We start from the raw sequence: 115,343 nt of genomic DNA, 5'->3' as shown, positions 1-115,343 counted from the left end.
CTTATACGTTCATCAAAGCTAGAGGGGGCGAAATTGGTAAGTCATTGGTTGAAATCGATAAACTTGATTTAGCGAATGAGTTGGTGAAAAAAGCGAAGGAAAAAGGTGTAAACCTGGTTATTCCTACGGATGCTCAGATTGCAGATGCATTTTCAAACGATGCTAATGTATATGATGGGCCAAATGATCAAATTCCGGCAGATTTGCAAGGTCTTGATATCGGTCAGGAGTCTGCAGCAAATTTCGCTGCGATCATCAAAAATTCTAAAACGGTTCTTTGGAATGGTCCGATGGGTGTTTTTGAATTTGATACTTTTGCGAAGGGTACCAAAGCTGTAGCTGATGCTGTTGTTGAAGCAACGAAGAATGGCGCATTCTCTTTAATAGGGGGTGGTGATTCTGCTGCTGCGGTAAGTAAATTTGGTATGACTGAAGATGTAAGTTACGTCAGTACAGGTGGTGGTGCACTTTTGGAATACATGGAAGGAAGAGTTCTTCCAGGTGTGAAGGCACTTGAAGATTAATATAAATCAAATTTTTAGAAAGGGACAACAATAGGTTGTCCCTTTTTTATTAAAAAAGATCTGTATTGTGTACTAAACTATTGATGTAATGTCAGATTAAATCAATTATCTGTTAAATGTTTGTGTAGTACTGGTGAGTTTTTATTGTATTTGCTAAATTTATCATGACATGGGTTATATATGCAGATATTGATGGATGCTAATAAGAGTAAAGAAAAAGGTAATTCTGGTTTTTTTTCGGTACTGACGTATAATGTAGCGGGGTTGCCCGGGATTATTTCTTCTGCGATTACAGGCAGAAGTAGAAGTATTGCTGAAATTGGAAAGAAGATCAATCCTTTTGATATTGTTAATGTACAGGAGGATTTCAATTATAATAGAAGTTTATATTGGGGCGGGAATTTACATCCATATCGCACAAGAACAAAAGGGCGCGTTCCCTTTGGTGATGGTCTCAATACCTTGTCTCATTTTCCAATGACCGATGTTGTTCGCGTGCCTTGGAAGAAACGTACGGGAGCAGATTTTCTAACACCGAAAGGCTTTACCCTAGTTCAGATAGAAATCGTTCCTGAAGTCTGGTTGGATGTTTATAACGTTCATGCGAATGCGCAAAATAGCAGGAAAGCTTCAAGTGCACGTCGGGATAATCTCAATCAGCTACGTGATTATATCGGAGAGCATTCGAGTGATAGGCCTCTTATTGTAATGGGCGATTTTAATGCACATTATAGTTTTTGTGATGATAACCTGCATGATTTTATGGATTCCACAACATTGGTTGATAGCTGGGTTGAGCTCGAAAATGGAGGCTTAGTGCCAGAGGTGCGACATGAGTTTAAGCCTCCACATATGTTGTCTATCGGCAATCAGAGCGAATCTATCGATAAGATTCTTTATCGGAGCAGCAGTCACGTAAGTCTTACTGCCCGGGATTATAATATAGAAAATAACCTATTCACCAATATTAAAGGGCTGCCCTTATCGGATCATTATGCTTTGGCACTGAATTTTAACTGGGCGATTCATCTTTAATAGGTGTAGTTTAAACTGAATGTTGGAACTATGCGTTGCGTTGTTGTGTTGTCATTGATATAGGTGCCTTTAACGACGAATTCGAAATCTGGAAGTGGGTATCTGAAAGCATTGAAATCAAGCGAGAGATAGGCTCCAAAACTTTTTGGTGAAATCTCCCTGTGTTTGTGAATGTTTTGATAATCGGCAAATATTCCTCCTTTTACACGTTTAATATAAGCTAAGGATCCTAATCCAAGGTCGGGATAAGCTATGGGGAAACGATAGTTGACCAATACCGTGTTTTTTATTTTTTCATATTTGTAGTAGCTAAATCCACTCACTAAAGGGATATCGTTGATATATTGATAAATTCCTGATCCTGTTTGAGCGCTCAGTCTGATTTGAAAGCCGTGATTGCTCATGAATCCAGGTAGATAAAATACTGTTCTTGCCGATAGAATTTCACCTTTTGCATTGTTTTCGAATGGAGTATGCCGATAGGTGATGCTAAAATTTTGCCCCCATCTTGGGTAGAGATCCATGTTGGCCATACGCGCATTGCGATTAAGGTAAAGCTGGTATGTTAATGGAAATGCAGTCTCGTAATTAAAGTTTTTGACATCTGTTCGGCTAAGATCATAGCGTCTTAGATAGGCTGTTGCCAGGTTGAATCCAGTGGAATAGACGTAGTCTCTTCTGTAAAAGGAGAGTGGGATAGAGATCTGTGAGGATATATAATGCTCGCGCCAGTCGAAACGGATGCTACTGTCTGGTTTATTAGGGATGCTTGCTGCTGCGATTTGCCCTCTGTTTTCATAACGTAGTGAGAATTTTGGGAGGTACTTGTTATAGGTCAGTTCTGCCGAGTATACTCCTTTTCGAATGTCGGTGTCATATTCATATCCCAGTGCAATTTGTGTGGTGTTTAAGATGTTGTTTGATAACCAGAAAACTCCGGGCTTAAAATTGTCGAAGCTTTCAAAATTGCTGCTACTTAGCGAAAGACTATGAAAATTGAAGGTTCTACCTAGTCCACGATAGGGAACAATTTGGTAGTGCTGACTAGTATCTACTGAGACTGAAGCGATATTTTTTACACTGTCTCTGGTCAATGCCGTGGCGTAATAATGGGAAAAATAATCCGTTTCTGGAGCGATATCAAATGCTGTATCTATAGGTGTTTGGGCAATCTTGTAGCCATTGTACTGGTAGTCGTTGAAGAATAATTGTCTTGTATCCTTGTCGTAAAAAGGGTTGAACGCGCCAAACTGTGCCTTTGTCAAAAGCTGTTTTTTGCCAGATAAGAGGTCGATGCTGTAAATGTTATCGATACCATTGAAGTTAGCTTTTGTGATAATTTTCATACCTGAAAGGTATTGCGGTCTTTCATATTGTTGGTTACCCCATGGTGTTAAGTTGGTGATTTTGTTATTATTCAGGTCAATTTCACACAATGCGGTTCCATATTGGGACAATCGTATACCTATTATTTTATCTCCTTGGGAGTTGAAAGCTGGGTGTTGGAGCTGTTCGGCATTGCCTATTTTAATCCGTTTGATGATACTGTTGTTTTTAAGGCTTATAAGCGTCAGATAGCTGTCGTTGGATAAATCTACCTCAACACAGGCGATGGTTTCGTCTAGTGGGCTAAAAATAGGTGAATAATATCTCGTCTGTTTACTGAGCTGGTTAATTTTCCCTGTTTTGAGATTCATGATATTGATGACGCTGTATGTTCTCTTGTTGAAACGCGGATCTTTATGAAGCTCATCCCATAAGATGTAATTGCTGTTTACGTCAAAGTGTGGCGTCAACTGTATGCCGGTTTTGACGAGCCTATTTTCTGTGTTTGTTACCGCATCATAGGTGTAAATTGCATTGGTCTTTTGTGGATTCTGTCTAATAAAATAGATCAGACCATTCTTGTGTTTCGGCAATAAATTACTGTTGTAATAATTGTTGTTTTTTTTGTTTATTTCTGTGTACTTCTGGTATTGATAATCGCTTGTTTTTTTATTCCATATGGCATCTAAATTTGCTATTGTTTTGTTGTATAAATAGGCACTATTTCCACCTATTTTTTTCTTTAAAACGCGATTGATATTATAGGGGTATAGCGGTTTTTTGTTAAGCTCTGAAAAGAGGTCGGCTTCATAATTCGAGGGTAATTCTGATTTTAAAGTGGAGGTCATCAGATAGCCGATTGTATAGTAACTTGGGACAATATCTTTATAGGATCCCAGTAAATATTTATTAAAACTATAGTTGTGATTCGATTGAAAGTTTGCTTTGATTGGCATTTCAAAAGCGGGTAATCTTCCTCTTCCTCCCTCCGAATATATCGTTTCAGTTAGCGTCGCATCCCCTTCGAAGTACCAAGAAGGGACGGTCAGTCCATAGTAGGCTAGGGCTAATTGTTCAAAAAATGGGGCGCGTAATTTTCCTGTCAATTTGTCAAATTGACTTACGTGCCTTGACTCGTGTAGGATCAAATTGGGTAGCCAGGTCTGATTGTCTGGCTCTGCTCCGGCGGTGCTGTACAGTTCAGATTTACGTGGAGACAGCTGTACAAAACCATTCGTTTGTAGATTCGTGTTATGGATAATGAATGGAATTTTCCGCGGTGTTATTTTGTAATTTCTGGAAGTTGTACGCAGCGATCGGTTAACCTGGTCAGCTAGGGTAGGGGCCTTGCTCTTCATTTCCTCGGGGAAAATAAGTTGAAAATTCTTCGTTTCAATCTTATACCATTTTTGGCTTAAAGGGGCCTGGCTGTCTTCAAAAAATTGAGCGGAACTTTTTTGTGAATATATTATTAATGACAATAATGATAATGTATTGATAATTATGTTTTTATGTCTCATTAATTTCTGTATATCGTGTGTTTGCTATTTTTTTTAGTTTTATTATTGTTACTTATATGAACTTTAAGTTCTTTTTGAAATTGCTTTATCTTTGAATAATAGGTTTTTATGTTTTTTGTGTATTACTTTTTTTTTGCTATTTTTTCTTTTAAATAACCTGGTAATATTGGGCTGTTCTGAAAAAATGCGCTAAATTGAACAGGTTAAAGCATACGACGAATATACTTAAATAATTGGCGATTCTAAGACTGTGCCGGGAAAATTTGTTTGCTTTTTTTGTGGAAAAATCTGATGACTATGGGTTGTTGCTTTCGGGTGTCTCTTGGTGAGATGGGTGTCGTCTGATTTATTTTATTCAATAAAAAAATAGATCGGTAATTAGACGATAAATTTCATCGTCTAACTTTTGCCTAGAGCTGTTGAAGTTGTTGGTGAGAACGGTTTTCTCTTTAATTTTGATTGGTGACAAAATGTCTTGTTTTTAATTTAAGCATTGAACGATGCGTGGGGAATTTATCCCAATAACTGCGACACACAGCAGGTTTTTATTATTTATTTTTTTATGCAGAATTTACTTTAAAAAAGCGATTTTTGTAACATATAAATTTTGTGTAGATGTAGGATTTTTAAATTGATAGGAGATATGGAAGAACTGGAAATGCAGGTGAATCAAATAGAGCAATTGATAGCAAGTGGAGATCTTGTTGGGCTGGAAGAATTTTTGAATGAATTAAATATTTCAGAAGTAGAGGAGCTGATTGATGAGTTGCCCGAGCATGGTTCATTATTTATTGAATCATTAAATTTGAATCGCGCAGTTAACGTTTTTCGTATTCTGGATTTCCCTACTCAAAATAGGATTTTTAAGAAGCTTTCTAAAGCGAAAATTAGCGCACTAATTAACGAGTTACCCCCCGATGATCGGACTTCTTTTTTTTCAGAAATGAAGGACGATATTAAGCATTTAATTTTACTATTACCACCCAAAGATCGTGTTGAAGCATTGGCGTTGTTGGGCTATCCAGAAGACAGCGTTGGGCGTCTAATGACGCCTGATTATATTACCGTAAAAGAGCATTGGAGTATTGAACGAATATTGGGACATATTAGACGTTATGGAAGAGATTCGGAGACGATAGATGTACTCTATGTGATTGATGGAAATGGGAAGTTGGTTGATGATATTAGGATTAAAGATGTGCTGATGGCGGAGCCAGATAGAGTTGTTGGCGAACTGATTGATCATCGTCTGATTTCGCTAAATGCTTACGATCCCCAGGAGGAAGCGATCAACATCTTCCGGATGAATAATCGAGTGGCCTTGCCTGTTGTCGACGAACAGGGGGTTATGTTGGGGATTGTGACTGTCGATGATATTCTTTGGGTAGCAAACGAGGAGTACACGGAAGATATGCAGCGTATCGGGGGAACGGAGGCTTTGGATGAGCCTTACCTGGATGTGTCGATTAAGAACTTGGTCAAGAAGAGAGCAGGTTGGCTTATTGTGCTTTTTCTGGGACAACTTTTGACCGCTACAGTTATTGAGCACTTCGAGGAGCAAATGGCAAGTGCGATTATGTTGTTTGCGCTGATGCCTGTTATTATATCCAGTGGTGGGAACAGCGGTTCGCAAGCGTCAACATTAATTATTCAGGCGATGGCCTTGGGGGAAGTTACCTTGGGTGACTGGTGGCGTGTGATGCGAAGAGAAATTCTGTCGGGTTTACTGCTGGGACTTATTTTAGGAGCGCTGGGTTTTATAAGGATTATGGCATGGCAGTCTTTTGCGCATAGCTATGGTGAGTATTGGGTGTTGGTTGCTTTGGTTATCTCTTTATCCTTGGTCGGTGTCGTTCTCTGGGGATCGTTGACGGGGTCTATGTTGCCTTTTGTGATGAAACGGCTTGGGGCCGACCCTGCGAGTTCTTCAGCGCCCTTTGTATCGACATTAGTCGATGTTACAGGTTTGCTGATTTATTTTAGTGTGGCTACGCTTATTTTGAAAGGTGTACTGCTTTAATCGTGCTGAATTTACAATATTGCCCACTGATCAGCTAATTGCTAGTGAAGGTAAAAGAAGGATAATGTTGGTTTAAGTGCTGAAAAGGGGATTTTGTATAGCTGTTTGAGAAATAAAAATAAATTATTCTAATTGGAATTTAGGAAGTTGTAAAAAATGTGCTCAAAAAATTTGTAGTATTCTAATAATCTTCCGATACTTGCATCACGGAAACGCGATAGGGTCTCCGGAAAAATTGAAAAACACTCCTGAATAGCTCAGCAGGTTAGAGCATCTGACTGTTAATCAGAGGGTCGCTGGTTCGAGCCCAGCTTCAGGAGCAATTTAATAACTTACATAACCGGGGTTTTTAAAATATTCAATTTTTCATTCCTGAATAGCTCAGCCGGTTAGAGCATCTGACTGTTAATCAGAGGGTCGCTGGTTCGAGCCCAGCTTCAGGAGCAACAATGCAAATATTTTATTTGCAAATGATATTAAAATGTACTACTTTTGTACACTCTATGAGAAAGGAATTTCTCGAAAAATAAATTCCTGAATAGCTCAGCAGGTTAGAGCATCTGACTGTTAATCAGAGGGTCGCTGGTTCGAGCCCAGCTTCAGGAGCAATATTGAAACCGGCTTTACGCCGGTTTTTTTGTTTACCATGCTTATTAAAAAACTATGAGTTTAGTAATTATTGGTACGGTGGCTTTCGATACAATAGAAACACCGTTCGGTAAAACTGACAAAATTCTAGGTGGTGCCGGTACATTTGCTAGTCTGGCGGCATCATATCTATGTGATCAAATCAAATTGGTCAGTGTTGTTGGGGAGGATTTTGGAAATGACAATCTCGATCTTATCAGGAACCGTGGTATAGATGTTACGGGTGTTCAGGTGATTACTGGTGGGCAAACTTTTTCCTGGTCAGGCAGGTATCATAACGATATGAATAGCCGTGATACCCTGGCGACAGACTTAAATGTATTAGCTGATTTTGATCCAATTATTCCTGAAAGTTACCAGGATTGTGAGTATCTTCTCTTGGGTAATCTTACACCTCAAATACAATTGACAACGTTGGAGCGCTTGGTACACAAACCTAAGCTGGTTGTTCTGGACACCATGAACTACTGGATGAATGTTGCGATGGATGACTTAAGAAAGGTGCTTCTAAAGGTTGATGTGTTAGCCATAAATGATTCAGAGGCAAGACAACTGTCAGGAGAGTATTCTCTGGTTAAAGCTGCAAAAGTCATTTTAGCAATGGGACCTAAATATTTAATTATCAAAAAAGGTGAACATGGTGCGCTTCTTTTTGGAGAGAATCAAATTTTTTCTGCTCCAGCTCTACCATTAGCAGATGTGTTTGATCCAACTGGTGCGGGGGATTCCTTTGCTGGAGGTTTTATTGGCTATCTTGCCAAAGTAAAAAGTATAAACTTTACAAACATGAAGAACGCGTTGATTTTTGGTTCTGCGCTAGCTTCATTCTGTGTAGAGAAATTTGGAACAGATCGTTTGGTTGATCTTACCGAAGAGGACATACAAAAGCGTTTGAACGCTTTTGTTGCCCTATCTCAGTTTAATTTATAATCATTGATCTTTCAGTTTTCCAACGATCTGAAATTTTGAAAATACAGATTCTGAATGAGGGGCTTCTTGGAGCTCCTCAGTTAGATCTTGTCCGGCCCAATGTTCGTAATGCATTCCGTTTTTCCACAGTCTACTTTCTCCGACATCATAGATAAATCCGCGATATGCAACCCAGATCTGTGGTTTGTCCTGACCATTACGTAAAGCCAATTGGCTTTTGCTGTATTCCGATAATTCTTCTGCCATTCGTAATTGTAAAAAGGCGAAGATAGAAAAACTAGGCTATTTTATATGCCGATAGCGATCTTTTCATTAATTTTCTAGCGACATGTATTCTTGTTTTTACCGTTCCGATGGGGATATTTAAATGTTCAGATATCTCGTGGTATTTAAACCCTTCAAAGTACAGTGAAAATGGGATGTAATATTCTTCGGAAAGACTAGATAAAGCTTCATGGATGTCTTCCATGACAAATTTGCTTTCGCCCTGATTTGAGGAGGCGGATAATAGCAGGTTAGAGTTAGAAATATCCTCGTCTTTCGTGATGAAAGAGTTGGTTTTCACAATACGTCTATAGTTATTAATAAACGTGTTTTTCATGATGGTGTAAAGCCATCCTTTCAAATTGGTTCCTTCTTTGAAATTTTTAAAATAGGTCACAGCTTTCAGGATAGTGTCCTGAACGAGATCGTTGGCATCTTCGTAATCACTGGTAAAATTTCTGGCGTAGAGTTTTAATGAGTCCGATTGCTCAATAACCATTGTGTCAAATTCATTCTTTGTCATAGCTTAATGAATTATAACTGTTCTTTTTACAAAACAGTACGTTTATAAAATGCGGTTCATTAAGTATGAGGCAAATAATGCGCCAAAAATGGCAAAATTAGATTTGTTAATATAATTTTAAGATTATTTTAAGCAGGGCAAACGTTTGCGTAGACTAACTTTAAGTAAATAAAATTAGCTCAAAGTGATGTTTTACTAAAGTGAAGCCTGTTTTTCTTTTACTTTCAGATTTAAAAAAAATATTTTTACTTTTTTTAAATCTTTACAGTAAATTAACTTCACGCTCCAGCTTAATGCCAAATTTGTTGGCTACATCACTTATAATTTGTTCCGATAGATTGTAAATTTCCTGCCCTGTAGCGTTTTGTCTATTTATTAGTACAAGTGCCTGATTTTTCCATACACCTGCTTGTCCATATTCTTTTCCTTTCCAACCGCATTGTTCTATTAACCATCCAGCAGCCAATTTTGTTTCATTATTGGGCATTGGATAATGCGGTATTGTGGGATATTCTTTCTGAAGAGGCTCAAAAGTCGATGCTGTAACTACGGGGTTCTTAAAGAAACTTCCGGCATTTCCCACTGTACTTGGGTCAGGGAGCTTTTCTACCCGGATTTTGGAGACAATGGCTGCGATATCGGCAATACTTGGGTTCGTTATATTTTCTTTAGCGAGTTCGGCTTCTATTGCACCATAAGTTGTGTTGATATGAGCTGTTCGGCTAAGCTTATAGGTTACCTCGGTAATGATAAACCGTCCTTTGTATGCTGTTTTGAAGATGCTGTCGCGGTAGGAGAAATTGCAATCTTCTTTTTTGAATGTGGCAAAGTTGCCGGTATGCGTATCGAAAGCCTGACATTCGTGAAAGACATACATTAACTCGGTACCATAGGCACCGATGTTTTGCACAGGTGAAGCCCCGACAGTACCGGGAATTAGGGCCATGTTTTCAATGCCAGCGTAATTATGTTCGATACAATACCAAACGAAGTCATTCCAGATTTCTCCAGCTTGCGCTGTGACATAAACATCATCGCCATCAATTTTCGACTGTATGCCCTTACTGGTCATGCGAATAATGTAGCCGTCGAATGCTTTGGTGAAAAGGACATTGCTACCGGCACCAAGAACAAAAAAGTTCTCCTTAAAAATATCATTTTTAAAAATTTCGGTCAATGTTTCATTGTCATTCACTTCGATTAGAAAATTTGTCTTTTCTTCAATTCCAAACGTATTGAAAGCTTTTAAAGATATATTCGATTGAATGTTTAACTTCATATTGACTTTAGTTTTCAGAAATTCAAAAAAATCAGCTATCTTTAGCATGATAATCGGTAAAGATAGTATAAACCGTTTATTTAACGATAAAAAATATAAGTTTAATGGGTAATGCAGATGTAAAAAGAATCAAAATTCTAGAAGCTGCGACGAGGCGCTTTGCACATTTTGGAATGGCTAAGACAACGATGTCGGAAATAGCCAAAGATCTCAATTTCTCAAAAGCATTGCTGTATTATTATTTTCCGGATAAGAATAGCTTATATTCTGCAGTTTTCGAATACGTTATTGATAAAATGATCGAGGATCTCGAGGATGTCATTGCTAAGGGTGGTGACTTTGAGGAGATCATGATGTATTCTATTGACATGCGGGTCAAGATTATCAATCAATATTATAATTTATTTGAATACACCATGAAGATGGTGAAAGAGCTTCCTGATGAGTTGGAGCAGGTGTTCAAAGAATCTTATCTACGTGAAGTAGAAATTATTGAAAAGATTCTCAATATTGGTATCGATGCCGGCGAGATACAGGTTGAAGATATCAATGAAACTGCGCGAATTCTTCTGTATTCACTATTCGGTATGCGTATGGGCATTTTAAAGGACATGAAAAACATGTTGTTCCCAACAAAAGAAGAATTCGATCATATTCTCAGTTTACAGAAGAAAATGATGAAAATCTTCTTAAATGGTTTACGTTTTCAAGTCGTTAAGTAAGTGTTGAGCGAATATGTCCGATAATCTGTTTGGCATGAATTCGTGAATTTTCAATAAACCAAAGGTGGGTATTTAAGCCACCGCAAACGACACCTGCCAAATAAATCCCGGCTATGTTGGTTTCCATTGTTTCTTCATTATGGCTAGGAATGCAAGGTGCCTCTTGGGGAATATCAATTCCAATCTTTTTTAAAAAATCAAAATTTGGGCGATAGCCGGTTAAAGCCAGTACAAAATCATTATCGAGTTCGACGATACCGTCTGGTGTTTGGATATGTGCAGTAGTCGGAGTAACTTCTGTTAAGTGGCTATTATAATACACATCGATTTCACCAGCAGCAATTCGATTTTCAATATCAGGTTTTACCCAATATTTTACGCGACGGCTGATTTCGCTACCACGGATTACCAAAGAAACTTGCGCTCCTTTTCGGTAGGTTTCAAGCGCTGCATCAATGGATGAATTACTGGCGCCGACAACGATTACCTTCTGGCTGCTATAATAATGTGGGTCATCGTAGTAATGCCTAACTTTGGGAAGTTCTTCGCCCGGGATATTGAGCAACATCGGTATGTCATAAAAACCTGTGGCAATGATGACTTTCTTGGTCAGGTACACGCTTTTGTTGCTACTGACCAGGAACTCCGTATCCTCTTTCTTAATTTCCAGTACTTCTTCAAAAAGATGGGTATCCAGAGCGAACTTTTGCTGTATACGTCGGTAATATTCCAAAGCCTCCATGCGTTTTGGCTTGGGGTTGGTTGTGACAAAGGGAATATCACCTATTTCTAATCTTTCGGAGGAAGAGAAGAAGGTCATATTTTGGGGGTAATTATACAGTGAGTTGACTAAACAGCCTTTTTCAAGAATAAGATAGCTTAAATTTGCTTCTTTGGCTTCTAAGGCGCAAGCTAAGCCAATTGGCCCGCCGCCAACTATAATCAGGTCGTACCGTGTTATCGTATCGCTCATGGTATAAATGTCGAGAATTTTAAAGAATAAATCAGCTTAAAGCTTTAGACAGTTCATTTTCTGACACTGCTGTGCTTTTAGCATGAAGGTCCTGAACTATTTTATGTAGGTCCTGTGAAATTTTATTTAGGAAGTCCAGCTGTTCGGTCAATAGCTGCCCATCAACCGAACTGACATCTGTATTATCAAATTGGTCGTTGGGAATTTCGATCGCCAAAGGAATAAATGCATTGACGCTATCGTCAGAATGTAGCAGCTGAATGGACTGCTCCAAGGAGCTTAATATTTTTCGGATTGTCCGGACATGGTCCTTATTGATATAATTATTGTCCATTTCATCGAGATGGTTCATTAATGTCACCGAAAAAGAAGCTAAAATATGGTTGAATATGACGAATTTATTGACTTCCTTACTATATTTTTGACGTTTCTTGGGTTCGGTAAGCATGCGCTGGAACGTCGAACCCATATTGGCTGTTTCAACGTAGACTGCCTTGCGGGTTAGTTTGTAATCCGTGATGGAAGGCGCTTGGCCTGCAATTTCTTTCAATGCCTGAAAGATGTAATTGTAGTTGGCAATGAGTAGCTTTCGCATGGATTCCTTGACTTGCATGCTTTCCCAATTTGGAAAAATAATATAACTGGATAAGAATGCAATCATGCCCCCGATAAAGGTGTCCAATATTCGTTCTTTCGTGACGTCCAGGGTATTGGCGCTGACGAAGCTCAGCATTATTAATACATAAGGTGTCATAAAAAGTACGGCAATAACATAGTTGACGCGGAATAAACTATATGCCGTCAGAAAAAAGAATACCAAGAGAACAAATAGTATAGTTGGGTCATGTATGGTTAACAGGATGAGGGCTCCGATGAGTCCACCTATTGTTGTACCGATGAGACGCTGGATATTTCTCTCCTTTGTGAGTCCGAAGCCAGGTTTTAGGATAACCATGATGGTTAGGAGGATCCAGTATACATTATTGGTGATATTGGTGACCTCAAACACGTAATAGGTGACCGACATGACAATTGCCATACGGCAGGCATGTCGAAAGATGGTGGATTTTAGGGTAAGATTTTCGCGAAACTTTTTAAAATCAATTGCAGAGCTTTGAACAAAGCGTTTTGCGTCGTCAATTTCTTTTCGTTTGACATCGTCAGGTTGTAGATGCGAGTAACCATAGATATTTTTGATCCGGCGAACCAGATCACGTAAATTGATCAACACCTTGCGTAAAGCAAATGTGCTATATTGTTGATTTTTATCTAGTTGATCAATTTTAGTATGAAGACGACTGAGATCCGAGTCGAAATCGTACAATGGTTTTGGCTGTGTATTTGTATTAAGCTGGTAGGCTAAATTGTCAAGCTCATTGGTATATTTTAAAATCACATTTTTGAAGTCTTCCAAAATGCCAGTAGGTCCAAAGCGTTCGCTAATGGTATTGTAATCATAGTGCGCCGCCATACTTTGTTCAAAGAGATCGACAATATCGTTGAAAACGAGGGTTAAATAACGTCCTACCTTTGTGGTGTCTTTAATCGATCGTTTACTTTGAAATAATACATCCCGTAGGTTTTCCTGATGCTGATTGACTTCAACTTGTTTGTCGATTAGTTTGAGGTAGTTTTTATCATTATCAATTTTAGCATCGTAAAAATTAGCTTTTAGCCGGATGTAATCAGCAACATAGCGAATTGTTTCTGATAGTTCCTGTTCGGCCAGCCTGTAAGGGCGTGCTTGGGTGATGGAAAGACTAATAGCGATATACCATAAACCACCTAAAGTATAGAAACCTAAATAGTTGATGGCCTCTGCAAGAGGGTAGTGAATCTGCACATGGATCAACATCATCAGGATGCACATGAGACCGACGTTGGCGGCTCTTCCATTGAAAACCGCAAACATGGCAAATATAAAGCAGGCTACGCCGATAAAAATTGCCAATAGATATACATTTTGATTAACTATATTGGTTAAAATAAAAGTTAAAGTAGTCAATATCGCACCGGCAATCATACCTTTCCTTCTATGGCTAGGCGCACCGGGGGTATCCGATAAGCCTACTAAGAGCGCTCCCAGAGAGACTATGGTTCCATTGGTAAATTGCCCGATGGTTGCAAAGATCAGGACAGGCACGATACATCCGATGGTAATTCGGAGTCCATCTGCAAAATATTGGCTATAGAAAAAACTTTTTATTTCTTGTGTCTGTTTCATAATGTGTATAGTACAAACTTAGATAAATTGCTTTTCATATTAAAAACAATTGTTCTGCTATGTTTGCTCTTTTTTGTACTGATGATAGCGATATAGCTGGTTGATTCCTGTCTGATCAAGAAAGGTTCATTTTGTAGCCGGGCTTTATGAGGTAGGGGATCGACACTGGTCGTTTCCATATTGTACTATGTTAATGTGTTAAAAATGAAAAATTACTAAAATTTGTTAGTATGTTTATAAAATTTCAATTGTTTTTTTGATTAATTTATACTTTTTTATTTGTTTAGATATAATATTGTTATATTTGGGGCCATAGGGTAATTTCAGAGACATTACAAAATTTCAAGAGTCACCTAAACTCTCTTGACCACTTTCAAAGATTTAAATATGAAGCAAAGTAAAAATGAAGCCGTCTTTCAGGACGAGGTATTGACACGCTTTGAGCTTTTCAAAAGTTTGTTTTTAACATTGCCATTTCAACGTGTTAAAGATACCGGTACTTTATTACCATTTTTTGCAAAGCAATGTGAAAAGGGTGTGGATCAGCATTTAACTCCTGATGAGATCATAAAGAGTTTCTTCGATCAGCATGAGGAATTTTCTTCGGAAGAGCAACGTATTGATTTGTTATTTCGATTTGTTCAATATATAGAGCGTCAGGTTGTTTTATTTGATGCGATCGAAGATTCGTCATTTCAGATGGTGGGTCGTGGCGATGATGAAAATGTCTTAGGGGCATTAATTAAAAACGCCGAAGGTAACGAAGATATGCGCCGTAAGATTGTGTCAAAATTGAAGGATTTTTCTGTACGTCTTGTATTGACTGCACATCCTACTCAATTTTATCCGGGACCGGTATTGGGTATTATCAACGACCTGATCGATGCAATCAAGACCAACGATATTCATAGTATCCACCTGCTGTTACAGCAATTGGGTAAAACACCTTTCATCAATAAAAATAAACCTACTCCAGTTGATGAGGCTGCGAGCTTAGCTTGGTTTTTGGAAAACGTGTTTTATAAAGTGGCATCGGAGATTCAATCCTTCATTGATGATGAATTGGATGTTGATACCGAAGAGGTAAAACAATTGATTGAGCTTGGCTTTTGGCCGGGAGGTGACCGAGACGGGAATCCTAACGTAAGTGTTGATAGCACCAAGAAAGTTGCCGCTTTGCTACGTACTATCTTGTTTAGATGTTACTATAGAGATTTCCGTATCGTTAGACGACGCATCACATTTAGAGGTGTGGAGGAGTATATGGAAAATCTGCAGACATTGTTCTACGAAAATAGTTTTAATCCGGTCGAACATCCTGCAGACGAAACCGATAATATTATCACGAATCTAAAAGCAATCAAAAATGTTTTGGAGGAATATCACAATGGACTTTTTGTAGAGATCGTTGATGATCTACTCCGTAAAGTGATGACTTTTGGTTGTTTCTTTACCACATTGGATATCAGACAAGACAGCCGCATATTACGTGAGGCTACCAATTATCTGATTCAGCACAACCAGGAAAAGACTGGAATGCCATTGGATTATCTGGAGCTTAGTGAAAATGATAAGCAAAAAGCATTAAAATTCAAAGAACTTGATTTAACGGTGGGAGAGGATGCGGATCCGTTAACGAAAGATACTTCGGGCGTGATAAAATTATTAAAGGAGATTCAACGTTCCGGTTCTGAGCGAGCTGCACAACGCTTTATTATCAGTAATTGCCAGCAAGCAAGTGATATTTTGGGACTGCGTCAATTATTTTTATGGTCCGGATGGAAGAAGGATGCTTTAACGATCGATTTTGTGCCCTTGTTTGAGACCGTTGATGACTTGACGAGAGCAGCGGACGTGATGAAAACCTTGTATAGTAATAAGGAGTACAAGGCACATTTGAAACGAAGAGGAAACAAACAGACGATTATGTTGGGTTATTCAGATAGTACCAAAGACGGTGGATATCTGATGGCGAACTGGTCGATCTATCGTGCGAAAATCGAACTTACGGCGATATCACGCGAATACGATGTCGATTTGGTATTCTTTGATGGCCGCGGTGGGCCTCCAGCACGTGGTGGTGGTAAAACGCAACGTTTTTACGCATCTATGGGTAAGGAGATTGCCAACGATCATATTCAATTGACGATTCAGGGACAGACAATCAGTAGCCAGTACGGATCTTTAGATACAGCGCGGTTTAATATTGAGCAACTTTTGCATGCCGGTATTATTTCAGATTTAAAGCAACGTGTGGGCGATACTTTAACCAAGCATCAACAGGAGATCATTGATAAGCTAGCTGAGTTGAGTCATCATAAGTTTATGGATCTACGCACGAATGAATTGTTTTTACCATATTTGGAGACGATGTCGCCATTGAAAGCGTTATCCTCGATCAATATTTCAAGTAGACCTGTAAAACGTAACTCAGGCCGTGAATTGCGACTGGAAGACCTGCGGGCGATTAGCTTTGTAACTTCATGGAGCCAGCTGAAACAAAATATTCCTGGATTTTATGGTGTCGGAACAGCATTGCAATGGGCTGAAAAAAATAACCTCTGGAAAGACGTGCAGCAATTATATGTTTCATCGGGATTTTTCCAGACATTGATCGACAACTGTATGATGTCGATGACAAAGTCAAACTTTGATATTACAGCATACATGAAAGATGATCCTATCTATGGTGATTTTTGGAAAACTTTGTATGCCGAGTATCAGATAACAAAAGAATATTTGTTAAAACTGAGCGGAACCTCAAAATTGATGGAGAACTATCCTGTGGATCGTGAGTCTATTTTAGCGCGCGAGGGGATTGTATTACCGTTATTAGTTATACAGCATTTTGCGATTCGTGCATTGAATTCGGATCAGCTGACTGATGCGCAACGTGAAGATTATTCGAAGTTAATAGCGCGTACAATCTTTGGCGTGGTGAATGCCGGAAGAAATGTTGCGTAATTTTTCTTTCTTTTCACGGATAGGGTTTCGGAGAACATATATTTTATCTACTTTTGTATAGTTAACAAAATTGATATGAAGATTAATAAGTTATTTATTGTTGCGGCTTGTGCGGGTACATTATTTGCATCTTGTGGTCAAACAGCTGCAGATAGACAGCGTCAATACTCTAATGCATCCTTAGCGGATGGTGATGCTTTCGCAATGATTAAATTCGTTGGCGAAAATGGAAACTACTTGGTAAATCTTGCCGATGTAGCTGCAAAACAATCTACCTCAACAGAGGTGAAAAATGTAGCCGCAAAGATTAAAGAGGCTTACGCAACAGTTTTACCAGAATTGGACAATTTAGCAAAAGAATTGCATGTTGGCGAGGCGCAACGTGGTGTGCCTGCATTTCAAGTTCCAGCTTCAGTTGGTTCGGACAGCACAGCGGCATTCAACGATAAAGCATTTTTAGCACTTGTGGTTAAAAAACAAGGTGAGATCAATACAAGATTGTCTCATGAAGAACACAATACAAACAAGGATGTTATTCACCTTTCGGAAGAGTCTTTGAAAAAAGTGGAAGAGATCTACAAATTAGCTGGCGGTAAAGTTGAAGAACACCATCACTAAGAAATAAGATAAATAGAAGGAAAGGAGTATTCATTAAAATGAATATTCCTTTTTTTATGAGTTTTTTGCTGGCAATAATGGATTTTCTGTATGGAATTGTGATAGGTACTGCGTTTCGATAGCATGTGCTAGTTGTATCCTGAGTCAGTTGATTGTCAGCGAGATGATTTTGTCGGGAAATGAGTTTATATTTTTGATCAATAGGAATTTTAGTTGTTTTACGACAATATCAGGTGTTGTGCACGCAAGAATTCCTTGTAATAATCGTTTGTTATTTGTTAAATTAATGATAACTTAACATTTGTATAACATAGTTTTTAATAACTGTGTTTATTTTAGCGTAATTTAATGAAATCGTATATAAAGTGAGATACGCCGCAATAGATATAGGCTCCAATGCAGTCCGTCTTTTGATAGCTGACATTATAGGACAGAAAGACCAATATAATTTTAAGAAAAATACACTGTTACGTGTTCCACTCCGTTTGGGAGATGACGCGTTTATTCATCAGGAAATTTCACCAAGGAAAGCCGAGAGTTTGATCAAAACGATGAAGGCTTTTCGGGAGTTGATGGATGTTTATCACGTGGAGGATTATATGGCCTGTGCGACGTCGGCCATGCGTGATGCGCGAAATGGGGCTGACATTGTTGCGGAGGTCAAGAAAAACGGTATAAACATCGACATTATCGAAGGGGCAAAGGAGGCTGAGATTATTTACAATAGTCATTGGGATAATAAGATGGAAAAGGACAAAGTTTACCTTTACATTGATGTTGGTGGCGGTAGCACTGAATTATCGTTATTCGCCAATGGTGTTTTGGTTAATTCTAAGTCTTTCAACTTGGGTACGATTCGTATTTTGGACAATCAGGATAAGGCAGAAACCTGGGATGAATTGAGGGAATGGGTACGTAGCAATACGCATATGTATAAGCAAGTCGTTGGGATCGGTACTGGCGGTAATATTAATAAGCTTGCACGCCTCTCTAATGAGAAGCTGGATAAACCATTATCCTATGCCAAATTAAAAGCGGTATATGAACATTTATCTTCCTTTTCTTTAAAAGAGCGCATTATTTTATTGGGGTTAAACGAAGATCGTGCGGATGTAATTATACCTGCAAGTGAAATTTTCCTGACGATTATGAAGTATGGCCGTCTAAAACAAATCATTGTTCCAAGGGTTGGACTTGTTGACGGTGTAATTAGAACCTTGATCAATAGGAATTTAGTGAAATAATGCTTTAAAAAGCAATTTTCGACTTGTAAAAGAGCGAAAAATCTTTATTTTTGTGATACCAAAGGTGAGTATGAGCCCAGGTGGCGAAATTGGTAGACGCACCATCTTGAGGGGGTGGCGCTCGCATGGGCGTGGCAGTTCGAATCTGCTCCTGGGCACTTAAGGAGACACTAGTCAATAGTAGTCTCCTTTTTTTATGAACAAAATATATCTCACATCCAAGGCATATGATAAATTTGATAATAATAAAGCTTTATTGGTTTATTTGGATAAAAATTTACATCGGGGCCGGTTCTAAGTTTATGGACCTAAGTCTTATAAGAAGCTATTCTGTAATTTGCTCGTGGTGTTTATCTTGTATAGATAGGTTTTCCAGGAAACCAATTAGCGCCATTACCACCACAGGTAAATACTTTCTGCTTTCTCTATTATTTTCCATTTTCTTATAAAAAGCAATGTTTACGGTTCGCTATTCTAATTTTTAACCCCATTTGCGCTAGTATATTTGGGCATTGTTAACGAATTTGTCCGATGCTGTAATAATTGGGCTGCTGAACTGTAGTTTATTTTGAATCAGACCCCTAAATACAAATAATGCTAGAGACATACAATGTATAAAAATAAGACTTGCTGTCATGATTAACCTATATAGTACAAACAGTCGTATTACGAATAATAGACTAACAACCACGAATAATGAATAAGTTGCAACAAATAATAAATAACCGTAAAATTAGTTAAAGGCGTTTCTATTTTTACTTCCATAAAATAAAGACCTGCTTCAAAAGCATGTTATGGTTTAACAAAAAAATAGAAACAATGAAAAAATTAATGATGAGTTTGATGGCCGTTGCGCTGCTATCTACAGTGGCTTCTGCAAAGACAACAGAAAAGGCTCCAAAAGAAAATGTCAATGTTAAAACGACGACTTACCGCCTTCCTAAAACGAACACCCTCGTGAAGGTCACCGAAGAGGTCAAAGAAAGCAAAGGCCAATTAACGCATTGTGTTTTTGTATTGAGTTTTTATGACTATGATACGGCACAATTGGTCGGTACACATACTTCAGACACCTATACGAGTGGCGGTTGTGGATCGTTCTTTAGAGCGTGTAGAGCTTTTTGGGGTGTTTAATGCAGTCGATCGCTCTTGATTTCAACCAGCTGAGAGGCTTCTGCATTTTCACGGTGTTACAAAAGATTAAATCTAAGCGGGGTGAAAACCCCGCTTTTTTTGTTTTGGACTGATGAAAAAAAATGTTATCTTCGATTATTATATTTAATTTATCAGATAAAAAAGTGCGAGCGATCCCTGTTTTTAATGATAACGGAATTTGAAACCGAAGAACTTCAATATGCACACTAGAAATTTTTTACTTCTTCTTAGCTCACTGATATGGCTAAGTTGTACAAAAGATCCCATCGAGCCAAAGGTAGAGCCCCCAGAGGTGGTGCCTACAGATACCACCAAAAATGAACCCACTGTTCCGCCAGATAAGTATGAAATTCGAAAAGTAGAGTTTCAGATGAATAAACTGTTCGCTGATGACTATATTGATGAAAAGGTTTTCCTGGGTGGACTTTGGAGCCTCAAAGATACCCTTGAAGGTCCCCAGCTAGAAAGCCTGGAAGCAAAAGCAAAAAAAGTTAAATTCCATTTTTTGTCTGATAACGATTTCTCTGTAGATATGGGGTTCTTTGAACCCAGCTATGCGAATGGCCTTGCTTATGCCAATAAGTTCGAAAAATCGAAACAGGCGAGCAGCATGAATTTCTCCTCCAGTACTTTTGAAGATTACGCCGAAATACAGGGATTTCTTGGTAATTCGAAGGATGTAAAAAAGGCCCTATCCCTTGTGAGACATGCAGATTCAACGACGATCAGTAAACCCAATAGTACACTTCGGATAGGCAATGTCAATAAGCTTACAATATATATTGATTATACGGAGTATTATGAAGCTTATCCAACATCGGAAGTAGAGGCATTAACCAAAGCCGGCTATTCTCCTTATGTGCTTGCTTCGGTGACTTATGGTACTCATATGATTCTGATGGGAGAAACTGATTCAACACGGGTAAGGCTCAATACAGCGATAGACAAAATATTGGAAAAGAAAGCGCTGGATGACATAGATACCAAAGTCCTGGATTGTAGTAGTCTGCTGATCTACTATCGTGGTGGCGGGAAGAACAGTTTTATTCAGTATCCAAAAGGAGCCCAGGCTATTGGGGCAGCACTCCGCGATATGCTCCTTTATGTGAGTCAGACGGAAAATATCTTTAATTATCCACTTACTTATGACTTCATGAGCCTGAAAGACTATAGTACCTTAAAGTATTATAATATATTCGATATTAGGGTTAAAAAACAAAAGTAAACGAGCGAAAAAACGGCATCGGTTAAATACAAAAACGGCATCTAAATCTAGATGCCGTTTTTGTATTTAACCGACAAGCTGCTGAACTGTGTATTGATATCGCAAAGCTATTCAATACGTAGGGGTATTTTACTTATTCCGTTTCACTGATTTCCTTTAGCCGTTGCAAAGCATCTGGCCAAGCTTCATTAAAGTAATCGATGTATTCGTCGTTTGTATCAACATCCACTTTCAATAATGTTTGTCCCTCGATGGCTGAAAAAGAATAGTTTTCTAACGCTCCTGCCCAATCTTCAACAGTTGGTCCGGATAAAATTTCCTGGCCCTTATCTAAGATGCCAAGGTGGCGAATAGATACATATGAATTTGGAATATATTCAGCAATCTCTGCTACCATTCCGCCTTTTTCACCATTTTCATTGACGCCGGTAAAATGAATTCTTTGTCCCTTTTCCCAAACGCCTTCGAAATCAGAACTCGGATTGAACGCACTGGTCCATTGTTTGTACGTTTCTTTATCGAGCATTGTTTTAAAAACCCGCGACACAGGAGCATCAATCTTAATTTGATAGGTCAATTTCTTCATCTTTCTATTGTTTTGGAAAATTGGGATCGGCTTTTATTTCAGCGATCTGTTTGGTATGACGTGCACAATGTGCAGCAATAAACATCAGGGCTTGGTAACCATCAATTGGACCGGTTGGGGAGTCGCTGACATGATTTCTAAGATCTTCCGCATCAGCTTTTTTGATATAATCAAGTACTGGCTGACGCGCGGCATTGAAATCAGCGAGTGCTGTTTTCACATTTTTATAAATCCCCTCCGGTTGGAGTTCCTTGGGTGCCTGATATTTGTGACTCCTGTCTGTGAGTGCATTCTTGAGATTGTCGTCGGTCATCTTGATCTCTTTCCGCCTTTCAGGTTGTGGATCTTGATCCAGGCCTTTTTTTGCCATGTCAAATATCATTCGTTCTGAACGAATGATATGTTCAAGGCATTGACTGATGGACCATTTGTCAGGCGCTGGTTTAAATTGGAGCTGCGCTTCGCTTAAACCCGCAACCTGCTTTTCAAGTTCCGCAGTTGTTTGATTAAAGTATTGTAATAGCGAGTCGGTTCCCACATAATTACGTTTTAAGCTCTGTTTTTTTAATATCAGCGCAATGTTTTCGTTCTTTTGCTCGAGCAATAATCGTGATTTAGCTGACAATGGAGCTAAGGAAGCAGTTGCTATACTTGCAATTGCTATCATGTTCATAATTAGATTCATAGTTTAATACGTATTAAAATCGTAAAAATAAATGTCACTACTTCTTTACAATTATAACACATTTTTGTTTTCTATATCTTTCCATAAGGCAAGAAAAGGTGGGGAGGCCGGCTCCCTAATCAGAAGGTAATAATTCCTTAGATAGTGGCATCAATTGCTGGATAAGGGACGTATTGTATAATAAGTGTTTTTTGTACATTTATTAAAATAAAACCTTATCTTTAACGTAATAACTAACCTACTATTTGAGTTAATCTATGTTAAATCACAATTATACGCGCTATTTTGGACGTTTACCATTAAAACCTTGTGTTTTGGTATGTATCGTATCTTTATTGGGCACAATTGCTGTAGCGCAGCAGACATCGGTATCTAGTCCTGATGGAACTTTGACCGTTAAGTTGGATCTGAAAAATGGCAATCTATTTTATGAGGTTGAACTGGAAGGGAAAACGATGTTGGAAGCTTCTCCGCTTGGGCTTCAAAGCAAGACGATAAATTTAAGTGATAATTTGCATCCAGTAGCAGAAAAAAGAGCTGAAATTTCGACCAATTATAACGAGTCAAAAATCAAACGCAGTCAGGTAGCGTATAAAGCGAATGAATTGCGTTATTTGTTGGAGAATGCTTCAAAGCAACAGATTGAGGTTACTTTCCGTGTTAGCAACAGCAATATAGCATTCCGATATTATGTGCCTCAGGTAGGCGAGCCGGCCAATTTTGCATTAATGAAGGAGGAGAGTGGTTTTAAATTTCCACTCATTACAACAACATTTTTAACAGCCCAAGCTTCCCCGATGATAGGCTGGATGAAAACAAAACCAAGTTATGAAGAGGAGTATCAGGTAGATCAGGCCTTAGGGGTACCTTCGAAGTATGGTGTTGGATATACTTTTCCTGCGCTCTTTCATGTTGGGGATCGTGGATGGGTACTTGTTTCGGAAACGGGTGTATCAAGCGCATATTGTGCATCCAAGTTAAGCGAAGGTACGAAGGATGGCCTTTATAGTATTGCTTTCCCGGAAGAAGGGGAGAACAATGGCATTGGACGTGCAGCTCCCACAATTTCATTACCCGGTTATACACCTTGGCGCACACTGACTATCGGGAGCAATCTAAAACCCATTGTGGAGACGACCATTCCTTTTGATGTTGTAGAGCCGCAATATCCGGCGTCGAAGAAATACGAATTCGGACGGGCGACGTGGAGTTGGCTGGAATGGCAGGATGGTAGTATTAATTTTGAAGACCAAAAGAAGTTTATTGATTTGTCAGCTTCAATGGGTTATGAATTTGTATTGATCGACAATTGGTGGGATACAAAGATCGGTCATGAAAAAATTGAACAATTGGTGGCTTATGGAAAGGAGCGGGGTGTAGGTATTTGCCTGTGGTACAATTCGAACGGATTCTGGAACGACGCACCGCAAACACCAAAAAATAAAATGAATACTTCGATCGCACGTAAAGCCGAGATGCAATGGATGCAGCGTGTGGGCATTAAAGGAATCAAAGTTGATTTTTTTGGAGGTGATAAACAGGAAACACTTAAGCTTTACGAAGATATTCTTTCAGATGCAAATGATTATGGGTTAACAGTTATATTTCATGGATGTACTTTACCGCGGGGTTGGGAGCGTATGTATCCGAATTTCGTGGGTAGTGAAGCTGTATTGGCTTCCGAAAACTTGATTTTCACACAACATGCAAATGATACGGAGGCATTTAATGCGACTTTACATCCATTTATTCGCAATGCCGTGGCGGCAATGGATTTTGGTCCGGTTTTGCTGAACAAACGTCATAACCGTGAGAATAACGGTGGTACTATTCGCAAAACGACAGAAACATTTCAATTGGCAACCGCGATTTTATTTCAGACTCCAGTGCAAAATTTTGGATTGACACCCAATAATCTACAGGAAATGCCAACCCATGTGATTGATTTTATGAAACAGGTACCTACAACCTGGGATGAAACAATTTTTATTGATGGTTATCCAGGTAAATATGTCATACTTGCCCGGAGAAAGAGTGATACATGGTATATAGCGGGTATAAATGCCGAGGGCAAAGAAAAGATTGTATCGGTGAATTTGCCCATATTGAGTACGGATGCGGTACAGCTAATCGACGATAACATCGCCCGGGAATCAAAACAGAAACAAATTCGACTTTCCAAAACAAAGACCATCAAATTGACATTGCAACCTGATGGCGCGATTGTTTTAATCGGAAAATAAATAACAGCGCTCTTCTGACGAATTGAATCATTCTTGATAAACTGAATTACTCCAGGCTAAGTGAATCAATCTTGACTAATGGAAACTACCGCACAGATCCATTAGTCAGGACGAAGAGTTCGGATTTCTAGGATCTTGTGGCTTGTAGATCCTGCCCCGGCCTTAATTTTTAGTTCTATTTTGGTTTTACCTGTACCATCAATGGGAAGCTTTATACGTATTGTTTTAATGGTTGGCTTCTCGTCCTTGTCTTCCATTGTGCAGATAGTTTTACCATCGACCACAACCTCAGTTACCCTTGATGAGTTGTCTGCCAGCAATTTGATTGCTATCAGTTGGGTCTCGGGCGTTATTTTCATCACATAACTAAACCAGTCTTTTGTATCGCGCCAGCGTGTATCGCCGAATGCCCCAGCATTGCTATTTTGCTCGTGAAAAAAGTGATCTGATTCCGGCTGTTGCTCTCCAGCGACGACCTTATCGACTGTTTTGGCAGCTAGCGCTAAGCTTTCTATTTCATCACTGTTCATTTTCTCCTGTAACGCCTCTAGTTCCTTTTCTGTTGCTTGAGGCCAATAGATCATATAACGGGAATCATGAATACCGAAAAAGGGTTCTAGTTCCATTTGAATACCTTTTTTTTCCAAATAAAGATCTGAGAGCGTAAAGTGTAAGGGCTTTGATGCTATTGGTTTTACAAGTGTCGGAATATTGTTCGGTTCAGCTTTAAGAATTGGGAGATCACGTAAAGGGATTTGTTTTCCCGATGCAATGTGCCCCATTCGGCTGTCATCGGCCTGAAGTCCCAAAAGATCTTCCTGTCCAGTACGGGCACCCATAACAAGAGGTCCATATAAAATACTATAATAATTGCTTTTATCAGGCAACTGCTCAGTATGTATCCCCATAGGCAATTCAAGACTGACGATATCACCCTTTCGCCATGTACGTTTGATTTGGATATGCTCATTCGTTGAACTGAAATTGTGGTAGGGCTTTCCATTGATCAATACATGCGGAGCTGCGGTCAGCCAGTTGGGTTTACGAATAAACAAGCTGAATGAAGTCGGTTTTTTGGGGTTGATTCGAATGCTTGTGTTGGCTTCTGTCGGAAAGCTCGTTTCTTGAATGACTTCGGTGTTTTTCGCTTTCCAATCCAAGCGTGAAGGAATAAACAAATTGACGAATAAGTCATTGTTGCGTTGTGCATAGATCATTTCACCATATTTGGCGTGGTTTTCCATCCCCGATCCAACGCAGCACCACATACTTGTCTGTGTTTGTGAATAAACGCGATAATGCCCCGGACGGATTTGTGTGAAATAAACTAATCCACCATGTTCGGGATGTTGTGTCGATAAGATGTGGTTGTAAAGAGCACGTTCATAAAAATCGAGGTATTTTCCTTGCGGATCAGTTTGGTAGAGCATTTTTGTGAGCCGTAACATATTGTACGTATTGCAGGTTTCAGGTCCCTCAATGCTATATAACATCTTTGAAAAATCGTCCGTTGGGTTAAAATGCTCACTCACACTATTTCCACCAATAGCAATCGAGCGATGTTCGACAACATTATCCCAAAAGTACCGAACAGCCTCAGCCCATTTTTCGTTGTGGGAAAGGTCAGCGATGCGTTTAAAACCGAGAACTTTTGGAATTTGCGTATTTGCGTGCAATCCTGTTAAATGATCTTTATGCGCTAATAAGGGCTCAAGTATGGATTGATGACTGAATTTACGAGCCAGCTCGAGATAAGTTTGATTTTGGGTAATTGCAGCGACATCAGCAAAGGTTTCGTTCAGTCCACCGTGTTCACTTCGTAACATCTCCTGTATTTGAGCTTCGGAAAGTTGACCAACCAACTTAAGCGCCCAATCAGTCATCTGAATAAGCATGTCTTTCGCAGATTCATTGCCTGTCAACAAGTAGGCATCTCGCAGGCCAGCATAGGTTTTGTGTATATTATATAGCGGTACCCATTTTCCATTCAAGTTAAAGCTACCGGCGTTGATCCGGCCTTGTTGAATCTCTGTCCAACTAATTTTACCCCCAGGTACCCCGCCAATGTATCCGTTTCCATTTGCTTCCTGACAACGTTTCAAGTTGGCCAGCATGTAATCCAGGCGTTCCTTGATGCGAAGATCTCCTGTAGCGGCATACATATGAGCAAGCGCAGATAGATAATGACCTCCGATATGGCCATCTAATCCTGTATTTTCCCAATTGGTATAAGAGTCTTTTTTAAGCGGTAAATTGGCTTCGCGTAAAAATGGAGCCAACAATCGATCCGGGTCCATTTCCAATAAATAAGTGATGTCCAGGTCTTCAGCATGTTTAAAAACTCCAGGTAACAACCTTACATCTCTTAAATCGAAATAATTTAATTGCGGAGTTGTTTGAGCAGATAGCGCCAGACTAAATAAGCTTAAGAGAGCACTGTGCAAAAATTTGTTTTTGAAGATCATATGGACTGAAATTATCATTTGTTATTAACAAGATCTGATGAGCTTGTCTGGTTAGCCGTTATGTATAAAAAAGACCGGTAAATCAAAGATATTAAATGTGTTATTTATTTTAAGTGTTTTTTTTACATTTATCTATACGAGAGAAAAAGGATGGATAGTTTTAAGTTGTATTTACTTGATAATTAGTGTTTTGTTTGTTTTGTACTTAGGGAGGTGAAATGTTGGCCTGCTGGTAAGATCGCAATAAAAAAGCTGATCCGTTTATTTTTAACTATACTTGTATATGAAGAAAGTTAATAGTATTGTTATTTTTTGTGCTTCCAGTTTAGGGAATTCGGCCGTGTATGAAGAGCAAGCCTCCTATGTGGGAAAGGTTTTGGCTGAATATGGTATCCGTTTGGTTTATGGTGGTGGAAGGGTCGGCCTAATGGGGGCTGTTGCGAATGGAGCTCTTGCGCACGGAGGTGAAGTAATAGGTGTGATTCCCGATTTTTTGAATTCGAAAGAAAGAGAGCACACGGGCGTAACAAAACTGATTACTGTTGATACCATGCATGATCGTAAACGAATTATGAATGATTATGCCGAAGGGGTAATCGCACTGCCGGGCGGTTTTGGTACCTTGGAAGAACTTTTTGAAATGATTACATGGGCTCAATTGGGTTTACATAAAAAGCCAGTTGGTTTATTAAATATCAATGGATTTTATAATCATCTAATTCAATTTATTGATCACATGGTCGAAGAGGGGCTTCTTAAGCAGGAAAATAGAGCAATGTTATTGGTCGCTGATACGATTGAAGAGCTGATCGAGAAGATGCAACAGTATGAAGCACCACTGGTTCCAAAATGGATTGAGAAGGATGAAATTTAGGACTTCAATAAATTCTTATGTCATCTTAATCCCGCTCTTATTTCTGACTAATAGCATTCTTATCGCTTTTTAATTTCGATTTAGAGATTTGTAACAGAATTTCTTATTCCTCCATATGTTACAATCTCGGGGTTTTTTAGCCTGTATTTTCATCGTTTCTCCGTTTGGGCTTATTGCTCAAACAGTATCTCAGGATACCATGAAATCGTTCAGAATTGACGAAGTCGAAATTAGTTCGAAGTATTACAAAAGATATAATCCGAAACAACTGTCGGAAGCATTGCGGCTAGAAGCCTCATTGTTAAATATACCACAGCATATTCAAGTGGTGAACAGCGAGATTTTTAGGGATCAAGTGGTACTCAACCTCAATGAAAGTGCTACCCGAAACAGCAGTGGTACATTTCGGGAGGAACTGCATAATGGTATATCTCCAGATATCTATTCCCGTGGCGGCTATATCAGCGCGCAGCGTAATGGCGTTGATATGCGTCCATTGGGAAAAGGGCCTAAGTATCATTTTTTTCAATGATTAATTTTTGAACAACATTTTAGAAGAAATGAACAACAATGAATTGGACTAGAGGTGATATCTTTGTTATGGCTAGATGTTAGAGTTGTTTGATCAGCATAAATACAGCGCTGATCTTCGATTCGGGGGAATCCCTTATATTTTAACCGGCTTTGGGATTCCCCTAATTTAAGCGTGGATAGGAGATATTCTTCTCCCTACACAAAAGGCCCGATCATCCGATCGGGCCTCTTTTTATTTCGTAATTAATGTAATTTACAATCGATTTGCTCGGGCAGTGATTTCCGCAATGTCCACACTTCAATCTCAGATTCTTTTTCTTTTGTTTTCACGCCATCTTTTAACATCGTCATACAGAGAAAGGACATGCTGCAACGACAACTTGAGGTTGTGCATCGATGCTCCTCGATACGTTCGATGTTAATGTCTTTTGCTCCGGACTCTGGTTCTTTGAACATTTGTCCGCCCCCAGCACCACAGCAAAGTTCATTGCTCTTACAACTTATAGGCTTAATGGCAAGGAAAAGGCAGACAGAATTATAAATCTATTGTAATGAGCGATCGAATGACCACTTATGAGATAAAGCAGGTGCTATCTAACGCGACGAGAAAGGTGCTTTTAGGTTTGTTACTTAGTTGAATGGCTGGAAATAAATATCATTTTTTTTCAATGGTTAATTTTTGAACAACATTTTAGAAGAAATGAACAACAATGAATTGAACTAGAGGTGATACCTTTGTTATGGCTAGATGTTAGAGTTGTTTGATCAGCATAAATACAGCGCTGATCTTCGATTCGGGGGAATCCCCTATATTTAACCGGCTTTGGGATTCCCCTAATTTAAGCGTGAACAGGAGATATTCTTCTCCCTACACAAAAGGCCCGATCATACGATCGGGCCTCTTTTATTTCGTAATTAATGTAATTTACAATTGATTTGCTCGGGCAGTTATTTCGGCAATGTCCAACACCTCAATCTCTGATTCTTTTTCTTTTATTTTTACGCCATCTTTTAACATCGTCATACAGAAAGGACATGCTGCAGCGACAACGTGTGGCTTTGCATCGATGACTTCTTCGATACGTTCGATGTTAATGTCTTTTGCTCCAGGCTCAGGTTCTTTGAACATTTGTCCGCCCCCAGCACCGCAGCAAAGTCCATTGCTCTTACAACGTTTCAGTTCGATCAGCTGGGCATCCAAGCTTTCCAATACTTTTCTCGGTGCCTCATAGACCTCATTTGCACGACCAAGATAACAGGGATCATGATACGTTATCTTCTTTCCTTTGAATACGTTGTTATCCGCTGGTTTTAATTTTCCTTCATCGATCAGGTTTTGGATCAATTGTGTATGATGAATGACCTCATAGTTGCCACCTAGGGATGGATACTCATTTTTCAATGTATTGAAACAGTGTGGGCAAGCCGTTACTATTTTCTTGATTTCATAGCCATTGAGTACTTCGATGTTCATCATGGCCTGCATTTGAAATAGAAATTCGTTTCCACTTCTTTTGGCAGGATCACCCGTACAACTCTCTTCTGTACCTAAGATGGCATATTTTAAACCAACATGTTGTAATATTCTGCAGATATCGCGCGTAATTTTCTGTGCACGTTCGTCAAAACTCCCTGCACAACCTACCCAAAATAGTATATCAGGAGTTTCTCCTTTGGCCAACAGTTCAGCAACTGTGGGAACTTTTAATTCATTTTCCATCATAAAACTATTGTTGTTGAGTCCAATTGGCGCGGTCCAATTGCGCATATTTCCATGGGGCACCATTGTTCTCAATATTTCCAAACATATTGTTAATACTCGCAGGAGCTTGTGATTCTTCCATAACAGCAAAGCGACGAAGTTCAATAATAATATCCAGTGGATTAATATTGACTGGGCATTGTTCTACACATGCATTACAGCTTGTACAGGCCCATAACTCTTCTCGACTGATATACGTGTCAATTAAAGATTTTCCGTCATCCTGAAAGCTTCCATTTGTTTTGATATTCGTACCGACTTCAGTGAGGCGATCCCGTGTATCCATCATAATTTTTCGTGGAGACAGCAGCTTTCCCGTTATATTTGCGGGGCAAGAAGATGTACAACGTCCACATTCAGTACAGGTGTATGCATCCAATAGGCTCTTCCAGGTTAAATCCTGAACATCTTTGGCTCCAAAACGTGCATTTGCATCTGCTGGAGGTGGGATGAAACTCGGATCAAGCATTGCCTTAACCTCATTGGTCACAGCTGGCATATTGGATAGTTTGCCTTTTGCGTTCAGATTAGAAAAATAGGTGTTCGGAAAAGCCAAAATAATATGAAGATGCTTAGAATAGGGGAGGTAGTTCAAGAAGGCAAGTACACCTAGGATATGAAACCACCAACAAGACCGCTCTATTAAAAATAAGGCCTCCGTCGAAGTTGGAAGGTATGGAAGAAGATGGTGGCTTACTGGAAAGGAACCTACCGATTTAAAATGTGCGAAGCCATAGAGCTGCAATTTAAGATCAGAAGCGTTCATCAGCAGGAAAGCCGACATTAAAAGAATCTCTGTGATTAAAATAATATTTGCATCCGTCTTGGGCCAATGTTTCAATTCTACACTATTTAAGCGAGCTACTCTAGCGATATTTCTCCGAATTAAAAAGATGACACAGGATACCAGTACACCTAGAGCGAGCCATTCAAATGCCCCAATTAGGAAATTATAAAAACTCCCTAAAAATGAAAAGATACGATGTGTACCAAAAAGACCGTCTATGACAATCTCCAACATCTCAATATTGATGATGACAAATCCGAGGTATACAAATAAATGTAGGACTGCGGGGAAAATTCGCTTGAACATTTTCTTTTGTCCAAAGGCGACGAGGAGCATCATTTTCCAACGCTCTGGGGATCTATCCGAACGATCTGCCGGTCTACCCAGCTTGATATTACGATAAATCTGTTGTGCATTTTTGCTAAAAAGGAACAATGCCACAGCGAAACAAACCACAAATATTAGTTGACCTATCATATGCCTGGATCTTGGTTATAAACAAATATACTATATTATTTTGTTATGCTAACATAGTAAAAATAAATCAAAAATAGAGACCTAAGGTGATAATTTATTGGAAATTTCTAATGGTAAGTATAGGTTGTAAAGAAAAACGTCCAAGAAGAAATTATTCTTCTTGGACGTTTTCTCTAGTTATATCTGAGTAGACTATAGCTCAACATCAGAAAATGTCTGTTCTAATATTTTACGCATTGTTTTTTGAATTCGTTCTTTTCCTGCTTCGGTATTTACATCAATACCACAAAAGGTACTTCCGGTAGATTTTGCCTGAAGGCTCAAATAATAAATTGAACTGACTAAGATTGCCAATGTTGCTCTAAGGTCGTTTTCGGAGTTTTCGAATTTTGAATCGACATGCTTAAATAGTTCTTCGCCGAGCAATTCTCTTCTGTCGGCTATATTTTTAAGCGCTTTTGTCTTTTCGCCCAGTCCCCAATGAATGACTTTTTGCTTCGTCTTATCCTTCAAAAAGGTGTTAAATTGAGAATTAAGCAATTCTTCTATCAAGGAAACGCTGATGGAACCGGGATTTGTGATCATTTGTTCCAATACGCCCTTATCTCCGATTTGCCAAAAATCTTTTTGTGTCAGATAAGCTTCCACCAGTTGATCGAGACCGCCAAAATAATTCCATATTAATGCTTTGTTCAGTCCACATTCCAAAGCAATATTAGGGCCATTCAATGCATGGTATCCTTTTTTCTGAATTACCTTTCCGACAGCAGCGATCATTCGCGCCTTGGTGCGTTCCTTGTCGCGTATAGGACCGGAAGTTACCTTTCTTTCTTTTTTAGGGTTATCCTCAATTACTTTCTTTTTCATGCGAATAAAATCATTTTAACGACGAAGCTTTCCTGAGTACCTTACATTCGTCAGTTAATGAACAAATTTGGGACCATGAAGTTTTCATTAGGGTAGATATGTTTGTTTTCCGAACCAATATCTACAATTTAGCTGGTAAATGCAAGAAAATCAAGCAGCAGATTTTTATTTACACTATAATTTGACTGATTCGATAAGCTTTTGAGTTTACCTTATTCTTTTGGCTGTAGAACTGGAGCGTATTTGGTGCTGTCGGCGGTGTACGCTGATTGCGATTCACTTACCTTTGGGAAAATAGATAGGCAATAAAAAAGGGATTATCTATATCGATAATCCCTTTTTTATTGCCTTGTATGCTAGCTTATTTTCTTGCTGGAGCAGCAGCAGGAGCAGCTGTAGCTGAAATACCTAATTTTGTTTTTACAGCAGCAGTTAAATCTTCTCCACCTTGGAAATAAGGAATATTTGTGCTTGAAATATCAAATACATAAGCCATACCTTTTTCTTTAGATACAACATTGACAGCATCGCCAACTTTTCTATGTATAGGTGCAATTAATTCTTCTTCTTTTTTGTTCAAGTCTTCTTGAGCAGCTTGTTGTGCTGTTTGAATACGAGCCTGAATATCTTGTAATTCTTGACCTATTTTGTTGATTTCTGGATCAACAGTTTCTTTATTTGCTTCACTTCTGTTACGCAATTTATCGTTTGCTTCTTTTTGTTTTGTTTGATAAATGGTAACCATATCTTGAATTTCTTTGGTTTTACCATCACTCAATGTCTTCAATTGCCCTTCAGCTGCTTTAAATTCAGATGTAGACTGAATAATTTCAGCAAAATTGATATGACCAATCTTTTGTTGCGCATTTGCGAATTGAGTTGAGAAAAATACTGCCACTAAAGCAACCGCACCCTTTAATAAATTTTTCATGCTTTTCATTTTAATCTAATGAGCCATCTTTATGGCAATCTTTTAGTTTTCTAATTAATTACTACTATTATTATTTGTGTCCACAATGATAATAAACTCCCGCTTAGTTTGCAAGACTCGGATTAGGTTTATATCCTAATTTTGTAATGACATCATTACTTTTATTCAATTTTGGATTGGCATAGAGAAAAGTAGACTCATTGCCCTTGTCCATAATAAAATCAATTCCCTGCGCAGAAGCAACATCTTGGATAGCTTTTGCTACACGATCTTGAATAGGCTTCATCAATTGAGTACGTCTTTTAAAAAGGTCACCTTCAAATCCAAACTTTTGTTTCTGATAGTCTTTTACTTCTTTTTCTCTTGTCACGATTTCATCCTCACGGCGACGACGCATATCTTCATTTAATAAAACCTGGTCCTTTTGATAAGCCTGATATAGTTTTTCAATCTCAGCATATTTCTGATCCACTTCTTCCTGCCATTGCTTAGATAGGTCATCTAACTGTTTCTGTGCAGTCGTATATTCAGGAATATGTTTTAGGATATATTCTGAATCAGCATATGCAAGTTGTTGGGCAAATGTCGCTGTAGCACTCACGACTACAAAAGCTATAACTAACAATATTTTTTTCATATTTCCTGTAAGTTTTTATAGACTATACTTTTTATTATTTAACACTAATTTACCTTATGACTTCGGATAATCCCAAAAGTTTAATTCAAGAAAACCGCTCTACGTAAATTTACGGCTCAAAAATAAGAAAAAAGAAGCAATCTAATAGATATTTCTCGGGTTTAACACTATTTAACTTGTTGACGAATGCTCCAATGCTAGTTCCCTGAGTGCTGCCTATGGCCTCTTTTTTTCGATGATCATAACCGCACTCAATATAAGAAAATTTATAAGATATTTCGGGTGATTTCGCATTGAATCAGATCAGGTGGAAATGAAAGAAAATACATGATTTACTGGAAAACAATCTTAAAACAAAAAAGCTATCTACAATTTCTTGCGATAGCTTTTTATTTTATTTCGATATGATTGGATCAACAAAGATTAGAATCCACCCATATTTTGCATGATACTAAATGTAAAGTTTTGTTTCCATGTACTGCTTGGTAAGCCCGGGATAGGGTCGAATGCATGGCCGTAATCTATTCCTAGCATACCGAAGATAGGTAAGAAGATACGGGCACCAACACCTGCAGAACGACGTACTTTAAATGGATTGTATTCTGTGAACTTGTTCCAGGTATTTGCCGCTTCAGCGAAAGCCAATACGTACACTGTTGCCTGATCATTTAACATAACCGGGTGACGTAATTCCATTTGATATTTTGTATAGATTGGACTACCTGAATTTCGTGCCACATTCACATTTTGTGTTCCTTCAGGAATGATTACACCATTTGCATAACCACGTAATGCGACAATTTCAGATCCTTGTAGGTAATCAAACCCTTGCATACCATCCCCTCCAACTTTGAAACGCTCGAAAGTCGATATTTCAGTTTTGTTGGAGTATTTACCCAAGAAACCAAATTGAGCTTGTGCTTTGAAAACAAGTTTACCAACGATTTTTGCGTACCATTGCGAGTCAAATTTCCATTTGTGGTATTCTGTCCAACGGTAACGTTCCTGAGCCGAACCATTTTTATAATCAATGTTGTTGAACAATGAATATGGAGGCGTCAATTGCACCGAGAATTTGATGTTTGAACCTGAAGTAGGATAGATAGGAGCATCGATCGAATTACGGCTAAACTCTTGCGTCAAGTTGATGTTATAGGCTGTACCATTATCAAATAGGAAGTAATTTCCATAGTTCTGAAGCTTATAACGTTGGAATGACAAGGATGTATTTGCCTGGAACCAGTTGTCTGGCCATTGTAAGCGTTTACCTAATGTTGCGGTAATACCAGTCATCCAAATACGGTTCAACTCGGAATCCTTAACAATTTGCTCGCCAGTATAGTAGTTAAATCCACCATATGATGAACTCGAGGTATAGGCGCTCAAACCAAAATAAATTGGTTTTTTACCACCCAACCAAGGCTCGGAGAAAGAGAAACTATACGATTGATAACGTTTACCCGAAGTTTGACCACGGACACTCAACTTCTGTCCATCTCCACGTGGTAGCGGTTTCCAGGAACTTTTGTCAAAGAAATTGCTGGTAGAGAAGTTGTTAAATGTTAAACCCAAGGTTCCGATGATCTGACCGGCACCATAACCACCCGAAAGCTCGACCTGATCCGAAGGTTTTTCAGTAACATTATAAACAATGTCCACTGTACCATCCGCATAATTTAAATTTGTCGGTACTGGGTTTGTTTTTTGTTCATCAAAATTTCCCAACTGCGCAATTTCACGCACACTGCGCATAATTTGTTCTTTTGAGAATTTTTGACCAGGTTTTGTATAAATAGAACGTAATACAACACGGTCGTTGGTTACATCATTACCTTTAACAATAACGTTATTGATGGTATATTGAGCACCTTCATATACACGTAAATTCAAATCGATTGTATCGTTGTAAATACGCGTTTGTTCAGGGTCTACTGAGAACGTAAGATAACCATCGTTCATATAGATTGAAGAGATGTCATCACTATTTTTTGTAGGACCCATCAATTTTGCTGTTAATTTTTCTTCCGAAAAAACATCACCACGTTTGATACCTAAAATTTTATTCAGTAAGGTGTCCGAATATTTAGCATTACCTGTCCAAACAATATTACCTACATAATATTTAGGACCTTCATAGATGTCAAAGTTAACCAACACATTTTTTTCACCCTCGCGAATAACCGTATCTTTCAAGAGCGTCGCATCACGATAGCCTTTGGCGGCCATTTTCTTGATTAGGTTTTCTTTACCTTCTTTGTATTTTTCTTCCTTGAATTTTCCAGGACCGAAAATACGGTACCACATTTTTTGCTTGATTGGCTTGGCCATTTTTCTCAACTCTTGCTGAGAAAAATGTTCATTCCCTGTAAAAGTCATTTTTTTGACTCTTACCTTATGTTTCTTATCCACATCGGCAATAAGTATTTCATTATTAGCCTGTGCTGAGTCTTTCACCGTTTTTAGGGTGATCTCCGGATATAAAAAAGCTTTTTCTTTTAAGAACCGTTGGATTGTAGCACGTGTGGTGTTCATCAAGTTTTCGTTGACAATCTTACCGGTGTTGCTATTTAAACGTTTGCGAACTTCTTCGGTCTGGCTTTTACTTAGACCATTGATATCAATACGAGTTAAACGAGGACGTTCTACTACACGGATGGTCAAAAATATATTTTCACCTTCAATTTTATCTGCCCATAATTCGACATCATCAAAGAGGCCTTGAGCCATCATATCCTTCACTACTTTTGCAGTCGCCTCACTTGGAACTTCCAAATATTGACCTACTGACAATTTAGAGATCGTAATTAATACATTTTTATCTAAAAATTGTGTTCCAGTTATATCAATAGCACTAATTACATAGTTTTTAGGATTGAGATAGCTGATTTTTTCTGGGTCATTTAAATTAAACGCACCTTTGTCTTGTCCGTAGACAAGCTGCATTGATGAGAGGCCAAAAAATAGTATTACGGGTAGTATACGCTTCATTTATCTATAATTATTGGCGCTAAAGTACACCAATCGTTTGTTAATTTTTGTTAATTAAGAAAATTTAACCAGCTTGCTTTTTTTCAAATCAGTGGTCAAATTTAATAAAATCTTTATAACTGTTCACTTGTTTTTCCAAACCTTCTTTCGCGTTGCTGATAATCGACGATGGATTTAAATAAATCTTCTTTCGTAAACTCAGGCCACATCTTATCTAGGAAGCATAATTCTGAATAGGCAATTTGCCAAAGTAGGAAGTTGCTTATTCTCAATTCTCCGCTGGTACGTATCAGGAGGTCAGGATCGGGTAGGTTTTGTGTATAAAGATTTGCAGCGAATAACTCATCGTTAATTTCGTCTGCATTGAGTTTTCCGTCTTTTACTTGTTGGGCTAGATTTCGAGCGGCGTCCACAATTTCTTGTCGGGAGCTGTAGCTCAAAGCTAATGTCAATGTACAGTGTGTATTTTCTTTCGTTGCTTCAATGGTCTCCTGCAGCTTTCTTTGTGCATTTGAGGGTAATTTGGTGATATCACCAATGACATTCAAGCGGACGCCATTCTCCTGAAAAGTTTTGATTTCTTTTTTAAGGGAACTAACCAATAGTTCCATCAGTGCCATCACTTCAAGTTTAGGTCTATTCCAGTTTTCTGCAGAAAAAGCATAAAGTGTCAGAAATTTAATATTGGCTTTTACACATCCTTCTAATGCTTCTCGTACTGCTTTTACACCATTTTGATGCCCAAATACACGAAGTTTCCCCTTCTGTTTTGCCCAACGGCCATTGCCATCCATGATGATGGCTATATGCTGTGGCAATTTAATAGTATCTATCTGATCTAAAAAACTCATTTTTGCTGTTTTCAATAAAATTAACACCTTAGCCATAAATGCTATTTTGGCGTTTTAAAACCTATTTTTGGTTTCCTGTATTGCTATCAATGATTATTGTTTGTTTAACGTACTTTTCATTGATTAATTATTGCACCTGGATTTCTATTATGGATATTCTTATTCCGTCTTCCTTTATTTCTTCCAAATATCGATTTTTAATTGGAAATTCAGAAGTACAATATGTAGAAAGATTGTTTGAAACATCTTCATCTAGCAGATTATCTCCTTTCCTTCATGCAAAGCGAGGCTGTGCGAAGCTATTGATAGCCTAATAGTTTCTGACATCGATGCCCCAAAGTAATTTTTCACGCAGCGTGCTGAAAAAGCTTTCATGGGGGAGTCTAATGAGATTAATAGTAAATGGAGCCTGTTTAATAGTTAATTTTACAGATGTATCAATGGACTCGTTTTTGGAATCACAGCTAAGGATGTATTGATTGCTTCGACTCTCTATTTCCAATTCAAGGGTAAACTGATTCGAGATGACAATGGGTCTCACATTGAGGTTGTGCGGAGAGATGGGGGTAATGACAAAATTGCCACTTTCCGGCATAATAATAGGTCCGCCGCAACTCAATGAATAGGCTGTGGATCCGGTAGGTGTAGCGATAATTAGTCCATCAGCCCAGTATGAATTCAGTAGTTCGCCATTGATGCGTGCATTGACGGTAATCATGGCCGAGCTGTCATACCGAAATACGGTAATATCATTGAGCGCATAGTGATTGCCTTGAAACAAATTAACCTGTTCAGATTCAACAGAGAGCAATACGCGCTTCTGTATCGTAAAACGCTGGTTCAGTATATCGTCGATGGCATCCTCAAAATCATTTTTATTGATGGAAGCTAAAAAACCGAGGCGTCCAAAGTTTATCCCTGCAATTGGAATTCCAGAGTCTTTAATCAGGGAAACAGCAGATAACATGGTTCCATCTCCGCCCAGACTTAACATAATGTCAATATGGTCTTTGATTTCTTGATATGTATTGTATGTTGAGAAGTTAAAGGCGCATTCAAATTGTGATATCAGAAATTCATGAAATGGATCATAGACCCAGATCTCAATATTTTTATCGACAAGATATTCAAATAAGTGTTTCACATGTGGTATAACAGAGGGTTGAAACTCTCTTCCATATATTGCGATTCTCATATTGTTTTCAATTTATGGGGCAAAGATGAGAAAAAACTAATCCTAATCAAATGTTAATATAATTCATAAGCTGCTGATAACGGTCGGCAGTGTCGTCAAATGCAGCTATGGTATTATGGGTTTCAAGAATTAAATAGTTGTGTCTTAGGAATGAATTCAGTAATGCATTGATGTTTGACTTGTCAACTTTAATGGTAACTTCAATGTTGTCACTTTCCAAATTTATTTTGGTCGCACAATTGAGGATTCTGCAATTGTCACTTTCAACAAGGTGCGCAATCTGTGAAAGTGAAAAATCATGTAGGCCAATTGCCAAAACAATAATAGCCCCAGATTCATTTTGCGATTGAATTGAACTTATTGCCTTTAATATATCTAATTGTGTTGACACACCAATATATTTGTTGTCTTGATCTAAAACAGGAATGATTGTACTATTATACACAGTTATCATCACCAATGCATCGTAGGGGTGTTGATTGAACTTCAGCTGTATGGGGGCTGTATTTATTTTTATGGAAGAAAGGGGAGCATCTTCATCTTCCGCATCCAATAAGATGGTTTCATTAACCAGGCCAATATACTCATCTCCATTTAAAACGACTAATTCTTTACAAAGCATATCCTGAAGCTTTTCGAGCGCCTGTTGTATTGAATCAGCATTTTGGATGCTGAAATCTGCGTTTGAAAGAAATTGACCTATTAGCATATCCAAACTTAATAAAAAAACTATGTGAAAAGAAATTTTACGGGGTGAGATTTCTACCTAATTCTTTGAGCTGCTGTAGCGCTTCAGACACGATCTATAAGGAACACATTACATAATTGCAAATAAGTACAATTTTAAAGTTTAAAATTGTACTTTTATTACCATTCTGTTATTATTTTTGTCAGCGAATTGAGAAAGGCTTGAATAGGGCCCATGGTAAAGATATAGTATTTCTAATCGGAAAAATAGGATTGATGATCACAAGCGAGAATAAGAAATTTATTGATATACGTGAAGTTATTCACAAAAAGAATGCGGGGCTTGCTAAATGGATTCCGTCTTTTTTACTAAATTATTTAAAAAGGACAATTCATGAAGATGAGATAAACGATATTATGACGCGCTTTGCGGATCTTCAGGGCCTGGATTTTGTCGATGCCTTGATCAATGATCTGGATGTCAAGGTCAATTTGTATGGCGCAGAAAATATTCCGGTATCTGATCCTGTGATTTTTGCGTCTAATCATCCTTTGGGTGGATTGGATGGTATCGCATTCATGCATGCTATTGGCAAGTACAGACGTGATGTGAAATTTTTGGTTAACGATATCCTTCTCAATATAGGCAATTTGAGACCTTTGTTTGTCGGAGTAAACAAGCTTGGCGGGCAGGGGAAGCAAGCTATTTCCGCTATTGAAGAGGCTTATGGTGCCGATGACGCGCTACTGGTATTTCCTGCAGGTTTGGTTTCCAGAAAACAAAACGATGGCCGTATAGAAGACCTAGAATGGAAGAAAAGTTTTATTAGCAAAGCAAAAAAATATAAAAAAGATATCATTCCGGTCTTGATAGACGGTAAAAACTCTAAGTTTTTTTATAATTTTGCAAGGCTTAGACAGAAATTAGGTCTTAAGGTAAACATTGAAATGTTATATTTACCTGATGAAATGTTTGCCCAACGCGGACATACCGTCAATATTATAGTAGGAAAAAGAATCCCTTATACAGCGTTTGATCAATCAAAAAACGAAAAAACTTGGGCTGAGGAAGTGAAAAGAAGGGTTTATGGATTGGCTCAAGAAAAATAGAATTTATGCAAGAAATTATACCTCCAGTTGATAGAGAATTATTGAAGACCGAATTGAATAAAGAGGTCTTTTTAAGATATACCAACAATGGAAATAACGAGATATATTTAATCAACTATCATAATTCGCCAAATGTCATGCGGGAAATTGGGCGTTTGCGGGAGTTGACTTTTCGTGGAGCAGGCGGAGGTACAGGACTTTCAATTGATATCGATGAAAATGATACATGCGAAGATTGTTACGATCAGCTGATCGCATGGAATCCCGAAGATGAAGAAGTGGTTGCCGGCTACCGTGTCATCAAATGTGCTGACGCTGGAGAGGTAAACGGTGTGCCCAATTTATCAACAGCACATTATTTTCAGTTTTCCGATTTGTTCTCAAAAGAATATTTACCCTATACCATAGAATTGGGGCGCTCTTTTGTTCAACCGAAGTATCAACCCGCAATAGACAATCGAAAAGGAATTTTTTCACTGGATAATCTATGGGATGGCTTAGGAGCCTTGGTAATGCTTAATCCGGAAATTAGATACCTCTTTGGTAAGGTGACCATGTATCCGCATTACAATAAAGATGCCCGAGATATGCTGCTTTATTTTATGGATTATTATTTCCCGGACCATGATAACTTGGTGCTTCCTCTTCCGGAGTTAGAAATAAAGAACGATTACGATCGTTTTATTGGTATTTTTGACGGATTAGATTATAAGGAAGGGTATAAGGTGCTAAACAGTCATGTAAGGGCATTGGGAGAGAATATCCCGCCGTTGATCAATACCTATATGAACCTGTCGCCTACCATGAAATCTTTTGGTACAGCGCGTAATAATGAATTTGGTACAGTGGAGGAAAAAGGTATTTTAATTGTAATCGATGATGTGTATCCGGTGAAGAAGGAACGTCATATGAATACGTTTGAGCGGGATCGTGAATACGGTCACAGAAAGCCCAAACGCGGATAATAAACTAAAAGGGGGATTCAATTTTTGAATCCCCCTTTATTTTGTGAGTACAGCGACCTTGATTAGGCCGGTTTTATACAGGTATAAAGAGCAAAGGCTAAAATAGCGCCCAAGATAGGTCCTAGGATTGGAATCCAGGCATAAGACCAGTCGGAGCTTCCTTTTCCTTTGATCGGCCACAGGGCATGAAATAAGCGCGGTCCAAAATCCCGGGCAGGATTGATGGCATATCCCGTAGTTCCACCTAGCGAGAGGCCGATGGCCCACACTAGAAATGCAACGGGGATAGCACCAAGAGAGCCCATGCCAATAGGAGCTGTTTTTCCGTCGATGGTAACATCTTGACCTGTTATAAAGAAAATAACAAAAATCAAAACAAAGGTTCCAATAATTTCACTTGCCAGATTTGTTGACGTATTTCGAATGTTGGGTATCGTAGCGAATACACCAAGTTTGGTGGTTGGGTCTGCTGTTGCATCGAAATGGTCTTTGTGCATGATGTAGGTTAACATGGCGCCACAGAAACCACCGGCAATTTGTGCGAGAATATAGCCGGGTACTTCCATCCAAGGGAGGCCATGATTAAGAGCGACGGCAATGGTTACCGCAGGATTTAGATGGGCTCCGGTATAGGGGCCGGCAAATACAACACCTACATAGACTGCAAGTGCCCATGCGGTGGTGATTACAATCCATCCTCCATTTTCTCCCTTTGTTCCTTTTAAGATAACGTTGGCCACAACCCCGTTGCCTAAAAGAAGGAGAAGGGTTGTGCCGATAAATTCTGCTAAATAATGGTTCATGCTTGTTGGTTAGTTTTCGGTCCAGTACTGTAATGCTTTGACCCCCTTGGTCCAGAGCTTAATGATCTTTTTTGTTTGCTCTTCTTGCTCTGCTTCAGGTTCAAATATACGATCCTGTGCCCAAAACTTTGATATCTCATCCTCATTTTTCCAGAATCCCACGGCCAGTCCTGCGAGGTATGCTGCCCCCAACGCTGTAGTTTCTGTAATTTTAGGGCGTACAACCTTGCTGTTAAGTACATTGGCCTGAATCTGCATGAGTAGATTATTTGCTGTTGCACCGCCGTCTACACGTAGTTCTTTGATCGGTATGCCACTATCAGCTTCCATTGCTTGCAGTACATCACGTGTCTGGAGGGAGATTGCCTCTAGTGAGGCACGTGCTATATGCCCATTGGTTGTTGCACGCGTCAGGCCAAATAGCGTCCCTTGTGCACGAGCATTCCAGTACGGCGCTCCCAGTCCAGCAAAGGTAGGGATGAATGTGACACCGCCATTATCTTTTTCTGTAAGAGCTAATTGCTCTACGTCCGCCGATTTGTAGATGATGTTGAGATTGTCGCGTAGCCATTGGACCAATGCGCCACCGATAAAGATGCTTCCCTCCAAGGCATATTCTGTTTTCCCGTTAATTTTCCAGGCAACAGTTGTTAAAAGATTGTTCTTTGAACGGATTGGTTTATCACCGATGTTCATTAACATAAAACATCCGGTGCCGTACGTGTTTTTGACCATTCCCTTTTCAATACATTGCTGTCCGAAAAGTGCTGCCTGCTGGTCGCCGGCAATTCCAGCTATCTTGACTTTATGTGCAAAAATGGTTGTCCGGGATTCCCCATATACTGCACTGCTTTCTTTTACTTCGGGCAGCATGGCAGCGGGGATGTCAAATAATTCTAATAGCTCTTTGTCCCATTCCATGCTATGGATGTTAAAGAGTAGGGTGCGGGAAGCGTTTGTTACATCCGTGATGTGAGCGTCGCCACGAGTGAGGTTCCAGACGAGCCAAGTATCTATGGTTCCACAGATTAATTCCCCGTTTTGTGCTTTTTCCCGGGCACCCGCCACGTTATCCAGAATCCATTTTATTTTGGTTGCAGAAAAATAAGGATCTAATATCAGGCCTGTTTTTTCCTGGATCAGCTCATGTTTTCCGGAGTTACGTAACTCGTCGCAATAATCTGCTGTGCGTTTATCTTGCCATACAATGGCATTGTAGATGGGTTTTCCTGTTTCTTTGTCCCAAACAACCACAGTTTCGCGTTGATTGGTAATACCAATGGCGGCAATATTTTTGCCGTTTAATCCTGCCTTTGTAGTTGCTTCTGCTGTGACACCTGCCTGCGTTGACCAGATTTCATGTGGATCATGTTCGACCCATCCCGGCTGTGGGAATATTTGTGTAAATTCCTTCTGGGCAATGGAGACTATATTTCTGTCCTTATCAAAAATTATAGCTCTGGAGCTGGTGGTGCCTTGATCCATTGCCAAGATGTATTGTTGTTCCATAATTGAGTAATTGAGTATTGCTGGTTATTTTTTGTATTACTTTAAGATATAATTTTTTGCAACTTTTTGAAAATGCGCTATTTGATCATTTTGCCAGTCTTGATCTTTTTCCAGCTCCTGTGCGAGTATTTTTGCGACTTCAGGAGCAGCTTCAATTGCAGCTTTTGCATCAAGAAATAGTATCCGTACCCGACGGGATAGGACATCTTCCACAGTCCTGGAAAGTTCATTGCGTGCTGCCCAAACAACTTCAGCCTTTTTGAATTCAAGATGTGTTATTAATTTTTCGTTCCATTCGGGATTTTCCTGAGCCAATGCGTTGATAGCTTCTTGGTCGGCGCCATAAATATACATATGATTGCTTCTGTCTGATGTCGGAATGGCGCTATAAATCTTTTGAGTGGCAGACCGACTTTCTTTTTGTGGTAAACAACCAATTTTTATCGCTTTGTCGATGGTATCTTGGCCCATTCGACGGAATGTTGTCCACTTTCCGCCAGTTAAAGTAAGTAATTTGGAGTCGCTGACGATAACCTTGTGGCTTCGTGAAATCTCTTTGGTTTTGTTGGAGTTACCTGTAGGGGCTGCCAGTGGACGGAGACCGGCGAATACTGCCAATGCATCTGCTCTTGTTGGTTGTTTTGTCAGGTAGCGTCCCGCAGTTTTTAGAATAAAATCGATCTCCTGCTCCAAAGCTACCGGTTCAAGGCTATGTTCGTCTATCGGTGTATCTGTTGTTCCCACAATGACTCGATTGTGCCATGGTACCAGGAAAAGGACCCGTCCATCATCCGTTTTTGGAATCATAATGGCATCGTCGCCTGGGAGAAAGGACTTGTCAAATACAAGGTGAACCCCTTGGCTGGGGCGTACCATTTGTTTTGCTTCCGGTCTGTCCATTTTTAGGATGTCATCGACAAATATTCCTGTAGCATTGATAACAGCCTTCCCTTGTATGGTGAAAACTTCACCCGTTTCGGTATCATTAGCGATGACACCATTTATTCGTCCATCGCTGTCTTTGGTGAGATTATTGACTCTTACGTAATTTAGCGCGACGCCGCCCATTTGAATACAGGTTTGCGCAACGTTGAGCGCAAGTCTTGAGTCGTCAAATTGTCCGTCTTGATAAACCACGCCACCATATAACCCTTTAGGTCGCACAGTGCTTATGCGGTTAAGGGTTTCTTCTTTGTTGATATGAATGGATTTTCCCAAACTTAATTTACCTGCCAGCAGGTCATATATTTTCATTCCAATGGTATAGAATGGGCCGTCGAACCAGCTGTAGTTGGGGATGATAAAGGATTGATTTTTGACAAGATGGGGAGCATTTTTTTGAAGTAGACCTCTTTCGTGAAGTGCTTCTTTAACCAGGGAGATGTCGCCCTGAGCCAAGTAGCGTACACCACCGTGAACAAGCTTCGTTGCTTTGCTTGAAGTGCCTTTTGCAAAATCAACCTGCTCCAGCAAAATTGTTTTGAATCCTCGGCTTAAGGCATCTAATGCAACACCTAATCCGCTGGCACCGCCACCTATGACGATAACATCCCATGCGCTCGTCTCTCTTATTTTTTCTATCAGTTTTGACCTTTTGAATTCTTGGTGTTTCATTTTGTTTCGTTTTGGCCTGTTGTGGTGAATCTTCTATATGGGTATTTCAACTTCTTTTATACTAAGTTATGCTATATTTGTTGAATTTTAAAGGAAATTAAATAATATTTATGTTAAGGTAAGGTGTTTGTTTTTGTTTTGTTTTGTTTTTATTTCAGCAAAAGGAAGTCTTTCTGGTTTTTACCAGTGACAGGATATGGCGTATAAACAGTTGTTTTTTTACTTCTCCCCAAAGGAGTTGTCTTTAATAATGACTGCATTCTGATCGCCTAAGCTGATGTGTTTACGACTTAATCGCGTTTTTATGAATCCGCTGAAATGTGGTCCATTGTGATCTTGGGTGTTTTTTTTCATGGTCAATAGCTATATAATGTTTAACCATTATGTGCTGCTTATGTTTTGGTTTGGGAAAATGATTTTGTAATTTTAGATCACTATTTAATTTATTTATGATGAGAAATATAAGATTATTACTGTGTGGAGCTATCGTGTTTTTTGGGACGGTACTCGTACAGTCCAAAGCGTTCTCACAGCAGATTGCTACAGCTCAGGATGTTTCAAAGCCTTACAATCCAGACGCTAATGCACAAAGTGATATTGATCAACTATTGGTTCAGGCAAAGAAAGAAAAGAAAAATATCATCATCCAGGCTGGTGGGAATTGGTGTGTTTGGTGTTTAAGGTTTAATGATTATATCCATAAAACGGCAAGTGTCGACAAGTTGTTAAAGAGTCATTTCCTCTATTATCACCTCAATTATTCAAAAGAGAATAAAAATGAGGCTGTGTTTCAAAAGTATGCTCCTGAAGGGAATAAACTAGGTTATCCATTTTTTATTGTTTTGGATAGAAATGGAAAAACATTGCATGTACAGGAGAGTGGCAGCCTGGAAAAAGGGAAGGGCTATGATGAAGAAAAAGTGCTTAATTTCTTTAAAGCTTGGGTCGCAAAATAAAAATTACCGACTATCATATTGCTATTCTGCACTAAATTAACAGTAGTGCGTAAATAAAACAAAAGCTCCTTTTAAGGGGCTTTTGTTTTGATGTAATAAATTGGAAGATCGGATAAGGGTTTACTCCCGTAAAATTTAGCATTTCTTTGTACAGCAAGTCGGGAAAGATTGGTGATCAGCATACTAAATTATCTGAATTTCCGCATAGGCTTAATCGGAATTAATAGGTGTTTTATACGCATTCATCCGAATGAGGTCCCTATGAAGTCCCTGTTAGGTACGGATAAAGTCCGTGTTATCTTTAAACTTAATTCAAGAATTACCTTTGTTGTTTCCAGTGATGGATGTCGGGTTGTGTCTATGACTTTGGTTTTCGAATTTGATTTAATCCAGATTTTCAGTTATAGGATAGGCTGAAAATAAAAAGGTCTCGTTCCTAAGATCGAGACCTTTTTATATGGGCTTAAAACCATTCTTTTTCTACAAGGATATTTTAATCCCGCAGTTAAAAAGGGTCTTGCTGCTGTAGAATATCTTATTGATAGCCTAATAATTTCATGACTTGTTTGGAGTTTTGCTCCTCACCAAACACCTCGTAGTTGAATGTTTCATCTCTATTGCGGCGAACAAGCACATGTTTAGGTGAAGGAAGTAAGCAGTGGTGGATTCCTCCATATCCGCTTAATACATCTTGATATGCTCCTGTATGAAAGAAGCCCAAGTACTGCACCTTACGGGTCTTCGGCATAAATACCGAGTTCATGTGCGCCTCCTGATTGTAGTAATCCTGTCCATCGCATGTGATTCCACCTAAATTGACGCGTTCATATTCTGAATCCCAGTTATTGATCGGCAATAGAATATATTTTTGGTTCAATGCCCATACATCCGGTAAATTTGTAATGAATGAACCGTCAATCATAAACCAACGTTCGCGATCGTTTTGTTGCTTGCGTCCCAAAACTTTATAGAGAATACCTGATGCTTCAGCAACAGTATATTTGCCAAATTCAGTAATAATATCTGGTTCCATTACCTCATGGTGCGCACAGATTTGTTTTATACGATTGACAATCTCATTGACCATATACTCGTAATCAAAGTCGTGTACCAGTGAATCCTTAAATGGCATCCCACCACCGATATCTAGGGTATCTAAATCCGGGTTTACTTTCTTGAATTTACAATATAAAGTAACGTATTTCTCTAATTCGTTCCAGTAATACGGGGTGTCCGAGATGCCTGAATTAATGAAAAAGTGAAGTAACTTTACTTTAAAGTTTGGATTGTCGGCGATCTTGTTGTTATAGAATTCAACAACGTCTTCTTGGCGAATTCCCAGGCGAGATGTATAGAACTGAGAATCTGGTTGTTCTTCAGAAGCAACGCGGATCCCTAAAGCACAGGGCTCATCCAGTTCGATTTCATCATCGTAAAGGTTAAACTCCTCTTTGTTATCCAATACAGGTATAATGTTGGTGTATCCATCATGGATCATGTCAATAATATACTGTTTGTACTGATAGGTTTTGAATCCATTACAGATGACTGTAATGTCTTTTGTTACTGTTCCCTGTCTTTCCAATGAATCAATCATCGGCATGTCAAATGCAGATGAAGTTTCTAAGTGGATATCATTCTTCAAGGCTTCCTCTACGATGTGCTTGAAATGGGATGATTTGGTACAATAACAATATTTGTAAGATCCACGATAATTATGTTTCAGAATTGCGGTCTGAAAGAGGATTTTCGCTTGCTGAATTTTTTTGCTGACGATAGGCAAATAGGTAAAACGTAACGGTGTACCGTACGTTTCTATCATTTCCATTAAATTCAAATCGTGGAAATACAATTCGTCGTCGATGATTTCGAATCCGTCTTGCGGAAAACCAACACTTAAGTCAAGAAATTCCTGATAGCTCTGCATTTTTTATTATTTTTGCAAAGATATACTTTAATGGTGAATACCTAAATAAGGAATGTTATTTATTTCCGATTCACTATCAGGAAGTTGTAAAAATTACAAAATCATTAAATGGCAAATTCTATTCAAAAGCGACTTGTTGAAGTCACTGTACAGGCAGTAAAAGAGCTTTACAATGCAGATATTTTAGAAAATCAAATTGCTTTACAAGCTACCCGAAAGGAGTTTGAAGGACAAATTACAATCGTAACTTTTCCCGTAACGCGCTTTTCGAAATCTTCTCCGGAACAAACCGGAAAGGAAATTGGTGCATATTTGCAACAGCATATCGCTGAAATATCGGATTTCAATGTGATAAAAGGCTTTTTGAATATTGTTCTTTCCGATGCTTACTGGATCACGTTGTTGAATCAGACCATAACGGCGAAGGACTTTGGTATATTTCCTGCGAATGGAAAGAAACTGATGGTTGAATACTCTTCGCCAAATACCAATAAACCCCTGCACTTAGGGCATATTCGTAATAATTTATTAGGATATTCTGTTGCGGAAATCCTAAAAGCTTATGGTTATGATGTGATCAAAGCAAATTTGGTGAACGATCGTGGTATCCATATTTGTAAGTCCATGTTGGCTTGGCAAAAATTTGGTAACGGTGAGACACCCGAGTCTACTGGACTTAAAGGAGACCACCTTGTCGGAAAATATTACGTTGTCTTTGACAAAGCATATAAACAGGAAATCGAGGCATTGAAGGCTGAAGGGCAGACCGAAGATGAGGCAAAGAAAAATGCACCTTTGATGAAGGAAGCACAGGCGATGTTGCAACAATGGGAAGCTGGTAATGAAGAGGTGATCTCACTTTGGAAAACCATGAACAGCTGGGTGTACGCTGGTTTTGAAAAGACCTATAAACAATTAGGCGTCGATTTCGATAAATACTATTATGAATCCAATACGTACTTGTTGGGTAAAGATATTATCCAGGAAGGTTTAGATAAAGGGGTTTTCTTTAAAAAAGAGGATAACTCCGTATGGATTGATCTAACTGCAGAGGGACTGGATCAGAAGCTTGTGCTTCGTGGCGACGGTACTTCTGTCTATATTACACAAGATTTGGGGACAGCACAGTTGAAATATGATGAATTCAAAATGAATGATTCTATTTATGTTGTCGGTAACGAACAGGATTACCATTTCAAGGTATTGTTCTTAATCTTAAAAAAACTTGGTAAAGCTTGGGCTGACGGATTGTTCCATTTATCGTATGGGATGGTCGATCTTCCTTCAGGAAAAATGAAATCACGGGAGGGAACAGTTGTTGATGCGGATGATTTAATGGCTGAAATGCTTAAAACCGCACAGGAACGTACTGAGGAGCTTGGCAAGACTGAAGGATTGGACGAGGAATCAAAAGCCGTTCTTTACGATACGATTGGAATGGGCGCACTTAAATATTTTCTATTGAAAGTGGATCCTAAAAAACGCCTCTTGTTTGATCCAAATGAGTCTGTCGATTTTCAAGGTCATACCGGACCCTTTATTCAATACACACATGCCCGTATCAAATCTGTTTTGAGTAAAGCTGAATTCGATTTTGATAGTGCTGTGTCTGTACCGGCGACGATTTCCTCTTACGAACGTGACTTAATTCAACAGCTAGGTGCATTTCCGGAGATTATTGAAGCTTCTGCGCAAGAGTTCAGTCCTGCACAATTGGCAAATTATATCTATGAGGTAGCTAAGTTTTATAATAAATTCTATCATGAAGAAACCATCTTGAAAGCGGAAGATCATGATGTGAAAAACTTTAGATTGCACCTTTCGGCTTCTGCGGCAAAGGTTATTGCCAAAGGGATGAACTTATTGGGTATTCGTGTACCTGAAAGAATGTAATACTATGAAGAAAATTCGCGTAGGACTTATTGGTTTTGGAATTTCAGGTCAGGTTTTTCACGCTCCCGTGATGCGTTCGATAGCTGAACTGGATCTTGTTAAAGTGACCGCTCGTAAAGCAGATCAGCAAAGTTTGCTAAAGGAACGCTATCCACTGGCAGAAATTGCTTTGTCTGCAGATGATATTTTTAATGATGCAACCATTGATTTAGTCGTGGTTGCAACGTCCAATGAAATGCATTATCCTTTTGCAAAACGCGCTTTGGAATCAGGGAAACACGTTGTTGTAGAAAAACCCTTTACGAATAGCGTCGAGCAGGCCGATGAGCTTATCGCTCTGGCTAAGGAGAAAAATCTGATCTTGGCACCCTACCATAATTTAAGGTTCAACTCAGACTATCGGACCTTGGAGAAAGTGATCAAAAGTGGGCGGCTGGGACGGATTGTAAATTTGGAATCTAGGTTTGATCGTTTTCGTAATTACTTGCGACCTAATGCATGGCGAGAGGAAAATTTGCCGGGTTCTGGTATATTTTATGACCTAGGACCACATCTCATCGACCAGGCTTTGCAGTTATTTGGAAAGCCGCATGCTGTCTTTGCAGATTTGGCTGTCCAACGGGATCATGCGAAGACCATTGACAATTTCGACTGCTTATTGTACTATGATAACTTACGGGTTTCCCTGAAAGGTTCTATGCTTGCAAAAGAACCCACGCCACGTTATCGTGTCTTTGGAATGAACGGAAATTTTGTAAAATATGGTGTCGACCCACAGGAAGCCTTACTGCGTGATGGTAAATTTCCTGATGAGGATCCAACCTGGGGACAAGAAGATCCGAGTCTATACGGCAAGCTTAATATTGTTGAACAGGGGAATGACATTGAAGAAATGATTCCTTCTGAAATAGGTTCCTATCCTGATTTTTATCAGAACGTTGCAGATAGTATATTGGGGAAAACTACCTTGATCGCATCGGCAGAGCAGGCACGGGATGTCATTAAAATTATTGAATTGGGATATCAGAGTCAATTGGAACGAAGAGTTGTTTCTGTTGAAAATACATTGATTGCTTATTAGATTGTTGCTGTGAGTATAATATACGATGCTATCATTATTGGGGGCGGAGCCTGTGGTTTGATGTGTGCAGCCCAAGCAGGGCTGATTGGAAAGAAGACCTTGGTGCTTGAACGAAACGATAAGATTGGTGCGAAGATCTTGATTTCAGGAGGTGGACGCTGCAATTATACAAATATCGGTAATAGTCCCGCTAATTTCATTTCTGAAAATCCAGATTTTTTACATGGTATATTCAAACAATGGACAGTGGACGATACCATTACATTTTTTGAACAATATGGTATTGTAGGGCAGGAAAAAACACTGGGCCAGTTGTTTCCAGAGACCAATAAAGCAAAAGATATCGTTGCTGTATTTTCAAAAATTTTATACGAGACAGGGCAGGATATTGCATTGAATACCTTGGTGAAATCTGTAGAAAAAAACGATAATGGCTTTGTGGTAACGGTCGAAAATGCAAAAGGTGAGTCCCGATATCATGCACATAAAGTTGTTATTTCTTCTGGCGGGCTTCCGGTCCAAAAACTCGGGGCTTCGGACTTTGGAATACGCCTAGCCAAACAATTTGGTTTGAATGTAGTCGGTACAGCGCCTGCACTAGTCCCTTTGACAATAACTGGAAAAGATGCTGATTGGTATAGTTCTTTGGCTGGAAATTCGGTGTTCTCGAAAGTTTCTGTTGCCGGAATGTCTTTTGAAGAGAATATTCTCTTTACGCACTGGGGGCTAAGCGGACCTGCAATTCTTCAAATATCAAGTTATTGGAGACCTGGACAGGAGATTACGATTGATCTACTGCCAAATTTTAATTTAGATAATCTGATTAAACAAGAGCGACAATACGGAGGGAAACGACTTGTTTCACAATTGCTAAACGATTATTTCAGCAGAAAATTGGTCGATGCCCTTGGGGAATTTTTGGCCTTGGATACCAAAATCGCCTCACTTAGTAAAGCTGATGCGAAATTGATTGTTGGTACTATCCATCGCTTCAAGGTAAAACCTGCGGGAGATAAGGGGTATGATAAAGCTGAGGTCATGCGTGGAGGAGTTTCAACGGAAGAGCTAAACCCAAAGACTTTAATGTCTAAAAAAGTTGAAGGCCTTTATTTTGGAGGGGAGACTGTTGATATTACGGGATGGCTTGGCGGTTATAATTTCCAATGGGCTTGGGCAAGTGGTTATGCCATCGCCCAAGATATTTAGGCATTTTGGGGGGGAGTGAGAGGGGCCAATCTATTCCGGAAAAAATGGGTTAAGCAAGATCATTGATAGAAATATTATTCGATAGAAATATTATTCATTTTGTGAATTTGACGTTTTATCGACAGATTTCTCAGCATAGAGTTGTGTGGCAGCAGCCAAGCGCTGTTTTATTCTCGTTTGTAAATTTCTTGGGGAGAGTACTTTAATGGATTCGCCAAAACCTAAAATTTCTCTTTCCAGTTCAAAGTTAAGTACAACATCAATACGAATTAAGATTGAGCCATCCTCCTTTTTGTCTAAAATCTGCTGTGAAGAATGTAAGGGTTTTGTTGCTACATAAGGTGCATTTTTTGCATTGACTTCCAATATCACCCGGTGGCCGCGGTCCTTTTGTGTCTTCGTTACGCCTATGGTATCCGAAAAGTAACGTTCGAAATCGACGCCTGTATATTCCTTGTATGAATTTTTGCCCATTTCCTCAATGGCATTGATCCGATCAAGTGCTAGTGTCATCAATCCTTCACTCTTTTTATGCTGACCAATTAGAAACCATCGATTACGATATTCTTTTAAGAGATAGGGCGAGAAAACAAGATCCTGCTGTTGTGTTGCTTTGAACGATTGGTAGCTGATCAGGAGTGGTGTTTTTTCACGAATGGCTTGATGCAGTGGACTGATAAAAGTAAGGCCTTTTAGCAGATTGTTGCTTTCCATTTGTATAATAGAAGGTGAATTGTCCTTTTTTGTATGGATGCTATCTTCAAGTCGTGCGACGATATCGCTCATTTCATCAAAGCTGGAGAAACCGCTCACATGCTTAAGTACCTCTACAGCCTCCTTCATTTTTTGCATGTCACCGACAGAAATCGGTGAATTGCTAATACTATAGTTGGGATCTTCATAGGTGTAGAATTTGCGGTGCAAGACGACAATAGGCGCATTGTAGCCGAGCTTATTGCTACGCATGAGTTGAATATCTCCTTGTATGGTGCGTTTACTTATCCCATTTTTGATTCCTTCAAATTCATAGAGTGCATCGGAAACCTTTTCCATAAGATCTTCCAAGGTCCATTTCCGATGTCGTAAACGAAGACAATGGTCAATCGTTTTATAACGTATAAGAGCTAGTTTATTGAGTGCCATGTTTTTTTTGATAGATTGAAAATACAAAAACTTTCTTTATCTACGCAAGGTAATTGCGTAGATTTTTGTGCCTGTGAAGCAAAATGAATGGTCTTTTCGAAATTGAAAAGAAATTCGGGTTTATCCGAGTAAAATAGCTACTTTTGCGCAGAAGCAAACTGGTTCTATCGCTGCTCTTTTTTGAGAGGAGAGGAAAGTCCGGGCAACATAGAGCAACACGCTTCCTAACGGGAAGGCTGCTATGAAAATAGTAGACAGAAAGTGCCACAGAAAATATACCGCTTTTCGGAGTAAGGGTGAAAACGTAAGGTAAGAGCTTACGGTCTTGTATGGTGACATATATTACGGTAAACCTCGTGTGTTGAAAGACCAAATAGGTTGCGAAATTCGAAGGCTGCTCGTCTTCTTTCAATTTATTGGAATTCGTAATGGGTAGGTTGATTGAGTTTGTCAGCGATGGCAAATCTAGATAAATGATAGAAATTCCACTTCGGTGGTCTACAGAACCCGGCTTACAAGGTTTGCTTCTTTTTCGCTAATTGCTAAAAAAACCTTATATTGATTCCCGTAATTGAAAAAATAGCATAACTCTCGATTTATGAGTACAATTTTAATCATTGATGATGAGCGCGCCATCAGAAGTTCGTTGCGTGATATCTTGGAATATGAAGATTATACGATTTTAGATGTCGACAATGGCCGGGATGGATTAGATATTTTAAAAAAGGAAAAAATAGATCTTGTTCTTTGTGATATCAAGATGAATACGATGGATGGGATGGAAGTTTTGACGGAAGCACACCAAAGCAGCCCGGATATCCCTTTTATTATGATCTCTGGACATGGTACGATTGAAACAGCTGTTGAAGCAGCGAAAAAAGGAGCATTTGACTTTTTAGAAAAACCGCTGGACCTAAACAGACTATTGATCACGGTTCGTAATGCACTGGATAAAAGTTCCCTAGTCACAGAAACCAAGGTCCTGAAACGAAAAGTTAGCAGCTCGAAAACAAAAGATATACTAGGTGAATCGGGGGCCATCAAACGTATTAAGGAAACAATTGACCGGGTTGCACCAACAGAAGCCCGTGTATTGATTACCGGGGCGAATGGCTCGGGAAAGGAATTGGTTGCACGCTGGTTACATGAAAAGTCAAATCGTGGACAAGGCCCATTGATCGAAGTGAACTGTGCCGCAATACCTTCTGAATTAATCGAATCAGAATTATTCGGGCATGAAAAAGGATCCTTCACGTCGGCTATTAAACAACGTATCGGGAAGTTTGAACAAGCTAGCGGTGGAACATTGTTCTTGGATGAGATCGGAGATATGAGTCTATCCGCGCAAGCTAAAGTGCTAAGGGCATTACAGGAACATAAAATCACGCGAGTTGGGGGCGACAAAGAAATTGACGTCAATGTCAGGGTAGTAGCTGCGACCAATAAGGATTTATTGAAAGAGATAGAAGATGGTAATTTCAGAATGGACTTGTATCACCGTCTATCTGTCATATTGATCCATGTGCCAGCGTTAACTGATCGTGTCGATGACATTCCTCTATTGTCCACAAACTTCTGTGAAGAAATCTGTATGGAATACGGGATACCTGTAAAGGAGATTACTACTGCTGCAATGCGGGAATTGAGTCATCTTCCTTGGACAGGTAATATTCGGGAATTGCGCAATATGATTGAACGTTTAATTATTTTGAGCGACAGGTCGATTACCGATAAAGATGTTGTTGCCTTTGCTAACCCGTCCCGCGAGCCAGTGAATGGTATAGCTCATGAAAAAAGTGCAACGAATTACGGATTAGATATGGACTCCTTTGATTCGTTTCAAGATTATAAAGATCATGCGGAGAAAGAATTTATAAAATATAAGTTGGAAAAAAATAATTGGAACGTCTCCAAGACGGCCGATGATTTAGATATTCAACGTAGTCACCTGTATAGTAAAATAGAGAAGTTTGGTCTAAAAAGAGATTAACAGTTTAGTGAAATTTCAGTCTAGCAGCTGTGAGCGAAAATTGCAGTTCACTCGGACAAAGCGATAAAAAAAGAGATTCCTTATGGAATCTCTTTTTTTATCGGTAGAGAGGTGACATCCGAAGTTATCGGACTAAGTGTCGTCAACCCCTCAACCGGGTTATATTTCTTGTGTTTTTAAAATTGCTTTTATATTGGCAACTGATATTTCTGTATAATTATTTATATAATCATTACTTGCAGGTAATTCTTCTTTTTTATGGGTTGAAAGTACGGCGACAACTTTCATTTCAGCATTTTTCGCCGCGGTAATACCAGAAAAAGAATCTTCAAAAACAATACAGCGGTCAACAGGAATTTGCAGATTTTCCGCAGATTTTAGGTAAACCTCAGGATGTGGCTTATGTAGTTTTACGTCTTCGCTGCTTAGTGTGGAAGAGAATAGCTGACGTATATTCAATTCATCCAAAATTAAGTCCATATTCTCTCGGGGAGCAGATGTCGCCACAGCAAGCTTAAAACCGTTATTTTTTAATTCCGTTAGAAACTCAATTAAGCCCTTAATAGGAGCAACGTGTTCTTTATAGATAACTCTAAAAAGTTGCTCTTTTTCAAATTCAAGCGTTCGTAGTTCCTCAGGGGATATCGGACGTTGAAAGAAATGCTGCATGATGTAACTGTTATGCTTACCATACATGTGCTGTTCAAATTCCTCTTCTGTAGCCTGTTGTACATTGTGGTTTTTAAAAAAAGCTCTAAAAGCTTCCGCATGGAAAGGGTTGGTGTGGCTTATGACACCGTCCATGTCAAATATCGCTGCGTATTCTGTCATTGAGCTAATATACAATAATTGCCTTGTTTGATCGATTTTACTCATTCATATTCTGGTAAATATTTTCTTCCGACTAGAGAAAGCTGAGATTAAAGCGCCCTTTGTCGCAATTACTTACGTCATTATGAAATTGGAAAAAGTCTTCATAATCATTGGCAGGATAGCTGCCTTCAAAAAGTTCCAATTTTCTGTAGGTGAATAGTTTATTGTCCTTTATTTCTGACCTAAATTCATACTTTCCAAATGGTTTATTAATAATTTTCTTTTCAGGAGTTATATTTTTGAGCATATTTTCTGGGAGGGCGATGCTAATGCTATCGATATCAGCGTAACCCCTTTCAATGAAAATATCTTCCGTTCTATTTCTACTTTCTGCAATATTGGAATGTGTATTGAATAAATTAGGCTGGATCAAAAGTTTATTACCATTTTTCACAGCGTAGTTTTTGATAAAAATATTCAGGTTCTCCTCAATAAATGGATTTTCCTCCTTATGTTCAATATAGTTTACCTGATTGAAATTGATATTGTCTATATTATAATATTCCGTGAGAAGTTTATTCTTATCATTATTGCTGGCTAAAAGCACGTCCATATGGTTCTCATATTGGGCTCCATAGAACTTGGTATTTAAGGTGCCCTGGATGCTTCCGTCTTCCGAAAGTTTTAGGTCGGCATAGCGCAGTTGAAGATTGGTTGAGTTAATATATTTCGGCGTATGCATGATAACTCCACCATTTTCGGTGCAAGCAACGACATCTCTATCATCGGTAAAGTCGCTAAGAAAACCAAATGGTAGGTTTTGGCTCGTACATTCCAGCCAAGTCGTATCATTTTTGAATGGAATACATAAAATGACGTGATTTCCGTCCTGGGCATTTGCAAAGGTTTTGTGAAAACTTTCTTTGCGTCTGCCTGCTTCGACAATACAGTAATAGGAAGGGATATTGACCGCCGACAACATGCTTCGCATGTAATTCGCCAGTGCTTTACAATCACCATAGCCCAAGCGGTCAACCTCAGAAGCAGGAAATGGTTCTAAGCCTCCAATGCCGATTTGAATACTGATGTAACGTGTGTTTTTTTGTAAATAATTGTATAGAATCTTTGCTTTGTCCTTATCTGAGCTTGCGTCTTTTGTTAATGCTATAAATTTTTGTTTAGACGCTTCCGTCAAATCTTCTTTTTTGTTCAATAGGCTATTGGATACCCATTGGCCAAATTCTTTCCAATCCCCGAAATTTCCAGTCTTACCATAATAAATAAAATTCTTGGGAACGATGAGTACATTTATTCTTTTCAGGTTAGGATTGGGGCTATAAGATTCCTCCTTTTTTGCAGCGATCTGTTCAGTATTCCATGTCTTACTTTCAGTCTTGTCATTTTTCTCTTCTTTGATACTTCCTTTATAGTTCGTTGTTTCAATTCGGCATTCAGTGCCAATTGGTGCAATAAATTGAAAGCTGCTTTTCTCTACGGATACATTATTTGAGACCTCAGGAGTCCAAGATGGAATGATCAAGTTTTGTTTACTTCTAACTTCGTATTGGTATTCGACGGTATAGGGATAGCTATGATAGTCAGGTACATATAATTTTACCCGAGAATCGGCAAACATCGTACTGTTGTCCACAGCGCTGATATCTTTGAAATCTTTCGTTGCAATTTTCTTTTGCAATATCCCCATTTCGTTATAGATGGCCCCCTTAAGACTCTTGATTTCAGTGGATTTATTATAATATACTGGGAGTGCGGCATAACGGTCCCCATTTTTATTGTAAACTGTGATAGCACAGGTTATGGTTGTGATGACCTGTTCGGGCGATTTCATTTCTACCACAGTTTTATCATTGCGTACAGTTGCTACTGCTCTGCTCTTTAATGCACTTGGAATATTGGCGACGTCGTAGTTATCTTGTCCAATTGCGAGGATCGGAAGCAGGAAGTATAGTAAGTTGATGAATACGATTTTCATTTTTTACCGATTAATTTTATGTCTAGCTTTTGTTGTTGAATAATACGTGAATACAATTCTTTGAGCGAAAAATATTCATCGACTGAAAATATAGTTTTGTTAAACGCAAGGCTTTGTAGTATTTCAAGTTGATTGCCATTGACCTGCGTTACATATCTATATTTTGCAGTTGACTCCGGGAGTGCTAATGATGCATTCTGAGGCTTCTCAGCAATTTCATAATGATCAGGAATGGTCAATTTAACGGAGTACAATGTTTTGGATTTAAAACCCATATCGACTGGATAAGTTCTTTCCTGTGCTTTAAATGGATTGTAGGAAATCCTGTCAATAACATTGGGCGCTAGCAATAATATGTCTTGTCCCATCTGTTTGGAGACATCTACGATGACATCAAATTCCTCTATCAATAGCTGATCAATTTCTTCAAGGTTTTGGATACTCGATTTTGTTAAAGTTACGTTGGGCATTTCTTCGTCCAGTTTTTCCCAATATTCCTCCAAAGAATTGAATTTGGCGATATGTTGGCGCTTTAAGAAGGCTTTGTTACCCCTGCTACTTATGGTCAGTTTTCCCTTAATTTTAGATTGTTCATCTAAAGCTCCCTCCAATACGTAGCTCACATCGGAAGATTCTTCTACCGTAAGCGGAAACCAATCCGAGCTCTTTTTGGAGTAGATAATTCTTCCTCGTTCATTTAAACATTGTAAAGGTAGTTCTCCAAAAGGTAAGTATGAATTGGAGGCATCTAGTTTATATTTTACACCATCTATATTTACGCAGGCGATGACATAGTCGAAGTCAGATAATACGGGAAATAAGGCATTGGGAGTTCCGTTTCGTCGCGTTGAAAGAATAATAGGGTAGGCCTCCAGATCTGCAGTTAATAGCGCGGTTACTAGCGCTAAATTGATGTCGCCAATATTGCCAGTTCGTTTTTCCAATGCTTTTTCAATGCCAGATTCTGCATATTTGCCTAAATAGTTATTCCATTTTATTTGTTTGTTGATATAGTTATATATCTTCTTTGCTTTTTCTAATTTGGTGTCATTAGGAGAAACAATTGTTGCTAAACTGGCTTTGAATAAGTCTGTTTTTTTTAATTGACCACCAAAAGCCTTTTCATTCATTAGGTCCGTATCTACGTCTTTCCAGGTTTTACTAAATGTCTTCTTGCTACCTGTACTGGGATAAAAGATTGATTCAAGCTCATAATAGATAGCAGATTTGAAATTGGTTGGCGAAGTCATGTAGTCCTCTTCAACAAATGCCGGAATGTTCTTCATTGTATAGGTCAATTTTGAACAATCCATTCGCAGTCCATCCAGGAAAATATATTCTTTCAATGCTTCGGCTTTTTGATCGGCAAGTTTGTAAGGACCACGTAAAACTACATTGTAGGCGAAAGAAGCAGGAATAATAGCTATATATTGGCTTTGTATTTTGGGAATATCATCTTGAAATTCCCATGTCTTGAAATTAAATAAATCCTGCTCTAGCGTCCGATAGGACACTTCAATAATAGACCCTTCTTTAATATTCGGAAGGGTGAATTTATTAAGGTCCAGATAGGGCGAGTAATTTTCCCTGAAAACTTTCTTATTTTCAAGCTCTGTTTTCTCGATCCTGCCATTTTCTAAGTTATATGTAACAGCCTTTAGTTCGTCAAAATAGTCACGTATGTAACTTCCGCGTTTATACGAGGGAATTTCAAAATTAGCTTTTTTAAACCCCTCTTTGTTATTGATCCGGATAAGTACATGGTATTCATGTTGAAGTTTTATACGATTATCATAATCATCAACAAAAACAGAACTCCGTCCAAACTCATTGAGCACAATAGCATTGGCATTACTATCCAGGTCTGTTTTCGAGAAATCCGAAATAGAAACCTTACCAAAGTCAAAAGTTTGGGCTATACTATTTGTATAAATAGAAAATATTAAAAATAGCGTTAAAAACTGGCGCATAACTATAGGTGTAATAATTCACGAATATAAGTTTTTAGCCAAAATTAAACGATACTTCAGAATAATTATTTGTCTAGTTGCAAAAGATTATTAATAATTTCGGTGATGTTATCGATATCTTCACCATCTTCCAGCATAGAGAATGCAAGATAGGTGGCGTAGATTTCCGGACTGAATTTTACGTGCTTATCAGCAATAAACCTATCGATCTGTTCTTCATTACATTCAAAATTGATGCTCTGTAATTCATTGAAAAGATTGGTTGAAATGGTCTGATGATTTTCACCACAGGCAAATCCTGCAATGATATGGAATAGAAACTTATCGGTTATTTCGTCATCTTCCTTTTTGAACATAGCACGAATATGCTTATAATCGAATTTAGTTTTTGCGCTATTCACAATAGTGTCCCAAATCTGATACTCTGCTTTTGTCTCCATAGCTCGCTTTAAATTTATATTGGTATAACCAATATAGCAAAAATAATTTGATTTTTGGCAAGGATAATGAAACTTATTGGCCTACTCAAAGGAGCTGTAATAAGCGGATTATCTGTAGGTATAAAATTCACCAGATCCTCAGGTAAAGGACGGGATGTCAATCATGATGAATAACTTAGGCTTGTAATAAGGTGAAAACAATCTCTCCTAAGAAGCAGCCTAATATAACGCCAAATAGAATCGACAAAATCACTTTTAACCATACTGGGCTTGTTGCTAAAATTAGTTTCATGCCGCAAAATTGCTTTAAAAATATGCTTGAATGAAGACTTTTCTCTTATTTAAAGCTAGCTGTGGCGATACGATGACATGAATTTTTGGCTTTGTGGTATGATAATTGAAAATTAATATTTGAATTCGATTTTTTTAGTAATTTAAGTCGGAAAATGAAATTGTTGAAATAGCCTGATTTATAATTATGATAACACGAATAGTATTGACAATTGCTCTATTTACTTTAACAAAAGTTGGGCTTGGCCAACAGGTGAATATTGATAAAATTCGAAAAGAATATGCGGAGGCCGTGAAGGATGAGGATCTGTGTGAACATAATTTAGAGGTGCTGACGGAAGGTGCCAAATCACCGACCGAGAAAGTATACCTGGCCGCTTATCAAATACTTTTAGCGAAACATATAGGCAATCCTTTTAAGAAAGTTGGGCAGTTCAAAGAGGGCAAAAAGCATTTGGAAGAAGTGATTAAGGAAAATCCAAATCATATTGAAGCACGGTTTATACGTTGGAGCGTACAGGTGCATGCGCCTTCTTTTTTGGGATATAACAATAATATCCTTGAGGATAAAAATTTCCTTGTTAAAAATCTTTATAAATTACCCAATGAAGAGGCTAAATCAATTATTTATAATTATCTCAAAGGCGCAAATCCCTATCTTAAAGGTGGGCAAGTATTTAGCGCTACAGAGCTGAAGGAGCTAGCCCAATAGGACGTTAAAGGTTGTTAATTTGACAAGACTGTGGGGTATTTTGGCTAGAATATTGCGTATCTTGCTGTATGAATTAATTCAACATCTACAAAAAGAGTATATCATGAAGAATTTAGTTTTTCCAATGACTGTATTAACGGCCAGTTTGTTTGTTATCGGATGTGGTGTCAGCAAAAAGCAATATGCTGGTTTACAGTCCGACTATAGTAAATTGCAAACGGAGCACAGTCAATTGACCAAGCAATATCAGGATGGACAGCTTCAATTGGCTGAGGGTCGGACACGGATCAAGAGTTTAGAAGATCAGTTGGCCTCCGAACGACAAAATAATACGGATCTCCGATCGGCTTATGCTGCTTTGCAGAAATCGCTAGATAACAGTATTAATCAGAATTCACAGGGAAATATTAATATTTCCAAGTTGGTTGATGAAATTAACGCTTCAAATAAATATATTAAGCATCTTGTTGAGACGAAAAACAAATCCGATTCCTTGAATCTGGTATTGACCAATAATTTGACAAGATCGCTTAGCCGTGAGGAATTGCAGGAAGTTGATGTACAGGTATTAAAAGGGGTAGTTTATATCTCACTTGCTGATAATATGCTTTACAAATCCGGTAGCTATGAAATTAATGATAGAGCTGATCAGACATTAAGTAAAATTGCAAAAATTATCCAGGATTACAGAGATTATGAAGTATTGATTGAAGGTAATACCGATACCGATCCAATTTCTAAACCTAATATTCGGAATAACTGGGATTTAAGTACCTTACGGGCTTCTTCTGTGGTACAGGCTTTACAAAATAAATATGGTGTGGATCCTAAACGCTTAACTGCAGGCGGTAGGGGAGAATATAATCCAATTGCAGATAACACTACGGCACTAGGTAAGCAACGGAATAGAAGAACGCAGATTATTATCACCCCTAAATTGGATCAATTTATGGAGTTGATTGATAAGGCTCCGGAGGCTACTGAGGTACCATCGGCACAATAGATTTTAATGAGGTGAAAAAAAATCCTTTCCGTTTTCGGAAAGGATTTTTTTATTATCCAAAGAATTTAGTCGGGTCAAAACCGTGCTCTTTCAACACATCATCTGGTACACCATTCCAGACTCCGGGTTTATTTCCGGCATAGCCAATATCTTTTACACCTATTTCACTCGTGTAAAATCCCGAGGAAGTCAGGTTGCGCATCAATGAAAAGAAGGCAGCACCTTGTTTCATTTCCGGTTTTGCCAAATCAGGGTAGGCGATATCATCCACCAATGCAAGTTGATCTTTTGCACTGCATTTGATAAATACTGTTCCGTAACGCTTTTTGGACTGGAGGTCCAGCCAACGAAGTCCGCCACGCATAGGGATTTTATTATCAGGCAAATCTTTTACGATAAATTCGATAAAATCGGGTACTCCCGCTTCCGAAGCGCTTCCTGAAATGTTATCCTTAGGAATAATAATATCTGCCAAAACAGTGATTGTGGCCATTTCATGTTCGTCAAAAAACTTTTCGGCGTATAATTGTTCCGTACGTTCGTATTCAAAATCCTGGACTCCAGGTAATTTTTTGCTATTGTCTGCTACTGCATTTTTAGCATCTTTTGAATTGCAAGCTGCGGTTAAAAGACCAGATCCAGCTGCAATTAATCCTAATGCTCTTAAAGATTCTCTTCTATTCATGCTTTTAACCGTTTAATTTTTTCTTTTCTTGAAGTATATATTCTGCTGTCCGCATTGATAAAGCGAGTATTGTCCAGGTCAGATTTTTGTCACCTTGTTGTACAAATGGTCCCGCATCCACGACGTAGAGATTTTTACAATCGTGCGCTTGTCCCCATTTGTTCAAAACGGAGGTTTTAGGGTCATTTCCCATTCTTGTGGTACCACCTTCATGAATAATTTTTCCGGGAGCTTCCAGTCCATACAATGTATCTGCTCCTGGTATTTTAGAAGTAATTACAGCGCCCATTTCGTGCATAATAGACTGAAATGTCTCTTGCATATGTTTGGCTTGTGCTATTTCTTCATTAGCCCATTTGTAGTTGAAACGTAGCACAGGAATTCCGAATTTGTCGACTTTATCGGGGTCAATTTCACAGTAATTGTCTTTTCTTGCCAATGCCGTTCCCCGGCCTGCCATACCTACATTTGCACCATAATAGCTACGGAAATCTTCTTTTAATGCAGTACCATAACCGCCTTTGGCTTTTGACTTCCCATCCGAATTTTTCGCAAGGTCATTTACTTTCGGTACCCAATTTAAAAATCCATAAGAGGGCATATGTAAACCACCACCATATTCGATGTGGTAACCTCTTGGGAAATTCAACTTCGCATTATCTTCCCACCATGGTGAATAAATATGGACACTTCCAACGCCATCTTCATTATAACGCTTCCTGTCAAGTAGTTGTGGTAAAAAGCCCGATAAACTGGCCCCTGTAGAATCGTGGAGATATTTTCCGACTAAACCGCTGCTATTACCAACACCCCCAGGATGCGATTTTGATTTGGAATTTAACATGATCCGCGCGCTTTCACAGGCGCTAGCACCCAAAATAACGGTTTTTCCCTTAACGGTATATTCTTGCAAATCCTTGGTGTTTACATAAGAAACACCAACTGCAATTCCTTCATCATTTGTAATGACTTCTCTTACCATTGCATTGTCTATCACCTTTAGATTACCCGTTTTCATCGCTGGAATAACCAGACAAGATGAAGAAGAAAAGTCTCCATAAACTTTACATGCACGACCACATTGGCCACAGTAGAAACAGGTACCTCGATCTTTAATATCTTTTGATACTTCGGTTAGCACGGCTCCTCTTCCGGGAATCACTGGAACTCCAGCTTTTTTGGCACCTTTTGCAATATATAATTCGTTTAAGCGTGGCTTAGGTGGTTTCATAAAAATACCATCGGGTTCGTTATGAATACCTTCTGCCGTGCCATATATTCCGATCATTCGATCTACACGGTCATAAAATGGCTTAACTTCTTCATAAGTGATAGGCCATTCGTCTGTTACTCCATCCTTTGGTTTGAAATCGTCAGGTCCCATACGTAATGAAATTCGACCCCAGTGGTTGGTTCTGCCGCCCAGCATACGTGCTCTAAACCATTCAAATTCAGTTCCCGCTACCTTGCTGTAGGGCTCACCTTCGATTTGCCAGCCACCGAAGGCGGCGTCAAAATCCCCGAATGGTCTTGTGGTACCGGCACCTCTTCTTGGAGATTCCCAAGGCCAGCGTAGTTGTAACGAATCTTTTGCTGGGTCATAAAAAGGACCTGCTTCCAGCATCAATACTTTAAGCCCCGCATGTGCAAGTATATAACCTGCCATACCACCACCTGCGCCGGAACCAACTACGATGGCGTCAAATAATTCGGGATTTTCTTTAATTTGATAATCTGACATAATTAAATGAAGTAATTAATTGAGAGGCCTGTACGCTACATTTGCCCTAAGGCTGCTATGTAAATGAGAAGGTTCAATTAATTTAATGGTTATTGTTTCATGTTTAAAATCATCGTGAATATATCGATAAAAATTTGTTTTTTTTAATTTAATTTATCGATTTAGCAGATTTTAAATAAAGAATATGGGATTGTTACAAAAAATACCGTGTTTTATTAAAATTTTATGGAGAGCAGTCATTAAATACTGCGTTTATTCCGTTGCAACGGAATAAACGCAGTTGTCATTTACAGGTCTTTTAGTTTGATGACTTTGTTGATATGGATTTCCTGTAGAAAGACCGCATCATGTGAAATGACGAGTAGCGTACCTTTATAAAGCTGAATCGCTCGGGTTAGAATCCGGATATTTTGAAGATCTAAATTGTTTGTTGGTTCATCAAGAATAATTAAATCTGGAGACTGTTGCTGAATGGTGAGGCAACATAATATCAGACGCATTTTTTCACCACCACTCAACAATTGGCAGGGCTTGTCCCAATCGTATTTTCCAAATAAGAACCGATTGAGCCTAATTTTGATCTCATGTTCAGGTAGCGCGTCGCTATTGAATTGCTGGGCCTGCTCGTAAATACTTAGATGCGAAGACAAAATGGAGTATGTTTGATCTAAATATATCGAACGAAATGATTGGCGTTCAATTTTTCCTTGTACAGGTGTCAATTGGCCGAGTAGAAGTCTGACAAATGTCGTTTTACCAGATCCATTCTGTCCTTGTAGTGCGATACGATCTCCACTGAATAATTGAAAGTTGATATTAGCTGGCCAGAGTCCTTGTGAGTCATACTTGAAATTGACATTTTCGACTTTGACCATACTCTTTCCGGTTGGAAAGGTACTGTTTCCTAAATCTATTTTAATCTCATCCAGTGCAGATTGTGAACCTCGGAGTTCCTGTAGATCGGATTTGATATCTCCAATTTTGTCCTGATGCACATTTTTTATCTTGGCGGTACTCTTTTCAGCATTATTGCGCAGTGTATTCATCATGATGCGCGCTACACCTGCCTTTTCCTGTTTTTTTTGACCGCGGTTGTTTAATCTATTTTGGCGTTCGATTGTTTCTCTTTCTTTCTCCTTTGCAATTTTGATCGCCCTTTCCTTGTGGTGGATATCTTGTTGTAACGCATGGCGCTCGGTCTCTTTTTGAGTTTCGTAAAAGGCATAATTCCCCCCATACCGCTTGATGCCCATTGGGGTCATTTCGGCCATGTCATCCAGTAAATTAAGCAGGGTTCTATCGTGGCTGACAATAATCACTGTGTTTTTGCTTGATTGAATCCAATCGTATAGTAGCGTTTTGCTATCCATATCCAAATGGTTGCTGGGTTCATCAAGAAGAATAAGTTCGGATCGGTGAATGTGGATTCCGGCCAATAAGACTTTTGTTTTTTGTCCACCACTAAGGGACGACATCTTCTGTGTCAACTGGATATCGTGTAGATCCCATTGCTCGAAAGCTTCTTGGCATCGTTCCTCCAAGGTCCAATCATCTTGAAGTCTATTGAAATTTTCTTCAGACGCATCGCCAGCTAATATGGCGTGGAGTGCATTTAATTTTTTGGCAATGCCAAGTGCTTCGGCGACTGTATTATCCTCAAATTGTCCCACAACTTGAGGGACATAATAGGTACTGGTACTGACTTGTACGCTGCCACTGGAAGGTAATAGTTCTTTGGCAATCAGTCGCAATAAAGTTGATTTGCCGACACCATTGTGGCCGATGAGCGCTATTTTCTCTTGCGCATTGATGTGTAGATTTATGTTCCCAAACAATAAATCTTTATTCGGATGTATATAAGAAAGTTGTTGTAATGAAAGCATGTTGAAATTCTTTAAATGTTAGAAAAGACCATTTGGACAGGTATTGTCAATGGATGGTATTTATTTCGTTCTAAAGAATTTTAATCTTACATGCAGTTTTAAGGATGTTGAGAGAAGCAAATATAGCCTTTTTATTTTGATGACGGGAAAGTTTTTGAGGAATAGTCAAATTGTTTATTTTTCTACTATTTGCTTCGGACAAATTGTACTTTTGAAAAAACGAATATTGTGAATAGAGTTCTCCTTATAGATGACGAAGAGAAACTTCGGAAATTGATGGCCAAAATTATTAGCCTGGAAGGTTTTGATGTGATTGAAGCTGCTGATATTAAATCGGGGTTGAAAAAGCTTGAAGTCAGTGATGTGGACGTTGTACTTTGTGATGTCAAACTACCTGACGGTAATGGGGTAGAAACGGCCAAATTAATTAAAGAGCGGTATCCAATTGTAGAGATTATTCTATTGACAGCATACGGGAATATACCGGACGGTGTTCGGGCGATAAAAAATGGTGCTTTTGAATATATTACCAAAGGAGATGACAATAATCGCATTATACCCCTACTTTATAAAGCCAGTGAAAAGGTTGCATTGGCAAGAAGGGTACAACAGTTAGAAAAGCGATTGGGAGATAGACTTTCTTTCGATAAGATTATTGGAAAATCTAGTGCAATAAAGGCTGCCATTGGCATGGCACAAAAAGTTGCCGTTACAAATACAACGGTCTTGCTCACAGGCGAGACTGGTACCGGTAAGGAGGTTTTTGCACAGGCAATCCATCAGGCGAGTTCCAGGAGAGAGCGTAGTTTTGTGGCCATTAACTGTGCCGCATTTACAAAAGATCTGCTGGAAAACGAGCTGTTTGGTCATAAATCCGGTGCCTTTACCGGTGCTACTAAAGATCAGCGGGGTTTATTTGAAGAAGCACATTTGGGGACTATTTTTCTGGATGAAGTCGGGGAGATGGCTGTGGAACTTCAGGCCAAAATTCTCCGTGTTTTGGAAACGGGCGAGTTTTTAAAAGTAGGTGACTCCAAACCAACGAAAGTGGACGTACGCATCATAGCCGCGACCAACAGAAATCTCGAAACCGAAATTGCATCTGACCATTTCAGGAGTGATCTATTTTATAGGTTGTCCGTTTTCACGATTGAATTGCCACCACTGCGTGAGCGCATTGAAGATATAGCAACTTTGGCACAATACTACGCTGATATCTTTGCTTTAAAATCCAACTTGAAACCCTTGCGGATGACCCCTGAGTTTGTGCTGGCATTGGAAAATAACCTATGGCGGGGAAATATCCGTGAACTGAAAAATGTGATTGAGCGCAGTGTGATTTTGAGCGAGGGCGGCATATTAGGTGTTGAGGGCCTTCCTTTTGGTGAACGTGAGTATAGAGAAGGGGCAAGCGTCTTATCAAACTTTTCAATGTCCAATATGGAGAGGCAACATATACAACGTGTATTGAAACATACGAATGGAAATAAAGCTGAAGCTGCTCGATTGTTAGAAATTGGCATAGCTACCTTGTATCGAAAAATTGAAGAATATAAAATCCAATGAAACTTAAAGCAAAGCTGACATTCGGGGTAGGATTTTTATTTTTTATGATCTTACTGCTTGCAATAGTGAGTGGGTATTATGTTTATCGATTAAAAAAAGATACCAATAATATTTTAGTCGACAATTATAATACGTTGCATTATTCCAGAAATATGCTGTTGGCCTTGGAAGATCTTCATACGAATGGGAAGAGCATTGCGCTATTTGAACATAATTTAAGACTCCAAAAGCGCAATGTAACTGAGCCTGGAGAACGAGCGGTGACCGAACGTGTAGATCATCACTTTTTGAGTTTAACGAAACAGCTGAAAGATTCTACAATTGCTGCTGACTTACACAAAGATATATTTCAGCTAATGTATCTCAATATGCAGGCAATTGAAAACAAAAATAATATCGCCAATGCAACAGCTGAAAAAGCTATTTTGGCGATCTCCATTGTAGGTGCGATCTGTTTTATGATTGCGTTTGTATTGCTTGTCAATCTCCCCCTGGCCATTGCTGGTCCCATTGTACAATTAACCGATAGTATCAAACAGATTGCTGCTGGGAACTATAAAAGGAGACTTCATTTTAAGCGAAAGGATGAATTTGGAGAAGTGGCGCAATCGTTCAATACAATGGCTCAAAAACTCGAGGAATATACGGAAAGTAAATTGGGTAAGATCTTGCAGCATAAAAAGAGAATTGAAGCGCTTATTGATAATATGCATGATGCCGTTATAGGGATAGATGAGGAAAAAAGAGTGCTTTTTGCAAATGAACCCGCTTGTTTGCTCTCGGGGTTAAAACACGCAGAATTTGAGGGGCAAAAATTAGCAAAAATAGCTTCTTCCAATGATTTGATTCGTAAGCTTCTCGATAGGATCAACGCTTTAAACCAGCAATCCGAGCATCTGGGTTTGGTTCAGATCTTTGCCTATGGAAAAGATAACTACTTTGAATTGGAGGTCATTGACATCAATGTTGTACCAACGGGAGAGGAGAGTTCGCAGTTTATTGGACAATTTATTTTGTTGAGGAATGTGACAAGTTTTAAGGAACGTGATGTCGCAAAAACAAATTTTATTGGAACGGTATCTCATGAACTGAAGACACCAATCGCATCAATACGTATGGGGATCCAATTGCTCGAGAATAAGCGGATTGGAGAGTTGAATGAAGAACAAAAAGACTTGCTTGAAGGAATTGCTGATGATACAGAGCGGCTTCTGAAAATTACGGGGGAACTTTTGGATATTGCACAAGTGGAGAGCGGTACCATTCAGATGAAGCTGAATCCGGCGACAATCGGACCGATTATAGATTATGCCCTTTTAGCCAATCGTTCAATGCTTGACCAAAAGAAAATTCAACTACAGGTTGAACTGGAAGAGGAACTGCCAATGGTTTTTATTGATAACGAGAAGACCGCATGGGTATTGACGAATCTACTGTCCAATGCAATTCGTTATTCCGATGAAGGGGGGGCGATTTGTCTTGCTGTCAAAAGAATGGGCGCCAGGGTGCTTTTGCGTGTTGAAGATCAGGGACAAGGAATCCCGGTACAATATTTAGTGAAGATTTTTGATCGGTATTTCCGTGTTCCAGGGGGTACAAAAGAAGGAACAGGCTTGGGGTTAAGCATAAGCAAGGAATTTATCGAAAGCATGGGGGGAGAGATTGATGTGCAAAGTGTTTTTGGAACTGGAAGTACATTTTTCGTTTACCTTCCTATTGCACCGCTTAAACAATCCACTTAAAAAAAGGAAGAGCTTTTCATTAAGCTCTTCCTTTACGAGGGATTGAAAGATCCTGCAGCTTGCTACGCAGAGGCTGCAGGATCGGCACCCGCTAAAGTTTTATTTCATTGTCATCGATAAGTTTTGCATCACGTGTATTTTTTTGTACTGCGATAGCTGAAAAAATACTCAATGAGAAGGACATTGCATAGAATCCTTTTTCACTTAGGAGCAGATCCGCATTCCATAGGCCTACAGTTAATAGCACGACGGCAGCAATTGTTGCAAACCAGCTTAAACCATAGTACAATTCGGTAACAGCTAGTCCTTCTGCTTTATCTCTTACACTTTTTTGAACGGAGATAACCGCAAATAGCGCAAATAGTAAAATTGTAAAATAATACCCTTTTTCGTTTAATGCCATTGTTGCATTCCATAAGCCTACACAATAGCCAACGGTACCAACCAATAATGCGGTCCATGAGGCCCCGATAAATGCTCCTGTTGGTTTAAATGGATTTCTTTTGTCTAAATTTCTTTCAGCCTTTTTTTCTTCAATCATGTTTTTTAGCGGTTCCATAATTTTCTTGTTTTAGTTTTAATTTGTTGTTGTTTTATGATTCAAATATCGATAGGAACTAATTATTTTAAAACTTGAATTTATAAGAATACTGACGATATAATATTGTTTAATATATTTGTTTAATTCTAAATTTAAGCTATGGCGGACGCGATATCGGATCTACTATTATTATTGAATAAGGATGATATTAGGGATTTTAAAACCTTTTTGAAACAAAAGAATAAGCGAAATGATGTGAAAAATATCAAGTTACTTGAGATTATAGAAACTGATGATATAAATAAGCTAAAAAAGTTATATGATCCCAGTAAAAACCGGGATGCTTATCACGCATTGAGGAAAAGGCTTCATGATAGTCTTTTGTTTTTCCTTTCAAATAAGGTTTTTGAACGAGAAAACAGTGAAGCCCACGAAGCGTTGAGATTATTTGTTGTGGGTCGTTTTCTATTGGAAAGTCAGTTCATTAAGATTGGATTCAAATGCCTTCAACGGGCTGAGGACAAGGCTCTTGTTCTGGAGCAGTTTAGTTTGCTGAACGAAATCTTGCAAATCAGACTACAATATGCACATTTAGATTTGAATGTCAATTTAGAATTGCTTATCGATCGTTTTACCGAAAATCAGCAAAAGTTGCAGCAAGAAGCAAAATTTCAGATTGCTTATGCGCTGTTGCGTTCAGCATTGCAGGATATTCATTTGAAAGCAAAAATAATTGATATCAATAAGTTGATTTTGAGTGTACTGAGTAAATACAGTATTTCTTTGGATGATCTCTTATCATTTAAATCACTCTATCAACTTTTGTATATTGCAAATGAGTATGCCGCAATACATCAAAACTATACACTGGTTCGTTCTTTTTTAAAAACAGCAGACAATTTTTTGATGAAGTATGATGAACAATCGGCGCATCATCTATTTTACTATCTTCATATTTTGTATTATCTGGCCAATTTTAATTTGAGGAATGGATTCTTTAACGAGAGCATCGTGTATTTAGAACGCTTGAATGAAGTTTTATCTCATGGAAACGCGGTTTTTCGAGCCCAGTTTCAGTTACGGTGCCATTTGTTGATGGCATTGAATTTCCATTACCTCGGCGATGGAATAAAAGGTCTTTCCGTGTTGAGGGCGGGGATTAAACAAGCCGCACCAAAATCAAATGAGGTTGATCTTGCAGATCTACAGTTGTGTTTGGTAATGTTTTTAACGCAATTTGAAGATAAAACAGCATTGATTGAGCTTCGACAGTTGATTCGAACAGATGCTTGGTACGAGAAGAAAATGGGCATGTTGTGGACGATTCGGAAGAGTCTGCTCGAAATTCTGATCCATATTCAATTCGATCACATCGATTTGGCAACCTTGAAATTAAAAAGCTTTGTCGGTAGGTATAAAAAATACTTGCTGAATGTCAAGGAAAACAGAGTGATTGATTTTGCCAAATTGATAGAGAAATATCTTTTAAATCCAGCAGTTATTCAAGGGAAGTCCTTTCGGGCAGCTGTTCAGGCTATGGCGGAAGACAAAGAAAATAAGGATTTATTTGTTATGGGATTTATTGCTTGGTTGAAAGCTCTTATTGTATCTCAAAGTCCGTATCAGGTTTTATTGAACTTGATCAAAGAAAATAGCTGGTGATCAAAGAAGATAGCCGGTGATCAATAATGAAGGTGATCAATAATAAATATGTAAGACGATTTGTTTCTTTGAAGAGTCAATCAGGTTCTGTAGTCTTTTGTAGAATTCGACGTTTACCATAGGACAGCCTTCACTGAGACATACTGGATCTACTTGTTCATCGTAAGGCATGCGGTCATATTTGTGTAGAACGATGTTTCTAGCATATGCATTGCTATTGGAGCTATCTAAGCCATATAATTTATATGCTTTTCCAAATTTACCGTTATACGAGCTGCCGATAGCATAACTACCTAGCGATGTCGCATGAGAGTTATCTGTATTGCTAAATTGCAAAAGATTCTTTTTTCCGGTTTCGGATCCGGATCCATGCGCCACTAGCCCTTGATCTTGAATCCGATCTGTTTTTAGATCTACGACAAAAAAACGATTTCTTCCCGAGGGTCTTTTCATATCCAAGAGAAAGGATATGTCACTATTATACTTTTTGTTGTTTATGATGCGTTTTTTTACGTTCTTTATTGCCATCGTATAGCGAAAGGCGTCTGAAGGAGTATTTTCTTCCTTATCAACAACGGCTAAAAGCGTGTTTTTTTGAATGGTTTTGTATGTGATAAGGCCAATTCCAAGGATAATAACCAAAAGAATGATTTTATTCATGTAAATAAAGCATATTTTATAAGGTACTTTTATTGAATCTTATGTCTGCTGTTCGAGAGACCTATTCTATTTGTTTATAAAATCGTTCGAAGGTTTTCCAGTATTTATCTTTGTAGATGCTATAATCAATTTGAAGATTGTCCCTGTATTCTTCGATTAATCGATCAATCGTTCGTGAGGCTTTTCGAAATTCTGTACAAGCCAAGTAAATTTCCCTGAGGTTATCGGCAGTTTCTCTGCCGATATTAAGAAATCCAATATCATTTGGAAGACTGTCCATTAATTCTTCTTCAAATTTATCCATTAAGTCGTAGTTCTCCTGATCGGGCATGCCATTGGTTGCTGTTCCGTCATAGCTAATCTTTAATGTAACTATCCAAGGGTGAGAAGATTTTCCATCCCAGTCTAACAACGTTGTATTTACGATAGCAAAGATAGGTAAGTCGTTCTCCAGGATGCCTTCAAAAGCAGTGTATGTGTCATCTGCGGTCCGGTGTCTAACGTCGGTATATTTTTCCACAAATTCCTTTTCTCGCCAGATCAAATAGTCTTTTAATTTAAGTAGAGGAATCAGCTCTTCTGTTGCGAGTTCTTTTGAGGTTACATTCAAGTTGTCTATGGCTATGATCGAGTTCAATTCACCAATGTAATTGTCGAGAAATATTTCTATCCCATGGGAAATATTGGCTTTGTTCTCTTCCGTAAAATCGGGGTGAACAATAACAATATCGACTTCATCCGGATGGTATCTATGTTGAATGGGATAAAAAAACATATCCTTGATGTCAAAAGTGAATCCATACATCGTGATTTTGAATTTTTCCATATCCGCAATAGCGGGTTTTAATGCAGTAAATTTCCAATGCGCCAATGCTGGAGCAGAAGCGATCAGATGTTCTACAAACGCAATGTTTTTGATGACCCCATCTGGCGTGACTACAAGTTCTGCAGTGTCATCATCGTACATTCCCGTTAAGAAATACAGTTCCTTGCGAAGAGCGTCGATCTTCGGCGAAAGTTTGCTGAAAAAATTCTGATCAATTTGTTCTCCATTCTTGACGATTTGAAAAAATGCGTGTTCGTTTTTTGTAAACCAATCCCAAAAATCCGCTATACTGTCCTTTTTATTTTCTTTTTTACCAAAAATATTGTTCAAAAATCCCATAATTAATAGCTGTTTGATTGAATCATCAAAGTGCGTATCTGTTTCTTAAAGTGTTTTTTATAACAACAGAGGAGAAAATGATCCGAATGAAACAATCATGAATACCTCTGCTCCTAAATTTAATTATATAATTATAATCCGGCAAGGGAATTTAAGTTTAAAAATAATTGGACAAACAATTGCGTATGGAGTTTGTTAGGATTATTGTTGAATTATAAATTAAAATTGGTCTTATGAAATTTAGCAAATTAACATTTTGTCTATTGGCAACTACAGTTGTGCTTTCCTTTACGGCTTGCAAATCAGGTTTATCTGACGAGAAGTTGGAAGAAAAGATCGAAAATGCACTTACCGGTCGTAAAACCGTGGAGGTCGACGTTAAAAAAGGGGAAGTTATCTTAAGCGGTACGGTTGCTTCCGAAGAAGAAAAGCAACAAGTGGAGTCTATTACTAAAACAGCAGGCGATAAGGACATCAAGTCTATTCAAAACAATATTATCGTTAGTGCACCAGTGTCGTCGACTCCAGCTCCTATTGAGGTATCCAATAATGATGCGGTACTTGGAGCAGCAGTGAATACGTTTATGAAGGATTTTCCTACGGTACAGGCAAGTGTAAAGGATGGTGTGATCGCTGTTACAGGTACTTTGGAGCAACCTAAGATAATCACCTTAAAACAAGGTTTGGATAACTTAAATCCCAAGAAAGTGGATCTAAGCGGTATTGTTGTCAAAAAATAAAATAGTGAAATTATGTCATTGCAGGAAAAATATAAGGTTCTTTTAGATACGGCACAATCTTCAGGTGTAAATGACCTGAACTATGCCGAAATGGATGGAGTATTGCAAATTCGTGGTACAGCACCAACAGCAGATGTGAAAAATAAGCTCTGGGAAATCTACGGTAATATAGATCCTAATTTCCAAACCGGAGATGTGGTCTTAAATGTAGATGTGGCTACGGAAGTGCCCGGAAGCCAGGTGAAAGTGATAACAGAAAATAGCAATTTGAACATTAGAAAAGGCCCTGGTACAGACCAGCCTATCGTGGGAAAAGCTGCTAAAGGAGAAATCATCACGTTGATTAGTAAGGCTAATGATCAATGGTGGTTGGTCAGAACCAAAGATAATGAAGAAGGGTATTGTTATGCACAATATTTAGAGTCTGTTTAGTTCTCGAATGTTATTCGCATGATGGGTACCAGTACCAATTGGCTTTGAAAAAAGGGGAGTTATTGATAAATAACTCCCCTTTTTTCATTTCACGATTAAGTACTACAGCATCTATCGTATTGGGGAATTATTTGGAAAATCAACCGTATTTTAATTTTTGGTGTAATAATTGTATCATTATGATTGCAACAATTTTATTACATTATGTCGAAATCACGTTTTATCATATCATTATGCTTGTGTTTAGCTTTTCAGTTGGGAGTTGCGCAAGAGTATGTTCGCTTGGACAAAGATAGTTATCAATTGCATTTATCAGAATATCCAAAAGATACAATCCGGGTACTTGAAAAAGGTAAAGAAACGAAGTTGAAACAGGGTAAATATATTCTGCAAAAGAATCAATTTATGGGACTTTCCAATGCATTTATTACGATTAATCAGGATGGCATTGTCGATGGTGATTTTAAAATTGAAAAAGATGGGCGTACCGGTGATGTTATCGTAAGACATGGTGTATTGCAGCAAATGACTGTGAAATCTGCTGCATTACCAGACTTTCAATACACCATAACGGATAGTTCAAGTGTGCAGCGTAATTTTAAGAACGGGAAAATCAGTCAGGAAAAAACGGTATTCTACAGAGCTGCAAATAGTGGTAAAAAAGTGACAAAAGTCTTCTTTGATAATTACTATACGGTTGAAAATGATTTTGACCATACCCGAGCTGGCTATCGATTAGATAATACCTTAATGTACAGCGCCAAATTGAATTGTGGTGGGCAGATACAGGAATCAAAGTCATTTGATACCAATGGTCAATTACTAAAACATACCTATCGGAAAGCTAAAATTGATTACACTGATCTGTATCAGAATAATAATCTCGTTGAGCGGAAATATAACCTTAATAACTGCTTTTACCATGAGTATTTTAAGAATTCATTGTTAGTGCAAAAGGTCGTGGAGAAAAAGGATAAAGGGAATACAGAAAAGTATGTTTATAATGGAGCCGGAAAATTGATAAACAAAAATACCGGCGGATAATTTAAAAATGCATATCGAATCAAGTATGGATGCCAATATTTTTGCATTTTAAAAATATAGCGCTACCTTTGTCAAGCAATGAAGAAAATGAACAACATATTACGTCTTCCATTTTTCTTTAATTATTATCGCCCGATAATCGTTCGGGACCCCTATGCCTATTAAATTAAGAAATTCAAATTATTATTTATAGCTAAGCCCGAACATAACGTTCGGGCTTTTTTTATTTTATATAACACCATGTTAAAAGAGTTAGAAGAAAATATCGAAATTATTTTACCGAAGGAGGGACTTGCGTCGAAGTTGAAGGAGGCTGAAGAAAAGAACCGACCATTGATTATAAAACTTGGTTTTGATCCAACAGCGCCGGATCTTCATTTAGGGCACGCTGTCGTGTTAAAGAAACTACGGCAGTTTCAGCAGCTGGGGCACGAAGTCGTGATCCTCGTTGGTAGTTTTACAGCTCGGATCGGCGATCCTACAGGAAAAAATAAAGCCCGTAAACCTTTATGCCAGGATGCGATAGCGCACAATGCGGCAACCTACATTGCGCAACTGTCTAAAATTATTGATGTTTCAAAAGCGAAAGTTGTTTTTAATGGAGACTGGTTGGATCAACTAAATTTTACAGAAGTTATCCAGCTGGTATCGAAAGTCACCGTCGCTCAATTGATGCAGCGGCATGATTTTAATAAGCGTTTTAACGAAAACCAATCAATAGCCATGCATGAATTGCTTTACCCGATATTGCAGGGCTTTGACTCTGTACATGTCAATAGTGATATCGAAATGGGGGGAACGGACCAACTGTTTAATTGCGCGATGGGCCGGCAGCTACAGGAATCTTTTGGACAGGATCCACAAATAGTACTGTGTATGCCCTTGTTGCGCGGGCTGGACGGAAAAGAAAAAATGAGCAAATCATTAAACAATACGATCGGTCTTTTGGATGAACCGAATGAAATGTTTGGTAAAACCATGTCTATTCCTGATCATTTAATTCCAGAATATATTGACTTGACAACTGATTTCAATCAGGAAACCAAACTTGGCATGAAGACCCGTATTGAAATGGGCGAAAATCCAATGGAAATTAAGAAACTTATTGCACATAATCTAGTTGCCCAATACCATGGCGACGAGTTTGCGATGCGTGCGGTTGATTTTTTTGTTAAGCAATTTCAGAGCAAGAAATTAGAAGAAAAGGCTTTTGAGGAGGTGTCGGGGCAAGTATTGCGCGAACAGTTTGGTGAACAGATTAAACTGGTCGATCTATGTCATTTCCTAAAGGGGGCAACAAAGTCAGCGATGCGAAGATTGATTATAGGCGGTGCAGTGCAGATCGATTCAATAAAACAGCTGAATCCGGATCTGATACTTGATTTGAATACGTGTTTTAAAATTAAATTAGGTAAAAGAGCTTATTTTAGAGTTATTTAGTAAGGTTTGTGAGGGTATACTTTTTTAATATTTTGCTAAAAATAGTGAAATAACATCGTGGTTCTTTCTTAAACCATAAATAATTTCTACCTTCATATAGGAGTCTCATACTTTATTTTCATACCAATTATAGATGGAAACATATAATAACATTGTTTTGGAGCGGTTGCCCAAACATTTGAAACGCTATGTAGTAGCCCAACGATATGAACGTTACACTGCGCTGGATCAAGCATTGTGGCGTTATGTCATGCGTCAGAATTATTCTTTTTTGAAAGATGTAGCCTATTACCCCTATATTCCGGGATTGAAGAAAGCAGGATTATCCATTGCGACCATCCCGAACCTACAGGATATGAACGATAGTCTAAAATTAATTGGCTGGGGGGCTGTGACTGTGGATGGATTTATTCCGCCGGCTGCTTTTATGGAATTTCAGGCGCACCGCGTACTAGTTATTGCTGCAGACATACGTCAATTGGAACATATCGAATATACACCGGCACCAGATATTATTCACGAATCTTCAGGACATGCACCTATAATCGGTGAGCCAGATTACGCTACATATTTGCAGTACTTTGGGGAGGTTGGTACGAAAGCACTTTCTTCGGGCAAAGATTTTGAACTCTACGAAGCTATTCGCCACCTATCTATTTTAAAAGAACACGCTACAACAACGGCGGCTGAGTTGGCGGAAGCAGAGAAAAATTTGCAGATCATTCAAGATAATATGGACGAGCCTTCGGAGATGGCATTGTTGAGCAGGTTGCATTGGTGGACTGTGGAATACGGACTTATTGGAGATCTTCATAACCCCAAAATTTATGGAGCTGGTTTACTGTCTTCCATTGGAGAAAGCGCAAGCTGCATGCAGGAAGATGTGCCTAAGTTGGCGTATGGTTTAAATGCAATCGAATATCCTTATGATATTACCAAACCACAACCACAGCTATTTGTTACACCGGATTTTGAACACCTAAAGCTAGTATTGGATAAATTTGCTGATACCATGGCTTTTCGCGTAGGGGGCAAACAGAGCCTTGACAAGGCAATAGACTGTAAAGCTGTTTGCACTGTGGAATATAGTTCCGGTTTGCAGGTGTCGGGCGTTTTTAAGTTGGCCAACGCGGATAAAAATCTCTCTTATATTCAAACACAAGGACCTACAGCTTTGGCGGTAGCAGGTAAACAGCTTGAAGGCCACGGTATAATTTATCATAGCGAAGGGTTTGGCTCTCCAGTAGGACACTTGAGCGGCGCAGATCGTAACTTAGCCGATTTTGATGAAGCAACATTGATTCAATATGGTATAGTGGAAGGGCAGCAGTGTTCGTTAAACTTTGCTTCAGGGATTATTGTATCGGGAATTGTTCAAAAGATTGTACGTCAATTTGGCAAGATTGTTTTGATTTCATTTATAGGATGTGAGGTATACCGTAGCGATAGGGAAGAGGTGTATTTTAAACCTGAATGGGGAACATACGATATGGCTGTCGGAGCGGAAATAGTATCTGTATTTGCAGGCGCTGCGGATAAAGATGCCTATGACGCGCTGGAAGAACAGCTGGATCAGGATCTATCTTCAATACCTACCGAAACGGAAGATGTAAAACTAGTGAATTGTCATGCTGCGATACGGAATTTGCGGGACAACGGTTTTGATCAAAAAGTCTGGCTGGAGATTTTCAGTCAATTGGGACCGGAAAATGCAGATCATTGGTTAGGTTTGGTTGAATTATTTGAAATTTCCCAGGCTAATGATGGAGCGGAATTAACTACTCAGGCCGAACAGAGGCTCTTGGAATTTATTATCCTATATCCAAATTTGAAAAAACTGATTGATGATGGATTACGTGTTGCTAAGGAGGAAGATTTAAATAACCACTAAAAAGTGGTTTGCGTGAGATGGACTTCTAACATTAAACGGTAGAAGAAAACATTGAAATTTAAAAAAGAGAGCTATTAGACCTATGTAGAGCTCTCTTTTTTTACTGTCTATTTTAAGCTATGCCTGCAAAAGTATTTGCCAGGCTTGATCAAGTTTGCCCGCATCTAATAGTTGGGCAGCATATTCGTGAACTTTTTGTGTGAACTTTGATGGGCTGTCTTCAAAGTTTAGCTTCAGATAGTTGAAGTACTTATCTTCTTGCTGTGGGTCTTTTAATGTTGGTCGTGTTTCTACGTTAGCCAGCAACCCCAAGTGATTTCCGGTTAATACATTCGAAAATCTAATTTTTTCTGGAAGTTGGTCTATGCCAATTCCCAGGCTACGGAGGGGCTTCGGTACAATAAATAAGTTTTCGTCGGTTACGCGACAATACCAATCACCACCGAGCCGGGCTACCAGATCCAAATCTTTTTGTTGAATGGTATTGTTCTTGCCCAATAAGTGTTTATGGACATGCATATAGAGGATCTCGGCGATAACGAGATTTCCAGCTCCTGGCTCATCGCTTAATGCGACAACCTCTCTGACCCGACATTCCAGCTGGACTGGGGATTCGGCTACACGAGGTGGTGCAACTCGAATAGAGGGGATGGGCGTAAAACCCGACTTATCAAATTCATTTATTTCCTTGCCATATTCGGTACTGGCAAGTGATTGTTGCTGGACCATATCGTAGTTAACAATATTGATGACAACTTCATTAACCTCCTGTATATTATCCAATGTATGTTTGGTACTACCATCACGCATGCGTCGTAATGGAGAGAAAACACAGATTGGCGGCTGATGGGACATCAGGTTAAAATAGCTGAAGGGGCTTAAATTTATGTTTCCATTGCTATCGATCGTGCTTGCAAAGCAAATTGGCCGCGGTGCAACAGCGTACTTAATTAAATTATCTATAATAGCTTTGTCTTTAACAGATTCAAAGGTGATGGTTTCAAAGGAAGCGGTCATATCCGTAGATTTATGAATGGTATAATACAATAGAATTGGAAAGTTTTCCGAGCGCTGTGATTTCTAGTTCAATCTCATCGCCAAGGTCGAGCCATTGGTCTTTATGATTAGGATCCGCTATGCGTGCCGTGCCATTGAGCTCAAGAAAGCAGCCTGTTCCGACTGTCCCAGAACCGATTATATCACCAGGGGAAATTTGTACACCATAGGAAACCCGTTCAATAATTTCTGCAAAAGTCCAGTGCATACTCGCAAAATTACCCGCTGAGACTTGCGTGCCGTTTACTTTACAAGTCATATTGAGCTCATAACAGTCGCCAATATGTCCTGCCGCAGGTTGAACCTTATAAGGTTCCAATTCATCCTTTGTCACCAAGTAAGGTCCAATTGCTGTTGCAAAATCTTTGCCCTTGGCAGGGCCCAAACTCAATTTCATTTCCTCCATTTGAAGTTTTCTGGCACTAAAATCATTCATAATCATATAGCCAGCAATATACTCATCCGCCTGAGCGGCAGGAATATTGATTCCTGGTTTGTTGATGACTATTGCAATTTCTAGTTCAAAATCCAGTTGATTTAAATGTAAGGGCATACATTGAACAGGACCAGGTCCCTGTATGGACTGATGGTTGGAGAAATAGAAAACAGGAAATTCATCAAATTCGGGGATCATATCTAATCCGCGGTTTCTTCTTGAGGTTGCGACATGCTGTCGAAAAGCGTAAGCATCACGAAAAGATGTTGGCTGTGGTACGGGGGCGATAAGTTGGATATCGTCTAGTAGACGATAGGGCCTGTTCATAGCTCCTTGACGCAAAGCTGTTTCAAAGATTTGTAGCTGATTCATGGTATCTTCGCCACCTTTGAGGAAGTCCGACATCGTTGTGGGAAGGTTTTGATCGATGACTGAGCAACTATAAAAGCGGTCGTCTATAACAATGCCCAATTCTTGTTGACCATTTTTAGTGCTAGTGACAATTCTCATATATGAAGTGTTCTATTTGGTTATTCAATGTTGTTAGCATTCGACACAAATATATTGTATAAGATTTGAAAAAAATATTTCTTCTCTTGAAAATAGAAAAATATTCTTACCTTTATTAAAGCATTATAAACTATAAAAAATGATCAATCGTGGTGTACATCGCTTTGCGTCCTCCATGCCCTATGTTGCTTTTAATAAAGCAATCATAGCTGATATCGTTTTTGCACAATACTAATCTTCTCTTTTACTACTTGCCGATAGTTCTATTGGCAATTTGGATATTCATTTAATTTTATAACCGTTTAAATCGTAGAATTATGCCATTTTATGTTAAACAAGGGCAAATTCCAATGCAGCGACATACTGTTTTTAGAAAGCCCGATAACACGCTTTATGCCGAGGAATTAGTATCCACACATGGTTTTTCCAGTCTTTATTCCTTAGTGTACCATTGTCATCCACCCACACTCGTTAAACAAATAAGAGAGCCTTATGATGTGTCTCCCCGGATTGCCCGCGACAAACATCTTAAACATACCAGTCTAAAGGGATTTCAGGTACAGGCAAAAGATGACTATCTCGAAAGCAGGACACCAGTGTTGGTTAATCAGGACTTACATATATCCTTAGCAGCTCCCCGTCGGTCGATGGATGACTATTTTTATAAAAATAGCCAGGCAGATGAGATTGTCTTCATCCATCAGGGGATGGGAAAACTCAAGACTGGATATGGGAGTATCCCCTTCAAGTATGGAGATTATTTGGTAATACCCCGAGGAACGATTTATCAAATGGAATTTGAACAGGAAGATAATCGATTGTTTATTGTTGAATCATTCTCTCCCGTACGTACGCCCAAACGTTATCGCAATGAATTTGGTCAATTGATGGAACATGCGCCCTTTTTTGAGCGGGACATTCGGGTACCTCAAAATTTGGAAACTTTCGATGAACTGGGTGACTTTGAAGTGAAGATCAAGAAGCAAGGGATGATTTATCCATATGTTTATGGGAGCCATCCATTTGATTTTGTTGGTTGGAATGGCTATCATTTTCCATGGGCATTTTCGATTCATGATTTCATGCCGATAACAGGTAAATTGCATCAACCGCCACCCGTTCACCAGACCTTTGAAACAGATAATTTTGTATTATGCAGTTTTTGCCCTCGTATGTATGATTACCATCCTCATTCGATTCCTGCTCCATATAACCATAGTAATGTAGATTCAGATGAAGTCCTATATTATGTGGATGGTGATTTTATGAGTCGAAAATCCGTGGAAAGGGGACAGATAACGTTACATCCAGGTGGTATACCGCATGGACCTCATCCTGGGACGGTGGAAAAAAGCATTGGGCAAGTGAAAACCGAGGAGTTGGCCGTGATGATCGATCCTTTTCGACCATTGATGTTGACCCAAGAAGCACTCGATATAGAAGATCCAGATTATTATAAATCTTGGATGAGTTAGGAAAAATGAAAGAATAACCTTTATATAAATTATGGCAAATACATTTGCAGAAAAGATTGCCCAAGCGCAAGATTTTCTACCTATTAATGGCACAGATTATATTGAATTTTATGTTGGCAATGCCAAACAGGCCGCACATTATTACAAAACAGCTTTTGGTTTCCAGTCGGATGCGTATGCCGGACCTGAGACAGGCGTTCGAGACCGGGTATCTTACGTGTTAAAACAAAATAAAATACGTTTAGTGCTTACCACAGCGTTGAAATCTGACCACCCTATAACAGAACATGTTAAAAAACATGGTGATGGTGTCAAAATATTGGCGCTTTGGGTAGATGATGCACGAAAATCATTTGAAGAAACAACAAATAGAGGGGCGAAAGTCTATCAGGAACCACAACTTCTGAAGGATGAAAATGGAGAAGTTTGGACCGCAGGCATTTATACCTATGGCGAAACGGTCCACATGTTTGTTGAACGCCGCAATTATTCTGGCCCGTTTATGCCAGGATATGAAAAATGGGAAAGCGATTACAATCCAACGGAAACTGGACTGCTTTATGTTGATCATTGTGTGGGTAATGTTGGCTGGAATAAGATGAATGAAACCGTAAAATGGTATCAGGATGTGATGGGGTTTGTCAATATTTTATCTTTTGATGACAAGCAAATTAATACAGAATATTCAGCTTTGATGAGTAAAGTGATGAGCAATGGAAATGGTTTTGTTAAGTTTCCGATAAATGAGCCTGCCGAAGGAAAGAAAAAATCGCAGATAGAAGAATACCTTGAATTTTATGAGGGTGAAGGTGTACAGCATGCGGCTCTAGCAACCAAAGATATTGTGGCCACCGTGCGGGAACTTAAAGCAAGGGGGGTAGAATTTTTGGGTGCTCCTCCCGAAGCATATTACGATATGTTGCCCGAACGAGTTGGAAAAATTGATGAAGAGATACGGATCATCCAAGAACTGGGTATTCTAGTTGATCGTGATGAAGAAGGTTATTTGCTACAAATTTTTACAAAACCGGTAGAGGATAGACCGACTTTATTTTATGAAATCATCCAACGTAAGGGGGCACAAAGTTTTGGCGCAGGAAATTTTAAGGCTCTTTTTGAAGCAATAGAACGTGAACAAGAACGCCGAGGAAACTTATAGAAGTATGGAAGGGATGAAGGAATTATTGCGGGCTTTTGAGCATAAAAGTCCGGAAATTGTTTTCGAATGGAAAGATAGTGAAACTGATGCCAGGGGATGGATTGTTATCAATTCCTTACGTGGAGGTGCTGCTGGCGGGGGGACCCGAATGCGGGCTGGATTGGATAGGCATGAGGTAGAATCTTTGGCAAAAACAATGGAGGTCAAATTTACGGTATCTGGCCCTGCAATAGGGGGGGCAAAATCTGGAATTGATTTCGACCCACATGACCCAAGGAAAAATGAAGTTTTAGAACGTTGGTTTAAGGTTGTCACACCGCTATTGAAAAACTATTATGGGACAGGTGGAGATTTGAATATTGATGAAATTCATGATGTAATCCCGTTGACGGAAGAATATGGACTATGGCATCCACAAGAAGGAATTTTGAATGGTCACTTTAAGGTGAATGAAAGCAATCGTATTCATCAAATTGGACAATTGCGTTATGGGGTTTCCAAAGTATTGGAAGATAGCTCCTACAGCCCAGATCTGAAGCGCAAGTACAAAGTGGCAGATATGATCACGGGATATGGCGTGTCAGAGTCAATTCGTCATTATTATGAACTTTTTGGCGAAAATTGCTTTGGGAAGCGAGCGGTAATTCAAGGTTGGGGTAATGTTGCTGCCGCTGCGGCATTTTATCTGTCTAAACTTGGTGTAAAAATAGTTGGTATAATTGATCGAGTCGGCGGACTGATCAATCCGGAAGGATTTGGAGAGGAAGATATTACCCGTTTGTTTTTAGAGCGCAAAGGCAATGAGCTTTGTTCTCCGGATTTGATTTCTTTTGATCAGATACAGAAAGAAATATGGAGCCTGGAAACGGATATTTTTGTGCCTGCTGCGGCCTCCCGCTTAGTATCAAAGGATCAGATCCAACACATGATAAATCATGGGCTTGAGGTGATCGCTTCAGGTGCCAATGTACCATTTGCAGATCAAGAAATATTTTATGGGCCTGTTATGGAATTCGCAGATCAGCATGTTGCGGTTATACCTGACTTTATTGCCAATTGTGGTATGGCGAGAGTATTTGCTTATTTAATGCAACGTAATATCGAAATTAGTGATGATGCAATTTTTTCTGATGTTTCCAGCGTAATTTTTGAAGCATTAAAGAAAATTAGGTCGGTTTCTTCCAAAAGGACGCATATATCATCGAGAGCATATGAGCTTGCATTGAAACAGTTGGTGGAAACCGATAACGAACAATAAGAGGCTAAATTCTAATTTGCTTTTGCTATAACGCTATAAAAAAAACACTTGAAGCGGGGAACTTCAAGTGTTTTAACTAACCAATTATTAACCTAAATTTATGAATGCTTAAAACAGTGCAATACCTATGCCAAAACTTATTTTCTTAGCATGAACATATTGTCATTTTTTTGTTATTAAAATTTCTGTCAGAAATTCGATTTTTTTTGAAGTTTTGTTGAAAGATCAAAACGGGGTAGACTAAAAATAAATTTCATTGTATAGTTTTCAAATACTGGTCCGCTTGATGAAATTTTTTGTTTTTTATTTGCCTTAAAGTGCTGATAAACAAAAACTCCCGAAGCGGGGAGCAACAGGAGTTTTCCTAACCAATTATTAACCTAAATTTATGAAAAGTACCTATATAACGTAGTAAGTTCAAAAAATGTTTCAACCGATTGTAGTTTTTTTTACTTTTTAACATTTTTTGACTATTTGCTGTTGATTTTCAATAAAATGTACTACTATTTATTTTGTTTTCTTTTTAGGGGAAATAAAAAACCTGTTAGCGGGGACTAACAGGTTTTTTATAAACTAACTAAATTATTAACCTAAATTTATGAAACTACGAAATAATATTCAAGAAGGATGCCAATGTATTGAACCCGTTAGCTGTTTAACGATTTTTAACAGCCTCTTTTCGGATAAGAAGGGGAGCCCCTAATTCTCAAGACAATCCAGTTAATTTTCAAACCTTTTGTTGCTCATAAGCGTTTATCTAAACAAAAAGATAGCAATCAATGCTGTCTATTTGACGTAACTGTTTAAAAAAAGGTACATGTCTTTAACATATCGCTATCAATTTGAAAATTACGATAGCCCATTTTGGGCTTTTGCCATTCATGATGGACATCAGGTCGATGCGCATTTGATGCCCTACATAAATATTGCAGACGAGGAACGATTACGCGAAGAGGATCCTTATACGGCTATTTTGGCCGAATTACCTTGTAATCGATTTGTATCTGGAACCTCCAGGTTTCAACTGGATCTTAATCGAAAACGAGAAGATGCTATTTATCTTACACCAGAGCAATCTTGGGGGATGCGGGTATGGCGAACAGATCTACCCAATGAACTAAAAGATCAGCTGTATGCAGTCTATGATGGCATATATGATGAAATAAGCCAAGCGATTCAGCGCACGATTGATCGTTATGGCTATTTTATCATGTATGATATTCATAGTTATAATATGCGTCGCGGTGGGGCTGAAACCAGTTTGAACAATGCAACCGACCCTCAGATCAATATTGGGACACAACATAATCACAAAAAATGGCGAACGCTGACTGATCAGGTTTTGGAAGCATTACAGACTGGAAAAGATGGACAAGTTTACGACGTCCGTGAGAATGTAAAGTTTAAGGGCGGATTCCTTTCTGCGTATTTGAATGATAAGTTTGGTGATAAAGGCTGTATTTTTTCCATCGAATTTCGGAAAGACTTTATGGACGAATGGACTGGGGAAGTATTTCCGCAAAAGCTTCAGGAGTATAAGCAACTTCTCTTGCACAGCATTGGAACACTGGAAAATTATTTTGCCTATGAAAGATAATGCGAAACAACTTGCTGGCATTTTAAAAATGATCAAAAATAAGGAGGTTTTCCACGTACAGATTCCGCCAAAAAACAAACTGGTATTTAATCAAGTTGTTCCTTATCTGTTTTTATACAGGCAGTTTTTTAGTCAAGATCCTATGCTGGCAGAGTTGGTTAAATCAGAACCAGCTTATTTTAGGGTAAGAGATTCACAGATGAATGTTTCTGAATGGATCGCTCCAATCCTCAATCAACTTGTCGAAGAGTTTGGTGCTTGTTTGATTATTGAAGCTTGGGCAGCGGATTCAGCACAGGAGGAGGATATCCAAATACATATTGCGCGGAAAAATGTACAGGCTATCGCTCAGTATCTAGGTAAGCAACTGACGACAGAAGAATCGATTTCCAAAGTGGAGATATTGACAGATTCCAAAACAAATGCAACGCAAAGTTTATCCCCTTCGAGTGTGCAGTTGGATAATCTGAACACCAATATATTTTACATGGGGCTGGAGATAAAACCGAAATACCTTTTAGGGGTAGATCAGCAAATTTTACCGATCGATCTGCGTCATTTCCGTGAAGCCATATCCAGGAGTCTGTCGAAAACATTCTTTGAATTCATACGCATACATACCTTATCTAAACCTACGGCATTTAAAATAAGCCAGCCTAAAAAGATGCTTCCTTTAGCTTGGGAGATTGATCAGAAATTAGCGCGGGAAAGCCAACGATTTGATTTTTTATTATTGGTTACACCAACAAATTCTTACGATGCCTGGCAGCAATTTAAAAAAGGAAATTACCGAAAAACTCCTGTGTTTCGATATAGGCCCATGCCCATTGATCCAGATATTATCAAGAGAAACCTCTATAACTTGCATATCGAAGATTTATTTGATCCTTCCATTGCTTATTTGTTTCGTGATAAACGCAAGGAGCTAGATCAGATGATGACCATGTTGAGTGAGCGGGGGAAAGAAGGGTTTTTGTTGGGCAGCATGCAGGTTTTTGGTACTGTCAATGAAAAATTGCTGGAAAAGGCACAGGCAATTTTGACAATTACGACAACGGATCGAGAAGTAAGAACGAAAGAAGAGGATATTGTCTATGCCGAAGAGTTCGCTAAGCTCGCCCAGGAAGAATTGGATTATCTGAAAAACCAAGATCCAAGCTTTGGCACCACAGTGAGGCTACGGGATGATATTTATGGCGTGATGGTAAATCAAGGCGTACTCAATATAAGTAAGCAGTATAGTTTGCCAAGGAATAGGGTAAAGGCACTGATTCAACATGAGGTCGGTACACATATTGTTACTTACTATAATGGGAAGCAACAGCCGTTCAGCCTCTTTAGATTAGGCGTTCCCGGTTATGAAAAACTTCAGGAAGGCCTCGCTGTACTTGCTGAGTATTTGGTAGGGGGCCTGACAAATAATAGACTACGTATTCTGGCTGGAAGAGTTATCGCTGTCCATCATATGCAGCAAGGCAGTTCATTTATTGATACATTTTCAGTCTTGGTAGACAAATACCAATTTTTGACCGAAACAGCTTTTCAAATGACGATGCGGGTCTATCGAAGTGGTGGGCTTACCAAAGATGCATTATACTTGAGTGGTTTAATCGAATTGACCAATTATATCAAGAGTGGACGAGATCTATCTCTGTTGACGATGGGCAAAATCCGCGAAGATTATATACCAATCGTTGAAGAACTCATGTTAAAGGGCGTATTGAAGGCTCCGACCCTGACACCAAGGTATCTAATGGATCCATATAAGGATGCCTTGTTAAACCTCAAAAAGAATAATGGAATATTTCAAATGATTCAGTAATCAGATATTTTATATGAAGATAGCATTCGTGATCAACCAAACCCATAAAGAAACTGCTCGTTTCACGACGACTGTTTTGGCATTGAAAGCCCATCAAATGGGACATGAAATTTATTATATTGGCTTGGCCGATTTCTACTATGAGTCGGCCCATATTGCCGCCCATGTGCGAAAAGTACTCCCTGATCAGATGCTTACCTCTACCAATAGCCTCATGGAAGTATTGCGCGCAACAGAAAAAACTAAGATGATTTTGGAAGATATGGATGTGGTTTGGCTACGATTTGATCCAGTTCTGGATATGGTTAGCCGACCTTGGGCTGCCGCTTCAGCCCTACAATTTGCCGCTCTCCTAAAAGAAAAAGGTGTATTGGTTATCAATGATCCCGATAGCCTTAGTCGGGCTAGTAATAAGTTGTATCTCGAGGGATTTGATGAATCTATTCGACCTAAAACAATTGTAACCCGAAACTATGCCGATGTCATTGAATTTTTTGAACAACAGAATAAACTTATTATTTTGAAACCCTTGAAGGGGTCCGGCGGTAAAAACGTATTTTTAATCAATAAGGATAATCAGCAAAACCTCAAGCAAACTGTAGAAGCTATTGCCCGAGATGGTTATGTGATTGGCCAGGAATATCTTCCGGAAGCTGCCCGCGGTGATATCAGATTCTTTTTACTAAATGGAGAGCCTATTTTGATTAATGGTAAATATGCTGCTGTTCATCGCGTGCAACAAGGGGACGAGATTCGGAGCAATGTGCATCAAGGTGCAAAGACCCAAGCAGCCATTATTTCACCGGAGTTATTGCTTATGGTCGATAAGATCCGGAATAAATTAGTTCAAGACGGAATGTATTTTGTTGGTTTGGATGTGGTAGGAGATCGTATTATGGAAATCAACGTATTTAGTCCGGGTGCATTATGCCAGACGGAAGAAATTGTAAAAGAGGATTTTTCGGCGCTTATTATTGAAAAATTAGCGGAGAAAGTTGCTTTCAGAAAACGAGGTTGATGACAGTTGTATCGATGAAAATTGATGTTGTTGAAATCGCTGCGGGATTGCTAAGCTAATGATTTGCGGTAATTATGAATTTGAAATGAATTACAGGAATTAAATTCTTGTTATTTTTGAAAAAAGAAAAATATGCTGATTATCGATTCTCCATCCCGCAACGCCTATTTTAACATCGCTTCAGAGGAGTATTTATTGGGTAAATTTCCGGAAGAGGATATTTTTTTACTCTATGTAAATGACCCTTCAATTATCGTGGGTAAATTTCAGAATACCTTGGACGAAATCAATCTTGATTATGTCAACGATCATCAGATTAAGGTTGTGCGACGAATGTCTGGTGGTGGTGCTGTTTATCATGATGCTGGAAACTTAAATTTTTCTTTTCATACCTTATTGGGAAATCATGATTTTATGGATTTTTCGACCTTTACCCAGCCGATTGTACATATTTTGAACAAATTGGATATCCCTGCAAAATTAGAAGGAAGAAATGACCTCCTAGTAGATGGGAAGAAGTTTAGTGGAAATGCCAAGCTTGCAAAAAATGGGAAGATGATTCAACATGGTACGATATTGATTGATTCGCAGATGCAGGTATTAAGTGATGCTTTAAAGGTCAATCCATTGAAGTTTGTAGATAAGGCGGTAAAATCGAATCGCGCACGTGTCACAAATTTAATTGAATATTTACCTGCTGGTTTTACGACTGAAGATTTTAAGGAATTGCTGATTGAAGAAATAAAACTTGAGAATCCGGCGGCCAAAATGATTGAGTTTACCGCTTTGGATATTGAAAATATAGAAAAATTGGTCGAAGAGAAGTATGAAACATGGGATTGGAACTTCGGTTTTTCGCCAAATTATAATTTTAAAAAAGCAATTAAGATCCCCGCGGGATTCATCGAGTTGCATTTGGATGTACATAAAGGATACATTGAAAGGGCTAAAATTTTCGGTGATTTTTTTGCATCCCGATCAATTCATGAACTTGAAAATTTATTGATTGGTGAAAAGCATGAGGTAGGAGAGATTGATACCTTATTGAAATCAATTGATTTGACGACGTATTTTGGTAAAGTTGAACCCGCAGAAATTCTTACCTTGTTTAAATAGAAAATGTAGTATTGCCCGATATGGGTGTTAATTAATAAATATATGCCTTGGAATCCAGATATATACAATCAATTTAAAGATATTCGTTTTAAACCGTTTTATGATTTATCTGAACTAATTACTGCCGATAAAATGGAACATGCAGTCGATTTAGGTTGCGGTACAGGTGAACAGACAGCTATCTTAAGCGAACAATTTTCTCAAGCGACCTTTCTTGGGGTAGATTCTTCTGCGGAAATGCTTTCTAAAAGTCATAAGTTGGAAACGGAACGTCTAAAATTTAGGCAAAGTTCCGTTGAGAACTTCCTTGCAGAGCCAAAAACCTGGGATCTTATATTCAGTAATGCTGCTTTACAATGGCTGGAAGATCATCAGGTTCTTTTTCCTCAGCTTATTTCTAAGCTTAATGTTGGCGGGCAATTGGCGATACAAATGCCTTATCAGCCCGAAAATATACTAAATAAAATTTTATTTGAATTGGCGACGGAAGAACCCTATCGATCCTATTTAAGGGGCTGGAATAGGCCTTCTTCGGTATTGGATATTGATACTTATGCGCAATTGTTATTTGATAATGGCCTGGATCAATTAAACCTTTCTCTTCGTGTATATCCACTCATTGCTGCTGATGCAGACATGCTTTACAATTTTATTGCTGGGTCTGCTTTGATTCCTTACATGGAACAATTGGAGGAAGATAAGAAGTCTGTGTTTGTAACTGAATTTAAAACACGCATCAAAAAACATTTTACTAAATTTCCAGCGATCTATTCTTTCAAGCGCATTTTATTATATGGGCGTAAAAGGTAATTCACATATCGATCAGATCGGACCAATGGGCAGCTGTAATCGTCGCTAGGTCTGTTGGGGCTAAAATAATCTGAAGCCCCCTTTTTCCCGCGCTTACCGAAATCGCTGTCTCCAATTGTGCGGCCTCTTCAATAAAGGTTGGGAACTGTTTTTTCATGCCAATAGGTGAACAGCCACCACGAATATAGCCGGTCACCGTTAAAAGGTCTTTCATCGGGAGCATTTCACAGTTTTTATTCCCAGAGGCCTTCGCTATTTTTTTAAGGTCGAGCTGTGCATTTCCAGGAACTACGGCAACAATATAAGGATCTTTGTTGCCTTTTAAGACCAAGGTCTTATAAAGTCTCTCGGGTGACAGACCTAGGGTTTGGGCGACATGCTCAGCACTGACGTCCTGTTCGTCTACCTCATATGCTCTGAGTTCATACGTTATTTTTGCCGTGTCCAACAGCCGAACAGCATTTGTTTTACTCGACATACCCTAGCCTTGTTTTTTCTTATTAAAATAGGTCGTTATGGCATCTAGCGCGTATGCATTCAAACAGTTGCTTGCTTGCAGACCACCCTTTTGAGCCACCAATACACCATATTGCATATCGTGCAATCCCTCTGTACGATGGGCATCGGGATTGATGGAAAGTAAAACTCCTTTCTCTACTGCATAACGGTGCCATCTCCAATCCAGATCTAATCGTAAAGGATTGGCATTTATCTCAATGACAACGCCATTTGCCGCACAAGCATCGATTACCCGTTTAAAATCTAACGGATATCCGGCTCTGCTTAATAATAGTCTTCCTGTTGGATGGCCTAAGATTGTTGTATACGGATTTTCGATCGCTTTGATTAGTCTTGTTGTGGCTTTGTCTTCGTCCATTTTCAGATTGGAGTGGACGGAGGCGACAACGAAGTCAAACTTAGCCAATACCTCATCGGGATAGTCTAATGAACCGTCACCTAGAATATCGGATTCAATTCCCCTGAAAATTTTGAATGGAGCCAATTTTTCGTTTAATGTAGCAATCTCATTCCATTGTTGTTCCAACCGCTCAATGGAGAGGCCGTTGGCATAGACTGCAGTTCGCGAGTGATCGCATATACCCAAATATTCTAGCCCCAGGACATCTTTACAATGTAATGCCATTTGCTCGAGGCTATGTACGCCGTCACTATAGGTGGAGTGATTGTGGAGTGTTCCCCTGAGATCTTTGTATTGAATCAGCTTTGGCAGTGAATGCGTTTGAGCCTGCACTATTTCATCTAACCCCTCTCGTAATTCGGGTTCAATATAATCTAAACCCAAGTTACGGTAAATGGCCTCTTCACTGGAAAGTGAAGGGAGATCTGGTAGAATATTAAATAGGAGATCGAGATGTGCAGTGGATCCGGTACTAAGAATCAGGTCGCGATAAAAATCATTGATATTGCTACTGAAGACTTTGAAAGTAAACCCCAATTCATCGGTCAGTTCTATGGAGTTTTCTGTTTTTTCCACTAAAGTAAGTCCATCAAGGAATTTTTCGACGTTGTCTATACTTTCCGATATTAAAAGATCTACGGTGCTCAAAACCTCGCATTTTCTTCTGAAATCTCCTGTATATGACAGCAGGGAAGAAGGGAAATGCAATTTCAATTCGTTGAAAAATTTTTCTGCCAGCGGAAGCACTTTCGCATATAAAAACCATCCTTTGTTGGAAATAGAAAACTCAATGGATTTTTTGATGTCTTCCTGCGTTTTAAGACCAAACCCTTTTGCTTCTACGAGACGGTTTTCATTACAGGCGTAAAGTAATTCGCCGACACTTTCAATCTCGAGTTCTTTCCAGATAATTTGAATCTTTTTAGGGCCAAGGCCCTTAATATTTAACATTTCAATAATACCGGCTGGTGTGTTTTCAATAAGCTCCTCAAGCTCTTTGAAAGTTCCTGTAGCAGCGACTTCTTTGGCTTTTTCAGCCGTGCTTTTTCCTATTCCAGGCTGTGCACTCAAATCTTCAAGACTAGCCTCGTCAATACGGAAAGGTAGCTTGTCCAACTTAAAAGAGGCACTTGCAATGGATTTTGTTCGAAAAGGATTTTCGTTGTGAAGCTCCATCAATTGGCTACATAATTTGAAAATTTTTGAGATCGCTTTATTGTCCATCGTATTTGAATTGTTAAGCTACAAATATCTTAAATTTTAGGTCAAAATAACAATTCAAATACGGATATTATAGCGTTAAATAATGTAAAAAAGCTACTTTAAATGCCTGTTTTTCTCTATTTCTTGAAATTAACAACAAAGTGACAAATGCATATGCGCTTAACCAAACATTTTGGCTATGTTTGCCGTTTTTGGGTGTTAAAATTGTGGTTATTTTGTGCATATCTTATAAAAACAACCCTATTAAATAGTAAAATATCATGATAGCAGACATTAGTGACAAAGAAATCAGTGGGCTTTATAAAACAGGTATTATTCAACAAACTGCTTATTGGTCTGCAGTAAAAAAAATGCAAGGTATACAATCCAAGGCATTTAATTTTAAATCCAAACAATCCGATCTGTATGTTGGGATCGACGACGATACCTATTTTATCGGCGATCTATTAATTATCATACAAGCCATAGATCAGGAACATAGCATTGCCTATGTACCTTATGGACCTGAGATTGAACCTTCAGATGAAAACCAGGGCTATTTTTTAGAACAGTTATCGGAGAGTTTACGTTCCCATCTGCCACCAAATTGTATAATGATACGCTATGATCTATCTTGGGAATCACATTGGGCTAAAGAGGATGATTGTTATGACCTTCATGGCAATTGGCTAGGGGTGCCGGAGAAACGTATTCAGGAAATGCGCTTTAATTTTAATACAGAAAACTGGAACTTTCATAAAGCCAATACAGATATACTGCCTTCCAATACTATTTTTATGGATCTTAGAAAGGGTGAGGATATGTTGCTTGGAAATATGAAATCTAAGACTCGATATAATATTAATTTAGCAGAGCGAAAAGGAGTACGTGTGCATTCGCTGGGACTTGAAAGTTTGGAGATTTGGTATGAGCTTTATCGGCAGACAGCTCTTCGAAACAACTTTTTCTTACATGATATAAGCTATTTTAAGATCGTTCTTTCTGCAAGGGCAAGTGATACATTATCTCCCGCAGATGTATATCTTTTAGTAGCCGAAGTGGATAGCAAGCCTTTGGCCGCTATGTTTTTGGTAATTGCGGCAAATCGGGGGACTTATCTATACGGAGCTTCTGCTTCCGAAAATCGTAATTATATGGCGACATACGCTTTGCAATGGCGTGCGATGCAGCTTGCGAAAGAAAAAGGTTGTACAGAATATGATTTCTTTGGAGTATCGCCACACGCAGATCCTTCACACCCTTTATATGGACTTTATCGTTTCAAAACAGGATTTGGTGGTGAAATCTACCACCGTATGGGCTGTTGGGATTATCCCTTGGACAATAGGAAATATCAGTACTATGCTTCAATGGAGTTTAAAAACCAGAGCTATCATTTGAGTTAGAAATTAGAAGACCTCACCCAAGGTGAGTCTAACGCCGCGGTGATTCTTACTGATACCATAGTCGATTCCAATGTTGGTGCCCGAGTTTTTGTTAAACTTAATTCGTGCACCAGCACCAGTGCCGACGTTCCAGTCTTCGAACATGGAATTCTTTGGCCCGTTTAATGTCGTAAAGTTCATAAATGCAACAAATCCAAATAAGCCATTTTGGGTGATATCACGACGATATTCCGTTTCTAAATAGTAAAGTGATTTGCCACGAAAACGGCTGACTGGAAAGCCTCTTCCCGAACTATTGTATGGATCCCATCCTAAATTAGGAAGATCAAGATAGGGCGCTTTACTATTAAATACGGTCCAGAAGAAACTTCTTATGGCAATCATATTTTGGCGGTTTCGGTCTTGGGTAAGCCTATGGTATCGTCTAACTTCAAGAAATAGCGATTTCCAATTCTGATCACTTCCTAAAAATGTCGGATTTACACGGAACTGTAAATTGGCATAGTTACCCGACCAAGTATTGATCGAATTGGCGCGTGTATCGTAAATTAAATTGAAGCTGACTCCTGAAGACATGGTATTGTCTTTTAAATCTGTTCCATAAGGGTAGGAAGTGTAGTCTTCGAGCTTGGTATTGCTCGTAGACTTAATATTCATTCTATAATCCAGGTCATAACCAATTCCCATAAAAAGGCCCCCATGAATTCTTTTTAATGCATGTTGGTATAAACGAAAGTAGGTGTAATCTAAATTAATCTGCTGGTCGCCATGATGCTCTTTGCCAATTCCCCAAGTTTCGTGCGGGTATTTTAGTAGGCGGATATCGCCATCAATCACCCATGCATTCTCTTTTAACCAAATGTAAGAACGGATTGGCAGACCAAATCGTTTGCCAAAATTTGTGTAGGGAGTAAATGTCATTTTGGACATATAGGTATCGGAACGATCTCCTAAATAAAATCCTGCGGTTGTACTTGTAATTAAAGCATGCCCTCCTCCAGGAACATTTGTCGAAAAGGGTAAAAAGGAAAAATAGATTTTCTTTCCTGTACTATCGACAGTTTGGGGTGGCTTGATATTTAATATTTCTTTTCCAATATCAATCAGGTCCCGTTGTTTACTTGTATCAGCGAGATGTTTGGTGGTTTCTATTTCATTGACGGGACGTTGTGCATATGCAGTATCGGCAAGTACAAGTAGAACCATCAAAATAGACCATTTAATATAAAAAAGGTATGCGCTATCGTAGTGTGTCATGAAAGAATGCAATCTAGCAGGAAATAGACAGAATAACAATATTCAAACCAATAATTTATTCATTCTGTCACGTTTTGGCTATAAAGAGAATTGATTGGAAATTTCATTCGCCTAGAAAAAAATATCATTTACCGATTTTAATGTAATGTTAATCTAAATGTAATGAAATCAATATATGAGTTGTCTTAACTTTGAATCAGAAAATAAATAAAAAAAGTACGCAACAAATTTATATAGTAAGCGACAATAAAATAAGAAAATATACTAATACATTATAAAATTGAAAAAGATATGAAAACTTTAGTAAAAACATTTGTAGCAGCGGCAATGATTGCAATCTCTACTTGCTCAATGGCTTCAGTTAAGCCAGAAGAACGCAATTTAATTACTGCTGATTTAGCCATCGATGAATACGTTGGTGCAATGACCGAAGGTCAAGTAGCTAATTTGGACAAGCTTTTTACAGCTGATTTTGACCAAAAAATTTGCGGTAAACAAGATTTGAAACATAGCCGTCATGAGATGATTGAATTTTTGAAAAAACAAAAAGGAATCAAGATGAACTGCAGAACAACAACACAGATCGTTGAAGAATTACCTGATTATGCAATAGCGAAAGTTACGATGCAATTTGATGGTTTTGCGAAAACAGATCTGATCACACTTGTTAAAGAAAACGGAACCTGGAAAATTTCTAAATCTGTAAACTCTTATAAATAAGAATTTGCCGTCAAAACTGGTCGATTAAAAATAAGAAAAGGGTATTTAGAATAGAGTAAGTACCCTTTTTTTGTGGAGCATATCAGATTCGAACTGATCACCTCTTCACTGCCAGCGAAGCGCTCTAGCCAAATGAGCTAATGCCCCAGCTTTATTTGGTGTCGCTAAGATAGTACTTTTTTGGATAAACAAAGCCTCTTTTTTATTTTTCTACATATTTTTCTACGCATGTTATTTAGTCGCTTTTTTTTATGGTGTAAATACTTTAGAATCAAGGATCTGTATGTTTGTCTGTTTCAAGATATTTCAATCCTATTGAAAAACAAGTACGTTTAACGAAGATATCTTAAGACCTACCTACTTACGCTCATCCAGATGTATTATTGTTTTTCTGTAAGAAGAGCTTCGGTTCGCTTTATCTGACCTTTATCTTTCCAGGCATCATGGCCAGGAATAACCATGTTAATTTTAGGATATTTTGCCAATAACCTCGCTAGGGATGGCTTCCAGGATTTTATATCCCCATCTGCCGTAAATCCTAGATCTTGGGCTTCGGAGCTTTTTATAAAACAACCACCATCTAGGATCTTATATTCGGGAAACCAGACAACAACATTGTCCATGGAGTGTCCGGCACCAAAAAAGTTCAAAACAAAAGACTGTCCGCCGACGCTGTAGGTTTTATTGGTGGAAACAAGATGAGTGGCCTGGGCTTTGTGATTTGCCTTTAGCAGGTCGTTCGTCATTTTTGTTGCATAGGTTGGAATTCCAATGCGGTTGTAATAAGCAAAGCCACCTGCCCGGTCTTCGTGCCAGTGTGTCGCGTAAACGGCAATGACGGGTAAATTATGTTTTTGTTTGATACTGTCCAATAAGGGTTGATATTGTGTGGAATCCCATGGTGTATCAAAGAGGATAATGCCTTTTTTCGTAATTAGATATACAGCATTAGCAGCATATTTGGTGCCTCCAAATGTATTAAAGGTCGTGTAAAGATACAGTTGCGGATTTATCTTCTCTATTAAAAGAGGTTTTTCTTGCGCTTGTAGAGATGGAGAAAGACCGAGTAAACCAATGCTCATGCACAAACCAACGAGTTTTGTGCGAATATAGGGTGAAAAAAGTGAGATCATATTTTTGAATGTTATAGCATTAACGTTAGAACAAAATGATTATTATTTTTTCAAGACCTTATTAATACATTTTTTAGGTAGACTGAACAAAGTCTTCGCGATAAGGAGTGAACGAATCGATCAGTTCTCCTTCTTCAAGACATTCACATCCATGAATCAATTGTGAATCAATGATACAAGAGTCGCCTGCAGTTAGGATGCTGTCGACACCATTAATATGGTATCGGAATTTTCCTGCACTAACATAAGAAATCTGTGTGTGGGGGTGTTGATGAAGGGCACCGATGGCTCCTTTTTTAAAACGAACTTTCATGAGCATGAGTTCATCATTAAAAACGAGTATTTTTCGCATAACGCCTTCGCCGAGGTCTGTCCATTGCTGCTCGCTGTCGTGTAAGAATATTTCGCTCATCTAATTATTGATTTATGGATGTTTCGATTGAAAAATGCTCTGTTTTTCAATTATAGCAAATAAATATGAATTTACGGCTAGATCCATTGCTTCTTTTGTAGAATATCAACTTGCTTTGCAAAATTTGATAAAAGATGTGGCGAATTAAAAACCAAAAGACTCAAATAAGTGAAAAAACAGTTATTTTGTGCCTGAGCAATATGTATATTACACGATGAATTATTTCGACGAGCTTATTACTTTATTACAAGAAGAGCAGCAATTTGATCGATTACAACATGAAAATTTGTTGTTGAAAAGTAGTTTGAATGAACGAAGAATGCAAGGTGTCACCTGGTTTCCGATTCAGATAACAGATACGGAGCTTGGAAGAGGAGACTATTTGTCCGTTAATTTAAATCGAACAAATCATTATGAGGTCGAACATAAGTTTCGCTTTGGTATGCCAGTTTGCCTGTTCTCAAATCACGATCCCGACCGAGATCGAATAGAGGGCATCATATCTGCGATCAATAGGGACGGGATGCGAATTTCATTTCGTGTCGATGAACTTCCAGAATGGAGCAGAAGAGGGAAGCTTGGTGTTGATTTGTTATTTGATGAGTATTCCTATCGGGAGATGTTCAATGCATTGGAGAAAGGAAAGGAATTGAGCCGTGATGCAAAGCAAGGTAGTTTTGTGAGAAGATTAATCGGTGAAGAGGTGATTCCAACTGAATCTATTGGAAAATTCTATGAGCATCCCAGTTTAAATACGGGGCAAAATAAAGCGATCCAACAGCTATTGGAAGCAAGTACTGTGGCTCTTTTGCATGGGCCGCCGGGGACAGGGAAAACAACAACATTGGTTCAGGCCGTGAGGGCATTGCTAAAACAATACAACAAGCAAGTATTGGTTGTTGCGCCGAGCAATACGGCCGTTGATCTGTTAACCGAACGTTTAGACGCTGCTGGAGTTGCAGTAACAAGAATAGGAAACCCCGTTAAGGTTTCGGAACATCTTCAAGAATTGACACTCGATGCAAAGATTGATCGACATCCCGCAAATAAGGATATTAAAACACTTCAAAAGCAAGTGCGGACGTATACAGAGATGGCTCAAAAATATAAGCGTAATTTTGGAAAGGCTGAGCGGGAGCAAAGAAAAGCATTGTTTGATGAAGCCCATCGAATCAGAAAAGATGTCGATAAGATTCAGGATTTTATCAGTGCAGATGTTTTGGATAAATCCCAGGTAATCACTGCAACTTTGGTTGGATCGAATCATGAGGTTATTCGCAATCGCAGCTATGAAACAGTCATTATTGATGAGGCCGCACAAGCATTGGAGCCTGCTTGCTGGATACCGATATTAAAGGCACATCGGCTTATTTTGGCCGGTGATCACAATCAATTACCTCCAACAGTAAAATCTAGTAGGGTATCTAACCATGGTCTGAGTCATACATTATTCGAAAAATTGGTGGACCATAATCCGCAATTAGTTTCTTTGTTAGATGTGCAGTATCGCATGAATGAACAAATTATGGAATACCCGTCCGCAGCCTTGTATAATGGTTTGTTGAGAGCAGATAGTACAGTGGCACAGTGGAGCTTAGCAGTGGATACCGAGCCGGTCTTATTTATCGATACAGCGGGAGCGGGGTTTGAAGAAACAGAAAGTGACGGCGCAATTTTCAATCTAGGAGAAGCTCATTTTATTAAAGCCCATCTGAACGACCATATTGGGGCTTGGAAAGCTTCCTTGAGCCTAAATGAAAGCCTGAGCATCGGGGTGATCGCACCTTATCGAAAGCAGGCCACTTTATTGAAGGAGGTATTGGATGGGGAAGACGCGCTACGACCTTTTAATGACTTGATTAAAATACAGACAATAGACAGTTTTCAAGGACAGGAGAAGGATGTTATTTATATCAGTTTGACAAGAAGTAACGCCGAACAGCAGATTGGTTTTTTGTCTGATGTTCGCCGGATGAATGTGGCAATGACGAGGGCTAAGAAGAAACTGCTTGTTATTGGAGATAGTGCTACAATAGGTTCACATCCGTTTTACCGAGAATTTATAGCCTATACCGAGTCGATAGGGCACTATCATAGTGTGTGGGAATGGGATATTTCAGCAATATAACGCGAGATGCCACTTCATAGGAAGTGGCATCTTGCTTTTATTGAAACTTACTGACTAGATTGATTCCTGTAATCTCTCCTTATTAAGAAGTGAATTTCATCCAATCTGTGTTTTCGTCGTAGTTCATAAGTGGTTCGGCATTATTATTATTCGATAATTGGCCTACCAACATATAAATATCCATGCTCACGTGTTGACGTGTTATTTCTGTCATCTTATCATTGAACCCGGCGTTGTTAATTTGTAAAACATACTGAAAACAAATGACGCGGGCGATTATCTTTCCAAGTGTAACCAGTTCGCGCTGTTTCGGCTGTAGCGGAAAGTCAAAATTCAAGATTGATGAGAAAAATGGTGCTGCAAATTCAGTTGAGCTATATTTTTTTAAGAAAGACAATAAGTTGCTTTCTTTGGTTTTGCGCATAAGTTTACCGATCGCTTCAGCAACTTGAGAATAAAGCATTTCATTTGACCCCTCAAAGATTTGAAAAGGTCTACTGTCTATGAGGCCACGACCGGCAACATGGTCTAACCTGTAACCATTTGCACCGGATAATTGCACACATATTTGCGCGGCTTCATGCATTAAGTCTGTCACAAATGCTTTCACACTATTGGCATCTACACCATAGGCTGAAAGGTCATTATGGATAGAACTGATCGAGACACTGTATGAACACATTGCAGAACATAATGTAAATGCAGCCTGTATGCGCGACAACTGAAATTTAACAGCGTCTAATTCATTTAAACTAATACCCGATACACGACGTTCGGAACAATGCTTCATGGCCTCATCCAACATACGTTTTATAAAACCCATGCCCATTCCAGGGAATTGTAATCTACTGCGATGGAGGGTGTCTAACATCAATTTAATTCCTGTACTTTCCGGATTTAGTTTGTGGTCCGTGGGAACATTGATGTCGATGTCGTTCACACCATAAGGAATCGCATAGAGACCAAGGCTATTGTATTTCTTTGTAACAACAATCTTTTGTTCTTCGACGGCGTTCTCTGTGACAAAGAAATCTATATCCCGCACCAGTTCTCCGCTTTCATTTTTCTTGCGTGCTGTCACGAGCCAAAAGTCTGCAGCTCCAGTAAGACCTTGCCAGTGTTTTTCACCTTTTATATAGTACTTATCGTCCTTTTGTTCGTAAGATGTTCGCATATTGAGTGCGTCGCTGCCGTAAGCTTGTTCGGTAATCATTAGTCCCCCCATAGCTTGGTTTTCCAAAAATTGAGGGAATACCTTCTCTTGAAGTAAGGTGTCGCCGTATTTGGCAAAAGGTTCCAAAAATAGCGCAATATTAATCCCGAAGATTAGCGATAAAGATAGTGATTCATAAGAAGCTGCTGCCAGTACACCCAAGCATTCTTTTACATGAAGGCCCCGACCACCGTGGTGTTCTGGAATAGCAACCGACAAGGGTTGCATTTTCATGATCTCTGCTAAAAACTCAGGCGGTAGCCCTCGCGTTAAACTGAGCGAGTTGTAATCATACTCTTTATTAAATAAGCTTGATAGCCTAGTTTTAAAATCCGCAATAAACAAATCGAAATCTTGGGTTATATTGTTGTGTTCTGAAACCTTAAGCATCTTTAAATATGTAATTAAATGATGGAACAATTTATTTGAAACATCGAGAATAAAGTGTACTACCGAACTGAAATTCTCTTTTTGCTTCAATCACTTACACAAAAATAACTGCAATCAATTTGATTCTCTTGTGTACTTCAGTATAAAAGATAGGACAAATCGTGCATATTGAAAACCTAAGTTGCTCTGTTTCGATAAGAAGTAGGAGAAACGCCAACTATTTTTTTGAAAAGCCGTGAGAAATAAGAAGGATCAGAAAAATCCAATTCATAACAGATATCTGCAATGCTTTTAGTGGATTCAAACAATAGAAATTGACTGTGCATAATCAGCACTTCAAGAATGAGTTCCTTCGACGATTTCTTGAATACAGAAAATACGCATCGATTAAGGTAGTTTGTAGATACTGCGAGTTTATCCGCGTAGAATGAAATATTTTTTTGCTTTTTGAAGTTTTTGTGCACAAGCTGTTTGAACATCATAGCAATTTCCTGTCTCCGATTGAGGGCTAGGTTGGATGAAGATAGCTTGATGATTTTTAGAATTGCCGATTTTAATAAATTTTCAAATAGTTCTCGATAAGGTAATTCCGAAAGCAGTTCATTATAAAGCAATCTAAAAAGCTCTTGAAGATCGCTGCTGTCTCGCGCAGTTAAGTTCAGTAAGGGCGAGATATTAAAGATATTCAAAATCTCCTGTTCCCTGAATATGGAAGTCATTGCATTGTCGTTGATCAAAACGCAATGTCCTTTCGCGGATTTATCGACCGACTTTATTGTTGAGATATTGCCGTAATTGCTGATAAGAATTGCCGGAGCTGTTACAACGTATTCCTTAGCTCCAATTTGATGTTTAAAATAACCTTCAGTTATATGAACGAGGAGGTTATAGCCCAAGAAAATAGGTGGGGTAGGGAATTTAATGTAAGGAGCGATTTCACTGAGCTGAAATATCTTGATCGGCGATTGCTGGTAGCGAAGATGCTCCAAACTACCTGTCATAAAACGATCTACAAATTCACCCGCATTTACCTGCTTTTCCATTATCAATTATTATTATAAAAATTTAGTATGCCACAGCTTCTGAATGTCATCTATTGTTTCATGTGTAAATCATGCTCCCAATAATACTCCAAAGGTAGCTGGATAAAACTTGTTTATCAATTTTAACAAATGATTTGCTAAAATAAAGCTTTATCCTTAGTTTAGTTTTTGCAATCGGATAAATAGCCTGATGCTCAGGGGCTATATTTTAATATTATAAACCAAATGAATATGAAACCAGTGCTCATTTTTATATTGACTCTATTCCTGTTCAGAAATGCAACAGCACAGATCTCGTTGAATTATTGTAATGATCGTATACAAACTGGAGCCGAGCAGACCGAGCGTTATCTTCCTTATTTAATGAATAAACGCATTGCAATATTGGGCAATCCATCTACGGTTATTAAAGGGAGACACCTTGTTGATAGTCTACTTGCACGCGGGGTTCAGATTGTGAGAATCTTTGGGCCTGAGCACGGATTTCGAGGCAATGCAAGTAATGGAACTAAAGTGGGGGACGAAATCGATCCGACAACTAAAATTCCTATTGTCTCTTTATATGGGAATAAGAAAAAGCCAACAGCGAAGGATCTAAAAGATATCGATCTGTTTATTTATGATGTGCAGGATATGGGGGTGAGATTTTATACCAACATTAATGCCCTTCGGGATATTATGGAAGCCTGCGCAGAAAATGATAAGGAGCTCTTGATCTTAGACCGGCCCAATCCCAATGCCTACCTAATTGATGGTCCTATTTTGGAGACAAAACATAAGTCGGGTATCGGGCAATTCCCAGTTCCTATTGCACATGGGATGACTACAGCTGAATTCGCCCAGATGATCAATGGAGAAGGTTGGATGGATACTAAAAAGAAATGTAAATTGAAGATTATTCCTGTAGCAGATTATGATCATAGTATGCTTTATAAGTTACCAGTCAATCCTTCGCCCAATTTAAATACGGAACAAAGCATACTATTATATCCCAGTACCTGTCTCTTTGAAGGTGTGAAAGTGAATCATGGCAGAGGCACCGATTATCCCTTTGTTGTAATTGGTAGCCCAATCTATAAAGGTATATATGACTTCTCATTTGTCCCCGTCAGTAAAAAAGGGATGAGTGAATCGCCACTGTTTATGAATGAAGAATGTTATGGAATAGACCTGCGTAAATATGATCTGCAGCAGCTTGTAGATAGCAAAAAAATAAACCTATCCTGGATGATAGCGCTTTATCGGAATTCTCCGGAAAAAGACAAGTTTTTTGATCAATCATTTTCGAAACAGATTGGAAGTATCGAAAAGCTCGTGGGCGTAGATTTATTTCGCAAGCAAATCGAAGCCGGTGTTTCGGAAGAAGAAATCCGAAAAAGCTGGGAGCCGGGCATAAGTCATTATAGAAAGACTAGGGAAAAATACCTTATCTATCAATAATATAACCTGAATAAAAGTACATCGATGTTTGGACTAAAATATGATTGGCGCCCAATTATTATCCTATGTATTGCAGTGGGATGTTTTTGTCAATTACGGGCGCAGCACCTGGCTAGAGGCCTAGATCGTCAAAATTATACAGCACAATCCAACATTAGGTTAAATCCCGCGTTGAAATGGAAATTCAAAACAAAGGGAATGCTGTTTTCTTCGCCCGTCGTTTGGCAGGACATCGTTTTTGTCGGGTCTTGCGACAGTAATCTTTACGCATTGAATAAAACGAGCGGTAATATACTTTGGAAGTATAAAACTACAGGTGAAATTCGGTCAACTGTTGCTCTTGATGCCGGAACAGTGTATTTTTTAAGCACTGCTGGCTACTTGTATGCCCTGGATGCCCAAACAGGTCGAAAATTATGGCAGTTTTCAACAGATGGTGAAAAGAGTTATGATGTATGGGACTATTTCCTCTCATCTCCTGCGGTTGCAGATGGTGTAGTCTATTTTGGGTCTGGGGATCATCATGTCTATGCCGTAGATGCTAAATCGGGAAAACTTGTTTGGAAATTCCTAACTGGAGGTATTGTGCATGCAGCCCCAACGCTGACACAAGAGCGTGTTTTCATTGGTAGTTTTGATGGTTATTTTTATTGTTTGAAAAAAGATGGTACCCTTCATTGGAAGTTTAAAACGGTTGGCGAACGTTATTTTCCAAAAGGTGAGATTCAGTTCCATGCAGCAGTCGCCGACAGTACAGTCTATTTTGGTGCTCGTGACTTTAATGTATATGCGCTAAATGCCACGAATGGAAGTGGATTTTGGGTATATCATCAACCGGGAAGCTGGACAAGTGTTCCTAGTATTTTTGACGATAAGCTTGTTGTAACCATGTCGGATTCCTATAGTATACTTGTTTTAAATAGAATGGACGGCGTGAAAATAGTTGAACCTAAAGTACCTTTAAATACATTTAGCAGTGCCTCAATTGCTGGTAATGAGGCTTTTTTTGGAACGCTGGATGGTGTAATTTATAGATTGGATATAAAAAACGGAGAAGTTGTGCCTATTTTTCAAACGGAGTCGAGTAAAAAGAATAGGCAATTGTTTATAAATGATGAAAATATGCTCCGCGCCGATCTGCAACAAAAATATGAGGATAATATTACAAGACTCTTTGCAGACTACCTGCAGATGGGAAGTATCTTTTCAACAATATGGATTGATGGAAATCGGCTTTATTTTAGTTCCGCTGATGGTGCCATCTATGCATTGGAATAGTAAGTACGCGCTATTTACAAATCGTAGCAGGTCTTACTTTCTCAATATTTTTTCCATGGATCTACCTTTGGCCAGTTCATCAATTAACTTATCGAGATAACGAACTTTCTGAACTAGCGGATCTTCAATATCCTCAATGCGATAGCCACAGATTACACCAGAGATCTTTGAAACATTCGGGTTTAAGCAAGGTGCTTGTTTAAAGAAATGTTCAAAGTCGATTTTATCGTCAATCGTTTGCTGTAGGGATACCGGATTATAGCCGGTAAGCCAGAAAATGATTTCGTCAACCTCTTCTTTTGTGCGTCCTTTTCTTTCGGCCTTTTGTATATAAAGCGGGTATACACCAGCAAATGACATGCGATATATTCTTGTATTATCCATTTTTACACATTGATTTTATTAAAGGTATTCATTTTGAATGAAAATAAAAACAAAGGATAGTTGGCTAAATTAAGCAAAAACATCGCTAATTGGTGCTACGTAACTATAGAATTTACTTAGCAATTTCTTTAATAATAATATAAATTATAATTCTATTTTTATGTGATACAAAATTATTGAAAGATTATATATGGATTTGAGGTATATTCGAAATAACATACATATTAAAGAAGAGGATCAACAACGTATCAAAGACTTTCCTGTGCTGATAGGAGGTTGCGGAATAGGAAGTTACATTGCAGAGTGCTTATTGCGTATGGGTTTCGAAAATTTCACAATTGCCGATGGTGATATTGTCGAGTTGTCAAATCTAAATAGACAAAACTATACAAACAAGGATATTGGTGTAAAGAAAGTAATTGCTTTACAGGATCGCTTACAGACAATTAATCCGGAAGCCAAAATAACAGTATTTCCAGAATTTATTGACAAAGATAATCTATTTGATATCGGTATTAACCATAAGGTTGCTATCAATGCGCTGGATTTTTCTTCTGATATTCCTTTTGTTTTTGACCAGTATATGGCAAAAAGAAATATACCGGTAGTACATCCTTATAATTTGGGCTGGGCAGGATTTTTAACAGTTCTTCCACCTGAGGGTCTTAATCTACATTCATTGGAAAAGGCCCACAAGACATTTGAATTAAATGTCGGGAAATTCATTGTGGATAGTTTAAAAACAAAAGGTATAGAAACGAAATGGTTCGAGGAATTTTTGGAAGAATATGGTAAGATTGCGTTGACGTCACCTCCGCCGCAGCTATCCCTAGGTTTATACCTCCTATCTGGCATGGTAAGTCACGTCGTATTCAATTTGGCAACAGCAAAACCTGTGAAATTCTTTCCAGATTCCTATTATTTATCCATGATTCGCTGATTATAATATAAGATAAAGAATCGATTGTTTTATTACACTTTTGTGTAGTAATTTTAATGCTGCGGGAATTTAGGAGGAAAGTGCTTATTTTTATTGCTCTTGAATACCATCTACATGAATTGGACATCTGATAATTATTATTTCACTAAACTTAAAAAGGAAGAACTTTTTGAACTCATTCATTTTTATTTAAGGACGACAGCTGAATATTATAATTTGGATGATTCTCTTAATGAAGAATATACTCATCATTATAAGAATTTATTAGGCGAAGATTTAAGTTTTTTTGATACTTCAATTTATTATGTTCTGCGTGACCGAAAAATGCATAATATCCATGCATCAATTCGCATCACCTATTGGGATAGAGAAACAATATTACCCATTCAAAAATTATTTTCCGTATCAAAAGAAGAGCTTTTGTCGCAAAAAGTAAATCACTATTGGCATATCGGACGATTTATTATTTCGAAGAAGATTGAAGGTCAACGGATCAGCATTTTAAAAAAAATGCTCTTTGATGCATTTTTTCCACCTCATTTTTTGGATAACGGCTTAATCATCGCCGAGTGTGACAAAAAATTGGTTAATACGCTGCTAAAACTTGGCATACCTTCGTATGAGCTTGGCAGTCCAATCATCTATTTATATTCAGAAACCCTGCCTATTTATATTAGAACTGAATGGCTCGATTACTTCATTCAGAAAAATAAAGTCGCTCAATATTGTTTAGCTAATAGTGATGATTCGGATAGCTTTGCTATTAAAGCAAAACATATGGGTTTTAATGATAATAATGGCGGCAAAAATAGAGTATCTGATAATAATGGCGGCAAAAATAGAGTATCTAATTAGAATAGAGATAGCTCAATAGCTAATGCTGTTGCTTCAGTAATACTCTTCACCTTTAATTTTGAGAATATTTGCTTTTTGTGAAACTTAATGGTATCAATTGAAACGTATAATTTATCGGCAATTTGTTCCATTGTGAATCCCTGAGCTGAAAAAAGAAGAATATCTTTCTCGCGTGGTTTTAGTTTGACATGAGGAGATTCTACCCAAAGATCAGTATCTAAATTATATTCAAATTGTTTGCCCGCATCGTCAGATTTAAACTTAATATTCCCCGCATTGGCATGTGAAGAAATGGAAACTACACATAGTGCAATCCAGGGGTTTGAAGATTTGTCTAAAAGAATAGGCTTCAGTTTATGGTTTATAAGAAGAGGTTTTCCTTTAGCTTGCTTCAAATGAAAATCATAGGATATTGAATGCGTTAATTTGTCTTCAGTCGGAAGATTTTCGAAAAATTCGAATCCGACTTCATTTATTTTCTTTAACAGCAGTAAGTCTCCTTCAGGTACATTATCCAAATAATGCTGATATCCTTTTTTTTGAACTTCAGAAGGAGTATTTCCACATAAAAATATAGGGTTATCAGACACGAACAGAAAGCTCTTTTTTGAATAATCAATTAAATATATGCTTTGGTAAGTTAATTTGCTGAGAGACTTTGCAAAATTAATATAGGCATCTACAATTTCGTAGTCATCCTTAGTAAAATTATCTTTAACATATACCGGCTTAAAAAAATCTTCAATCTCAACTTTCATATTGTAAACTACAAAAAGGATTTACTCTAGTATCTAAATAATAAATTAGCGTAAATTTTACGCTAATTTGTAAGGCAAAAATAATGACTTAAATTCAAATAAAATATTTAAAATAGCCGTTTGTTAAGTATTTATACGTGTTTTATGTTTTTCTAGAACTAAAAAATGACGTATTTCAACACTTTTTGTCTCTATTTTACTTGATAATAAATGTCCTACACAAATGTGTAGAATATTTATTAGATTATAAATCTAATAGTTTTACTGCTTACCTTTGCCCAATATTGCAATTAAATTATATAAATATAACCTATTGAAATCAATTTCCCAATAATAATTTTTAAATAAATAAGATATTTGACAAAGTTTGGAGCAAATATAATAACAATTCCCGCTAATTTCCTATAAAACTATTTCTCTGAGTAGCTATTCACTGGACTATATTTTGCCCTTTTTTGCAAAATACAGCTCTTTTCCATCTAAGAATCAAAACCTTTCATTTTCCCACGCTTGTGTCAATTAGATTCAGTTTATTTTTTTCTTTTTATATGTATATACATTTTGATTTTATTCGTTTGATATTTGTTTTTTTTGTAGTAATATTGTGCTTAAAGTTTTGCTTTTAAACGTTTTTTGTAGATTATTAATGTATGTACAATGTGATGTGTTTTGTGAATTGTTTCGTATAGTTTACGAGGAAAGCAACTGATGTAATTAAAAATTATAAAATCTGATACTTATGAAATTACGTTTCTCACTTTCTTTTGCCACCGGTCTGTTGTTCATGTGTGTGCAGTCTGTTGTTGGTCAGGAGCACGCAATTTGGCAATTGGGAAATTCAGACGGTTCAAGCAGCGAATTTGCCTTGTCTCCGAATGGATATAAGAAATTTTTGGAACATGATTTTGGTTATGAAGACAATGCGTTTATCATCGGTCAATCTTCTTTAACAAAGGATTTACCCTATGTATTGCCCGGTCCGGCCAATGAATGGGGGGGGACTGGAGGAACCTCTGGTCTGAGAACACATTTTTTAAATCTATACTATGTGTTAAACAATGGTATAAAAAATGGTCAGTGCACACTCCAGGTTAAATTAGCAAATAGTGACCCTAAAAATAGACCTACGCTACAGATCGCAATCAATGGCAAGCCCTATAATTTTGAGGTGGAGCGGGGAGCAGGAAATGGTGAGCCGCTAGAGAATCCTTTAAAATCTGGAAATTCTACGATAAATATACCATTACCAGCTAATCTCATTAAGAAAGGAGGAAATCAGATTACCATGACTGTCATAAAGGGAGGTTGGGTTGAATTTGATTCCTTTAAACTGCTGGGTTCACAGCAAGTAAAGTTAATAGCTAATCGCTCTGTAATTGTTAAAAATGTACAGCAAGCTGATTTTGAGATCCTAAGTGCAGGGAAACCCGTCCAAAATATGCTGGTTGATCTCTTGAAATTGAAAGATGATGAACAGTTGAAAGTAGTCTTAGATGGAAAGAAAATTTATGAGAAAACACTTGAAAAAGGTACAGCGAAACTTGAAATACCAATGCCTTATGTCGCTAAGGATATATGGAGTAAGTATGAAATTTATAGTAATGGGCAATTAATACAGTCATCAACAATCAAGCGGGGCCCAAAAAGACTAGGTGGAGTTTCAGATTATGTGAACACGATGATGGGTGCAGGACATTCCAGATGGATGATAGCCCCGGGACCGTGGATGCCTTTTGGCATGGTAAAGATAAGTCCAGATAACCAAAATATTGGCTGGCAGGCTGGTTATGAGCCTTCTATCGAATCTATTGGTACTTTTAGCCATATTCACGAATGGACAATGGCTGGATTGGGAACATTTCCGACAGCAGGTCAATTGAAAACTCGGGTCGGAGATCAGTATAGTACAAATTCAGGATATCGATCAGCAATAGATAAAACCAGCGAAAAGGCTCCATTGGGATATTATGCTGTTCATCTCCTTGATCACGATATCGATGTAAAATTGACGGCTGGTACACGTTCCAGCTTTCAACAATATACTTATCATAAGTCGGACACAGGACGTATTATGATTGATCTTAAGGTTAATGGAGAATATGATTATAAAATTAAAGATTTCTCGCTGAAAAAGGTTTCTGACTATAAGGTTGTGGGATACAGTAATCAATTATCTGAAAACGTTTGGTCCACGGATGCAAAACAGGATTATGTCGTATACTTTGTGATGGAGTTTGATAAACCGATAAAAAACTATGGTACATGGCATAATGATAAGATAACAGAACGGACCGATTTGGTCGCCGATAGTGCTCAATTTGCGGGAATGTACGTGGAATTTGATGTGCACAAAGATAAGGCTGTACAACTGCGCACGGGGATTTCCTATGTGAGCTTAGCCAATGCAGAGGAGAATTTAAAAACGGAACTGTCGGAGCCATTCGGATGGTCCATTGATCGGGTCGTGGAAAATCAACATAAAGTTTGGGATGAACTTTTAGGTAGATTGGAGATAAAGTCTTCAGACTATTTTGAAAAAGAGAAATTCTATACCAATATGTATCGCACTTTGGCAAGCCGAAACACATTTAGTGATGTGAATGGTCAATGGAGGTCTTCGGATGAAGTGATACGAACTTTAACCCATAAAGGGGATCTCGCCTTAGGCTGTGATGCTTTCTGGAATACCTTTTGGAATTTAAATCAGTTTTGGAATCTGGTTACACCGGAATGGTCCAGTAAATGGGTTAGATCGCAACTTGCGATGTATGACGCAAATGGCTGGCTGGCGAAAGGGCCGGCTGGAATGGAGTATATACCCGTCATGGTTGCTGAACATGAAATACCGTTAATTGTTGGGGCATACCAGATGGGGATTAGAGACTACGATACCGAAAAGGCATTTGAAGCTGTTAAAAAAATGCAGACAACGAGTCCATTGAAATTTGAAGGTGGTTTTGCGGGTAATAGGGATTTGGATGTCTATTTAAAATATAAGTACGTTCCCTATGATGTGGGGCGGTTTTCAAATTCAATGGAATATAGTTTTGACGATTGGACAGTTGGGCAGTTTGCAAAATCGCTAGGAAAAGAGCAGGAGTATCGCTATTTCAATGATCGCGGAAACTGGTGGAAAAATGCGATAGATGTCAGTAGCGGATATGCTCGGATGAAGGATTCAAAAGGAGAATGGTATAAAGATTTTGACCCTTTTAAATCGGGAGCTAACCATCATTATGTCGAGGGAAATGCATGGCAACTGACTTTTTTTGTGCCACAGGATATTCCTGGACTAGCTAAAATGATCGGCCAGGATGTGTTTTTAAAACGATTGGAATGGGGATTTCCAGAAAGTGAAAAATGGCGCTATAATGGCCCTAATGATCAATATTGGGATTATCCTGTTGTTCAGGGAAATCAGCAATCAATGCATTTTGCCTATATTTTTAATTGGTTGAGTAAGCCCTGGTTGACACAAAAATGGAGCCGCTCCATAGGTGAGCGCTATTATGGCCAAGGGGTTTCGAATGCTTATCTCGGCGATGAAGACCAGGGGCAAATGAGTGCTTGGTATATCATGAATGCTATTGGTTTATTTCAGATAGATGGCGGAACAAGGGTCAAACCAATTTATGAAATAGGAAGCCCACTCTTTGAGGAGGTTAAGATTAGATTGGATGGTAAATATGGAAGAGGTGAACAGTTTATTATCAAAGCGAAAAATGCAAATAAGAAAAATATGTATGTACAACGCGCAACATTAAATGGAAAACCCCTCAATACCTTTTACTTTGATGCTTCTGAACTTCTAAAGGGAGGAGAGCTCGTCTTAGAAATGGGAGCCAGCCCTAATAAGCAATGGGGATTGTACCAATAAAAGATATATTTTATTGCCGCACCATACTTAGGGCGAGTTGAAGTATAGTAAGGATGTGTTAAAGTTTGGTTAAACTAAGAGGTCTGATATAAGAAACTGCCTTCGGACGGCGTTATATCTGTAGTTTCATAATTTAGGTTAATAATTGGTTAGTTAGTAAAAGCCTGAAGTTCCCCACTTCAGGCTTTTGTTGTTATTGGTTATCATAAATCTCTTTGCTTAACATTTTTAGTTTTGCTAAATCCTATTAACAAACGTAAAATCATCGATATAACCACTTATAAGATTTGTAAATCTTTGCGATTATCTGTAGTATTGTAGGTACACGCTAAAATGCGCGGCCTATGGTGTTTGCTTGAATGAAAGCAATTAACAATGTCGTCTATCAAGATTATATGATCAAATCTATTCGTTTTTTACTTTTAGGATTATTTCTTTGGGAGAACGTTTCTGCCCAAAAGCTTTCTACAGACTATGTCAACCCGTTTATCGGTACCAGCAATTATGGAACAACTAATCCGGGAGCTCAGGTTCCCAACGGCTTGATGAATGTTTCTCCGTTTAATGTAATGGGATCATCACTTAATGCATTTGATAAGGATGCAAGATGGTGGTCTACTCCCTATGAACATAGCAACAGTTATTTTACAGGTTTTTCTCATGTTAATTTAAGTGGGGTAGGATGTCCAGACATGGGAAGTCTGTTGTTGATGCCAACCTCAGGGAAATTAGAGGTTGATTATCATCAATACGGAAGTACCTATACGCAGGAGGTTGCCCACCCCGGGTATTATAGCAATGTGTTAAAGAAATACGGTATCAAGACCGAAGTTTCAGCAACAACCCGTGTAGGTGTTTCGAAATTTACTTTTCCAAAAGGACAGGCAAATATCCTGCTTAATTTGGGCGAAGGTTTAACAAATGAAACGGGAGCAACAGTTCGTTATGTAAGTGATACCGAAATAGAAGGATCTAAGTTGTTGGGCTCTTTCTGTTACACGAATAATCAGGCTGTTTACCCAATCTTCTTTGTTATGCGGGTCAATAAAAAACCGTCAAAAAGAGGGTATTGGAAATTCCAGCGTGCCGGAGAAAAGTGGGAAAATGATTGGAATAAAGATGCCGGAAAATATAAAATTTTTACGGACTATACCGATCAGCTTTCCGGCGATGATCTTGGCGCATATTTTAGTTTTGATGTCAAAGAAAATGAAAGCTTAGAAGTACAGCTTGCCGTATCATTTGTGAGCATTGAGAACGCACGTAAAAATCTAAATGCTGAACAAGCAGATTTTAGCTTTGAAAAAACACAAAAGCACGCAGGTTCGCTTTGGAACAATGCATTGTCAAAGATAC

General features: G+C 38.6%; 93 protein-coding genes, 5 tRNA genes and 1 other RNA gene (2 of these 99 only partly in view). 52 read left to right on the top strand and 47 right to left on the bottom strand.

Features of this window, described 5'->3' with window-relative positions; genetic code table 11:
* Both pgk and GVK91_RS12440 read left to right on the top strand, forming a co-directional pair.
* Positions 1-524, top strand: partial view of a phosphoglycerate kinase gene (gene pgk / locus GVK91_RS12445; protein ID WP_153846118.1) — the end only. 667 nt of this gene lie to the left of the window's left edge; the window shows 524 of its 1,191 coding nt (coding positions 668-1,191); the start codon falls outside the window, past its left edge; the stop codon is at positions 522-524.
* 180 nt (positions 525-704) lie between these two features.
* Positions 705-1,559: an endonuclease/exonuclease/phosphatase family protein gene (locus GVK91_RS12440; RefSeq protein WP_159729063.1), complete on the top strand. Its 855-nt coding sequence runs from the start codon at positions 705-707 to the stop codon at positions 1,557-1,559.
* On the opposite strand, the gene GVK91_RS12435 is transcribed toward GVK91_RS12440, so the two are convergent.
* A complete protein-coding gene (locus GVK91_RS12435) occupies positions 1,556-4,243 on the bottom strand; it encodes a hypothetical protein (protein WP_235032908.1) in 2,688 nt (895 codons plus the stop codon). The genes GVK91_RS12440 and GVK91_RS12435 overlap by 4 nt on opposite strands.
* Before the next feature lie 805 nt (positions 4,244-5,048).
* Here GVK91_RS12435 and mgtE point away from each other — a divergent pair.
* The 5 genes from mgtE (at position 5,049) to GVK91_RS12410 (ending at position 8,003) form a co-directional block, all read left to right on the top strand.
* Positions 5,049-6,425, top strand: a complete 1,377-nt coding sequence (mgtE, locus tag GVK91_RS12430) for a magnesium transporter (protein ID WP_075991745.1) — start codon at positions 5,049-5,051, stop codon at positions 6,423-6,425.
* 246 nt (positions 6,426-6,671) lie between these two features.
* Positions 6,672-6,745 (top strand) — tRNA-Asn (locus tag GVK91_RS12425).
* 50 nt (positions 6,746-6,795) lie between these two features.
* Positions 6,796-6,869: transfer RNA gene (locus tag GVK91_RS12420), tRNA-Asn, on the top strand.
* A gap of 88 nt (positions 6,870-6,957) precedes the next feature.
* Positions 6,958-7,031, top strand: a tRNA-Asn gene (locus tag GVK91_RS12415).
* 57 nt (positions 7,032-7,088) lie between these two features.
* The gene (locus GVK91_RS12410) at positions 7,089-8,003 is read left to right on the top strand and encodes a PfkB family carbohydrate kinase (RefSeq protein ID WP_075991746.1); all 915 of its coding nucleotides are present in this window, start codon (positions 7,089-7,091) and stop codon (positions 8,001-8,003) included.
* Here the strand turns inward: GVK91_RS12410 and GVK91_RS12405 are convergent, their stop codons facing one another.
* The 3 genes from GVK91_RS12405 to murB form a co-directional block, all read right to left on the bottom strand.
* On the bottom strand, positions 8,004-8,249 hold the full coding sequence (locus GVK91_RS12405) for a cytochrome b5 domain-containing protein (RefSeq protein WP_120334911.1): 246 nt from the start codon (positions 8,247-8,249) through the stop codon (positions 8,004-8,006). It abuts the gene before it with no gap.
* A 31-nt stretch (positions 8,250-8,280) separates the two neighbouring features.
* Entirely contained in the window at positions 8,281-8,790 is a 510-nt protein-coding gene (locus GVK91_RS12400; RefSeq protein ID WP_159729059.1) for an RNA polymerase sigma factor, read from the bottom strand.
* Between the two features lie 262 nt (positions 8,791-9,052).
* Positions 9,053-10,069, bottom strand: coding sequence for a UDP-N-acetylmuramate dehydrogenase (murB, locus tag GVK91_RS12395; protein ID WP_159729057.1), 1,017 nt, complete (start codon positions 10,067-10,069; stop codon positions 9,053-9,055).
* 104 nt (positions 10,070-10,173) lie between these two features.
* On the opposite strand from murB, the gene GVK91_RS12390 reads away from it, so the two are divergent.
* The gene (locus GVK91_RS12390) at positions 10,174-10,791 is read left to right on the top strand and encodes a TetR/AcrR family transcriptional regulator (RefSeq protein WP_153846124.1); all 618 of its coding nucleotides are present in this window, start codon (positions 10,174-10,176) and stop codon (positions 10,789-10,791) included.
* Here the strand turns inward: GVK91_RS12390 and GVK91_RS12385 are convergent.
* Together GVK91_RS12385 and GVK91_RS12380 are read right to left on the bottom strand one after the other, a co-directional pair.
* Positions 10,784-11,764 (bottom strand): YpdA family putative bacillithiol disulfide reductase, encoded by a 981-nt coding sequence (locus tag GVK91_RS12385; protein ID WP_159729055.1) that lies wholly within the window; start codon positions 11,762-11,764, stop codon positions 10,784-10,786. The two genes, GVK91_RS12390 and GVK91_RS12385, sit on opposite strands and share 8 nt — an antisense overlap.
* 31 nt (positions 11,765-11,795) lie before the next feature.
* Positions 11,796-13,988: an FUSC family membrane protein gene (locus tag GVK91_RS12380; RefSeq protein WP_220801481.1), complete on the bottom strand. Its 2,193-nt coding sequence runs from the start codon at positions 13,986-13,988 to the stop codon at positions 11,796-11,798.
* A 387-nt stretch (positions 13,989-14,375) separates the two neighbouring features.
* Here GVK91_RS12380 and GVK91_RS12375 point away from each other — a divergent pair, with 387 nt between their 5' ends.
* The 6 genes from GVK91_RS12375 to GVK91_RS12350 all read left to right on the top strand — a co-directional run bounded on the left by GVK91_RS12375 (position 14,376) and on the right by GVK91_RS12350 (position 21,194).
* Entirely contained in the window at positions 14,376-16,952 is a 2,577-nt protein-coding gene (locus tag GVK91_RS12375; protein WP_153846127.1) for a phosphoenolpyruvate carboxylase, read from the top strand.
* Positions 16,953-17,027: 75 nt separating this feature from the next.
* Complete coding sequence (locus tag GVK91_RS12370; protein ID WP_159729053.1) at positions 17,028-17,570, top strand: hypothetical protein; 543 nt, start codon at positions 17,028-17,030, stop codon at positions 17,568-17,570.
* A gap of 365 nt (positions 17,571-17,935) precedes the next feature.
* Positions 17,936-18,814: an exopolyphosphatase gene (locus GVK91_RS12365; protein WP_120334907.1), complete on the top strand. Its 879-nt coding sequence runs from the start codon at positions 17,936-17,938 to the stop codon at positions 18,812-18,814.
* A gap of 74 nt (positions 18,815-18,888) precedes the next feature.
* Positions 18,889-18,972, top strand: a tRNA-Leu gene (locus GVK91_RS12360).
* Positions 18,973-19,633: 661 nt separating this feature from the next.
* Complete coding sequence (locus tag GVK91_RS12355) at positions 19,634-19,948, top strand: hypothetical protein (RefSeq protein WP_145331062.1); 315 nt, start codon at positions 19,634-19,636, stop codon at positions 19,946-19,948.
* 220 nt (positions 19,949-20,168) lie between these two features.
* Positions 20,169-21,194: a hypothetical protein gene (locus GVK91_RS12350; protein WP_153846130.1), complete on the top strand. Its 1,026-nt coding sequence runs from the start codon at positions 20,169-20,171 to the stop codon at positions 21,192-21,194.
* Positions 21,195-21,327: 133 nt separating this feature from the next.
* Here GVK91_RS12350 and GVK91_RS12345 read toward each other — a convergent pair whose 3' ends face one another.
* Together GVK91_RS12345 and GVK91_RS12340 are read right to left on the bottom strand one after the other, a co-directional pair.
* Positions 21,328-21,780 (bottom strand): SRPBCC domain-containing protein, encoded by a 453-nt coding sequence (locus GVK91_RS12345; RefSeq protein WP_153846131.1) that lies wholly within the window; start codon positions 21,778-21,780, stop codon positions 21,328-21,330.
* A 4-nt stretch (positions 21,781-21,784) separates the two neighbouring features.
* Positions 21,785-22,453, bottom strand: coding sequence for a DinB family protein (locus GVK91_RS12340; protein ID WP_159729051.1), 669 nt, complete (start codon positions 22,451-22,453; stop codon positions 21,785-21,787).
* A 269-nt stretch (positions 22,454-22,722) separates the two neighbouring features.
* Between GVK91_RS12340 and GVK91_RS12335 the strand changes: the two genes are divergently transcribed.
* Positions 22,723-24,708, top strand: a complete 1,986-nt coding sequence (locus GVK91_RS12335) for a glycoside hydrolase family 97 protein (RefSeq protein WP_159729049.1) — start codon at positions 22,723-22,725, stop codon at positions 24,706-24,708.
* 101 nt (positions 24,709-24,809) lie between these two features.
* Here GVK91_RS12335 and GVK91_RS12330 read toward each other — a convergent pair whose 3' ends face one another.
* Entirely contained in the window at positions 24,810-27,173 is a 2,364-nt protein-coding gene (locus GVK91_RS12330) for a glycoside hydrolase family 127 protein (RefSeq protein ID WP_153846134.1), read from the bottom strand.
* 283 nt (positions 27,174-27,456) lie between these two features.
* On the opposite strand from GVK91_RS12330, the gene GVK91_RS12325 reads away from it, so the two are divergent.
* Together GVK91_RS12325 and GVK91_RS12320 are read left to right on the top strand one after the other, a co-directional pair.
* The gene (locus GVK91_RS12325) at positions 27,457-28,047 is read left to right on the top strand and encodes a TIGR00730 family Rossman fold protein (RefSeq protein ID WP_153846135.1); all 591 of its coding nucleotides are present in this window, start codon (positions 27,457-27,459) and stop codon (positions 28,045-28,047) included.
* A 115-nt stretch (positions 28,048-28,162) separates the two neighbouring features.
* The gene (locus tag GVK91_RS12320) at positions 28,163-28,579 is read left to right on the top strand and encodes a hypothetical protein (RefSeq protein ID WP_153846136.1); all 417 of its coding nucleotides are present in this window, start codon (positions 28,163-28,165) and stop codon (positions 28,577-28,579) included.
* Between the two features lie 245 nt (positions 28,580-28,824).
* On the opposite strand, the gene GVK91_RS12315 is transcribed toward GVK91_RS12320, so the two are convergent.
* From GVK91_RS12315 to GVK91_RS12270, 10 genes are all read right to left on the bottom strand, one after another.
* Positions 28,825-29,037, bottom strand: a complete 213-nt coding sequence (locus GVK91_RS12315) for a hypothetical protein (RefSeq protein WP_227550183.1) — start codon at positions 29,035-29,037, stop codon at positions 28,825-28,827.
* Between the two features lie 469 nt (positions 29,038-29,506).
* Positions 29,507-30,301: a (Fe-S)-binding protein gene (locus GVK91_RS12310; RefSeq protein ID WP_153846190.1), complete on the bottom strand. Its 795-nt coding sequence runs from the start codon at positions 30,299-30,301 to the stop codon at positions 29,507-29,509.
* Positions 30,302-30,308: 7 nt separating this feature from the next.
* On the bottom strand, positions 30,309-31,607 hold the full coding sequence (locus GVK91_RS12305) for a 4Fe-4S dicluster domain-containing protein (RefSeq protein ID WP_159729047.1): 1,299 nt from the start codon (positions 31,605-31,607) through the stop codon (positions 30,309-30,311).
* 192 nt (positions 31,608-31,799) lie between these two features.
* Positions 31,800-32,474 carry a TetR/AcrR family transcriptional regulator gene (locus tag GVK91_RS12300; RefSeq protein ID WP_153846138.1) on the bottom strand — a complete coding sequence of 225 codons (675 nt, stop codon included), beginning with the start codon at positions 32,472-32,474 and terminating at the stop codon, positions 31,800-31,802.
* A gap of 361 nt (positions 32,475-32,835) precedes the next feature.
* Complete coding sequence (locus tag GVK91_RS12295; protein ID WP_153846139.1) at positions 32,836-33,405, bottom strand: OmpH family outer membrane protein; 570 nt, start codon at positions 33,403-33,405, stop codon at positions 32,836-32,838.
* Positions 33,406-33,508: 103 nt separating this feature from the next.
* Entirely contained in the window at positions 33,509-34,042 is a 534-nt protein-coding gene (locus tag GVK91_RS12290; RefSeq protein WP_046671928.1) for an OmpH family outer membrane protein, read from the bottom strand.
* A gap of 423 nt (positions 34,043-34,465) precedes the next feature.
* Positions 34,466-37,030: an outer membrane protein assembly factor BamA gene (gene bamA, locus GVK91_RS12285; RefSeq protein WP_153846141.1), complete on the bottom strand. Its 2,565-nt coding sequence runs from the start codon at positions 37,028-37,030 to the stop codon at positions 34,466-34,468.
* A 113-nt stretch (positions 37,031-37,143) separates the two neighbouring features.
* Positions 37,144-37,881, bottom strand: coding sequence for an isoprenyl transferase (locus GVK91_RS12280; RefSeq protein ID WP_153846191.1), 738 nt, complete (start codon positions 37,879-37,881; stop codon positions 37,144-37,146).
* A 310-nt stretch (positions 37,882-38,191) separates the two neighbouring features.
* Entirely contained in the window at positions 38,192-39,076 is an 885-nt protein-coding gene (locus tag GVK91_RS12275; RefSeq protein WP_153846142.1) for an NAD kinase, read from the bottom strand.
* Positions 39,077-39,122: 46 nt separating this feature from the next.
* Positions 39,123-39,785 carry a CBS domain-containing protein gene (locus GVK91_RS12270; protein ID WP_153846143.1) on the bottom strand — a complete coding sequence of 221 codons (663 nt, stop codon included), beginning with the start codon at positions 39,783-39,785 and terminating at the stop codon, positions 39,123-39,125.
* A 254-nt stretch (positions 39,786-40,039) separates the two neighbouring features.
* Between GVK91_RS12270 and GVK91_RS12265 the strand changes: the two genes are divergently transcribed.
* Both GVK91_RS12265 and GVK91_RS12260 read left to right on the top strand, forming a co-directional pair.
* Complete coding sequence (locus GVK91_RS12265) at positions 40,040-40,873, top strand: 1-acyl-sn-glycerol-3-phosphate acyltransferase (protein ID WP_153846144.1); 834 nt, start codon at positions 40,040-40,042, stop codon at positions 40,871-40,873.
* Between the two features lie 5 nt (positions 40,874-40,878).
* Complete coding sequence (locus GVK91_RS12260) at positions 40,879-41,838, top strand: GNAT family N-acetyltransferase (protein ID WP_153846145.1); 960 nt, start codon at positions 40,879-40,881, stop codon at positions 41,836-41,838.
* A 62-nt stretch (positions 41,839-41,900) separates the two neighbouring features.
* On the opposite strand, the gene GVK91_RS12255 is transcribed toward GVK91_RS12260, so the two are convergent.
* The 4 genes from GVK91_RS12255 to GVK91_RS27630 form a co-directional block, all read right to left on the bottom strand.
* Positions 41,901-42,641, bottom strand: coding sequence for an MIP/aquaporin family protein (locus tag GVK91_RS12255; RefSeq protein ID WP_115047842.1), 741 nt, complete (start codon positions 42,639-42,641; stop codon positions 41,901-41,903).
* Between the two features lie 9 nt (positions 42,642-42,650).
* Positions 42,651-44,150 (bottom strand): glycerol kinase GlpK, encoded by a 1,500-nt coding sequence (glpK, locus tag GVK91_RS12250; protein ID WP_153846146.1) that lies wholly within the window; start codon positions 44,148-44,150, stop codon positions 42,651-42,653.
* Between the two features lie 36 nt (positions 44,151-44,186).
* Positions 44,187-45,764, bottom strand: coding sequence for a glycerol-3-phosphate dehydrogenase/oxidase (locus GVK91_RS12245; RefSeq protein ID WP_159729045.1), 1,578 nt, complete (start codon positions 45,762-45,764; stop codon positions 44,187-44,189).
* Between the two features lie 219 nt (positions 45,765-45,983).
* Positions 45,984-46,118: a hypothetical protein gene (locus GVK91_RS27630; protein WP_262886202.1), complete on the bottom strand. Its 135-nt coding sequence runs from the start codon at positions 46,116-46,118 to the stop codon at positions 45,984-45,986.
* Between the two features lie 95 nt (positions 46,119-46,213).
* Here GVK91_RS27630 and GVK91_RS12240 point away from each other — a divergent pair, with 95 nt between their 5' ends.
* Entirely contained in the window at positions 46,214-46,720 is a 507-nt protein-coding gene (locus GVK91_RS12240; RefSeq protein ID WP_227550184.1) for a thioredoxin family protein, read from the top strand.
* Positions 46,721-47,255: 535 nt separating this feature from the next.
* Here the strand turns inward: GVK91_RS12240 and GVK91_RS12235 are convergent.
* A complete protein-coding gene (locus GVK91_RS12235) occupies positions 47,256-48,647 on the bottom strand; it encodes an arginine decarboxylase (protein ID WP_153846148.1) in 1,392 nt (463 codons plus the stop codon).
* A gap of 108 nt (positions 48,648-48,755) precedes the next feature.
* On the opposite strand from GVK91_RS12235, the gene argS reads away from it, so the two are divergent.
* The 3 genes from argS to GVK91_RS12220 are packed head-to-tail and all read left to right on the top strand — an operon-like array spanning position 48,756 to position 52,827.
* Positions 48,756-50,540 (top strand): arginine--tRNA ligase, encoded by a 1,785-nt coding sequence (gene argS / locus GVK91_RS12230; protein ID WP_159729043.1) that lies wholly within the window; start codon positions 48,756-48,758, stop codon positions 50,538-50,540.
* Positions 50,541-50,544: 4 nt separating this feature from the next.
* Entirely contained in the window at positions 50,545-51,621 is a 1,077-nt protein-coding gene (locus tag GVK91_RS12225; protein WP_159729041.1) for an oxidoreductase, read from the top strand.
* A 15-nt stretch (positions 51,622-51,636) separates the two neighbouring features.
* Positions 51,637-52,827: an aminoacetone oxidase family FAD-binding enzyme gene (locus GVK91_RS12220; RefSeq protein ID WP_159729148.1), complete on the top strand. Its 1,191-nt coding sequence runs from the start codon at positions 51,637-51,639 to the stop codon at positions 52,825-52,827.
* A 90-nt stretch (positions 52,828-52,917) separates the two neighbouring features.
* On the opposite strand, the gene GVK91_RS12215 is transcribed toward GVK91_RS12220, so the two are convergent.
* Positions 52,918-53,970, bottom strand: coding sequence for a YafY family protein (locus GVK91_RS12215; protein WP_153846151.1), 1,053 nt, complete (start codon positions 53,968-53,970; stop codon positions 52,918-52,920).
* Between the two features lie 151 nt (positions 53,971-54,121).
* Between GVK91_RS12215 and rnpB the strand changes: the two genes are divergently transcribed.
* Together rnpB and GVK91_RS12205 are read left to right on the top strand one after the other, a co-directional pair.
* Positions 54,122-54,501: RNase P RNA component class A (gene rnpB, locus GVK91_RS12210), an RNA gene on the top strand.
* 67 nt (positions 54,502-54,568) lie between these two features.
* Positions 54,569-55,960 (top strand): sigma-54 dependent transcriptional regulator, encoded by a 1,392-nt coding sequence (locus GVK91_RS12205; RefSeq protein WP_159729039.1) that lies wholly within the window; start codon positions 54,569-54,571, stop codon positions 55,958-55,960.
* A gap of 159 nt (positions 55,961-56,119) precedes the next feature.
* On the opposite strand, the gene GVK91_RS12200 is transcribed toward GVK91_RS12205, so the two are convergent.
* The 4 genes from GVK91_RS12200 to GVK91_RS12185 all read right to left on the bottom strand — a co-directional run bounded on the left by GVK91_RS12200 (position 56,120) and on the right by GVK91_RS12185 (position 61,176).
* Positions 56,120-56,836, bottom strand: a complete 717-nt coding sequence (locus GVK91_RS12200; RefSeq protein ID WP_228280319.1) for an HAD family phosphatase — start codon at positions 56,834-56,836, stop codon at positions 56,120-56,122.
* 28 nt (positions 56,837-56,864) lie between these two features.
* A complete protein-coding gene (locus GVK91_RS12195; RefSeq protein ID WP_159729037.1) occupies positions 56,865-58,766 on the bottom strand; it encodes a DUF3857 domain-containing protein in 1,902 nt (633 codons plus the stop codon).
* Positions 58,763-60,736 carry a transglutaminase domain-containing protein gene (locus GVK91_RS12190; RefSeq protein WP_159729035.1) on the bottom strand — a complete coding sequence of 658 codons (1,974 nt, stop codon included), beginning with the start codon at positions 60,734-60,736 and terminating at the stop codon, positions 58,763-58,765. The genes GVK91_RS12195 and GVK91_RS12190 overlap by 4 nt, the downstream gene beginning before the upstream one ends.
* A gap of 65 nt (positions 60,737-60,801) precedes the next feature.
* Positions 60,802-61,176: a hypothetical protein gene (locus GVK91_RS12185; RefSeq protein WP_153846155.1), complete on the bottom strand. Its 375-nt coding sequence runs from the start codon at positions 61,174-61,176 to the stop codon at positions 60,802-60,804.
* Between the two features lie 478 nt (positions 61,177-61,654).
* Between GVK91_RS12185 and GVK91_RS12180 the strand changes: the two genes are divergently transcribed.
* Together GVK91_RS12180 and GVK91_RS12175 are read left to right on the top strand one after the other, a co-directional pair.
* The gene (locus GVK91_RS12180) at positions 61,655-62,179 is read left to right on the top strand and encodes a hypothetical protein (RefSeq protein WP_120334876.1); all 525 of its coding nucleotides are present in this window, start codon (positions 61,655-61,657) and stop codon (positions 62,177-62,179) included.
* A 103-nt stretch (positions 62,180-62,282) separates the two neighbouring features.
* Positions 62,283-63,182 (top strand): OmpA family protein, encoded by a 900-nt coding sequence (locus tag GVK91_RS12175; RefSeq protein WP_153846156.1) that lies wholly within the window; start codon positions 62,283-62,285, stop codon positions 63,180-63,182.
* 52 nt (positions 63,183-63,234) lie between these two features.
* Here GVK91_RS12175 and GVK91_RS12170 read toward each other — a convergent pair whose 3' ends face one another.
* From GVK91_RS12170 to GVK91_RS12160, 3 genes are all read right to left on the bottom strand, one after another.
* The gene (locus GVK91_RS12170) at positions 63,235-63,867 is read right to left on the bottom strand and encodes a gluconate 2-dehydrogenase subunit 3 family protein (protein WP_159729032.1); all 633 of its coding nucleotides are present in this window, start codon (positions 63,865-63,867) and stop codon (positions 63,235-63,237) included.
* 4 nt (positions 63,868-63,871) lie between these two features.
* Positions 63,872-65,608, bottom strand: coding sequence for a GMC family oxidoreductase (locus tag GVK91_RS12165; RefSeq protein WP_120334875.1), 1,737 nt, complete (start codon positions 65,606-65,608; stop codon positions 63,872-63,874).
* 287 nt (positions 65,609-65,895) lie between these two features.
* Positions 65,896-67,491 carry an ABC-F family ATP-binding cassette domain-containing protein gene (locus GVK91_RS12160; protein WP_159729030.1) on the bottom strand — a complete coding sequence of 532 codons (1,596 nt, stop codon included), beginning with the start codon at positions 67,489-67,491 and terminating at the stop codon, positions 65,896-65,898.
* Positions 67,492-67,716: 225 nt separating this feature from the next.
* Here GVK91_RS12160 and GVK91_RS12155 point away from each other — a divergent pair, with 225 nt between their 5' ends.
* A complete protein-coding gene (locus GVK91_RS12155; protein WP_200845611.1) occupies positions 67,717-69,057 on the top strand; it encodes a sigma-54 dependent transcriptional regulator in 1,341 nt (446 codons plus the stop codon).
* Positions 69,054-70,799, top strand: coding sequence for an ATP-binding protein (locus GVK91_RS12150; protein ID WP_159729026.1), 1,746 nt, complete (start codon positions 69,054-69,056; stop codon positions 70,797-70,799). Before GVK91_RS12155 ends, GVK91_RS12150 begins: the two co-directional genes overlap by 4 nt.
* Before the next feature lie 91 nt (positions 70,800-70,890).
* On the opposite strand, the gene yiaA is transcribed toward GVK91_RS12150, so the two are convergent.
* Positions 70,891-71,358 carry an inner membrane protein YiaA gene (gene yiaA, locus GVK91_RS12145; RefSeq protein ID WP_046675653.1) on the bottom strand — a complete coding sequence of 156 codons (468 nt, stop codon included), beginning with the start codon at positions 71,356-71,358 and terminating at the stop codon, positions 70,891-70,893.
* Between the two features lie 141 nt (positions 71,359-71,499).
* Between yiaA and GVK91_RS12140 the strand changes: the two genes are divergently transcribed.
* A complete protein-coding gene (locus GVK91_RS12140) occupies positions 71,500-73,002 on the top strand; it encodes a hypothetical protein (RefSeq protein WP_159729024.1) in 1,503 nt (500 codons plus the stop codon).
* Positions 73,003-73,038: 36 nt separating this feature from the next.
* On the opposite strand, the gene GVK91_RS12135 is transcribed toward GVK91_RS12140, so the two are convergent.
* A complete protein-coding gene (locus GVK91_RS12135; RefSeq protein WP_159729022.1) occupies positions 73,039-73,662 on the bottom strand; it encodes a murein L,D-transpeptidase catalytic domain-containing protein in 624 nt (207 codons plus the stop codon).
* Positions 73,663-73,723: 61 nt separating this feature from the next.
* Positions 73,724-74,827, bottom strand: a complete 1,104-nt coding sequence (locus GVK91_RS12130) for a DUF695 domain-containing protein (RefSeq protein ID WP_159729020.1) — start codon at positions 74,825-74,827, stop codon at positions 73,724-73,726.
* A 233-nt stretch (positions 74,828-75,060) separates the two neighbouring features.
* On the opposite strand from GVK91_RS12130, the gene GVK91_RS12125 reads away from it, so the two are divergent.
* From GVK91_RS12125 to GVK91_RS12105, 5 genes are all read left to right on the top strand, one after another.
* Positions 75,061-75,567 (top strand): BON domain-containing protein, encoded by a 507-nt coding sequence (locus GVK91_RS12125; protein ID WP_159729018.1) that lies wholly within the window; start codon positions 75,061-75,063, stop codon positions 75,565-75,567.
* Positions 75,568-75,579: 12 nt separating this feature from the next.
* Positions 75,580-75,999, top strand: a complete 420-nt coding sequence (locus GVK91_RS12120; RefSeq protein WP_046675658.1) for an SH3 domain-containing protein — start codon at positions 75,580-75,582, stop codon at positions 75,997-75,999.
* 204 nt (positions 76,000-76,203) lie between these two features.
* Positions 76,204-77,043 carry a hypothetical protein gene (locus tag GVK91_RS12115; protein ID WP_159729016.1) on the top strand — a complete coding sequence of 280 codons (840 nt, stop codon included), beginning with the start codon at positions 76,204-76,206 and terminating at the stop codon, positions 77,041-77,043.
* A gap of 240 nt (positions 77,044-77,283) precedes the next feature.
* Positions 77,284-78,483, top strand: a complete 1,200-nt coding sequence (tyrS, locus tag GVK91_RS12110) for a tyrosine--tRNA ligase (RefSeq protein WP_159729014.1) — start codon at positions 77,284-77,286, stop codon at positions 78,481-78,483.
* A gap of 133 nt (positions 78,484-78,616) precedes the next feature.
* Positions 78,617-80,374 (top strand): aromatic amino acid hydroxylase, encoded by a 1,758-nt coding sequence (locus GVK91_RS12105; protein WP_159729012.1) that lies wholly within the window; start codon positions 78,617-78,619, stop codon positions 80,372-80,374.
* 117 nt (positions 80,375-80,491) lie between these two features.
* Here the strand turns inward: GVK91_RS12105 and GVK91_RS12100 are convergent, their stop codons facing one another.
* The gene (locus GVK91_RS12100; protein WP_159729010.1) at positions 80,492-81,391 is read right to left on the bottom strand and encodes a flavin reductase family protein; all 900 of its coding nucleotides are present in this window, start codon (positions 81,389-81,391) and stop codon (positions 80,492-80,494) included.
* A gap of 10 nt (positions 81,392-81,401) precedes the next feature.
* Positions 81,402-82,376 carry a fumarylacetoacetate hydrolase family protein gene (locus GVK91_RS12095; protein WP_159729008.1) on the bottom strand — a complete coding sequence of 325 codons (975 nt, stop codon included), beginning with the start codon at positions 82,374-82,376 and terminating at the stop codon, positions 81,402-81,404.
* Between the two features lie 317 nt (positions 82,377-82,693).
* Here GVK91_RS12095 and GVK91_RS12090 point away from each other — a divergent pair, with 317 nt between their 5' ends.
* The 8 genes from GVK91_RS12090 to GVK91_RS12055 all read left to right on the top strand — a co-directional run bounded on the left by GVK91_RS12090 (position 82,694) and on the right by GVK91_RS12055 (position 92,631).
* On the top strand, positions 82,694-83,851 hold the full coding sequence (locus tag GVK91_RS12090) for a homogentisate 1,2-dioxygenase (RefSeq protein ID WP_159729006.1): 1,158 nt from the start codon (positions 82,694-82,696) through the stop codon (positions 83,849-83,851).
* A gap of 31 nt (positions 83,852-83,882) precedes the next feature.
* Positions 83,883-85,010: a 4-hydroxyphenylpyruvate dioxygenase gene (gene hppD, locus GVK91_RS12085; RefSeq protein ID WP_153846175.1), complete on the top strand. Its 1,128-nt coding sequence runs from the start codon at positions 83,883-83,885 to the stop codon at positions 85,008-85,010.
* Positions 84,982-86,268 (top strand): Glu/Leu/Phe/Val dehydrogenase dimerization domain-containing protein, encoded by a 1,287-nt coding sequence (locus GVK91_RS12080; RefSeq protein WP_228280317.1) that lies wholly within the window; start codon positions 84,982-84,984, stop codon positions 86,266-86,268. The genes hppD and GVK91_RS12080 overlap by 29 nt, the downstream gene beginning before the upstream one ends.
* Before the next feature lie 817 nt (positions 86,269-87,085).
* Positions 87,086-87,865 carry an N-formylglutamate amidohydrolase gene (locus GVK91_RS12075; protein WP_159729004.1) on the top strand — a complete coding sequence of 260 codons (780 nt, stop codon included), beginning with the start codon at positions 87,086-87,088 and terminating at the stop codon, positions 87,863-87,865.
* Positions 87,855-89,687, top strand: a complete 1,833-nt coding sequence (locus GVK91_RS12070; RefSeq protein ID WP_159729002.1) for a flavohemoglobin expression-modulating QEGLA motif protein — start codon at positions 87,855-87,857, stop codon at positions 89,685-89,687. Before GVK91_RS12075 ends, GVK91_RS12070 begins: the two co-directional genes overlap by 11 nt.
* Before the next feature lie 13 nt (positions 89,688-89,700).
* A complete protein-coding gene (locus GVK91_RS12065) occupies positions 89,701-90,705 on the top strand; it encodes a glutathione synthase (RefSeq protein ID WP_159729000.1) in 1,005 nt (334 codons plus the stop codon).
* A gap of 132 nt (positions 90,706-90,837) precedes the next feature.
* Positions 90,838-91,821, top strand: coding sequence for a lipoate--protein ligase (locus tag GVK91_RS12060; RefSeq protein ID WP_159728998.1), 984 nt, complete (start codon positions 90,838-90,840; stop codon positions 91,819-91,821).
* Positions 91,822-91,863: 42 nt separating this feature from the next.
* Positions 91,864-92,631, top strand: coding sequence for a methyltransferase domain-containing protein (locus GVK91_RS12055; protein WP_159728996.1), 768 nt, complete (start codon positions 91,864-91,866; stop codon positions 92,629-92,631).
* A 1-nt stretch (position 92,632) separates the two neighbouring features.
* Here GVK91_RS12055 and ybaK read toward each other — a convergent pair whose 3' ends face one another.
* A complete protein-coding gene (gene ybaK, locus GVK91_RS12050; RefSeq protein ID WP_159728994.1) occupies positions 92,633-93,109 on the bottom strand; it encodes a Cys-tRNA(Pro) deacylase in 477 nt (158 codons plus the stop codon).
* Between the two features lie 3 nt (positions 93,110-93,112).
* On the bottom strand, positions 93,113-94,774 hold the full coding sequence (locus GVK91_RS12045; RefSeq protein ID WP_159728992.1) for a DNA polymerase/3'-5' exonuclease PolX: 1,662 nt from the start codon (positions 94,772-94,774) through the stop codon (positions 93,113-93,115).
* 260 nt (positions 94,775-95,034) lie between these two features.
* On the opposite strand from GVK91_RS12045, the gene GVK91_RS12040 reads away from it, so the two are divergent.
* A complete protein-coding gene (locus GVK91_RS12040) occupies positions 95,035-96,159 on the top strand; it encodes a peptidoglycan bridge formation glycyltransferase FemA/FemB family protein (protein WP_159728990.1) in 1,125 nt (374 codons plus the stop codon).
* Positions 96,160-96,162: 3 nt separating this feature from the next.
* Here the strand turns inward: GVK91_RS12040 and GVK91_RS12035 are convergent, their stop codons facing one another.
* Positions 96,163-97,365, bottom strand: a complete 1,203-nt coding sequence (locus GVK91_RS12035) for a hypothetical protein (RefSeq protein WP_228280351.1) — start codon at positions 97,363-97,365, stop codon at positions 96,163-96,165.
* A 342-nt stretch (positions 97,366-97,707) separates the two neighbouring features.
* Here GVK91_RS12035 and GVK91_RS12030 point away from each other — a divergent pair, with 342 nt between their 5' ends.
* The gene (locus tag GVK91_RS12030; protein WP_083663549.1) at positions 97,708-98,136 is read left to right on the top strand and encodes a nuclear transport factor 2 family protein; all 429 of its coding nucleotides are present in this window, start codon (positions 97,708-97,710) and stop codon (positions 98,134-98,136) included.
* A gap of 73 nt (positions 98,137-98,209) precedes the next feature.
* Here the strand turns inward: GVK91_RS12030 and GVK91_RS12025 are convergent.
* From GVK91_RS12025 to GVK91_RS12015, 3 genes are all read right to left on the bottom strand, one after another.
* Positions 98,210-98,283, bottom strand: a tRNA-Ala gene (locus GVK91_RS12025).
* Positions 98,284-98,516: 233 nt separating this feature from the next.
* On the bottom strand, positions 98,517-99,269 hold the full coding sequence (bla, locus tag GVK91_RS12020; protein WP_200845604.1) for a BlaB/IND/MUS family subclass B1 metallo-beta-lactamase: 753 nt from the start codon (positions 99,267-99,269) through the stop codon (positions 98,517-98,519).
* A 73-nt stretch (positions 99,270-99,342) separates the two neighbouring features.
* Positions 99,343-99,681, bottom strand: coding sequence for a cupin domain-containing protein (locus tag GVK91_RS12015; protein WP_159728988.1), 339 nt, complete (start codon positions 99,679-99,681; stop codon positions 99,343-99,345).
* A 187-nt stretch (positions 99,682-99,868) separates the two neighbouring features.
* Between GVK91_RS12015 and GVK91_RS12010 the strand changes: the two genes are divergently transcribed.
* Entirely contained in the window at positions 99,869-101,809 is a 1,941-nt protein-coding gene (locus tag GVK91_RS12010) for an AAA domain-containing protein (RefSeq protein WP_235032906.1), read from the top strand.
* Positions 101,810-101,891: 82 nt separating this feature from the next.
* On the opposite strand, the gene GVK91_RS12005 is transcribed toward GVK91_RS12010, so the two are convergent.
* Together GVK91_RS12005 and GVK91_RS12000 are read right to left on the bottom strand one after the other, a co-directional pair.
* On the bottom strand, positions 101,892-103,412 hold the full coding sequence (locus GVK91_RS12005) for an acyl-CoA dehydrogenase family protein (RefSeq protein WP_159728986.1): 1,521 nt from the start codon (positions 103,410-103,412) through the stop codon (positions 101,892-101,894).
* Positions 103,413-103,588: 176 nt separating this feature from the next.
* Positions 103,589-104,455 (bottom strand): AraC family transcriptional regulator, encoded by an 867-nt coding sequence (locus GVK91_RS12000; RefSeq protein WP_182332881.1) that lies wholly within the window; start codon positions 104,453-104,455, stop codon positions 103,589-103,591.
* Between the two features lie 231 nt (positions 104,456-104,686).
* On the opposite strand from GVK91_RS12000, the gene GVK91_RS11995 reads away from it, so the two are divergent.
* Together GVK91_RS11995 and GVK91_RS11990 are read left to right on the top strand one after the other, a co-directional pair.
* On the top strand, positions 104,687-105,895 hold the full coding sequence (locus GVK91_RS11995; RefSeq protein ID WP_317164625.1) for a DUF1343 domain-containing protein: 1,209 nt from the start codon (positions 104,687-104,689) through the stop codon (positions 105,893-105,895).
* Between the two features lie 24 nt (positions 105,896-105,919).
* Positions 105,920-107,173, top strand: coding sequence for a PQQ-binding-like beta-propeller repeat protein (locus tag GVK91_RS11990; protein WP_153846188.1), 1,254 nt, complete (start codon positions 105,920-105,922; stop codon positions 107,171-107,173).
* Positions 107,174-107,206: 33 nt separating this feature from the next.
* Here the strand turns inward: GVK91_RS11990 and GVK91_RS11985 are convergent, their stop codons facing one another.
* Complete coding sequence (locus tag GVK91_RS11985) at positions 107,207-107,557, bottom strand: DUF2200 domain-containing protein (protein WP_159728982.1); 351 nt, start codon at positions 107,555-107,557, stop codon at positions 107,207-107,209.
* Between the two features lie 190 nt (positions 107,558-107,747).
* Between GVK91_RS11985 and GVK91_RS11980 the strand changes: the two genes are divergently transcribed.
* Both GVK91_RS11980 and GVK91_RS11975 read left to right on the top strand, forming a co-directional pair.
* Positions 107,748-108,497: a ThiF family adenylyltransferase gene (locus tag GVK91_RS11980; RefSeq protein WP_159728980.1), complete on the top strand. Its 750-nt coding sequence runs from the start codon at positions 107,748-107,750 to the stop codon at positions 108,495-108,497.
* A 114-nt stretch (positions 108,498-108,611) separates the two neighbouring features.
* Positions 108,612-109,352 (top strand): hypothetical protein, encoded by a 741-nt coding sequence (locus GVK91_RS11975; protein WP_159728978.1) that lies wholly within the window; start codon positions 108,612-108,614, stop codon positions 109,350-109,352.
* On the opposite strand, the gene GVK91_RS11970 is transcribed toward GVK91_RS11975, so the two are convergent.
* Positions 109,349-110,110 carry a response regulator transcription factor gene (locus GVK91_RS11970; protein ID WP_159728976.1) on the bottom strand — a complete coding sequence of 254 codons (762 nt, stop codon included), beginning with the start codon at positions 110,108-110,110 and terminating at the stop codon, positions 109,349-109,351. The two genes, GVK91_RS11975 and GVK91_RS11970, sit on opposite strands and share 4 nt — an antisense overlap.
* Positions 110,111-110,849: 739 nt before the next feature.
* On the opposite strand from GVK91_RS11970, the gene GVK91_RS11965 reads away from it, so the two are divergent.
* Complete coding sequence (locus GVK91_RS11965) at positions 110,850-113,987, top strand: GH92 family glycosyl hydrolase (protein ID WP_159728974.1); 3,138 nt, start codon at positions 110,850-110,852, stop codon at positions 113,985-113,987.
* A 359-nt stretch (positions 113,988-114,346) separates the two neighbouring features.
* On the top strand, positions 114,347-115,343 hold the beginning of the coding sequence (locus GVK91_RS11960) for a GH92 family glycosyl hydrolase (RefSeq protein WP_200845603.1). It continues 1,289 nt past the right edge of the window; the window shows 997 of its 2,286 coding nt (coding positions 1-997); the start codon lies at positions 114,347-114,349; the stop codon falls past the right edge of the window.

The sequence above is a fragment of the Sphingobacterium sp. 18053 genome (genome assembly GCF_902706145.1).
In the GTDB taxonomy this organism is placed as follows: Bacteria; Bacteroidota; Bacteroidia; order Sphingobacteriales; family Sphingobacteriaceae; genus Sphingobacterium; species Sphingobacterium paramultivorum.
The sequence above is the reverse complement of the archived record's forward strand: the minus strand, read 5'-3'. Positions and strand labels throughout refer to the sequence as shown.

Excerpts from the sequence above, each read along its gene's own strand:
- GVK91_RS12440 (WP_159729063.1), top strand. The coding sequence starts at position 705 with ATGCAGATATTGATGGATGCTAATAAGAGTAAAGAAAAAGGTAATTCT.
- GVK91_RS12435 (WP_235032908.1), bottom strand. The coding sequence starts at position 4,243 with ATGAAGAGCAAGGCCCCTACCCTAGCTGACCAGGTTAACCGATCGCTG.
- mgtE (WP_075991745.1), top strand. The coding sequence starts at position 5,049 with ATGGAAGAACTGGAAATGCAGGTGAATCAAATAGAGCAATTGATAGCA.
- GVK91_RS12410 (WP_075991746.1), top strand. The coding sequence starts at position 7,089 with ATGAGTTTAGTAATTATTGGTACGGTGGCTTTCGATACAATAGAAACA.
- GVK91_RS12405 (WP_120334911.1), bottom strand. The coding sequence starts at position 8,249 with ATGGCAGAAGAATTATCGGAATACAGCAAAAGCCAATTGGCTTTACGT.
- GVK91_RS12400 (WP_159729059.1), bottom strand. The coding sequence starts at position 8,790 with ATGACAAAGAATGAATTTGACACAATGGTTATTGAGCAATCGGACTCA.
- murB (WP_159729057.1), bottom strand. The coding sequence starts at position 10,069 with ATGAAGTTAAACATTCAATCGAATATATCTTTAAAAGCTTTCAATACG.
- GVK91_RS12390 (WP_153846124.1), top strand. The coding sequence starts at position 10,174 with ATGGGTAATGCAGATGTAAAAAGAATCAAAATTCTAGAAGCTGCGACG.
- GVK91_RS12385 (WP_159729055.1), bottom strand. The coding sequence starts at position 11,764 with ATGAGCGATACGATAACACGGTACGACCTGATTATAGTTGGCGGCGGG.
- GVK91_RS12380 (WP_220801481.1), bottom strand. The coding sequence starts at position 13,988 with ATGAAACAGACACAAGAAATAAAAAGTTTTTTCTATAGCCAATATTTT.
- GVK91_RS12375 (WP_153846127.1), top strand. The coding sequence starts at position 14,376 with ATGAAGCAAAGTAAAAATGAAGCCGTCTTTCAGGACGAGGTATTGACA.
- GVK91_RS12370 (WP_159729053.1), top strand. The coding sequence starts at position 17,028 with ATGAAGATTAATAAGTTATTTATTGTTGCGGCTTGTGCGGGTACATTA.
- GVK91_RS12355 (WP_145331062.1), top strand. The coding sequence starts at position 19,634 with ATGAAAAAATTAATGATGAGTTTGATGGCCGTTGCGCTGCTATCTACA.
- GVK91_RS12350 (WP_153846130.1), top strand. The coding sequence starts at position 20,169 with ATGCACACTAGAAATTTTTTACTTCTTCTTAGCTCACTGATATGGCTA.
- GVK91_RS12345 (WP_153846131.1), bottom strand. The coding sequence starts at position 21,780 with ATGAAGAAATTGACCTATCAAATTAAGATTGATGCTCCTGTGTCGCGG.
- GVK91_RS12340 (WP_159729051.1), bottom strand. The coding sequence starts at position 22,453 with ATGAACATGATAGCAATTGCAAGTATAGCAACTGCTTCCTTAGCTCCA.
- GVK91_RS12335 (WP_159729049.1), top strand. The coding sequence starts at position 22,723 with ATGTTAAATCACAATTATACGCGCTATTTTGGACGTTTACCATTAAAA.
- GVK91_RS12330 (WP_153846134.1), bottom strand. The coding sequence starts at position 27,173 with ATGATCTTCAAAAACAAATTTTTGCACAGTGCTCTCTTAAGCTTATTT.
- GVK91_RS12325 (WP_153846135.1), top strand. The coding sequence starts at position 27,457 with ATGAAGAAAGTTAATAGTATTGTTATTTTTTGTGCTTCCAGTTTAGGG.
- GVK91_RS12320 (WP_153846136.1), top strand. The coding sequence starts at position 28,163 with ATGTTACAATCTCGGGGTTTTTTAGCCTGTATTTTCATCGTTTCTCCG.
- GVK91_RS12315 (WP_227550183.1), bottom strand. The coding sequence starts at position 29,037 with ATGTTCAAAGAACCAGAGTCCGGAGCAAAAGACATTAACATCGAACGT.
- GVK91_RS12310 (WP_153846190.1), bottom strand. The coding sequence starts at position 30,301 with ATGGAAAATGAATTAAAAGTTCCCACAGTTGCTGAACTGTTGGCCAAA.
- GVK91_RS12305 (WP_159729047.1), bottom strand. The coding sequence starts at position 31,607 with ATGATAGGTCAACTAATATTTGTGGTTTGTTTCGCTGTGGCATTGTTC.
- GVK91_RS12300 (WP_153846138.1), bottom strand. The coding sequence starts at position 32,474 with ATGAAAAAGAAAGTAATTGAGGATAACCCTAAAAAAGAAAGAAAGGTA.
- GVK91_RS12295 (WP_153846139.1), bottom strand. The coding sequence starts at position 33,405 with ATGAAAAATTTATTAAAGGGTGCGGTTGCTTTAGTGGCAGTATTTTTC.
- GVK91_RS12290 (WP_046671928.1), bottom strand. The coding sequence starts at position 34,042 with ATGAAAAAAATATTGTTAGTTATAGCTTTTGTAGTCGTGAGTGCTACA.
- bamA (WP_153846141.1), bottom strand. The coding sequence starts at position 37,030 with ATGAAGCGTATACTACCCGTAATACTATTTTTTGGCCTCTCATCAATG.
- GVK91_RS12280 (WP_153846191.1), bottom strand. The coding sequence starts at position 37,881 with ATGAGTTTTTTAGATCAGATAGATACTATTAAATTGCCACAGCATATA.
- GVK91_RS12275 (WP_153846142.1), bottom strand. The coding sequence starts at position 39,076 with ATGAGAATCGCAATATATGGAAGAGAGTTTCAACCCTCTGTTATACCA.
- GVK91_RS12270 (WP_153846143.1), bottom strand. The coding sequence starts at position 39,785 with ATGCTAATAGGTCAATTTCTTTCAAACGCAGATTTCAGCATCCAAAAT.
- GVK91_RS12265 (WP_153846144.1), top strand. The coding sequence starts at position 40,040 with ATGATCACAAGCGAGAATAAGAAATTTATTGATATACGTGAAGTTATT.
- GVK91_RS12260 (WP_153846145.1), top strand. The coding sequence starts at position 40,879 with ATGCAAGAAATTATACCTCCAGTTGATAGAGAATTATTGAAGACCGAA.
- GVK91_RS12255 (WP_115047842.1), bottom strand. The coding sequence starts at position 42,641 with ATGAACCATTATTTAGCAGAATTTATCGGCACAACCCTTCTCCTTCTT.
- glpK (WP_153846146.1), bottom strand. The coding sequence starts at position 44,150 with ATGGAACAACAATACATCTTGGCAATGGATCAAGGCACCACCAGCTCC.
- GVK91_RS12245 (WP_159729045.1), bottom strand. The coding sequence starts at position 45,764 with ATGAAACACCAAGAATTCAAAAGGTCAAAACTGATAGAAAAAATAAGA.
- GVK91_RS27630 (WP_262886202.1), bottom strand. The coding sequence starts at position 46,118 with ATGAAAAAAAACACCCAAGATCACAATGGACCACATTTCAGCGGATTC.
- GVK91_RS12240 (WP_227550184.1), top strand. The coding sequence starts at position 46,214 with ATGATGAGAAATATAAGATTATTACTGTGTGGAGCTATCGTGTTTTTT.
- GVK91_RS12235 (WP_153846148.1), bottom strand. The coding sequence starts at position 48,647 with ATGCAGAGCTATCAGGAATTTCTTGACTTAAGTGTTGGTTTTCCGCAA.
- argS (WP_159729043.1), top strand. The coding sequence starts at position 48,756 with ATGGCAAATTCTATTCAAAAGCGACTTGTTGAAGTCACTGTACAGGCA.
- GVK91_RS12225 (WP_159729041.1), top strand. The coding sequence starts at position 50,545 with ATGAAGAAAATTCGCGTAGGACTTATTGGTTTTGGAATTTCAGGTCAG.
- GVK91_RS12215 (WP_153846151.1), bottom strand. The coding sequence starts at position 53,970 with ATGGCACTCAATAAACTAGCTCTTATACGTTATAAAACGATTGACCAT.
- GVK91_RS12205 (WP_159729039.1), top strand. The coding sequence starts at position 54,569 with ATGAGTACAATTTTAATCATTGATGATGAGCGCGCCATCAGAAGTTCG.
- GVK91_RS12200 (WP_228280319.1), bottom strand. The coding sequence starts at position 56,836 with ATGAGTAAAATCGATCAAACAAGGCAATTATTGTATATTAGCTCAATG.
- GVK91_RS12195 (WP_159729037.1), bottom strand. The coding sequence starts at position 58,766 with ATGAAAATCGTATTCATCAACTTACTATACTTCCTGCTTCCGATCCTC.
- GVK91_RS12190 (WP_159729035.1), bottom strand. The coding sequence starts at position 60,736 with ATGCGCCAGTTTTTAACGCTATTTTTAATATTTTCTATTTATACAAAT.
- GVK91_RS12185 (WP_153846155.1), bottom strand. The coding sequence starts at position 61,176 with ATGGAGACAAAAGCAGAGTATCAGATTTGGGACACTATTGTGAATAGC.
- GVK91_RS12180 (WP_120334876.1), top strand. The coding sequence starts at position 61,655 with ATGATAACACGAATAGTATTGACAATTGCTCTATTTACTTTAACAAAA.
- GVK91_RS12175 (WP_153846156.1), top strand. The coding sequence starts at position 62,283 with ATGAAGAATTTAGTTTTTCCAATGACTGTATTAACGGCCAGTTTGTTT.
- GVK91_RS12170 (WP_159729032.1), bottom strand. The coding sequence starts at position 63,867 with ATGAATAGAAGAGAATCTTTAAGAGCATTAGGATTAATTGCAGCTGGA.
- GVK91_RS12165 (WP_120334875.1), bottom strand. The coding sequence starts at position 65,608 with ATGTCAGATTATCAAATTAAAGAAAATCCCGAATTATTTGACGCCATC.
- GVK91_RS12160 (WP_159729030.1), bottom strand. The coding sequence starts at position 67,491 with ATGCTTTCATTACAACAACTTTCTTATATACATCCGAATAAAGATTTA.
- GVK91_RS12150 (WP_159729026.1), top strand. The coding sequence starts at position 69,054 with ATGAAACTTAAAGCAAAGCTGACATTCGGGGTAGGATTTTTATTTTTT.
- yiaA (WP_046675653.1), bottom strand. The coding sequence starts at position 71,358 with ATGGAACCGCTAAAAAACATGATTGAAGAAAAAAAGGCTGAAAGAAAT.
- GVK91_RS12140 (WP_159729024.1), top strand. The coding sequence starts at position 71,500 with ATGGCGGACGCGATATCGGATCTACTATTATTATTGAATAAGGATGAT.
- GVK91_RS12135 (WP_159729022.1), bottom strand. The coding sequence starts at position 73,662 with ATGAATAAAATCATTCTTTTGGTTATTATCCTTGGAATTGGCCTTATC.
- GVK91_RS12130 (WP_159729020.1), bottom strand. The coding sequence starts at position 74,827 with ATGGGATTTTTGAACAATATTTTTGGTAAAAAAGAAAATAAAAAGGAC.
- GVK91_RS12125 (WP_159729018.1), top strand. The coding sequence starts at position 75,061 with ATGAAATTTAGCAAATTAACATTTTGTCTATTGGCAACTACAGTTGTG.
- GVK91_RS12120 (WP_046675658.1), top strand. The coding sequence starts at position 75,580 with ATGTCATTGCAGGAAAAATATAAGGTTCTTTTAGATACGGCACAATCT.
- GVK91_RS12115 (WP_159729016.1), top strand. The coding sequence starts at position 76,204 with ATGTCGAAATCACGTTTTATCATATCATTATGCTTGTGTTTAGCTTTT.
- tyrS (WP_159729014.1), top strand. The coding sequence starts at position 77,284 with ATGTTAAAAGAGTTAGAAGAAAATATCGAAATTATTTTACCGAAGGAG.
- GVK91_RS12105 (WP_159729012.1), top strand. The coding sequence starts at position 78,617 with ATGGAAACATATAATAACATTGTTTTGGAGCGGTTGCCCAAACATTTG.
- GVK91_RS12100 (WP_159729010.1), bottom strand. The coding sequence starts at position 81,391 with ATGACCGCTTCCTTTGAAACCATCACCTTTGAATCTGTTAAAGACAAA.
- GVK91_RS12095 (WP_159729008.1), bottom strand. The coding sequence starts at position 82,376 with ATGAGAATTGTCACTAGCACTAAAAATGGTCAACAAGAATTGGGCATT.
- GVK91_RS12090 (WP_159729006.1), top strand. The coding sequence starts at position 82,694 with ATGCCATTTTATGTTAAACAAGGGCAAATTCCAATGCAGCGACATACT.
- hppD (WP_153846175.1), top strand. The coding sequence starts at position 83,883 with ATGGCAAATACATTTGCAGAAAAGATTGCCCAAGCGCAAGATTTTCTA.
- GVK91_RS12075 (WP_159729004.1), top strand. The coding sequence starts at position 87,086 with ATGTCTTTAACATATCGCTATCAATTTGAAAATTACGATAGCCCATTT.
- GVK91_RS12070 (WP_159729002.1), top strand. The coding sequence starts at position 87,855 with ATGAAAGATAATGCGAAACAACTTGCTGGCATTTTAAAAATGATCAAA.
- GVK91_RS12065 (WP_159729000.1), top strand. The coding sequence starts at position 89,701 with ATGAAGATAGCATTCGTGATCAACCAAACCCATAAAGAAACTGCTCGT.
- GVK91_RS12060 (WP_159728998.1), top strand. The coding sequence starts at position 90,838 with ATGCTGATTATCGATTCTCCATCCCGCAACGCCTATTTTAACATCGCT.
- GVK91_RS12055 (WP_159728996.1), top strand. The coding sequence starts at position 91,864 with ATGCCTTGGAATCCAGATATATACAATCAATTTAAAGATATTCGTTTT.
- ybaK (WP_159728994.1), bottom strand. The coding sequence starts at position 93,109 with ATGTCGAGTAAAACAAATGCTGTTCGGCTGTTGGACACGGCAAAAATA.
- GVK91_RS12045 (WP_159728992.1), bottom strand. The coding sequence starts at position 94,774 with ATGGACAATAAAGCGATCTCAAAAATTTTCAAATTATGTAGCCAATTG.
- GVK91_RS12040 (WP_159728990.1), top strand. The coding sequence starts at position 95,035 with ATGATAGCAGACATTAGTGACAAAGAAATCAGTGGGCTTTATAAAACA.
- GVK91_RS12035 (WP_228280351.1), bottom strand. The coding sequence starts at position 97,365 with ATGGTTCTACTTGTACTTGCCGATACTGCATATGCACAACGTCCCGTC.
- GVK91_RS12030 (WP_083663549.1), top strand. The coding sequence starts at position 97,708 with ATGAAAACTTTAGTAAAAACATTTGTAGCAGCGGCAATGATTGCAATC.
- bla (WP_200845604.1), bottom strand. The coding sequence starts at position 99,269 with ATGATCTCACTTTTTTCACCCTATATTCGCACAAAACTCGTTGGTTTG.
- GVK91_RS12015 (WP_159728988.1), bottom strand. The coding sequence starts at position 99,681 with ATGAGCGAAATATTCTTACACGACAGCGAGCAGCAATGGACAGACCTC.
- GVK91_RS12005 (WP_159728986.1), bottom strand. The coding sequence starts at position 103,412 with ATGCTTAAGGTTTCAGAACACAACAATATAACCCAAGATTTCGATTTG.
- GVK91_RS12000 (WP_182332881.1), bottom strand. The coding sequence starts at position 104,455 with ATGGAAAAGCAGGTAAATGCGGGTGAATTTGTAGATCGTTTTATGACA.
- GVK91_RS11995 (WP_317164625.1), top strand. The coding sequence starts at position 104,687 with ATGAAACCAGTGCTCATTTTTATATTGACTCTATTCCTGTTCAGAAAT.
- GVK91_RS11990 (WP_153846188.1), top strand. The coding sequence starts at position 105,920 with ATGTTTGGACTAAAATATGATTGGCGCCCAATTATTATCCTATGTATT.
- GVK91_RS11985 (WP_159728982.1), bottom strand. The coding sequence starts at position 107,557 with ATGGATAATACAAGAATATATCGCATGTCATTTGCTGGTGTATACCCG.
- GVK91_RS11980 (WP_159728980.1), top strand. The coding sequence starts at position 107,748 with ATGGATTTGAGGTATATTCGAAATAACATACATATTAAAGAAGAGGAT.
- GVK91_RS11975 (WP_159728978.1), top strand. The coding sequence starts at position 108,612 with ATGAATTGGACATCTGATAATTATTATTTCACTAAACTTAAAAAGGAA.
- GVK91_RS11970 (WP_159728976.1), bottom strand. The coding sequence starts at position 110,110 with ATGAAAGTTGAGATTGAAGATTTTTTTAAGCCGGTATATGTTAAAGAT.
- GVK91_RS11965 (WP_159728974.1), top strand. The coding sequence starts at position 110,850 with ATGAAATTACGTTTCTCACTTTCTTTTGCCACCGGTCTGTTGTTCATG.